The organism is Rhizobium esperanzae (genome assembly GCF_002204185.1).
Taxonomy (GTDB): domain Bacteria; phylum Pseudomonadota; class Alphaproteobacteria; order Rhizobiales; family Rhizobiaceae; genus Rhizobium; species Rhizobium esperanzae.
Genome location: NZ_MXPU01000018.1, coordinates 57,672 through 142,105 on the forward strand (window position 1 = coordinate 57,672; position 84,434 = coordinate 142,105).

General features: G+C 60.0%; 68 protein-coding genes and 10 pseudogenes. 36 read left to right on the forward strand and 42 right to left on the reverse strand.

The features are described 5' to 3' along the window. Positions 1-73: 73 nt before the first annotated feature. The 3 genes and pseudogenes from B5E41_RS23610 to B5E41_RS23620 all read left to right on the forward strand — a co-directional run bounded on the left by B5E41_RS23610 (position 74) and on the right by B5E41_RS23620 (position 3,672). Positions 74-1,060: a GNAT family N-acetyltransferase gene (locus B5E41_RS23610; protein WP_176439472.1), complete on the forward strand. Its 987-nt coding sequence runs from the start codon at positions 74-76 to the stop codon at positions 1,058-1,060. After that, positions 1,057-2,474 (forward strand): annotated as a pseudogene (locus B5E41_RS23615) (MATE family efflux transporter). The gene B5E41_RS23610 and the pseudogene B5E41_RS23615 overlap by 4 nt, the downstream one beginning before the upstream one ends. Before the next feature lie 10 nt (positions 2,475-2,484). After that, a complete protein-coding gene (locus B5E41_RS23620) occupies positions 2,485-3,672 on the forward strand; it encodes a PLP-dependent transferase (RefSeq protein ID WP_088396294.1) in 1,188 nt (395 codons plus the stop codon). Here the strand turns inward: B5E41_RS23620 and B5E41_RS23625 are convergent. Then, complete coding sequence (locus B5E41_RS23625; RefSeq protein WP_088396295.1) at positions 3,563-4,219, reverse strand: sigma-70 family RNA polymerase sigma factor; 657 nt, start codon at positions 4,217-4,219, stop codon at positions 3,563-3,565. The genes B5E41_RS23620 and B5E41_RS23625 overlap by 110 nt on opposite strands. A 164-nt stretch (positions 4,220-4,383) precedes the next feature. On the opposite strand from B5E41_RS23625, the gene B5E41_RS23630 reads away from it, so the two are divergent. Genes B5E41_RS23630 through fhuB form a run of 3 tightly spaced genes read left to right on the forward strand, consistent with a single transcriptional unit; the run spans position 4,384 to position 7,702 of the window. Then, a complete protein-coding gene (locus B5E41_RS23630) occupies positions 4,384-4,875 on the forward strand; it encodes a GNAT family N-acetyltransferase (protein WP_088396296.1) in 492 nt (163 codons plus the stop codon). 32 nt (positions 4,876-4,907) lie between these two features. Then, the gene (locus B5E41_RS23635) at positions 4,908-5,741 is read left to right on the forward strand and encodes an iron-siderophore ABC transporter substrate-binding protein (protein WP_088396297.1); all 834 of its coding nucleotides are present in this window, start codon (positions 4,908-4,910) and stop codon (positions 5,739-5,741) included. Next, positions 5,738-7,702: a Fe(3+)-hydroxamate ABC transporter permease FhuB gene (gene fhuB / locus B5E41_RS23640; protein ID WP_088396298.1), complete on the forward strand. Its 1,965-nt coding sequence runs from the start codon at positions 5,738-5,740 to the stop codon at positions 7,700-7,702. Before B5E41_RS23635 ends, fhuB begins: the two co-directional genes overlap by 4 nt. A 13-nt stretch (positions 7,703-7,715) precedes the next feature. Here fhuB and B5E41_RS23645 read toward each other — a convergent pair whose 3' ends face one another. Then, on the reverse strand, positions 7,716-8,465 hold the full coding sequence (locus B5E41_RS23645; RefSeq protein ID WP_088396299.1) for an SDR family oxidoreductase: 750 nt from the start codon (positions 8,463-8,465) through the stop codon (positions 7,716-7,718). A gap of 95 nt (positions 8,466-8,560) precedes the next feature. Here B5E41_RS23645 and B5E41_RS23650 point away from each other — a divergent pair, with 95 nt between their 5' ends. Next, positions 8,561-9,478 (forward strand): AraC family transcriptional regulator, encoded by a 918-nt coding sequence (locus B5E41_RS23650; RefSeq protein ID WP_088396300.1) that lies wholly within the window; start codon positions 8,561-8,563, stop codon positions 9,476-9,478. Between the two features lie 12 nt (positions 9,479-9,490). On the opposite strand, the gene fhuF is transcribed toward B5E41_RS23650, so the two are convergent. Both fhuF and B5E41_RS23660 read right to left on the reverse strand, forming a co-directional pair. Continuing rightward, complete coding sequence (fhuF, locus tag B5E41_RS23655; RefSeq protein ID WP_088396301.1) at positions 9,491-10,276, reverse strand: siderophore-iron reductase FhuF; 786 nt, start codon at positions 10,274-10,276, stop codon at positions 9,491-9,493. Between the two features lie 4 nt (positions 10,277-10,280). Then, complete coding sequence (locus B5E41_RS23660; RefSeq protein WP_088396302.1) at positions 10,281-12,455, reverse strand: TonB-dependent siderophore receptor; 2,175 nt, start codon at positions 12,453-12,455, stop codon at positions 10,281-10,283. A gap of 383 nt (positions 12,456-12,838) precedes the next feature. Between B5E41_RS23660 and B5E41_RS23665 the strand changes: the two genes are divergently transcribed. Both B5E41_RS23665 and B5E41_RS23670 read left to right on the forward strand, forming a co-directional pair. Beyond that, positions 12,839-13,513 carry a L,D-transpeptidase gene (locus B5E41_RS23665; protein WP_088396303.1) on the forward strand — a complete coding sequence of 225 codons (675 nt, stop codon included), beginning with the start codon at positions 12,839-12,841 and terminating at the stop codon, positions 13,511-13,513. Between the two features lie 14 nt (positions 13,514-13,527). After that, positions 13,528-14,064, forward strand: a complete 537-nt coding sequence (locus B5E41_RS23670) for an OmpA family protein (RefSeq protein ID WP_088396304.1) — start codon at positions 13,528-13,530, stop codon at positions 14,062-14,064. Positions 14,065-14,373: 309 nt separating this feature from the next. Here B5E41_RS23670 and B5E41_RS23675 read toward each other — a convergent pair whose 3' ends face one another. Continuing rightward, positions 14,374-14,847, reverse strand: coding sequence for an Hsp20 family protein (locus tag B5E41_RS23675; protein ID WP_064807878.1), 474 nt, complete (start codon positions 14,845-14,847; stop codon positions 14,374-14,376). Between the two features lie 232 nt (positions 14,848-15,079). Then, positions 15,080-17,546: pseudogene (locus B5E41_RS23680) on the reverse strand (glycoside hydrolase family 3 C-terminal domain-containing protein). Between the two features lie 175 nt (positions 17,547-17,721). Here B5E41_RS23680 and B5E41_RS23685 point away from each other — a divergent pair. Then, positions 17,722-18,351, forward strand: a complete 630-nt coding sequence (locus tag B5E41_RS23685; protein WP_088396305.1) for a TetR/AcrR family transcriptional regulator — start codon at positions 17,722-17,724, stop codon at positions 18,349-18,351. Here the strand turns inward: B5E41_RS23685 and B5E41_RS23690 are convergent. Beyond that, positions 18,309-19,193 carry an alpha/beta hydrolase gene (locus B5E41_RS23690; RefSeq protein WP_088396306.1) on the reverse strand — a complete coding sequence of 295 codons (885 nt, stop codon included), beginning with the start codon at positions 19,191-19,193 and terminating at the stop codon, positions 18,309-18,311. The genes B5E41_RS23685 and B5E41_RS23690 overlap by 43 nt on opposite strands. A 132-nt stretch (positions 19,194-19,325) precedes the next feature. Between B5E41_RS23690 and B5E41_RS23695 the strand changes: the two genes are divergently transcribed. Then, a complete protein-coding gene (locus B5E41_RS23695) occupies positions 19,326-20,249 on the forward strand; it encodes a LysR family transcriptional regulator (protein WP_088396307.1) in 924 nt (307 codons plus the stop codon). Between the two features lie 66 nt (positions 20,250-20,315). Here the strand turns inward: B5E41_RS23695 and B5E41_RS23700 are convergent, their stop codons facing one another. From B5E41_RS23700 to B5E41_RS23715, 3 genes are all read right to left on the reverse strand, one after another. Next, complete coding sequence (locus B5E41_RS23700) at positions 20,316-21,149, reverse strand: DUF6030 family protein (protein ID WP_245303140.1); 834 nt, start codon at positions 21,147-21,149, stop codon at positions 20,316-20,318. A 332-nt stretch (positions 21,150-21,481) separates the two neighbouring features. Then, positions 21,482-22,204: a response regulator transcription factor gene (locus tag B5E41_RS23710; RefSeq protein WP_064807889.1), complete on the reverse strand. Its 723-nt coding sequence runs from the start codon at positions 22,202-22,204 to the stop codon at positions 21,482-21,484. Between the two features lie 13 nt (positions 22,205-22,217). Next, positions 22,218-23,456, reverse strand: coding sequence for a GAF domain-containing sensor histidine kinase (locus tag B5E41_RS23715; protein ID WP_088396310.1), 1,239 nt, complete (start codon positions 23,454-23,456; stop codon positions 22,218-22,220). A gap of 278 nt (positions 23,457-23,734) precedes the next feature. On the opposite strand from B5E41_RS23715, the gene B5E41_RS23720 reads away from it, so the two are divergent. The 5 genes from B5E41_RS23720 (at position 23,735) to B5E41_RS23740 (ending at position 29,094) form a co-directional block, all read left to right on the forward strand. Continuing rightward, positions 23,735-24,751, forward strand: coding sequence for an ABC transporter substrate-binding protein (locus B5E41_RS23720; RefSeq protein WP_064812959.1), 1,017 nt, complete (start codon positions 23,735-23,737; stop codon positions 24,749-24,751). Positions 24,752-24,819: 68 nt separating this feature from the next. Continuing rightward, positions 24,820-26,271: a sugar ABC transporter ATP-binding protein gene (locus B5E41_RS23725; RefSeq protein ID WP_088396311.1), complete on the forward strand. Its 1,452-nt coding sequence runs from the start codon at positions 24,820-24,822 to the stop codon at positions 26,269-26,271. Continuing rightward, positions 26,268-27,218: an ABC transporter permease gene (locus tag B5E41_RS23730; protein WP_088396312.1), complete on the forward strand. Its 951-nt coding sequence runs from the start codon at positions 26,268-26,270 to the stop codon at positions 27,216-27,218. Before B5E41_RS23725 ends, B5E41_RS23730 begins: the two co-directional genes overlap by 4 nt. Further along, positions 27,215-28,165, forward strand: coding sequence for an ABC transporter permease (locus B5E41_RS23735; protein WP_088396313.1), 951 nt, complete (start codon positions 27,215-27,217; stop codon positions 28,163-28,165). Before B5E41_RS23730 ends, B5E41_RS23735 begins: the two co-directional genes overlap by 4 nt. A gap of 14 nt (positions 28,166-28,179) precedes the next feature. Then, positions 28,180-29,094 (forward strand): SMP-30/gluconolactonase/LRE family protein, encoded by a 915-nt coding sequence (locus B5E41_RS23740; RefSeq protein ID WP_088396314.1) that lies wholly within the window; start codon positions 28,180-28,182, stop codon positions 29,092-29,094. A gap of 215 nt (positions 29,095-29,309) precedes the next feature. Here the strand turns inward: B5E41_RS23740 and B5E41_RS23745 are convergent, their stop codons facing one another. From B5E41_RS23745 to B5E41_RS23760, 4 genes are all read right to left on the reverse strand, one after another. Continuing rightward, entirely contained in the window at positions 29,310-32,336 is a 3,027-nt protein-coding gene (locus B5E41_RS23745) for an alpha-mannosidase (protein ID WP_088396315.1), read from the reverse strand. Between the two features lie 674 nt (positions 32,337-33,010). Next, complete coding sequence (gene rnk / locus B5E41_RS23750; RefSeq protein ID WP_088396316.1) at positions 33,011-33,472, reverse strand: nucleoside diphosphate kinase regulator; 462 nt, start codon at positions 33,470-33,472, stop codon at positions 33,011-33,013. 17 nt (positions 33,473-33,489) lie between these two features. Continuing rightward, entirely contained in the window at positions 33,490-33,993 is a 504-nt protein-coding gene (locus B5E41_RS23755) for a PTS sugar transporter subunit IIA (RefSeq protein ID WP_088396317.1), read from the reverse strand. Positions 33,994-34,256: 263 nt separating this feature from the next. Beyond that, on the reverse strand, positions 34,257-35,357 hold the full coding sequence (locus B5E41_RS23760) for a DMT family transporter (RefSeq protein ID WP_245303141.1): 1,101 nt from the start codon (positions 35,355-35,357) through the stop codon (positions 34,257-34,259). Here B5E41_RS23760 and B5E41_RS23765 point away from each other — a divergent pair. The 4 genes from B5E41_RS23765 (at position 35,348) to B5E41_RS23785 (ending at position 43,817) form a co-directional block, all read left to right on the forward strand. Next, on the forward strand, positions 35,348-35,959 hold the full coding sequence (locus tag B5E41_RS23765; protein ID WP_088396319.1) for a CGNR zinc finger domain-containing protein: 612 nt from the start codon (positions 35,348-35,350) through the stop codon (positions 35,957-35,959). The genes B5E41_RS23760 and B5E41_RS23765 overlap by 10 nt on opposite strands. Before the next feature lie 748 nt (positions 35,960-36,707). Next, entirely contained in the window at positions 36,708-42,653 is a 5,946-nt protein-coding gene (locus tag B5E41_RS23775) for an AAA family ATPase (protein WP_088396320.1), read from the forward strand. Between the two features lie 51 nt (positions 42,654-42,704). Continuing rightward, a complete protein-coding gene (locus tag B5E41_RS23780; RefSeq protein ID WP_010004392.1) occupies positions 42,705-43,331 on the forward strand; it encodes a response regulator transcription factor in 627 nt (208 codons plus the stop codon). 270 nt (positions 43,332-43,601) lie between these two features. After that, positions 43,602-43,817 carry a hypothetical protein gene (locus B5E41_RS23785; RefSeq protein ID WP_088396321.1) on the forward strand — a complete coding sequence of 72 codons (216 nt, stop codon included), beginning with the start codon at positions 43,602-43,604 and terminating at the stop codon, positions 43,815-43,817. Positions 43,818-43,903: 86 nt separating this feature from the next. Here the strand turns inward: B5E41_RS23785 and B5E41_RS23790 are convergent. The 3 genes and pseudogenes from B5E41_RS23790 to B5E41_RS23800 form a co-directional block, all read right to left on the reverse strand. Continuing rightward, positions 43,904-44,032: pseudogene (locus tag B5E41_RS23790) on the reverse strand (DNA polymerase III subunit alpha); the annotation flags it as partial. After that, entirely contained in the window at positions 44,032-45,543 is a 1,512-nt protein-coding gene (locus B5E41_RS23795) for a Y-family DNA polymerase (protein WP_176439470.1), read from the reverse strand. The pseudogene B5E41_RS23790 and the gene B5E41_RS23795, both read right to left, overlap by 1 nt. Then, positions 45,464-45,963, reverse strand: a pseudogene (locus B5E41_RS23800) (ImuA family protein). Before B5E41_RS23800 ends, B5E41_RS23795 begins: the two are co-directional and overlap by 80 nt. Positions 45,964-46,135: 172 nt before the next feature. Between B5E41_RS23800 and B5E41_RS32370 the strand changes: the two are divergent. Both B5E41_RS32370 and dinB read left to right on the forward strand, forming a co-directional pair. After that, entirely contained in the window at positions 46,136-46,402 is a 267-nt protein-coding gene (locus B5E41_RS32370; RefSeq protein ID WP_088396323.1) for a hypothetical protein, read from the forward strand. After that, positions 46,399-47,490: a DNA polymerase IV gene (dinB, locus tag B5E41_RS23810; RefSeq protein WP_088396324.1), complete on the forward strand. Its 1,092-nt coding sequence runs from the start codon at positions 46,399-46,401 to the stop codon at positions 47,488-47,490. The genes B5E41_RS32370 and dinB overlap by 4 nt, the downstream gene beginning before the upstream one ends. Here dinB and B5E41_RS23815 read toward each other — a convergent pair. Beyond that, on the reverse strand, positions 47,487-47,981 hold the full coding sequence (locus B5E41_RS23815; RefSeq protein WP_176439473.1) for an SOS response-associated peptidase family protein: 495 nt from the start codon (positions 47,979-47,981) through the stop codon (positions 47,487-47,489). The two genes, dinB and B5E41_RS23815, sit on opposite strands and share 4 nt — an antisense overlap. Before the next feature lie 307 nt (positions 47,982-48,288). On the opposite strand from B5E41_RS23815, the gene B5E41_RS23820 reads away from it, so the two are divergent. Continuing rightward, positions 48,289-48,879, forward strand: a complete 591-nt coding sequence (locus B5E41_RS23820) for an SOS response-associated peptidase (protein ID WP_088396326.1) — start codon at positions 48,289-48,291, stop codon at positions 48,877-48,879. A gap of 346 nt (positions 48,880-49,225) precedes the next feature. Here B5E41_RS23820 and B5E41_RS23825 read toward each other — a convergent pair whose 3' ends face one another. Together B5E41_RS23825 and B5E41_RS23830 are read right to left on the reverse strand one after the other, a co-directional pair. Further along, a complete protein-coding gene (locus tag B5E41_RS23825; RefSeq protein ID WP_088396327.1) occupies positions 49,226-49,987 on the reverse strand; it encodes a Crp/Fnr family transcriptional regulator in 762 nt (253 codons plus the stop codon). Between the two features lie 123 nt (positions 49,988-50,110). Beyond that, positions 50,111-50,311, reverse strand: coding sequence for a hypothetical protein (locus B5E41_RS23830; RefSeq protein ID WP_016736083.1), 201 nt, complete (start codon positions 50,309-50,311; stop codon positions 50,111-50,113). Between the two features lie 971 nt (positions 50,312-51,282). On the opposite strand from B5E41_RS23830, the pseudogene B5E41_RS23835 reads away from it, so the two are divergent. Then, positions 51,283-51,578 (forward strand): annotated as a pseudogene (locus B5E41_RS23835) (efflux RND transporter permease subunit); the annotation flags it as partial. A 67-nt stretch (positions 51,579-51,645) separates the two neighbouring features. Here the strand turns inward: B5E41_RS23835 and B5E41_RS23840 are convergent. Continuing rightward, positions 51,646-52,598: pseudogene (locus B5E41_RS23840) on the reverse strand (SDR family NAD(P)-dependent oxidoreductase). Positions 52,599-52,696: 98 nt separating this feature from the next. On the opposite strand from B5E41_RS23840, the gene B5E41_RS23845 reads away from it, so the two are divergent. Beyond that, positions 52,697-53,632: an AraC family transcriptional regulator gene (locus B5E41_RS23845; RefSeq protein ID WP_088396328.1), complete on the forward strand. Its 936-nt coding sequence runs from the start codon at positions 52,697-52,699 to the stop codon at positions 53,630-53,632. Between the two features lie 224 nt (positions 53,633-53,856). Here B5E41_RS23845 and B5E41_RS32375 read toward each other — a convergent pair. Then, positions 53,857-54,143: pseudogene (locus B5E41_RS32375) on the reverse strand (type II toxin-antitoxin system RelE/ParE family toxin); the annotation flags it as partial. 156 nt (positions 54,144-54,299) lie between these two features. Between B5E41_RS32375 and B5E41_RS23855 the strand changes: the two are divergent. Next, entirely contained in the window at positions 54,300-54,479 is a 180-nt protein-coding gene (locus B5E41_RS23855; protein WP_088396329.1) for a hypothetical protein, read from the forward strand. Between the two features lie 583 nt (positions 54,480-55,062). On the opposite strand, the gene B5E41_RS23865 is transcribed toward B5E41_RS23855, so the two are convergent. Next, positions 55,063-55,299, reverse strand: a complete 237-nt coding sequence (locus B5E41_RS23865; RefSeq protein WP_088396331.1) for a hypothetical protein — start codon at positions 55,297-55,299, stop codon at positions 55,063-55,065. A 277-nt stretch (positions 55,300-55,576) separates the two neighbouring features. Here B5E41_RS23865 and B5E41_RS23870 point away from each other — a divergent pair, with 277 nt between their 5' ends. The 3 genes and pseudogenes from B5E41_RS23870 to B5E41_RS32380 all read left to right on the forward strand — a co-directional run. Then, positions 55,577-56,671, forward strand: a complete 1,095-nt coding sequence (locus B5E41_RS23870) for a glycosyltransferase family 4 protein (protein ID WP_088396332.1) — start codon at positions 55,577-55,579, stop codon at positions 56,669-56,671. A gap of 15 nt (positions 56,672-56,686) precedes the next feature. Further along, on the forward strand, positions 56,687-58,891 hold the full coding sequence (locus tag B5E41_RS23875; RefSeq protein WP_088396333.1) for an amylo-alpha-1,6-glucosidase: 2,205 nt from the start codon (positions 56,687-56,689) through the stop codon (positions 58,889-58,891). Between the two features lie 85 nt (positions 58,892-58,976). Then, a pseudogene (locus B5E41_RS32380) lies at positions 58,977-59,151 on the forward strand (chloride channel protein); the annotation flags it as partial. A gap of 292 nt (positions 59,152-59,443) precedes the next feature. Here B5E41_RS32380 and B5E41_RS23880 read toward each other — a convergent pair. Next, positions 59,444-61,627 carry an ATP-binding protein gene (locus B5E41_RS23880; protein ID WP_088396334.1) on the reverse strand — a complete coding sequence of 728 codons (2,184 nt, stop codon included), beginning with the start codon at positions 61,625-61,627 and terminating at the stop codon, positions 59,444-59,446. A 1,375-nt stretch (positions 61,628-63,002) separates the two neighbouring features. Here B5E41_RS23880 and B5E41_RS23890 point away from each other — a divergent pair. Beyond that, the gene (locus B5E41_RS23890; RefSeq protein ID WP_088396335.1) at positions 63,003-63,785 is read left to right on the forward strand and encodes a glucose 1-dehydrogenase; all 783 of its coding nucleotides are present in this window, start codon (positions 63,003-63,005) and stop codon (positions 63,783-63,785) included. 2 nt (positions 63,786-63,787) lie between these two features. Beyond that, complete coding sequence (locus tag B5E41_RS23895) at positions 63,788-65,635, forward strand: glycoside hydrolase family 15 protein (protein ID WP_088396360.1); 1,848 nt, start codon at positions 63,788-63,790, stop codon at positions 65,633-65,635. 203 nt (positions 65,636-65,838) lie between these two features. Here B5E41_RS23895 and B5E41_RS32800 read toward each other — a convergent pair whose 3' ends face one another. The 7 genes from B5E41_RS32800 to B5E41_RS23935 all read right to left on the reverse strand — a co-directional run bounded on the left by B5E41_RS32800 (position 65,839) and on the right by B5E41_RS23935 (position 71,338). Continuing rightward, a complete protein-coding gene (locus B5E41_RS32800) occupies positions 65,839-66,114 on the reverse strand; it encodes a DUF982 domain-containing protein (protein ID WP_088396336.1) in 276 nt (91 codons plus the stop codon). Positions 66,115-66,735: 621 nt separating this feature from the next. Next, positions 66,736-67,287: a DUF1003 domain-containing protein gene (locus B5E41_RS23910; RefSeq protein ID WP_088396338.1), complete on the reverse strand. Its 552-nt coding sequence runs from the start codon at positions 67,285-67,287 to the stop codon at positions 66,736-66,738. Between the two features lie 193 nt (positions 67,288-67,480). Beyond that, on the reverse strand, positions 67,481-68,389 hold the full coding sequence (locus B5E41_RS23915) for an NAD(P)/FAD-dependent oxidoreductase (RefSeq protein WP_342588087.1): 909 nt from the start codon (positions 68,387-68,389) through the stop codon (positions 67,481-67,483). A 327-nt stretch (positions 68,390-68,716) separates the two neighbouring features. Next, positions 68,717-68,935: a hypothetical protein gene (locus B5E41_RS23920; RefSeq protein ID WP_088396339.1), complete on the reverse strand. Its 219-nt coding sequence runs from the start codon at positions 68,933-68,935 to the stop codon at positions 68,717-68,719. Further along, complete coding sequence (locus B5E41_RS23925) at positions 68,932-69,192, reverse strand: DUF982 domain-containing protein (RefSeq protein WP_088396340.1); 261 nt, start codon at positions 69,190-69,192, stop codon at positions 68,932-68,934. The genes B5E41_RS23920 and B5E41_RS23925 overlap by 4 nt, the downstream gene beginning before the upstream one ends. A 395-nt stretch (positions 69,193-69,587) precedes the next feature. Then, positions 69,588-70,055: a DUF2269 family protein gene (locus B5E41_RS23930; protein WP_088396341.1), complete on the reverse strand. Its 468-nt coding sequence runs from the start codon at positions 70,053-70,055 to the stop codon at positions 69,588-69,590. Then, positions 70,052-71,338, reverse strand: a complete 1,287-nt coding sequence (locus tag B5E41_RS23935) for an SDR family oxidoreductase (RefSeq protein WP_088396342.1) — start codon at positions 71,336-71,338, stop codon at positions 70,052-70,054. The genes B5E41_RS23930 and B5E41_RS23935 overlap by 4 nt, the downstream gene beginning before the upstream one ends. A 473-nt stretch (positions 71,339-71,811) precedes the next feature. Between B5E41_RS23935 and B5E41_RS32390 the strand changes: the two genes are divergently transcribed. Then, positions 71,812-71,976, forward strand: coding sequence for a type II toxin-antitoxin system HicA family toxin (locus B5E41_RS32390; RefSeq protein ID WP_245303142.1), 165 nt, complete (start codon positions 71,812-71,814; stop codon positions 71,974-71,976). Next, positions 71,973-72,206: pseudogene (locus B5E41_RS23945) on the forward strand (type II toxin-antitoxin system HicB family antitoxin); the annotation flags it as partial. The gene B5E41_RS32390 and the pseudogene B5E41_RS23945, both read left to right, overlap by 4 nt. Here the strand turns inward: B5E41_RS23945 and B5E41_RS32395 are convergent. The 8 genes and pseudogenes from B5E41_RS32395 to B5E41_RS23985 form a co-directional block, all read right to left on the reverse strand. Continuing rightward, a pseudogene (locus B5E41_RS32395) lies at positions 72,207-72,532 on the reverse strand (GSU2403 family nucleotidyltransferase fold protein); the annotation flags it as partial. A 30-nt stretch (positions 72,533-72,562) separates the two neighbouring features. Then, positions 72,563-72,850: a hypothetical protein gene (locus tag B5E41_RS23955; RefSeq protein ID WP_088396343.1), complete on the reverse strand. Its 288-nt coding sequence runs from the start codon at positions 72,848-72,850 to the stop codon at positions 72,563-72,565. 63 nt (positions 72,851-72,913) lie between these two features. Continuing rightward, positions 72,914-73,978 (reverse strand): fatty acid desaturase, encoded by a 1,065-nt coding sequence (locus B5E41_RS23960; RefSeq protein WP_088396344.1) that lies wholly within the window; start codon positions 73,976-73,978, stop codon positions 72,914-72,916. Positions 73,979-74,043: 65 nt separating this feature from the next. Beyond that, a complete protein-coding gene (locus B5E41_RS23965; RefSeq protein ID WP_064813229.1) occupies positions 74,044-74,412 on the reverse strand; it encodes a DUF6481 family protein in 369 nt (122 codons plus the stop codon). Between the two features lie 172 nt (positions 74,413-74,584). Beyond that, a complete protein-coding gene (locus B5E41_RS23970; RefSeq protein WP_088396361.1) occupies positions 74,585-74,794 on the reverse strand; it encodes a cold-shock protein in 210 nt (69 codons plus the stop codon). Between the two features lie 164 nt (positions 74,795-74,958). Continuing rightward, entirely contained in the window at positions 74,959-75,261 is a 303-nt protein-coding gene (locus B5E41_RS23975) for a hypothetical protein (protein WP_011428437.1), read from the reverse strand. A 65-nt stretch (positions 75,262-75,326) separates the two neighbouring features. Further along, a complete protein-coding gene (locus tag B5E41_RS23980; protein WP_088396345.1) occupies positions 75,327-75,524 on the reverse strand; it encodes a hypothetical protein in 198 nt (65 codons plus the stop codon). A 1,007-nt stretch (positions 75,525-76,531) separates the two neighbouring features. Next, positions 76,532-76,867 carry a hypothetical protein gene (locus B5E41_RS23985; RefSeq protein ID WP_245303143.1) on the reverse strand — a complete coding sequence of 112 codons (336 nt, stop codon included), beginning with the start codon at positions 76,865-76,867 and terminating at the stop codon, positions 76,532-76,534. A 672-nt stretch (positions 76,868-77,539) separates the two neighbouring features. On the opposite strand from B5E41_RS23985, the gene B5E41_RS23995 reads away from it, so the two are divergent. Further along, on the forward strand, positions 77,540-77,755 hold the full coding sequence (locus B5E41_RS23995) for a DUF982 domain-containing protein (RefSeq protein ID WP_425350138.1): 216 nt from the start codon (positions 77,540-77,542) through the stop codon (positions 77,753-77,755). A 1,173-nt stretch (positions 77,756-78,928) separates the two neighbouring features. Next, complete coding sequence (locus B5E41_RS32695) at positions 78,929-79,348, forward strand: response regulator (RefSeq protein ID WP_088396349.1); 420 nt, start codon at positions 78,929-78,931, stop codon at positions 79,346-79,348. Positions 79,349-79,651: 303 nt separating this feature from the next. On the opposite strand, the gene B5E41_RS24010 is transcribed toward B5E41_RS32695, so the two are convergent. Further along, positions 79,652-80,425, reverse strand: a complete 774-nt coding sequence (locus B5E41_RS24010; protein WP_088396350.1) for a Crp/Fnr family transcriptional regulator — start codon at positions 80,423-80,425, stop codon at positions 79,652-79,654. Between the two features lie 831 nt (positions 80,426-81,256). Between B5E41_RS24010 and B5E41_RS24025 the strand changes: the two genes are divergently transcribed. Next, complete coding sequence (locus B5E41_RS24025) at positions 81,257-82,168, forward strand: ATP-binding protein (RefSeq protein WP_245303144.1); 912 nt, start codon at positions 81,257-81,259, stop codon at positions 82,166-82,168. Here the strand turns inward: B5E41_RS24025 and B5E41_RS24030 are convergent. Further along, on the reverse strand, positions 82,125-82,787 hold the full coding sequence (locus B5E41_RS24030; protein WP_245303145.1) for a LytS/YhcK type 5TM receptor domain-containing protein: 663 nt from the start codon (positions 82,785-82,787) through the stop codon (positions 82,125-82,127). The two genes, B5E41_RS24025 and B5E41_RS24030, sit on opposite strands and share 44 nt — an antisense overlap. 127 nt (positions 82,788-82,914) lie before the next feature. After that, the coding region (locus tag B5E41_RS24035; protein ID WP_088396352.1) for a methyl-accepting chemotaxis protein at positions 82,915-84,434 on the reverse strand (1,520 nt) is incomplete at its 5' end.

Below are 84,434 nucleotides of genomic sequence, written 5' to 3' on the forward strand. Positions count from 1 at the left end.
ATTCTACCAAATCGGCACCGGAGCGGGCTTCATGCTCGCAGCGTCAAATGTCCTGCCGATCAAGGAGAACATCATGGATTTCGATGCCGCCAGACAGAGGCGGGCTCTGCAGTCGCGGAGCTACATCAGGCTCGCCCCCAACATCGTCCACCTGAAGACCGCGCACGGACAGCACGAAGCCGCCTTCGAGCCCGAGGCCGGCGTCGCAACGATCACCTTCTATCACGGCGAGCCGCCGCAATCGGCGGAGCTTCTGATGGCGGCGGCCGAAGCGGTGACGGCGGAGGATCGCTCGATCAAGTCGGTCGTCTTCGAAGGCCATCAGGCAAGCCCTCCCCAGCATATTTCAAACACGGGGAAGCTCGATTCCGCGGTCCTCTGGCAATGGCCGTCGCTGTGGCTGCCGCAGCTAACCTATCCGCTGCCGCCGGTACGCGAGATGACCGCCGGCCGCTATCATCCGCGCCGGCCGGCAAAGCCGGAGGGCACCGTCTACCAGCGTTTCATTCCCTGGCTGGAGCGGGACATCAGCTTCCGGGTCGCCGATCCCCAGACCGATCTTGCGGCCTTCCACCGCTGGATGAACGACGAGCAGGTCAACACGATCTGGGAGGATGGGGGCTCGCCCGAAAAGCACCGCGAGATCCTGGAGGAGCGGCTCGCCGATCCGCATGTGCTGCCGCTGATCGGCAGTTTCGCGGATATCCCCTTCGGCTATTTCGAGGTCTATTGGGCCAAGGAGAACCGGCTCGGCCCCTTCTACGATGCCGACGATTACGATCGCGGCTGGCATGTGGCGATCGGGGAGCCGGATTACCGCGGCAAAAAATGGATCAGCGCCTGGCTCCCTTCGCTGATGCATTTCATCTTCCTCGACGATCCCCGCACGCAGCGCATCGTCGGCGAGCCGCGCGCCAGCCACGAGCAGCAGATCCGCAATCTCGACCGCTCGGGCTTCGCCAAGGTCAAGCATTTCGATTTTCCGCATAAGCGGGCGCTGCTCGTGATGCTGAGCCGCGAGCGTTTCTTCGGCGATCATCTCTGGGTGCCGGCATCATGAACGACATGAGCGAGATGAGCGGCAGCCTGCGGAAACGGCGGCTTGCGCCGGAAGATCTTGCCAGCCCGCAGCTTTTCAGGCTGCTGCTGCGGCTCGGGCTACCCGCCATGTTCGGCCTGTCGATCAACGCAGCGCATCACACGATCAACATGATCTTCGTCGGCATGATCGGCGAAGACCAGATCGCCGCGATCATGATCGTGCTGCCGGTCCTGATGCTCGTCGCCGCTTTCGGCGAAGGCATCGGCGTCGGTGTGGCGACCGAGGTCGGGCGCGCACTCGGCGCCGGCAACCGGTCGAGAGCCAGCACCCTTGCCTCGGTCAGCCTTGCCGCCGGCGTCGCCTTCGGCGCGGCAAGCGCGGTTGCGATCGCAGCCTTTCCCTCGGTTCTGCTGTTCGGCGCCACGCCTGCGATCGAGCCGCTGGCACAGCATTATCTCCTCATCATCGCGGTCTCGATTCCACTGACGATGGCGCAGATCATTCTCGACTTTCTGGCGATCGCCGAGGGCAATGCCCGCTTCAGCATGTGGACGCTCGTCGCCTGCTTCGCGCTGAACATCATCCTCGACCCGATCATGATCTTCGGCTTCGGCCTCGGCCTGCAGGGCGTGGCGATGGCGACCATCCTCTCCCAGCTCGTGGCGCTCTCAATCTACGGCGCCTATCATGCGAGGCGGCTCGGGACGATCCGGCTGACGTTCGGCTGGCCATTCGGCGACCTCAGGCATCTCAAGGCGGTCCTTGCTGTGGGCGCACCGCCGACGCTGACGAGCCTCGCAACGGCTGGCGCAATCGCTGCGATGCTGTCGGCCGCCGGGACCTATCAGGGTGAAGACGGCATCGCCGGCGTCGGGATCGCCTTGCGCCTGCTTGCGGTCGGCGCACTGCCGGTCATCGGCATTTCGCTCGGGGCCCAGTCCATCCTGAGCTTCGCCTGGGGCCGTGGGGATATATCACGGGTACTGTCAGCGACCCGCATGCTAACCGTCGTCACGAGCGCGGTCGGCGGCGTCTACGGGCTGGCAGCGATCATTTTTTCCGTGCGCCTCGCCGCGTTCTTCACCGACGAAGCTTCCGTGCTTACGATCGCCGGCCAGGCGATCGTTGCAACCCATCTTCCCTTCCTGCTGTTCGGCCTCCGGCAGACCGTGCTGATCCTCTTCCAGGCGCAGGGCAGGCCGAAAGCCGCCCTTGCCGTCGGCCTGGCGCAGAACGGATATTTCCTCTTTCCGCTGCTTGCTGTTCTCCCGCTCCTCTTCGGCTTTTCCGGGCTGCTCTGGGCCATGTTCCTGGCCTCGGCGCTCACCGGCCTGTTGTCATGCTTCTGCCTCGCCCGATCCCTCGGCGCGCTCCGGCAGCGCTCGGACGAACTCTGACATCAATCCGTCCCCATCCCCGCTTTTGTCCATGAGAGGATTATCATGAACCAGTCCTTCAGCCCCCGCGACCTTGGCGCCCATGCGGCCGTCGACGATCTCTTCACGCCCGTCGATCCGGCCGCCTTCAACGCCGTCTCGCCGCCGATCTTCCAGACCTCGCTCTTCACCTATGACAGCTATGAGGCGATGGAGGATGTCTTCGCCGGCCGGACGCGCAACTTCATCTATTCGCGCGGCGACAATCCGACCGTCCGTGAATCCGAGCTTCTGGTCGCCCGCCTCGAGGGTGCCGAAGACGGGCGCGCCTTTTCCAGCGGAACGGCCGCCATTACCTCGACCATTCTCAGCCTGGTGGAAGCGGGCGACCGTGTCGTCGCCGTTCGCCACCTCTATAATGACGTCTACCGCCTTTTGGTGAAGCTGCTCGCCAGGCTCGGCGTCACCGTCGATTTCGTCGATCCCTCCGACCATGACGAGGTGCGCAAAGCGCTGCCGGGAGCCAAGCTGCTCTATCTCGAAAACCCGTCTTCCTTCATCTTCGAGCTTCAGGACATCGTCGCCCTGTCGGCCATGGCGAAAGAGGCTGGTGTGACGACAATCATCGATAATAGCTGGGCGACACCGCTCTTCCAGAAGCCGATCCAGCATGGCGTCGATATCGTCATTCACGCCGCCTCGAAATATCTCGGCGGCCATAGCGATACGGTGGCCGGCGTCGTCGTCGGCTCGAAGGAGGCGATCGCGAAGATCAACTCGACCTCCTATCCCTATGTCGGCGCCAAGCTCTCGCCCTTCGAGGCCTGGCTGCTGCTGCGCGGCATGCGCACGCTGCGGGTGCGCCTCAAGGAGCACGAGCGCAGCGGGCTTCTGCTCGCCGACCGGCTGAAGCAGCATCCCGACATCGCGCGCGTTCGCCACCCGGCCTTTCAGGATCATCCCGGGCGCGCGACGCTCTCGGGTTACGCCGGTCTCTTCGCCTTTGATCTCATGCCCGATATCGATGTCGCGCGCTTCGTCAACGCGCTTCGCGAGATCCGTCTCGGGGTCAGCTGGGGAGGACCGGAAACGCTGGTCGTTCCGGCCAAGGTCGCGCTGCAGATTCCTGACCGAATGACCACCTTCATCCGGTTCGGCGTGAGCGAGCAGACGATCCGTTTTGCTGTTGGGCTGGAAGAACCGGAATTGCTGTGGAGCGATTTGCAGCAGGCGCTGCACGCCGCGAAGCGGTGATATCGCGCGGGCGGTCGTGATCGGGGCGGGCAGGCTCGGTGATTGCCAGATGGCAATGCTCTTCCGCCGCCTTGATCATGAAGTTGACAAGCGTTCGGGAGACACCGAGTTCGGCCGCGATATCCTTCTGCGGCACGCCGTTCAAACGATGGCGGATGAAGGCGTCGTTGGTACGCTTCGGCAGCGCCTCGAGCGAGGCCAGCACATCACGCAGGGTCTCTGCGGCGACCAGCTGATCGAGCACGGTGGGGATGGGCGCCTTCATTTCCTGGACCTGGTCGACCGACCTATAGTTGTTTACCTGCTGGCGTTGTCGGCGGCTCTCGTCGAGGGCGAGATTATACACCATCCGAAATGCGTAACCGATCGGGCACCGGATGTCGTCGGTTTTGACGCCGTACGCTTTTATCACTCCGTCCTGAAATATATCCTCAGAATATGACCTTGATTTGACAACGCTTTCGATCGTTTTGAGGAGCTTGTCCTTGTTTTCGATCATGGCGTTGACCACGGCATTTCCGTTCACATCACGATGCGATGCGCGCATTGTCCTGTACCTTTTTTACAAATGGAAAATCAGGCTCTGTCGTTGCTGGTCGGTGCGGTCTTGGCGTTCCTTAATCGAGGGAAGCTACACGATGTGATTGCAGTGTCTAATTTAAGGTGATAACAGGAGTCAAGTTTAAATCGACCGAGCGGAAGCGGAAAAAAATGGGACGGACAGTCGAGATCCTGAGCGGCAAGGCGGAGCTCTGCCGATCGATCATGGGGGCCTTGCCCGACTGGTTTTCGGAACCCGAAGTCATCGAGGCGAGCGCTGAGGCGGTCGAGGAACTGCCGGTGTTCGGCTACATCGAAGCGGATGTCGTCACCGCCATGATCGCCTTGAAGCCGCACCTGCCTGATGCCATCGAGATCGCGCTGATCGCGACCCGGCCCGACTATCACGGCCGCGGCGCCGGGCGTCATCTCGTCGATGCGGCCGAACGCTTCGCCCATAAATCGGGCGCCCGGCTGCTGACGGTCAAAACGCTCGCGCCGCGCGGCCGCGACGAGCCGCAATTCGAGGCGACGCGGCGCTTCTATGACCGGGCCGGCTTCGTCAGGGCCGAAGTCTTTGCAAAACTCTGGCATGAGGATCATCCGTGCCTGTTCATGGTGAAACCGCTCATCGAGACGCAACTGAGCAGGACCGCGCTTTGAGACGACGAGACTTTCTTCTTGGCGCGCTGGCAATGACCGGCGGCCCCGCCATCGCGCGTGCCGACGATGCCAACATCGTTTCGCTGGATTATGGGCTGGCGTCGACGATGCTGGCGCTCGGCAGCGTGCCGCGCGCAATCGCTTCCCTCAGGAACTGGTCGGAATGGGTGATCGAGCCGGCGATGCCATCAGGCGTTGTCGATATCGGCACGACCGCCGAGATCAATCTCGAAGTCCTGACAAGCCTCAGGCCATCGCTCATCCTCAGTACGCCTTTCCTTGCGGCGCTGGACGAAAAACTATCTCGGATCGCGCCCGTGGAAATCTTCACCGTCTATGCCGAGAATGGCGAAGCGCTCGACCGCTCCTACGCCGAAACACTGCGTCTCGGCGCCATGATCGGGCGGCAGAGGGAAGCGGAGGCATATCTCGCCCGCGCCGACGCCACCTTCGGCCGGCTGCGCGATCGGATGAAAAGCCTGTCCACGCGCCCGGTCGCCGTCATCAACTTCATCGACCAGAGGCATGCGCGCATCTATGGCGGCCCCGGACTTTACGGCGGCGCGATGCGCCGGATCGGTCTCGAGAACGCCTGGAAAGGCGAGGCGAACTACTGGGGATTTCAGACGATCGGCCTGGAACAGCTCGCCGAACTCGATGAAGAGGCGCATCTTGTCGTCGTTTCGCCGCTGCTTCCGCCCGATGTCCTGACCCGGCTTTCCGAAAGCCCGCTCTGGACCAGCCTTCCCTTCGTCCGGCGGCAGCGGATCTCGGTCGTTCCAGGCGTCCTGATGTTTGGAATGGTCCAGGAGGCGCTGCGCTTTTCGACTTTGGTGGTCGATGTTCTGGAGGCTGCCGCCCGATGACAGCGCAAACTTCCGGCTTTGGCGCGCCCGCGCTCGCGGCGCTGCTGCTGTTTTCGGGCCTCGGCCTGGCTCTCCTCGACCTGCTGCCGGCGCTGCCGCATCTGGAGGCATCAGGCGGATACGACGCGCAGCACCTTCTCCTTCTCTATTCGACGCTTCCGCGCATGGCGACGGCCTTGATCACCGGCGCCGCCCTCGCGCTGTCCGGCACGATCCTGCAGCAGGTGCTGCGCAATCCGCTGGCTTCGCCGACGACGCTCGGCGTCTCGGCCGGCGCCAATCTGGCGCTGGTCTCCGTCATGCTCGCCTTCCCGTCGCTGACGGGGTGGGGCCGCGACGCGGTCGCGCTCGGCGGAACTGCCGCTGCCGCCTTAGCCATCTTCTCGATCAGCGCCCGGCACGGCCTCTCGCCCTTTTCCCTCATCCTGTCGGGCATGATCGTCGGCCTCTGGTGCGGAGCGGCGGCGGCCATCCTCATCCTGATGAACGATCAATATCTCTCCGGGATCTTCATCTGGGGCGCCGGGTCGCTCTCGCAGCAAAGCTGGGCGATCCCGATATCGCTGCTGCCGAAGGTGGCGCTGCTCGCCGCTCTCGCCCTTCTCGCCACGCGGCCGCTGACGCTCAGCCAGCTCGGCGATGCCGGCGCCACAAGCCTCGGCCTGCCGATCAAATGGTCGCGCGGCGTCATCCTGGCGATCGCAATTGCGCTGAGCGCCCTCGTCACCAGCGCCGTCGGCGTCATCGGCTTCATCGGGCTGGTCGCCCCGCAGATCGTCCGGCTGGCCGGCGCACGCCGCGTCGTCAGTCAATTGATCTGGTCGCCCGTTGCCGGCGCCGGCCTTCTTCTTCTGACCGACGAGACGATCAAGCTCCTTGCTCCCGGCGACTTCGTGCCGACAGGGGCAGTAACCGCGCTGCTCGGCGGACCGATCCTGATCGCTCTGCTGCCGCGCCTTGCCACCGCCAGCCGCACGCTGCCAGGCATGGCTTCGCCAAGAGTTGCCGTCGCCAACAGAACGGTATCCCTTGGCCTGCTGCTGCTCGGTGTCGCCGCGCTGGCAGCGGCAGCGATCTTCTTCGGACGCGCGCCGGACGGCGCCTGGGCGTGGCTGCCGGCCGCCGCGTGGGATGACATCCTTCCCCTTCGCCTGCCGCGCGTCGCCGCCGCCTTCGGCGCCGGAACCGTGCTCGGCGTGACCGGGCTGATCCTGCAGCGGCTGACCGGAAACGAAATGGCAAGCCCCGAAGTGCTCGGGGTTTCGGCCGGAGCGACGCTCGGCGTCGCGGCCGCCATGTTCGCCTTTGCCGCGCCAGGACTGACGGTGCAGCTTGCCTTTGCCGGCGGCGGCGCGCTTGCGGTTCTACTGCTGATCTTCCTCTTGAGCGCCCGTTCGGGCTTCGGCCCGAACCGCGTGCTGCTCGCCGGCATCGCCTTCGGCGCGATCCTCGACGCCGGGATCGGCGTGCTGGCGGCCAGCGGCGATCCGCGCGGTCTGGCGCTGATCCGCTGGATGTCGGGCTCGACCTATTTCGTCGACAACAACGTTGCCGCAAGCGCCCTCATCATTGCGCTTGCCTGCCTCATCGCGGCCTTTCTCGCCAGCCGATGGCTCGCCCTGCTGCAGCTCGGCTCGGAAACGGCGAGCGAACTTGGCCTCAGGATCGCTCCGGCACGCGGCGCCCTCTTTGGGCTTTCGGCGATCATGACGGCCGCCGCCACGCTCGTCGTCGGCCCCTTGAGCTTCGTCGGACTGATGGCGCCCCACCTCGCCCATGGCCTCGGACTTCGCCGTCCCTCCATCCAGCTCCTCGCCGCCGCGCTGATCGGCGCGACCCTGCTCGTCATCGCCGACTGGGCCGGCCGCACGATCGCCTTTCCCTACCAGGTCCCTGCGGGTTTGATCTCGGCCCTGGTTGGGGCGCCGATGCTGCTGTTCGTTCTGCGCCGGCGACCTTAAGGGGCCGCCGCCTTCATACCGCCAATGCTTCGGCGTCGACGCCTGCAGGGATGCGCAACGGAGAGGAAGGATCGGTCGCAGCGTGCCATACTGCCTCGACGACGTCTACGGGCTGTGTCAGAGCGGTCTCCGACTGCTGCTCCCACGACGCGAATACGTCTGCGACGACAGACGAATAAGCTTTCGGGAAGCCGCCCTGTTGTTGAATCCGTGAGCGCGCCGTATCGCCGAACCGCGTCTCCGGCGCGCGCCCCGGGAGCACGATCCTCACGCGCACATTGAAGGGCTCGAGCTCGAGCGCGGCAGACTCGGTGAAGGCGTTCACCGCGGCTTTGCTGGCCGTATAGACTGAGAGGAGCGGGAGCGGCTTGACCGTCACGCTCGACGTGATGTTGACGATGACCCCCTTCTGCCGCTCCCGCATCTGCGGCAGAACCGCTTGCGTCATCGCGATCGTTCCGAGAGTGTTCGTCTCAAATACATCGCGAGCGATCTCGATAGGCGTTCCCTCAACGGCGTTGAGCCAACCGATGCCGGCGTTGTTGACCAGCACATCCACAGGACCAGCGGTCTCAACCGCAGCGCGGATGCTTTCGGGGCTCGTGACATCCAGCGCAATAATCTTGAGATGGTCCGAGATCGGCAGAAGGTCTTGGCGCGGCGTTCGCATGGTGGCGATCACCTTCCAGCCCTGCGCGAGAAAGAACCTGGCAATTTCCAGCCCGAACCCCGACGAACATCCTGTAACAAGAACCGTCTTCATATCTGTCTCCTATCCATGCTGACAGCGATAGATGTAGACGGCGATATCGCTACTGAATATCATGCATCGTCCACGTTTCATTATCAGGCGTATCGATGAGCGACCCTCTGGCTGAAATGGTCACGCTGCTGCAGCCGGCGGCGCGCCATTCGAAGCTCGTCAGCGGCGCAGGGACGTGGCGCCTGGAGCGCCAGGAGACGGGCCAACCTTTCTACTGCGTCGTCCTGGAAGGTTCTTCGCAGCTGAGCGCGGAGAATGAGCAGATCACACTGCGCGAAGGCGACTTCATCCTGATCCCGGCCGCCCATGCTTTCACGATGTCGAGCCTCGACGACGGATTGTCGCCCAGCATCGATCCCCTCACCGTCACCATGCTTCCTGTAGAAACGCGTCACGGCGATCCCGAAGGGGCTCCGAATGCACGATTGCTGGTCGGCCACTTCGCTTTCGGCTCGCCCGATGCGGCTTTGCTGGTTTCCCTGCTGCCGCGGATCATCCATATTCGCGAAGACAGCAGACTGTCGGCCATCGTTCAGCTCGTCACTGACGAAGCCCGCGCCGAGCGGCCGGGAAAGAACATGATCCTGGCGCGGCTGCTCGAAGTATTGCTTGTCGAGGCGCTGCGCTCGAATGCTGGGGAGAAGGCGCCGCTTGGAATTCTGCGTGGTCTAGGCGATCCACGCCTTGCCGTGGCTATCCGTCGGCTGCATGAAAATCCCTCCAATGCATGGACGGTGCAGCAGCTTGCCGGCGAGGCTGCCCTGTCGCGGTCGGCGTTTTTCAATCGCTTTCGTCGCGCTGTGGGCCTAGCGCCGATGGAATATCTGATATCGTGGCGCATGGCGCTCGCCAAAAACCTGCTAAGGCAGGAGGATCTCGGCATTCAGGAGATCGCCGAGCGCGTCGGCTATGGCTCCGCAAGCGCGTTCAGCACGGCATTTACGCGCTTTGCCGGATTGCCGCCCTCAAGATATGCCGAGCAGTCAAAAACCATTTCAAACGCCGCCGCATGACTCCGAGCGGCGTCAATGCCGCCCATCCGGCAGCGGACAGGCTTCGCCGCAGCCGCCGACATCAGGCAGGTTATAGCGCAGGCAGCAGACTTTGCGGCGAGCAAATTCGAGGCCGCATTGCTGGCGCGCGATGCGGATCATGCCGAACATCGGATTGCGCCGGCCGCACGGCCATGCGGCTTCGTCAAGCAGCGCCAGACCGCCTTCGACGAGAGCGGGCTCGTGGCGGTGGGCGATCTCTTTCAGGATCCAGGAAAGATATGCCGCGGCATTGTTCCAGAGAAGCTTCGGCGCCACGCCGGCATTGGCCGCAATCGCCGCGATGACCGGTGCGGCATGGCCGAGCATCAGCCGGTGAAGCTCGGCAGCCGGATCGGCCGCAGCCTCCGGCCGATCGGACATCACGAATGCTTCCGGCTCGCCTGTCTCACCATTGCAGACCAGCGACAGCCGGTCCATCTCCAGCGGCAGCGCGATGCGGTTCACGAACATATGGACGGTCGGCGCGATCGTCAGCATGCTGAAATAATAGAGCGTCCACATGGAGACGATCGCACGGCGGTCGCTGCCCGGAAATTTTTGCGCATAGCGCGCGATGATGCCGTCAAAGACGTCCCGGTCGCCAAGATCCCTGCAGGGAATGACAATCCCGGCCGGCGGCGGAAAGGCAAGCAGCTTGCCGCGGCAATAGGCGAACGGGCCATTGCCCACCAGGCCGTCGAGGTCGACCGCCTGGTGGGCGACAGGATGATCGGCGATCGAAGGGCGTGAGGCCGCCCCGTTCATCTCCGCCGCCATGGTGCTACCACCGATACTTCAGGGTGCCGGTCATGTTGCGACCCTGGCCGAGGTAGCAGAAGCCCTCGTTGCAAACGGTATCGCGTTCATCGGCGATGTTGCGGATATTGAAGGCTGCAGTCAGGCCTTCGTATTTCTTGTCGACCGCGCCGAAGTCATAAGCGGCGGACGCGTCGATGTAGAAGCTCGAGGGATTCTTTGACGTATTCGCCGTATCCGTCCAATTCTCGCTGACATAACGGACACCCGCGCCGACGGAAAGGCCATGGAAGGGGTTGGTTTCCTGGAACGTGTAGTTGGCCCAGAGGCTGGCGACATGTGAAGGTGTGAGGGCTGGCGTATTGCCCTCGTTTTCGCCGCCTCCCGTCACTTCTGAATGGTTGTAGGTGTAGGCCGCAATGAGATCCCAGCCATCGGCTACCGCCGCGCGGGCTTCCAGTTCGATACCCTTTCCGGTCACCTCACCGATCGATCCATAGGCAAACAACAGCGGGTCGACCAGCACCGGCTTGTTCTTTTCGACGATGTGATAGGCAACGGCCGACAGCAGGATGTCGGAGCCCGGCGGCTGGTATTTCACACCTACCTCGTACTGTTCACCCTCTGTCGGCGCCAGGATCTTGCCTGAGGTCGAACGGTTGGTCACCGGATCGAACGAGGTGGCGTAGGAGACGAAGGGAGCAATGCCGTTGTCGAAGAGATAGAGGGCACCGGCTTGCCAGGAGAAGGCGTTCTTATCGACCTCCTCCGAGCTGACCGCGGGCAAAGTCGCATCGCGCGTCTGGTTCACCCAGGTCTGCCGGCCGCCGAGGTTGAACCGCCAATTTCCGACCTCGATCTGGTCCAGCGCATAAATGCCGACCTGCCGCATGTCGGCGTCGGAAGCCAGGATGCTGTAGTCCGGCGTGGCGCCCGAGACACCATAGGTCGGATTGGCGATATCGAAGTCGAACGCCGGATCGGCAGCGCCGGCGCCGTAGCCAAAGCTCGACTGGAGATTGGTGTAGTCGAGCCCGAACAGCATCGTATGGGCCAACGGGCCCGTGTCGAACTTCGCTTCGAGCTGGTTGTCGACCTGGAAAACGTTCATTTCGTCGCGGATCGCATTTGTGCCACGATGCGCGACAGTTCCGGTCCAGCTGGTCACGCCGAGATAGCGAGCCTCCAGATCGAGATGCGAATAGCGCAGGTTCTGCCGGAAGGTCAGGCCGTTGTCGAATTCATGCTCGAACTGATAGCCGACCTGCTGCTGCTTGACCTTCTGGTAGTCGTAGTCGGGATCGCTCTCCCTGAGCTCGTGGATCTTGCCGTCCAAGGTCGTGATCGCGCCGACGTTGGAGTCGGTCTCGTCCGACTGCGCCAGACCGTACACCGTGAATGTCGTGCCCTCGTCAGGCTTCCAGGTGAAGGACGGCGCCAGAAAATAGCGGTCGTCGGCAATGTCGAAATTGGTGTCGCCGCGGCGGGCAAGGCCGACGATGCGATAGAGAAAATCGTCGTTGTCTTCGCTGATCGGCCCGCCGAAATCGAACATTCCCTGCAGGCGATCCTGGGTGCCGTAGCTGATGCCGACTTCGCGGATCGGCTCGTCGGTCGGAAGCTTCGAGATCTTGTTGACGAGGCCGCCCGGCGATCCCGCGCCGTAGAGAACGGAAACCGGCCCCTTGATCACCTCGACGCGCTGCAGCTGATAGGGATCGGTGCGGAACATGCCGTAATTCATGTAGGGCTGACGCAGGCTGTCACGAAAGTCTCCGACTGTCGTGATGTTGAAGCCGCGAATGTAGATTTGGTCGAAACGCGGATCGAAGCCGTTCGGTCCGGTCGTCACGCCGGCCGTATAACGCACCGCCTCGATGACCGACTGCACGCCGCGCTGCTCGATTTCCTTCTCGGTGGTGACGGAAATCGAACGCGGCGTCTCGACGAGCGGCGTGCTGATCTTGGACGCGCCAGCGCTGTTCTTGGCGGTGACCGATGTCCGGTCGGTCTTGCTATCAGAGGCTGCACCTTGAATGACGATCGGCTCCAGTGTCGTCGCGGTGTCACCTGCCGAGGCACTCTGGGCGGCGGCCGGCGATGCTGCAATGCCGATCAGGACGATCGCGGTCGTCGCAAAAAGGCTGCCTCTGTAAATTCGCGATACATTGTTAGAAACATTCAAAAAAACATGCGCCATTGCTTGGTCCCTACGTCACCGATGCGGGCGGAACCTATGGAGCGAAATAGAGCTTGTCAACATAAGGTGATTAATTTTGTCATCTTTTATTCGATGATCTGGCGGTGACGGCCGTTCGCGAAGAGGTTGCATCCAGCATCGACACTGGAACGCCGGCACGGGACACCTGCGATGCACGCTCCGGCCGCGCCTCCTGTCAATATCCGGATCCGTACGCAGTCGGCATAACATTCTCCCGCCCGGAGTAACGACCGAAGCAATACAGCGTCAGGCGACCCTAGATTCTCCATCGTTCTTGGTAGGGAGAGGAGTTTTCTATTGAGGCAAATAAAAAATCTGGTTTACTGCACTTCGCATGTTGGCTTTCAGGGGGGATTTAGCCGATGGTGTGGACCCGCAGGAGTATTATGCTCGGTGGATTGGCGTTGCTTGGGACCGGCGCCGTCAGCAAACCGGCAGCCGCCGCGGCATCTTCTTATTTCGACGGCGCTGCGGTCGACAACGGCGTGACGTTTCGCAGCACCAATTTCGCCAAAATCGACAGGCGCTGGCATCGCCAGGTCGTCAAATATTTCAGCAGCGAGCCGATCGGCACCGTTGTCGTCGATACAAGGCACCATTTTCTCTATCTGATCATGGAGAACAAGACCGCCATCCGTTATGGCGTCGGGGTCGGCCGCGAAGGCTTCAAATGGTTTGGCCGCGCCACCATCGACGCTAAATCGCTCTGGCCGCGTTGGACGCCGCCGCCGGAGATGCGCAAGCGCCATCCCGAACTGCCGGAATTCGTCGCGGGTGGCTCACCGAAGAACCCGCTTGGCCCCCGCGCCATGTATCTGCATCGCGACGGCGTCGACACCGGCTATCGGTTTCACGGCACGCTGGAGCCATGGAGCATCGGCAAAGATGCCTCCAGCGGCTGTATCCGCATGTTCAATGAAGACGCCATCGATCTCTATCAGCGCTGCCCCATCGGCACTGCTGTACAGGTTCTGCCGCATATTGCCGACCAGGCTGAGGGCGCCACGCAGGTTAGCGAAACAACTCCGGTCGAATGAGGAATATCACCCCTATGTCTGCGATGATCGGATACACCAAGCGCCTCGCCGGCGCAGCCATGCTCTTGGCGCTCGCCGCCTGCTCCACCACCGAGGTCGCCTCGCTGGAAGAACCGGCGGCGGCGCCGATGACCGGCCAGACCAACGACCCCGCCCCCGGTTTCGAGAACGTCGCGCTGGGCAGCGAGGAAGATTTCATTCTTAGTGTCGGCCGACGAATCTACTTCAAGCAGGACTCCGCCGCGCTCGATTCCGTCGCCATGGCCACCCTGGATAACCAGGCGGCCTGGCTCAACAAGAACCCGACCTGGCTGCTCAAGCTTCAGGGATTTGCCGACGATTCCGGCTCAGTCTCCAAAATGCAGACGCTCTCGCAGAAACGTGCCGATGCGGCGATGGCCTATCTGGCCTCGAAGGGCGTGGACCCCAAGCGCATGTGGGCCAAGGGCTACGGCAAAGACCGCGAAGTCCGCGACTGCACAGAGCGCTCCTGCAAGGTGCAGAACCGGCGCGTCGTCACCAATCTGCGCACCCAGCCGGATGCAGTCTGATTGCAGGTGGACCTGCAGGAGGGCCGAACGGAGGGCCAAGCTTGTTAGGCCGGGATTTGCGGCAAGAGAGTTCGAGGGGAGACAAACTCAGTCCACCTCGTTCGTGCACAAGGGCCGGCCACATGGCGCCGGCCCCATTGACATGAAAGCCCTGTTCAGGATCGCGCTTCAGAAACCGCGTCCGCGCTGCGGAGCTTGCCTAACGATTTCGAAAACAGAGACTTTGCCGCGTTTTTTGCGCTGCTTCCGCGACGTTTCCTGATCTCTACGATGAACGGCTTTATCCGGGACTTCATGGAGAGGCTCTCCTTAAGCCACCTGACGCTCGGATTCGATCTGAAGAGGCGCCTGCTGAAAGGAGCCGTCACCGATAACGATCTTGCGCGGCTTCATGGCTTCGGGCACTTCACGCTTCAGCGCAATCGAGAGAATACCATGCCTCAGCGAGGCATTCTCGACCCTGACGTGATCGGCGAGTTCGAAGCGCCGTTCAAATGCGCGCCCGGCGATGCCGCGATGCAGATATTCGCCGTCCTTTCCGTCGGCCGCCTTTTGCCCCTTCACCAGAAGGACGTTCCGCTCCTGGGTGATGTCGAGGTCGCCTTCGGCGAAGCCGGCCACTGCCATCTGAATGCGATAGTCGTCTTCGCCCGTCTTAACGATGTCGTAGGGCGGCCAGGCATCGATCGCCTGCAGGCGCTGCGCATTGTTCAGGAGATTGAAGACACGGTCGAAACCGATGCTGGATCGATAAAGGGGGGCGAAGTCAAGTTCGTTTCTCATAGCCATATCCTCCGTAAAGCAACATGGGATGGAGACGCTTCGGAAACCTGCGTCTCCGCACTACTCATCGGCCCGCTTTTGCGCTACCGACGAAAATGATCTGGTTTCGCACGATTTTCGATTCAAGAGGAGAATTTAAAAATTTTCAGCCTGCTTCATATGGCAGGCCGGAAAGGCTGTTGAGCACTGTTTTCATTCACTAATCGATTGCGCCTGACCGTTTCGACGTGGGTCATGCGATCGACGGCGGCAGCACATAGCCGGCTGGCGACGGCAGGTGGATCACGGATCTTGTGTCGGCGGCATTCGCCGCCAGGACCAGCTGATAACCACCCGGTTCGGCCCGGAAGGCGCCGACCTCAATATCGAAATAGGCCAGATCGCGCGGCAGAACCTTCATGACGGCCGTGCCTGTTTCGCCGGGTTGCAGCGAGAGCTTTGCGAAGGCGCGCAGTTCCTTGTCCGGCCGTGCCACTTTCGCCTTCGGCGAGCGCACATAGAGCTGAACCAGCTCCGAGCCTGGCCGGTCGCCTGTATTGGTGACGTCAATGCTGACGGTTATGCCTTCAGGATCCATTTCTCCTGCGGAGAGTCGCGGTTCGCCCCAACGGAAGCGGGTATAGCTAAGGCCGAAGCCGAAGGGGAAGAGAGGTTCGACGGCGCTGATATCGTGATGGCGGTAGCCGACGAAGACGCCTTCGGCATAATGCACATGCCCGTCCTTACCGGGATAAACGGCAGGATCGCCTGTGATGGCGGAATTGTCGGCAAGCGCTTTCGGGAAGGTCTGCGGCAGGCGGCCGCCCGGCTCGGCGTCGCCGAACAACACATCGGCGACGGCGTTGCCGAGTTCCTGACCGGGATACCACATTTGCAGCACGGCGCGGACCTTGCCGAGCCAAGGCATCTCAATGGGGCCGCCGGTCTGCAGCACGATCACGGTGTTGGCGTTGGCGGCTGCGACCTTCTCGATCAGTTCTTCCTGCCGGCCCGGCAGCCGCATATCGGGCAGATCAAGCCCTTCCGTGTCCCACTCGCCATCGCGGCCGACGAAGAGCAGTGCCACATCGGCATTGCGGGCGCATTCGACGGCGGCCGCGATATCGGCGTCGCCGAGCGGCTTTTCGACACCGAAACGGACGGCGATGAGGTTGATGCCTTCCTCGCTCGCCATGGACGGTTCATATTCGACGGTGATTTCGTAGGAACGGCCCGCTTCGAGCGTCGCCGCGCCGCGCTGTTCATCATTGGCGGTGCCGAAAATAATTCTCGCCGCGCGTCCAGCCCTCATGGCCGTCGACCATGAGCCTGCCATCGACGAAGAGCCGCGCCAGCCCAGCATTGGTCATGCCGAAGACATGTTCGCCACTCTCCTCCGGTGCATACTGCATCACCATCCGAGCGGAGAAATCGGCGGGGTCGAGTTCTTCCGACGGCAGCTCGAACCAGAAGAATTCGCCCTTGTCGACGGTCTCGACATGAAGCGGATCGCCGCTGCAGCCGCGCCCCTTGAAATATTCGACGGTGATCTTTCCCTTGAACACGTCGATCAGCCGGTTATGGCGGCAGCCGACCGCGTGGCTGATGCTGTTGGCATTGGAAAGGGCGGCGCGAATGCCTTCGAGCGGGCTCACCGTGTAATGCGCTGCGATCTGCGCGCTGCCGCCGCCCATGACACGGGCGGTGGCGGCATTCGGTCCGATGACGGCGATCCGGTCGAGCGACGTCTTGGCAAGCGGCAGCATGCCGTCGTTCTTGAGGAGCACCGCGCCTTCGGCGCCGAGACGCCGGATCAGCGCCCGATCTTCCGGCAAGTCAACCGCCCGCTCGGCAAGATCGGGTTTGCTCTTAAATGCGCCGACCCTCTCGAGCAGCAGCAACATGCGCCGTGCTGCCGCACGCACCGTCGCTGCTTCCACCTTGCCCTCGCGCACGGCTGCAACCAATTTCTCGCCGCGGTCGCGCGCCGGGCCGGGCATTTCGAGATCGAGGCCGGCATTGATCGTCTCGGCTGTCGAATGCGAGCCGAACCAATCGGACATGACGATGCCGTCGAAGCGCCATTCCTCGCGCAGCACCTTGGTCAGCAGCCAGTGATGCTCACTCGTATAGGTGCCGTTGAGGCGATTGTAGGATGACATGACCGCCATGACGCCGGCGCGGCGCACCGCCTGCTCGAAGGGCGGCAGATAGATTTCGCGCAACGTCCGCTCGTCGATATCGGACGACATGGTCTGCCGCTCGATCTCGGATTCATTGCCGGCGAAGTGTTTTATGGTCGCCGCGATCCCCTCACCCTGCACGCCTTCGATATAGGCGACGGCGAGTTCTGACGTCAGCATCGGATCTTCGGAATAGCATTCGAAATTGCGGCCGTTGAGGCCGGATCGATGGATATTGACTGTTGGCGCGAGCAGCACGGCCGCTCCCTTGCTCTTTGCCTGGCGCGCGAGGGCAACCCCCATCTGCTTGACGAGATCGGGATTCCAGCTGGCGCCGAGCGCGATGGCGACGGGAAAGCAGGTCGCCTTGACGCCGGCGACAAGCGAGCCCGCGCCGCGGGCGCCGTTCGGACCGTCCGTCACCTTGATCTTCGGCACGCCGAGACGCTCGACAGGCACAGTCGTCCAGAAATCGGCACCTGACAGCAAGGAGACCTGTTCTTCGAGCGTCATCCTGTCGAGAATGGAATCGATCATGCAAACCTCCCGTTCGTTCAAAGACTGCCAGCATCGCGCCTGTTAAACCTACCGATTACTCGGTATTTTTAAGATGTCAAGCTGACGGACCTGATGTAAGAAAGAAGCAGAGGAGATATCGGCCAGAGCATTGCGGATCGGCGCATCGCCGTTAAAAGAGCCGACCGGAGAAACGATGGCAGAACAGAAGGTGGAACAGCAAGAGAAACGACGGCGCCGTTCCCGCAAGGGAGAAGAGCGCCGCGCGGAAATCCTAGCGGCGGCGATGCGGCGCTTTGCCGAGGACGGCTATCAGAATGCCGCGATCGGCGATATCGCCCGGGACATCGGCCTGTCACTGCCCGGCCTGCTGCACCATTTCCCGACAAAGGTCGATCTGCTGCTCGCCATCCTCGCCAAGCGCGATGTCGATAGCGCCGATTTTATCGGGCACTATCGCTCGGATGTCAGCGGCCTGCTGAAAGGCATGGTCGAAATCTTCCGCCGCAACGCCGGAATGATCGAGGTCATCCGAGCCTTCGCCATTCTGAATGCCGAGAGCCTGATGAAGGACCACCCCGCCAAGGCGTGGTTTCTCGCTCGCACCACTGAGATGCAGAACGATATCGCCGCGACCTTCGAGCGGGCGATCGCCGATGGCTCGATCGACAAGAGGATCGACAGCAAAACGATGGCCGCCGAACTGATCGCGGTGATGGACGGCCTGCAGATGCTGTGGCTGCGCGATCCCGATCGCTTCGACATGATCGGCGGCCTGGAGGCCTATGTCGGCCGCCTGCTGGCGAGCCTCGGCTTGGAGGGCTGAAGCCCCTCTTCATCGAAGCGCGCAAGCCAGATCATGATGCGGCTGACGGCTTCGTGGTATCTTTGCCCGACCAGCAAGCCTGTATGCGTCGTGCCCCAGAGACAAAGATACTCGCCGCCGATGTGCCGTGCCATCGCCTGCCCTCGCCGGTCGGCGGCGGCGTCGTTGACAGCCGAGATGACCAGGCTGGGGCAGGTTATCTTGCCCCCGTCGACGGAAATCCCCTCGGCTCCGAAATGGAAGGAAAAGGCACCGAAGGCTCTGGCGGATTCCATGGACAGGTACTTCCGCTGGAAGGCGATATCGTCGGGTGTTTCGTCGGGGCTGGATTGCTCGTCACGCACCGGCGCGGGAATAACGACGCCAGGTATCTCAGGCGCAAGATCCTGGTAGGGTACTTTGTCATGCACCTGCCTGGAGATGCTGGAATCGATCAGTACCAGCCCGGCAATGCCAACGCTTTCCGCCAGTTTCTGACTGAGGATTCCACCCATGCTGAAACCGATCACAACAGGAGCGACGGCACATTCCCCAGCGATTGCGGAAATCGCCTCACGAATGTCGTCCAGATAGTGCTCGAATTCGACCTTCGTGAAATCCACCGACCGGCTTTTGTAATGACCTCGCAGATTGATGCAGTAGGAGTCCCATCCAGCCGCCATGAAGTGCGGAATATATTTGCTCCACATCCAGCTGCCGGTGAAGGCGCCATGAATGAAAAGCAAGGGCGGTCGATCGGCCTCATCCAGGCGGTTGCTCCCAGGAAAGATTTCAAGGAACAGGTCGTTCTCGCCAATGTATCTTGTCCTGTGCTCCGGTAATTCTTTCGCGTAGTCCCGCATGCCATCCACTCCTTGATCTCGGCAGGCGCATCCTTCCGGCTTTCGAGACAAAGGATATTTGTTATGCAATATTGGTCAATTCCGGTGCGTGGACTTACATAAAGGACAAAATGTCTCCAATCGGATTTTGCCATGGATAGTCTCGCGAGCGTCTTCGCCTTCGTTTATGCGGCCGAACAGCAGAGTTATGTCGCAGCCGCCCGCATTGCCGGCGTCTCGCCGTCTGCGATTGGAAAGGCGGTGGCGCGTCTGGAAAGCCGGCTCGGCGTGCGGCTCTTCAACCGAACGACCCGCAGCATCAGCCTGACGGATGAAGGGGCTGTTCTCTACGAGCGCTACAAACGCATCATCGACGATATGCAGGACGTAGAGGCAACCCTGTCGAAAAGCCGGGAAAGCCCGAGGGGGCGCCTGCGCGTCAGCGTCCCACATATCGTCGGGCATCATCTCGTGATGCCGATGCTGCCGGCCTTTGCCGAGCGCTTCCCGGAGATCGAGCTCGATGTGGATTTCGAAGATAGGGTCATAGACCTGGTTGCGGAAGGTCTCGATGTCGTGGTGCGCAGCGGCGAACTTGCCGATGCGCGGCTGATCGCCCGCCATCTCGGCGAGCAGCATTTCGTCGTGTGCGGCAGTCCCGATTATTTCGAGCGCCGTGGACGGCCTGAGACGCCAGGCGATCTCTTCAGGCATGCCTGCATTCACTTCAAATATCCATCCAGCGGCCGCGTCGCGCCCTGGGCATTCAGCGCGCCGTACGAGCGACTGCTTCTGCCGAAAAGCCTAACATTCAACAACACGGATGCAGGGCTGCGGGCAGCACAGGATGGTTTGGGCCTCGCCCACCTGCCCGTTTATGTCGCGGCATCGCACATGCGAGCGGGAAGGCTGATCCCCGTCCTCACCTCCTTCATGGTGCCCTTCGGTTCACTCTCGCTCGTCTGGCCGTCCAATCGCCAGCTTTCGCCCAAAGTCCGCGCTTTCGTGGATTTCGTCGTCGAGAACTGTGCCGCCCGAGCCGACGCTTTTCGACCGGCAGCCAGCCTGTCGCGCTGATCCGCTGGCGCGCCATATCCGAAGCGGGTGCACTTTCCCTACTCACAAGGCTGGGGGCTTTGAAGCTCAGCCGCAGTTCCGGCTTGGTTTTGAATCGGAGCCGGCACTTGCTCCGCCATTGAGTGCCATTGGCCGATCTGAACGCGCCGTTGCGATCGATGCGGATGATGTCCGCGGGATGCGCGCATCCGTCGTGGCCAGCCAGCGGTCTGCCGAAAAATACGCCCTGGTTCTTGCCTGCGATCCTGGTGCTGCCTTGAGGCCTAGAGCAAAACTAAATCTGTTTTCGCTGCCGGCTTCGCGCGTGAAGCTGAGATAAGAGCCGAATCGATCGGCTTCGACATCGCGAAGGCTTTGGATCGACGCAAGCGCATCTTCAAAATCTCGCCAGCACACCTGCTTTACAATGATCTCGAAAATGCGCAGCACTTCAGGGGCGAGAAGTCCCTCAGCATCAATCTTGGGTCCGACGATCTTGGCGCGGATCTCAACAATATTACCGGTCTCATCTCCACGAACCCTGAGGAAGGTCGAGCTGAGCGGCCGCGCCTCGTCCCGTTCATAGATGCGCTGAAAATAACACTCATAATCGCGATTGCGCATCGATGCGGCTTTCCATTCGCTCACCTCTATGCCCGCCTCTCGAAGAGCGCCGCAAATATTGGCGCCCGAGACCAACCACATCCGCAGAAACTGACTTGCCAGGTCGAGCTTTGGGAGCTCCATCAGATGCCGCGATATCGATATCGTCGGACGAGGAGAAGAAGCAGCCGGATCAGAGCGGACGGCTAAGCGTGCGGAAGGGGCAGCCTTGTTGGACGCTCGATCTTCAAAATCTTCGGTCGGAGCTTCGGATCGGCGGATGTCCATGTAAGAAACGGCAATGGTTGCAACAACCATGGCGAGTACCAACAGTGCTGACCGACGTAACGAGCGCCGGTTGCTCAGCAACGGGAACTTCCAGCGCGGGGATGGGCCGTCGCTGGAAGAACCGGCTGAGAATAATTTATTCACTGCGTTGCCTCGCAAGCTTGCGACCAGCGGCGTCGGTCGGCGCCTGGTCAATCCCCGTGGCCAATCCTTTGAGGCGAGCAATGATGTGAAAGCGCTACAGCTGGCTCACCTTCGAAACCGCGATTTTGATGTCGAGTGTATCCAGCGTCAAGCAGGAGCCCTGAAACGGCTGCGCCCCAAAAGAAAAGCTCGCCTATGTCGCCGATCTCTTCGGGAAATTACTTTCCATCAAGCCATTCCTGCAGCTCCGCCTCAGCGCGTTCTAGAGCGCTGTAATTCAGAAGTTTACGCAAGAAAGCAATCGTGACAGCGCGGGCGCGGAGATTGAAGCGGCCGTCCTCGTGGTCGTCGCCAGCCGTCTGATAGACGTCGAGCTTGTCGTAGAGCTGCTGCAGGCGGTTCTGCACGCTGCGCAGCGACAGGCTCCGGCGTTTGGCGATCGCCCGGTCAGTCAGACCGAGGGCTATGTCGACGAGGATCTCGTATTCGGAATCGGTGAAGCCGTTGGTCTGACCGAGGCTCTTCTGCTGCAGACCACGCACTTCGCGGTCGATGACACACTGGCTCTCGATGAAGATCGAGCGCAGCGCAAGCTTCAACCGCTCGTCGGAGGCGGATTTCAGCACATAGCCATAGGCGGCGCCATCCGGCACGATGCGCGAGACACCGCGCACATAAGCCTCATCCGAATAGTTCGACCAGAACAGGATGCGGGTCTCCGGCCGCTCCTTCCAGATCGTGCGCGCCGCCTCGATGCCGTTGCGGCTCGCCATCTGCAGATCCATGACGATATGCGCAGACTTGTGGTCGCGGGCGAGCTTCTCACCGACGGTTCCGTTCTCCGCCTCGATCACCGTGTCGCATTCCGGCAGGGCGGCGTTAACAGCCTCGTGCAGGTAGGACCGGTGCAGCGGGTCGTCCTCGACGATCAGAACTTTCATCGTGTCTTTCTCCTCAGTCTGGCTCGCGCGCCGTGCCGTTCGGCGCCAGCGGCAGCACGACGCGCACCGCGGTCCCGCGATTGTTATGGCCGGGGCCGATCGTGAAGCGCGCCGAGATAAGCCGCGCGCGGGTCTTCATATTGTCGATGCCGCCGCCGATCCGTCCTCGCGTCTTGGCAAGGCCAGCCCCATCGTCGGAGATTTCAATCGACAGTTGCTCGTCGTCGGCTTCGAGCCCCACCATGATCGCCAGCGGGGCGGCATGGCGCACGGCATTGTTGATCGCTTCCTGCGCGATGCGGAACAAGGCGACGCTGACGGTCGGCTCCAGCCTTTCCAGCGCGCCGTTCGTCTCGTCGACAAGGCCCCATTCGATGCCCGATCCGGTATCGCGGGTCGATCGGTCGAGATGATGCTCGATCGCCTGCGCGAGGCCGAACAGCTGGAGCACGGAGGGTTTTGCCTGTTCGATGATCTGCCGCAGATCCTGCATGCAATGCTGCAGGGAACGCGAAACGGGTTCGAGCGCCTCGGGCGTCACCTCGCCGTTACGCGACAACCGATCGATCCGCCGGGCGAGCCGCGTCAGGTCGGCAAGCGTCTGGTCGTGAAGGTCCATGCCGATCCGCTGGCGTTCCTGCTCCAGGGCTTCGGTCAGCTTCAGGGCGCCCTGACGCAGCCCCTCCTCGCGGGCGCGAGCTTCGGCCTCCACGATCGCCGAGCGTTGCGCCTGCTCGGCCGCCTGCAGCGCGAAGAAATAGGGCGTCAGCAGATCGGCGATGATGCGGGCGCGCTCGACATCTTCCATCGTATAGACGCCCGCTCTGTGAGAAGAGCAGGAAAGTGCTGCGATGATCGTGCCCTGCACCTTCATGGGAACATGCAGCCGGCTCCTCAGCGATTGCTCGACAATCGGCCGCTTGAAGGCGCCCTCGAAATGAAAGCGCGGATCTTTCATGGCGTCGTCCGAGAGCAGAAAGTCGACCTCACCCCGCAGGAGAGAGCGGATGGGGCTGTTGATAACGGGCGCACCGGCAATCTCGCCCCAGGCGGTCTCGATGCCCGTCTCATAGGCCGTGTGATAGTTGCCGCCTTCGAGCAGCACGCAGACGTCGAGATGGTCGTGCGGGATAATGTGGGCGACCTCGGCGGCGACGGAACGGATGGCCGAGCGGAAGTCGAGCTGGCCCGCGAGCAGCCGCGAAATGCCGAGATAGTGGTCGAACAGGGCTGCCGGTGCAAGATGCAGCATTGTCAGTTCCTCCCGCCACGACAGACTCCTCAACCTGTCGAGATCATATCCCAGTAAGCGCCCGCAAGTGGGCCGCCGTCTTGCGTAAACCCGCAGCTTGTCGCGCAAAACCCGCAAACGAGTTGCTGCCTTGCCCCTGTACAGGTCGGCCGATCTCCCGCATCCTGCCCTTACTGAGAGGAGGAAGCTCAGTTCAAGAACAATTTTCACTCGAGGCCCGCTTGAGCCGGCAGGAGTGAAGCGATCCGCCGACCGGCGCGATCATGAGGGAGGAAGAGATGACAATCCGTAAGATGCTTCTGGCATCGGCCGCTATTGCTTGCGCCGCCATGCCCGTTTCCGCCTTTGCCGACACGTCGGCCAAGAAGATCGCCCTTTCCAACAACTACGCCGGAAACTCCTGGCGTCAGGCCATGCTGACGAGCTGGGGCAAGGTGACGAGCGAGGCCGTAAAGGCTGGCGTCGTTGCCGCCGCCGACCCTTTCACCACCGCCGAGAACCAGGCGACAGAACAGGCGGCGCAGATCCAGAACATGATCCTGCAGGGCTATGACGCGATCGTGCTGAACGCCGCCTCGCCGACGGCGCTGAACGGCGCCGTCAAGGAAGCCTGCGACGCCGGCATTACAGTCGTTTCCTTCGACGGCATCGTGACGGAACCCTGCGCCTGGCGTATCGCCGTCAATTTCAAGGAAATGGGCCGCAGCGAGGTCGAGTATTTGTCGAAGAAGCTGCCCGCTGGCGGCAACCTGCTCGAGATCCGCGGCCTTGCCGGCGTCTTCGTCGACGACGAGATCTCGGCCGGCATCCATGACGGCGTCAAGCAGTTCCCGCAGTTCAAGATCGTCGGCTCCGTGCACGGAGACTGGGCGCAGGACGTGGCGCAGAAGGCCGTTGCCGGTATCCTGCCGAGCCTACCCGATATTGTCGGCGTGGTGACGCAGGGCGGTGACGGTTATGGCGCCGCGCAGGCGATTGCCGCGACCGACCGGAAGATGCCGACCATCATCATGGGCAACCGCGAAGACGAGCTGAAGTGGTGGAAGGAGCAGAAGGACGCCAAGGGCTACGAGACGATGTCGGTGTCCATCGCGCCTGGCGTCTCCACCCTCGCCTTCTGGGTCGCCCAGCAGATCCTCGACGGCAAGCAGGTCAAGAAGGATCTCGTCGTGCCCTTCCTGCGCATCGACCAGGACAATCTGGAAACGAACCTCGCCAACACCCAGGCCGGCGGCGTCGCTAATGTGGAATACACGCAGGCAGACGCGATCAAGGTCATCGAGTCGGCAAAATAACTCTCCCGGCGACTGCCGTGGGCGAAAACGCCGCGCGGCAGTCCTTCCGAGCAGATGTGGCGGGTAGCATGGATGAGGTTTTGAAGGCGGTGATCGCCGTCGATGGCGCCAAGGTGAGTTTCGGCGCGGTCAGGGCGCTTGACGGCGTCACGCTCCGGGTCATGCCGGGCGAATGCGTCGGGCTGGTCGGGCACAATGGAGCCGGCAAGTCCACCATCGTCAGCGTCATCAACGGCGGCCTCACGCCTCATGAAGGAAGTGTGGCCAGCGATGGCGAGCGGCTGGAGCGTTACGGCATTAATGCGGCGCGCGCCCGCGGCGTACGCTGCGTCTTCCAGGAGCTGTCGCTCTGCCCCAATCTCTCCATCGTCGAGAATACACGCATCATGCATCGCGATCTCGGCGGCTTCGGCTGGCGCAGACGCGCCGCAAGAATTATCGAGAAGAGCCTCGATGCGGTCTTTCCTGGCCACGGCATCGACAGCGACCGGGCCGTCGGTGATCTCTCGATCGCCGAGCGGCAGATGGTCGAGATAGCGATGGCCTTTTCCGACGCCGGCATTGCGCCGCGGCTGGTGATTCTCGACGAGCCGACCTCCTCGCTCGATGCGAGCCTCGCCCGCCAGATGCTCGACCATGTCCGCCGCTTCGTCGCAGCCGGCGGCTCCGTCATCTTCATCTCGCATATCCTGCACGAGATTCTGGAAACCTCCGACCGCATCGTCGTCATGAAGGACGGCCGCGTCGTTGCCGAACGTCCCGCCTACGGTTTTGACCATCACGGCCTTGTTGAGGCCATGGGCACGGTTGCGAAGGAGGAGATGGGCCAGCGCCCGGTGCGCGAGCAAACCACCGCTCCGCTCATTCTGTCCCATCAGACGGTGGGCCGCACCTTTTCAGCCCGCAAGGGCGAGATCATTGGGTTGGCGGGGCTCGCCGGCCACGGGCAGACTGAGCTCCTGCTTGCCCTGCATGCAGCCCAATCCGGAAATTGGCTGCCTGAGCGAGATCCGCTCGTCACCTTCGTCGCCGGCGACCGCCGCCTGAACGGCGTCTTCGAACTGTGGAGTATTCTGCGCAACTTCTCCGTCGCCTCGCTCGGTGACCTGTCGCGACGCGGCCTCATTCTCGCGGACGAAGAGGAGGCCAAGGGTGCGGACTGGAAGCGGCGGATCGAGATCCGCACGCCCGATATGGAAAACCGCATCCTGTCGCTTTCCGGCGGCAACCAGCAGAAGGTGCTCTTCGCCCGCGCCCTTGCCACACGCGCGCCCATCGTCCTGATGGACGATCCGATGCGCGGTGTCGACGTCGGGACCAAGCAGGAGGTTTACGCCATTATTCGCGACGAAGCTTCGCACGGCCGCACCTTTATCTGGTATTCGACCGAAATGGACGAGGTGCGCCTCTGCGACCGCGTCTATGTCTTCCGCGAAGGCCGCATCACCGCCGAACTCGCCGGCGACGCCGTCAACGAGACGAATATCATCGCCGCCTCCTTCGAAGGGGTCGCCGCATGACGGCCCGGCTCTCGTCCGACGCCATGCGTCTTGCCATTCCCGCTTTGTCGCTGACCCTGCTGCTCGCCGCCGTCTTCTGGCTGCAGCCGCGCGCCATGAGCTATGTCGGGCTCAACCTGCTGTTCAATCTGGCCGTGCCGATCGCACTTGCGACGATCGCGCAGATGCTTGTCATGGCGGTGAACGATCTCGATCTGTCGATGGGCACCTTCGTCAGCTTCGTCGCCTGTGTGAGCGCGACCTTTCTGCGCGATGACCCGGCGACCGGCATCCTGATCCTTGCGGGAGCGATCGCGGCCTATGCGGGCCTCGGCGTCATCATCTACCTGCGCGACCTGCCGTCCATCGTCGTCACTCTCGGCATGAGCTTCGCCTGGGGTGGCCTTGCCGTTCTATTGCTGCCGGCGCCGGGCGGGCAGGCGCCGGATTGGGTGCGCTCTCTGATGACCGTCAAGCCGCCGCTGGCGCCGATGGCGATCGTCGCCAGCATCATCATCGCCGCCGTCGCCCATCTTCTCGTCATGCGGTCTTCCCTGGGCGTGCTGATCCGCGGCATCGGCGGCAACCAGCGCTCAGTCGAGCGGGCCGGCTGGTCGATTGTCGGGGCGCGGGCCATCGCCTATGGGCTTGCCGGCTTCTTCGCGGTGCTTGCCGGCATCGCTCTCGTCGGCCTCACCACCTCGGCCGATGCCAATATCGCGCTGCGTTATACGCTGCTGTCGATCGCCGGCGTGATCCTCGGCGGCGGCGAGTTCATCGGCGGCCGCGTCTCCCCTGTCGGCGCCGTCATCGGTGCGCTGACGCTGACGCTCGCCGGCTCATTCCTGTCCTTCCTGCGCATCTCGCCGGATTGGCAGATCGGAGCCCAGGGCGCGATCCTGATCATCGTGCTCGCGCTGCGCCTGATGCTGAACCGCCTGGAGAAACGGGAGAAACGCCGCCGATGACTCCCCTTCTCAGCCTTTTCGGCAAACCCTGGATCTGGTCATGGCTTGCCGCTTTCATCGTCTGGTTCCTGACGATCATGGTGACGCTTGGCGCCAGTACGCTCGGCCTGTCGCAGGCGGCACTCACCTTCGCCGCCTTCTCGGCGATCGTCGGCATCGGCCAGATGTTCGTCATCACGCTCGGTCCCGGCAATATCGATCTGTCGGTTCCCGCCACCATGACACTTGCCGGCACGGTGGCGCTGAAGCTGATGAATGTCGAAAACGGCTTGATCCTGCCCGGTCTTCTTGTCGCCATCCTCATCGGCCTCGTCGTCGGCCTCGGCAACTATGCGCTGATCAAGGCGCTGCGCATTCCGCCGATCATCGCCACGCTTTCCGTGAGCTTCATCGTGCAGTCCGCGGCGATCTGGACGAACCGCGGCTTGCGCATCAAGCCGCCGAGCATGCTTGCGGAATTCACCACCTCGAACACGCTCGGCGTGCCGAACGTGGCGATCGTGGCGCTCCTCATCTCGCTTCTCGCCTGGTTCCTGCTCCATAAGACGATCTACGGGCGATGGATCTCGGCGATCGGCCAGAGCATGCCCGCCTCACGCATGGCCGGCATTCCGGTCGACGGCACGCGCTTCGTCACCTACCTCTTCTGCGCCGTGCTTGCATCCGTCGCGGGCTACCTGCTAGCTTGCTTCTCCGGCGGCGCAGCACTCAACATGGGCTCGGAATATCTGCTGACCTCGATTGCCGTCGTCGTGATCGGCGGCACGGCGGTGGCCGGCGGCGATTCCAACGTACCGGGCATCTGGGGCGCGTCGCTCTTCATGTTCCTGGTCGTCTCCATGCTCAATACCTATGGGTTCGGCGCAGGCGTCCGCCTCATCATGACCGGCCTCATCATCATCAGCGTGATCATGTTCGCCGGCGGTCGCCGGGCCGGCATGCGATAATCAGGAAGACCGCCATGGCCGAGGCCAGCATCTACGAAATCCACGACGCGCGCTTCCGGCAGTTGATCGTCACCAGCGCCGGCCTCGACGAACTCTATTCGGGCTGCCGCTGGGCGGAGGGTCCTGTCTGGTTCAACGATGCCAACCAGCTTCTGTGGAGCGACATTCCAAACCAGCGCATACTGCGATGGACGCCCGAGGGCGGCGTCTCCCTCTACCGGCAGCCATCCAACTTCACCAACGGCCACACGCGCGACCGCCAGGGCCGGCTCGTCTCCTGCGAACACGGCGGGCGCCGCGTCACGCGCACCGAGACCGACGGCTCGATCAGCGTGCTCGCCGACCGTTTCGAAGGCGCACGGCTCAATTCGCCGAATGACGTGGTGGTGAAATCAGACGGCACGATCTGGTTCACCGATCCGACCTACGGCATCATGTCGAATTATGAGGGCTATCAAGCCGAGCCCGAGCAGGCGACGCGCAACGTCTATCGGCTCGATCCGGCGACCGGTAAACTTGCGGCCGTCGTCACGGATTTCATCCAGCCGAACGGTCTCGCTTTCTCGCCTGACGAGATGATCCTCTACATCGCGGACTCGGCAGCAAGCCACGACGAAAGCCTGCCACGTCACATCCGCGCCTTCGACGTGATCGATGGCAGCAGGCTCGAAAACGGCCGCGTCTTCTGCCACATCGACAACGGCATTCCGGACGGCATCCGGACCGACGTCAATGGGAATCTCTGGTCGAGCGCCGGTGACGGCGTGCACTGCTTCGATCCGGCAGGCAAACTGATCGGCAAGATCCGCATCCCTCAGACCGTCGCCAATCTCACCTTTGGCGGCCCCGGACGCAACCGTCTGTTCATAGCCGCAACGCGCTCGCTTTATTCGGTCTATGTTGCCACGAGCGGTGCTCAAAGGCCGTGAGCCGGTGATAGCCACGTTCACGAGAGCCAAGCCGGGCGGGTTGAAAGCTGCCGCTCACATCGCCGAACTGATTGCCGTCTACTTAAGATGCTGCGGATAAGACGATAAGGATCGAATCAGGTCTTTCCGCTTGCTGACCGTTATCCGGAGTCATCGGACCTCGCTGACAAACGCCCGCCGCATCGCGCGGCGGTGCGTCATCTCGTAAATCAGAGTCAGGCCCTGTGCAGCCTCCAGGTCCGGATCTCAAAGGGCATGATGTCGGCGGGGCCCTTGCGCTCCATCGGCTCTTCTAGAATGTTGAGCGGCTGCGATGCGCTCCATCCGGAAGGCAGGCCGATGGAAAGCCGGCCGCGGCGGCCCGCCGGTTCGTAGAGGCGCAGGATCAGGCCCTCGCCCTCTTCCGCCGGCTTCAGGCCTGAGAAGGCGACGGGAATACCGTCAACGGCGAGCGGGGCGAAGGTGCCGGCCAAGAGGCCGCTGGCTTCCGCCGTGACAAGCGGCTGGTTCAGGTCGAGCGCCTCGTCGAGCACCCCGCCGTCATGCCAGGCGCCCTCATGCGGCATCAGCGCATAGGTGAAGCTCTGCTCGCCTTCATCGGCCAGCGGATCGGGATAGATCGGACCGCGCACCAGGCTCATGCCGATCACATTGCCGCGGGCGCTGTGGCCGTATTTGGCATTGTTGAGAAGCGCCACGCCGAAGCCCGGCTCGCTGAGGTCGACGAAGCGATGGGCGGCGGCCTCGAACATCGCCTGCTCCCAGGAGGTATTCGTATGCGTCGCCCGCTCAACCACGCCGAAGGCGCATTCGAAGGTCGCCTTGCGGGCCTTGACGTCGACCGGGTTCAGGGTGCGCAGCAGGGTGCGGCGGTCGTGCCAGTCGATGGTTGTTTCGATGTCGAGCCGCTTCGAATTGGCCGTCAAGACGTAGGTCTGCGTGACACTCGAATGCCGGTAGCGGTGAACGACGCGGATTGCCGCGCGGTGCGGGCCGCTTTCGACGAGGCTGATGCTTTCGGGCGCCTCGAGCCGGACGCCCTTTTCCGCATAATCGGCGTCGACATCCCAGGCATCCCAGTTGCGCGGCTTATCGGCCGGATAGATCCAGAGCTGGTTGGCGGAGCCATCGACCGCTTCGCGGCCGCTCGCCTTGTGGATGAGACTGGCAACGGCTCCGTCCTTGCCGATGACGACCGAGAGATGATCGTTCTCGAGGCGATCGGTGCCGGCCTTCAGCCCACCCGCCGGCGTCAGTGCCTGCCTGTCGAAGACGGCGACCGACAAGGGAGCGACGATCTCGGCGGCCGAAAGCGTCGTGCCGCCGGCAAGTGTCGCGCTCACGGGCCGCGGCGCAAGTGAGGGATTGACGACGATGAGCGCGTCAGTGACCCCGCCTTTCGGCAGATTGGCCGAAAGCGCCTGCAAGGCCTTGGCCTGCTCGGCCTTGGCATGGTCGATGACGCCGCCGAGTTCCTGCTCCGCATCCTGATAGACTTCGCGGATGCTCGACCCTGGCAGGATGTCGTGGAACTCGTTCTTCAGCACTACGCGCCAATCCGCCTCCAGGCTTTTCGGCTTTTCGGCGCCGAGCATATGGGCGAGCGAAGCGAGCGTTTCGGCGGTGATCAGCGCGCGTTCGGCCTGGCGGTGCTTGCGCTTGACGCCGCTTTGCGTCGTCAGCGTGGCGCGGTGCAGTTCGAGATAGATTTCGCCGTCCCAGACGGGAAGCTTCTTCTCTGAAGCGCTGCGATGGGCCTGCTCGTAGAAGCCCTTGACCGTACCCCAGCGGGCCTGCGGAATGGCGGGAAAATCGCGCAGTTGCACTTCGCGCTCCACCATCTCGGGCGTCACGCCGCCGCCGCCGTCGCCGTATCCGACGGCGAGAAGCGAAGCGTGATGCTGCGTCTTACCGCGGAAATTCTTCCAGGTCGGCAAGTAGCAATCGGGCTGGACGAAGCCGTTATAGCCCTGCATCGGATTGTCGAAGGTGTGGGTCAGCACCTGGCTGCCGTCGAGGCCCTTCCACCAGAAGAGATCGGAGGGGATATGGTTGGTCTCGCTCCAATTGACCTTGATGGTGAAGAAGCTGTCGATGCCGCCCTGTCTCAGGATCTGCGGCAGCGCGCCGGAGAAGCCGAAGCAATCCGGCAGCCAGCAGACGGTGTGGCGCGCGCCGAAAGTTTTTTCGAAATAACGCTGGCCGTAGAGCACCTGGCGGGCGAGGCTTTCGCCGGTCGGCATATTGGTGTCGGGCTCGACCCACATGCCGCCGACGGTTTCCCATTTGCCCTCGGCGACCTTCTTCTTGATACGCTCGAGAAGCTCGGGATCTTCTTCTTCCATCTGCGCGTAATAATGGGCGGTCGACTGATTGAAGCGGAAATCCTCGGAGCGCTCCATCAGCGACAGCGCCGTGTTGAAGGTGCGCCGCATCTTCCGCCGCGTTTCGCGATAGGGCCAGAGCCAGGCGAGATCGATATGAGCATGGCCGGTCAGCACCAGTTCGCCATTCGGTGGGAAGCGCTTCTGTAGCTCCTTCAACCGCACCGTCAGGGTCTCGAAGGCAGAAGCCGCCGAAGCGCTCTGCTCGTCGGAGAGACCAGCCGGATCGGATACAAGCTCCGGCAGCTCCCAGATCTTCTGCTGCATGACGGCGCCCGACGTGCGGGAGATGTAGGCCGCCGTATCCGACGGCCAGTCAAGGCTGCGCAAGGCCTGCTCCGCGGCGCCGAGCAGATGCGGCACAACCTCATGCTCGCCGAGCGCGCCAATCGCCTCGGCGATCTGCTTCAGGAGAAGATGCAGGCGGTGAACGGGACCGTCGAGCCAGATCAGCCGGGCTTTGTTGAGCCTCGGAGCGCGGTTGGGCTCGCCGAAGGGAAAGCGAGCGACGCTTTCCGTCGCAATCGAGAAGCGGCGCCCTTTCACCGGGAACTCCTGGTGATAAGGATCGAGGCCGAATGTTTCGCTCTGGCCATCGGGATAGCTGAGCGTGATCAGGCTCTCGCCACCGAGATCGAGCTGCAGGCGAATATCTTCGAGCCGCCAGTTCGCCGGCGCTTCGGCGCTCGCAGCAAAATTCACGACACCGTCACGATGCGGCCAGTGCTGGTGATGGGCGATCGGCTCGCCCTCGAAGGTCCAGCCATCGATCGTGCTGCTATGCCGGTCCCGCCAATGCGCGAGCTCGGCGATCCGGACCTTCAGACTGTCGAGGCGTTGGGCGATGGTGAGCGGCATGGCTTATCCTGTTCAAAAATCGGCGGCGCGCGATCGAAAATCATGGCTTTGGGAGATGAAGTGATGCGATAGGATCTCGAATGCAGGCCCCTCCTCCCATCAGGTCCTGTCGACACTTAGATTAAGTAACTTTGATTTGGCGTCAAGCCGCAAAAGATCTTCTGTCCGAGATCGCCGATCTGCTAGTCTAGCGAAACTCTTTGGCTGGGGCGGCGTTCAGGAGCCGGGATGTCTGCGCGTCCGATCAGACGAAGCCAGATCAGGCATGGTGAGGGAGTCTCCCGCCTGAGCTGGTCCACCCGACGAGGCCCCAGCAATATTCAATCTCGACGTCAGAGAGCTGCGGAAACATGCTCACCATCAGTTGGCGCAGGCGAAATGTACACCGCGCGATCACGCGCAGGAGCGCATCGAGCCGTGGAATTGGTTGAAATGTGACTCGGAAGTCTGTTGTCCCAGCTCGGTGCTATCGGTGAAGGATTCAACATCTTTCCACTCCTAGAATCTGGGACGCGGCGGCCTGACGGTAAAGGGCCGATGCGTCAGCGGCAGGCGCTTGCCGCATGCCTACCTCCTCGCGAACAGCAGATCGCCCGGAATCTGCTGCCGCTGCTCTCGCACGGTTTGGCGACCGCGCTTAAGCCGACGAGAACGGGTTCAAAAGTCAGCGATGATCATGGCTTGCCGCAAGACCTTTTGACGCTGCGGAGCAACCGGCACCCCTTAGCGCCCACCCTATGTCCGCAAATTGCCAACACCGTTAGCGTGTGCTGACTATCATCTCGTGCGGTCCAGCTTATTCTTTGGCCCTCGGATAAGCCGATAAGGGCAGTGCCTATGGGCGTCAGTACGGATATCTTTCCCTCGGAAATGTCGGCATCTTCCGGAAACACAAGCGTTACTGTGCGCTGAGTCCCGGCATCGGATTCATATTCGATCGTCGAGCCCATCCGGGCGACCTTTTCAGGGATTGAGCCGTCCGGAACCACGCGTGCGCGTTCGAGCTCAAGAAGAAGGCCATCTGAAATTTCGGGAAGGCGATCAGCCACGGCGAGCGCAAGTTTGTTCAATCGCCGGTAATCCGTGTCGCCAATTGCGATTGGAGGCTTTCGTAGGGTCTGGCTTTGTGCTTTCATTCTTTGCTTCTCCTGATTCAGTTTACCGCGACCCGTGGAGCGGCGGCGGCCGGCGGTATCTGGTTGTTTGCCCACGCCTCGCCCTGCAGGATCGCAATCACCTCGTCGGGGGATCGCGCCAGCCGAAGTTCCTCTCGGAAGAGAGGCACCCGGACGAGACGAAACAGTTGGGACAGCGCCGGCAGAAACGTGTGGACCTTCGAGCGCGGCCAAAGGATTGTGAAGACAAGATCGACGGGGTCGAGGTCGGGACTTTTGAAATTTATCGGAGGAGCCAATCGCGTAAACCAGGTCACAGGCGACGAGATGGGTTGCACGAACGCGTGTGGGACAGCGATGCCGCGGCCAATCGCGGTTGAGCCGAGCCTCTCTCGCAGCCAAATGGCGCGAAGAACCATCCGCGGGTCAAGTGCGGTTCGCCGCGCAATTTTTGCAGCGATCTTGGAGAGCGCGGAATGCTTGCCCTTGGTCACAAGGTCAAGACTCACATTTTCTGCCGGAAGGTTTTCGAACATCATCATCGTCGCCTCTTAGCCGAGCATGCGAGCACGATCGCAGTGCATTCACTGCATCCGGGTCTCGCATTTTGATTGAAAACTGGCTACCCGGACGCGGCGCCAGTGGAGCTCGCGTCCGGGTCAGAGGCCTGCTTTGAGGCGTTGGGGCTCTCGCCGTGTCACGACAATATTCATGATAAGTTGAACATGGGGATTGAATCGTCGAAATCAAGCTCGGCCCCCGGAACGCCTTGGCCCTGCCACAGCGTTTCATTCTGACCGATCACTCAGCGGATCCGGCGGGCTGCTTCTCCTTGCCGCCCATTGCATCGAAGTTCGACGGCGACTTCTAAGGCGCACCCCTCGTCCGCCTCTGCATCATCGTGTCGGCTGCTTCTCGACGAATCTTGGTAGCCATAGAGACAAATGGCCGCTGCCAGCAGCATCAGGATCATGCCGAACATCCCCGCCGCAGACAAAGCCTCGCCAGCGATCATAACGCCGACGGCGACAGCAACGATGGGTGAGACGAACGCAAAGCTGCCCGCCCGGGCGGGTCCGATGTCACGGATAAGCTGAAGATAGATGCTGTAACCGATCAGCGATCCGAAGAGGACGAGGAACAGCCAACTCGCGACTGCCTGCCAATTCCACGGTGCCTGCAGACTTGCGGTTGCTTCGGGCTCGAAGACCAGTGAACTCAAAAACAGACCTCCACCTCCGATGAGTGTCGTGCAGCCGGATACGAAGGTGCTGCCGTAACGGGTGATAAGCGGCCTGGCCAAGACGGATCCCCAGGCCGACGATACTGCACTCCAGCTGATCGCAAGAAGTCCAACAATGCCGGCGGTGCCGGAAAGGCTGGTAAATTCGAGTGTGGGTGAAAACAGGCATGAGAGGCCGATCATGCCGATGATCATCGCAAAGGCCCGGGCGCCACTCCAGCGTTCCTCGCCCAGCAATATTCCGAACCCGAGAAGAGCCAGAGGCGTCAGTGACATTTCGATCACGGCGGCTGTCCCGGATGCAACGAACTGCATACCCCAAACCAGCGGACCGTAGCAGAGTGTGATCATCAACAGGCTTGCAAAGACAAGCCTGACCAAATCTTCACCGGCCGCAAACGGTATGCGACAGGACCGCAGCGACCAGCCTGAGAGCAGAAGGCCGGCGCAAAGAAACCTGGTCGCCGCGAACATCATCGGCGGCACGGTTTCGATACCGGTCTTGACGGCGATCCACGTCAGACCCCAGACGAGGCAAAGAATGAGGAACTTGATCACGTTATTGCGAGGAGACATAGAGGGGCCCTTGCTCTGTAACGAGTAAACAATATTTATACCGTTACAATCTGGCGACCTGCTTTTTGTTCCGAACCATGGCCTCATCAATATTCGACATGCGTCTGAGCGGCGGCCATCCTGCCCTTGAACTGGTAAATACCGTCGACAGCCGCCGCGGCCGTTGGGGGCCCGATTTCCTGCGGTCGTTCGATGACGTGCTGGCGTTCGTTGAAAGGCTTCAGCTCATCGATGCAAGGGGATTGGCAAGTTTGAGGGAACGCGCAGCGGTCGATCCCGGCAAGGCAGAAGACGCTCTGGCGAATTTGATAAGGCTTAGAGAAACTATCTACACCCTATTCATTGCCGAGGATACCGATGCTCCTTATCCCGAGCCAGCATTGAGTACAGTGGTAGAAATGGCGAGAGCAGGCCGCGCAAGACAGACCCTCCTAAAGTCAAATCAGAACTTCGTCTGGGCACTCCCCTTTGACGATCTGTCCGATATTTTTCACCTATTCGCTATCGCTGCTACTGATCTATTGACCAAACGGAGCGGTCGCCGTCGCGTGCGTGAGTGCAAGGGCGATAACTGCGGTTGGCTCTTCGTTGATCGTTCAAAGGGTGGTCGGCGGCGATGGTGCTCGGAGGCAAGTTGCGGGGTACACAGCCGAGTGAAGCGTTTTCGCGCCCACGGCGACGACCGTTGATGATGGCCGTGAGTTCATCAGTATAGGAAGCCTTGAGCGCCCCGCAGATCGGCAGATTGACGGAGGCGCGAGTGGTAAAAATCGAGCTAGCACCAGGAAGATGCTGCGGCGCCTTTCCCCGACGCGTTCGAGCATAATGCGCGCCATCTGAAGCGCGTTGAGCTCCCGTTCGGCCGGCCGACGGCGGTATCCTTGGTTCCATGCCGGTAGGCAGGCAAACGCCTTCTCACCGCCACTCTCCGGTTCCACGGCGTCGGGCCGGCGACCGGAGAAGATGTCAAAACTCGGGATCGAGACGGTGCTGCTCTCAAGGCAGGGGCGATCTGATACTTCCGGCATAATTGATCTGGTTTAGGAAATCGGGCGAAAGGGCTAAGCAAATATACTTCGGCATAATAGCGAGGGTGCCCCAGGCAGAGTTAACCTCGCAACGGCCCTAAAAGAAACGCCCTCCCATCACGGGCCGACTTGCCGCGCCGGCGTTTTGCTTGACCGCAAGACCTTCACCCCTGCCGGCGCGGCGCCTCTTAAAGCATGAAACCGCATTGCCGAGCTTTGCTCTTCGCGGAACTGCCCTGACAACATGCGCTGGAACCTCAGTCGGAGGAAGATCCGCAGAGATGCGACCGCCTCAATAATCCGAAGCATAGGCTCGTTGACATGAGAGGAAAGTCGGTGAAGCTTGATTGGATCTGCGATGCCTGCACCTCAGATGGTATTCGGGCAGCATCGAAGCGAGCGGTGTGCCATGGACGACACGGTCAAAGATGCGCAGAAGACCAGGAAGATGTTCGGACGGAAGCGCGCTCTCGCTTCCATCGGCCAGCAGACTTCGACTGACCTTCGGTACCACGATCCACAATCCTCCTGGAGTGACGGCGATCGCATCTTTGCACGAGAGCTGATCCGGAGCGACAACGGCGCATCAAAAGCCGTTCTGAGGGTGCAGCTCGCAGCCGAACATCCCGGTCGAACCAGCCTCGACAGACTGGCCCACGAATATCGCCTGAAAGACGAACTCGACCGGGAGTGGGCAGCCAAACCGCTGGATTTCAAAACCGAAAATGGTCGTACCGTGCTCGTCCTCGAAGATTGCGGCGGCGTGCCCCTTCCGCAGTTGATGGGACGGCACAGCCGTGGCATGGCCGGCGAACTCACTGTCTTTTTGCGTCTTGCCAAGGGCATTGCGGCGGCAGTCGGCAAGGCTCACGGATGCGGCCTCATTCACAGGGACATCAAGCCGGCGAATATACTGGCGGACGAGGCGGAAGGGCGAGTCCGTCTCACGGGCTTCGGAGTGGCCTCGCATCTTTCTCGTGAGCGCCAGGCCGCCGAGCCCCCTGAGGTCATTGCTGGCAGCCTCGCATATATGGCGCCCGAACAGACCGGGCGCATGAACCGATCGGCTGACTCGCGTAGTGACCTCTACGCCATCGGCATCACGCTCTACGAAATGATCACCGGCCAGTTGCCGTTCACTGCTTCGGAGCCGATGGAATGGGTGCACTGCCACGTTGCCAGGCGACCGGTGCCGCCGTCCGAGCGTGTAAGAGAGCTGCCAGGCGTTATCTCGGCAATGGTGATGAAGCTGCTCGCCAAGAACGCAGAGGAACGCTACCAGACGGCCGCCGGCCTAGAGGCGGATTTGCGACGTGCCCTCGTCGAGAGCGAGAAGTATGGGCGGATCGCAGATTTTCCGCTCGGCACGCGCGATGTGCCGGACAGACTGGTGATTCCCGAGCGGCCTTACGGTCGCGAACGCGAGATCGCCGCCCTAACCTCCGCATTCGACGGGGTCGTCGCAGGCGCTGGGCCGACGCTGGTGCTGGTTTCGGGTCATGCCGGCGTAGGCAAATCCATGGTCGTGAATGAGCTCCACCGCGCGCTCGTGCCGCCGCGTGGGCTGTTTGCCTCCGGCAAATTCGACCAGAACCAGCGTCACATTCCTTATGCGAGCGTAGCGCAGGCCCTGCAAGGCCTCGTCCGAGTGCTGCTGGGCAAGAGTGAAGCGGAACTCGCGCCCTGGCGCGCTGCTTTAACTGAGGAACTGGGCGCGAGCGGTCGGCTGATAGTAACGCTTATTCCGGAACTTGAATCTCTCATCGGCCGACTTCCAGCGGTCGCGGATCTGCCGCCTCAGGACGCCAAACGCCGCTTTCACTTGAACATCAGGCGCCTACTGCGAGTGTTTGCCACAGCAGAACATCCGCTCACGCTGTTTCTAGACGATCTCCAATGGCTGGACGCAGCAACGCTCGATCTGCTTGAAGATTTGTGCACCCAGCAGGATATGCATCACCTGCTGCTCATTGGCGCCTATCGCGACAACGAAGTATCGTCCACCCATCCGCTGATCCGCCGGCTGACAGCGATCCGGGAGGCCGGTGCCCAAGTGCATGAAATCGTACTGACACCGCTTAGGCTCGAAGATCTGACCCGGATGGTGGCCGACGCTCTTCATTGCGGAAGCAAGCGTGCCCAGCCGCTTGCACGGCTAGTGCACAAGAAGAGCGGAGGCAATCCCTTCTTCGCGCTCCAGTTCCTGAGCACGCTGCCGGACGAAGGCCTGCTCGAATTCAATCGCGAACAGACGCACTGGGATTGGGATCTCGATCGCATACGAGCCAAAGGCTATACCGATAACGTCGTGGATCTTATGCTAAGCAAGCTGCGGCGCCTGCCCGATACCACGCAGACTGCCCTGAACACGCTAGCATGCCTCGGCAATCACGCGGCGGTTGACACCCTGGCTATGATCAGGAGCGAAAATCACGACGCGGTTCATGCGGCCTTTTGGGCTGCGGCGCGGGCCGGACTCGTGCTGCTTGAAGAGGGGTCATCATACCGCTTCCTGCACGATCGTGTTCAGGAGGCCGCGTATGGGCTGATCCCTGAAGATGAGCGGGCGGCATCGCATCTTTCGATTGGCCGCCTTCTGCTCATGCATACACCGCCGGAGGCACTCGAGGAGAATATTTTCGAGATTGTCGGCCAACTCAACTGCGGCGGCGCGCTCATTGCGCCCGGTGAAGAGCGCGAGCGTCTCGCGAACTTGAACCTGCTTGCCACTCGCCGCGCCAAGGCGTCGGCTGCATACGAATCGGCGCTTGCCTATGCCCGCACGGGTGCGGCTTACCTGCCGGACGATGCCTGGGAGCGCCGATACGAACTCGCTTTCACGCTCGAACTCCACAGGGCTGAATGCGAATTCTTGACCGGCTCACCGGCGGAGGCGCAGGCCCGCCTCGCGGAACTGGCAAGCCGAGCCACCAGCCTCGCCGATCTGGCCCGCGTCACGCGCCTGCGCGTCGACCTTTTCATGAGCCTTGGTCGAAGCGATCAAGCCATCATATTCGGCCTCGACTACCTGCACCGGGTCGGCATTTCGTGGTCGTCCCACCCGACCAGGAGCCAGGTGCGCCAGGAATACGCGCGGCTTTGGCGACAACTCGGGGGCCGCCCTATCGAAGCGCTGCTTAACTCGCCCCCTATGGCGGACCCGGTCGCGCTCGCGACCATGGACGTTCTGACTTCACTTGTTACTCCGGCCCTGTTTACCAACGAGAATCTGCGCTGCCTCGTTATCGGGCGAATGGGCAACATCAGCCTTAAGCACGGCAACAGCGACACCTCGCCTTATGCCTTCACTGCTGTGGGCACGGTGCTCGGGCCCTATTTTGGCAACTATGAAGCCGGTTTTCGGTTCGGCCTGCTCGGTCTGGACCTGACGGAACAGCCTGGAATGGAACGCCTGAAGGCACGGGTCTACCTCGCCTTCGGCAACCTTGCGAAATCGTCGTCGCGTCACGTCCGCACCGGCCGTGCGCTTGCGCAGCGCGTATTCGAAACGGCACAGCAGGTCGGCGATCTCACCTACGCCGTCTTGAGCCGGAATAACCTTGTGACTTATCTTCTGGCCGCTGGCGAGCCCCTCTCGCAGGTTCAGCGCGATGCGGAAGCCGGTCTGGAATTCGCGCGTCAGGCCGGCTTCGGAGTCGCCGTCGGTTTCATCAGCGGGCAGCTCCAACTCATCCGAACGCTTCGCGGGCTGACGCCAATCTTCGGATGCTTCAACGATGAAGGATTCGACGAGCAGCAATTCGAACTTAAGACCGACGGCAAGCCGGGTAGTTGCCTGTACTGGATCCGAAAACTACAGGCATGTGTATTTGCAGGGGATACCTCCACAGCACTTTCGGCAGCGGCGAAAGCAGAAAGCCTCCTCTGGATGACTCCCGCTATTTTCGAGCGGGCGGAATATCACTTCTACACCGGCCTTTCTTTGGCCTCTGCTTTAGAAGGATCGACTACCGAAACAGCTCTTTATCGCAGGGCCATACGCGCTCACCGCCGGCAGCTCGACACTTGGGCCGCGCACTGTCCGGAGAATTTCGCAAGCCGCGCAACATTGCTTGGCGCAGAGATCGCCCGCTTGGGAAGCCGTGAGTTGCATGCCGAGCGCCTCTATGAACAGGCGATCCAGTTGGCGAATGCGCACGCGCTCCCACACGATGAAGCGATCGCGTATGAGCGCGCTTCCGCCTTTTACCGGGCGCGCGGCTTTGATCAGATTGCTCGCCTCTATCTTCAAAACGCCCGTCGCTGTTATCTCAGGTGGGGAGCCGACGGCAAGGTGCGGCAGCTCGAGGAAACCTATCCCCAACTGCGGGATGGACAATCGGCACCGGCTGCAACAAGCACGATCGAAGCGCCGATCGAGCATCTCGACCTCGCCACCGTCATCAAGGTGTCGCAAGCGGTCTCCAGCGAAATCGTCGTCGAGAAGCTGATCGATACGGTGCTGCGGATGGCCGTCGAGCAGGCGGGAGCCGAACGTGGCCTTCTGATACTGTCGCGTGACGGCGAACCGCGGATTGCCGCTGAGGCAACGATCCGCGGCGAAGCGGTCCTCATAGAGCTGCGCAATGAGGCCATCACCGGCGTGATGCCGGAAGCAGTTCTCAATTACGTCCTGCGTATGCGGGAAACCGTCAGCCTCGATGATGCGTCGGCTGAAAACGCCTTTGCGGCCGATCCCTATATCCGCCATCGCGCGGCCAGATCCATTCTCTGTTTGCCGCTGATCAATCATGCGAAGCTGATCGGTGCGCTGTATCTGGAAAACACACTGGCGGGCCATGTCTTCGCGCCGGGGCGTATTCCGGTGTTGAAGCTGATCGCCTCGCAAGCCGCCAGCACGCTCGAAATCACCGGACTTTACCGCGACCTGGCAGAACGTGAAGCGCGAATAGGCCGGCTTGTCGAAGCGAACATCATCGGAATTTTTATCCGAGATATCGGCGGCCGGATAATCGAAGCCAACGAGGCGTTCCTGCAAATGCTGGGCTACCGCCGTGACGAACTCTTGGCGGGTCAGCTCCTCGATAAAGAGCTGACACCGCCGGAATGGCGCGAACGTGACGCCGAAGCCGAAGCCGAGTTGAGAGTGACGGGCAGCGTCCGCCCCTTTGAAAAGGTGTACCAGCGAAAGGACGGCGGTCACGTACCTGTGATGATCGGTGAGGCAAGCTTCGAGGGGGCCGGGAGCGAGGCCGTGGCATTCGTGCTCGACCTGTCCGAGAGCAAGAAAGCAGAGGAGAGGCTGCGAGCAGGCGAAACTCGCTTTCGGACCTTCGTCGACCATGCCACCGATGCCTTTTTCCTCCATACCGACGATCTAACCGTCATAGACGTCAACCGCCAAGCCTGTGAAAGCCTCGGTTACAGCCGGGAGGAATTGATTGGCATGCACCCGCGCGACTTTGACGGAGCTATCGACGAAAGGGCGCTTGCGACCTTGGTGGATCGCGTCGACGCAGGACAGCCAATGACTTTCGAAACGCTCCACCGGCGTAAGGACGGAACAACGTTTCCGGTCGAGGTTCGGGTCGGCAAATTCCGACAGGACGAGCAATGGTTTCGTCTTTCGCTGGCGCGTGACATCACCGACCGCAGGCAGGCCGAGGATGCTATTCAGCTTGCGCGAGCAGAACTTGCTCATGTAAGCAGGCTGACCACGATGGGTGAACTTGTAGCCTCCATCGCCCACGAGGTCAGACAGCCGCTCACCGGACTGGTCAGCAGCGGCAATGCCTGCCTTCGTTATCTCGGCGCGGATCCCCGTGACATCGTCTCCGCCCGTCGTGCCATCGAGCGCATGATCAGCGACGCTTTTCGCGCATCCGAGGTCATCGATCGGATTCGGGCAATGGCGAGGAAATCACCCGAACGCAGGGACCGGCTGAACGTCAACGATATCGTGTCCGAGACGATTGCGCTGGTGTCCACGGACCTCGAACGCAGTGCGGTGTCGCTTCGCACAAACCTCTCCGACGGCTTGCCCCCGATCGTAGGGGACCAAGTGCAAATCCAGCAGGTGATCCTGAACCTTATCATGAACGCCAACGACGCCATGGCGGCGATGCCAAAAGGAGCGCGCGAACTCATCGTAAGCACTGAAAAGGCAGCTCCCAATACCGTTTTAGTGGCAGTCCGCGACAGCGGCCCTATTCTCGACCTGGCGAAGATCGGCGATATATTCGAGGCGTTCTACAGTACCAAACCCAAGGGTATGGGCATGGGCCTGACGATCAGTCGTTCGATCATAGAGGCTCACAAGGGCCAACTCTGGGCCACGCCAAACGCGCCCCACGGTGCCATTTTTCAGTTTACATTACCAACCGAGGAGAAATAATGGATCCATGTCCGGGGCGCCGCCTGACCGGCGCAAAATTTGGGGACATGGATGAAGGAGATTGTCTACATCATTGATGATGACGCATCTGTCCGCGAAGGCCTCGGCGATCTCCTGCGCTCGGTTGGACTTGAGGTACTGACATTCGCTTCCAGCCAGGAGTTTTTGGATAGCAAGCGACCTGACGTTCCGGGCTGCATCATTCTCGATGTAAGGCTGCCGGGGCGGAGCGGCCTGGAATTTCAGAGCATGCTCACTTCCCTTGGAATTGAGCTTCCGGTCATTTTCATCAGTGCCCACAGCGACATTCCGATCTCTGTGCGGGCGATGAAAGCCGGCGCTATCGAATTCCTGACGAAGCCGCTGCGCGAGCAGGAATTGCTCGATGCCGCCTATGCCGGGATCGAGCGCGATTGCGCTCGCAGGCAGGAAGTCGCGCTCATTGCCGAGCTTCGGTCCCGCTATGATTCGTTGACGCCGCGCGAGCGCGAGATCATGAACCTGGTGGTCGCGGGCAGCGTCAACAAGCAAATCGCTGCTCAAGTGGGCCTGAGCGAGGTGACCGTCAAGGTTCATCGCGGCCACGTCATGCAGAAGATGCAGGCGAGATCTCTCGTTGACCTGGTCCGGATGGCGGACGGCCTCGGATTGTCGACGAAGCCGTCGTGGGTCAGGTAGGCTCACGCATCTAGACCAAAGTATCGGGCGTCCGCCATGGATGGATAGTCGGGGCGCCAATTCGGCGAGTCGCTTATCAAATTGGGCAATACGCTCCGAAGGCCCCCGGCTTTATCCTCTTACCAGCTGAAAAACTTGCAGAGACAGGACGGACGTTATCGGGTCTAGGTGCAAAGAATTTGCACCGGTCCGCGGGTACCTACCATTGGACGGACGCTCATCATGTTGACGCAACGCGAGTAACCGAAAGACCAAGGAAAGGTATCATTCATGCAAAACCAGAGATACGCCCTGCAGAAGAACCTCAACATCTACTGGACGGTAATCGATACGGTTTCAGACCGAAAGGCTCTCGTCAATGGCTTCGTTATGGACATGCTTACCGCCGACGAGGCCGAAGAATTGGTCAACACGCTGAACCGTGCAGAATCCCATGCTATCCTTGCGCCCGCCCAGAGGGAGCACCACGATCAAAGACGACAGTAACTGTTCGATTGCCATCCAGCCGACCCCTCGTCCTATAGACTGTGACGGGAGGACGATAGAGGGCGCTGACACTCTAAAGGTCCCTCGGTGTTGCGGTCGACGATGCCGAGCGCCTCGATGCCCATGAGCTTGGCGGTCGCGAAGAGTTCTTCCGCCGAGCTTGCGCCGCGAAGGAACGAAAAATGCGTGGTGACCTGCAGTTCGGCGTAACGCATCACGCAAACACCCCGTGCAGGAACCATTTGCGCGATCCGGTGTCGACGTCGACGCCATCGCCGGAGCGGAAAATCCAGAAGCGCTCGCCGGCCTCATCCTCGACCACGAAATAGTCGCGGACCGCGACCCATTCGGAGCTGCGCTGCCACCATTCCCCGAATATCCGCTCCGGGCCGTCGGCGCGCTTTACCCGGCGCCGCTTTCCGCGCCAGGTGAAGGAGACCGGCGGATAAGGCAGCAGGGCAATCACCTCGATCGCTTCCGGATTTGGCAAGAGCCGCGACGGCCGCGGCCAATGGAGCGGCCAGGTGGCGCCGCACTCTTCGGCCGTCGGTGCGATCCGCTGGACACTGCGCTCAGGCACGTCGCTTGCCACCGGCGCAACGCGAAAAATCCGCTGACCGCCGCGGTTTCCCAGCACGTCGATCAGCGGCGTCACATCGGTCACCTGTTCTTCGATCAGGGAGGAGGCTGACTGCATCTCGACGAGCGGCTCGGCGGCGATTGCCGCGAGGCTCAGCTTCTCGATGCCGAAGCCCGGCTCGATCTTCTCGATCCGGTCGCGGAAGAGTTTTGTCAGCCAGGCGATATCTCGGACGGGCTTGGCCGTGCCGGCCCGCAGCGGCTGGATTGTGCTGTCGACACGGTGGACGATCAGGTCGGCGCGCCGCACGCCAAGTCCTCGCTTCTCCAGCTCCAGACAGAGCTGCCGCACCAGGCGGCTCACATATTTCTCGATCGTCTCCGGTGCGCCGATCGGTTCGGCAAAGGATCTTTGGACCTCGACAAGGTCCGCCGGCCGGATCGGATCGATGGGCTCGGCGAGCCGGCCGAACATCTGGTCGAGGCGGCGCCCGACCTCCGGCCCGAACCGCAGCGTCAGCGGTGCCCGCGGCGCGACCGCCAGATCACCGACGGTGGCAAAGCCGAGGGTGCGGAGGCTCCCGACGATCTTGGCGGGCAGCCGCAGTGAGGATAGTGGCAGACGGTTGACCGCCTTGGCGGTGTCGCCGCGCGGGATAATGACGGTCTCGTGATCCGTGGATCGGGCGAGCGCGTGCGCCGCGCCCCAAGTGTCGGCGATCGCCGCGCGCGCCGCGAGACCCCGGGCACGGAAGCGGTTGACGAGACCGGAGAGCATCAGGTCCTCGCCGCCCTGCAGGTGATCGGCGCCTTCGGTATCCATGACGATACCGGCGGGAGGATCCATGGCAACCACGGGAGAATATTGCGACAAGGCCCAAAGCGTCAGCCGTTCCAGTGTCGCGAGGTCGGCCGCCGGATCGGCATCCACCATCGTCAATCCCTGAACCAGCGCCTGCGCCTTGGCGGCCGGCATGCCAACCCGCAAGCCCAGTTTGTGCGCTGCCCCGTCGGCCGCCGCCACCCATCGCTTCGACCCGCTCCTGGCGATCACCACCAGCGGCGTGTCAGGTGATAGCGAAGGATCGGCCCGCCTGATCCGGTCGGTCGGCAGTGTCGGAAGAAAGACAGATACGACCCTGGCCATCACATGCTCCGATAATGAATTCTCCTCCCTCGCCTGCCCTGACCCCCATCAGTTCTGCCAGCCAGCGCGCGCGGCCGACGCCCGGCACGGGATCACGCGATCGGGGTGAAGGCCGACCTGGGCAAGTGCTGGAAAGAAAAGATCGAAGCGGGTGGGGCACCAGACCACCTTGCCGGTGGTCCGGGCCGCGATACCGCCGATGAAGAGAGCCGCGGCCGCGCCGTCGATCGCACCGTTCCCGCCGCCGGCGACTTCATGCAGGGCACCAAAGGCCAGGCCGCCTCCTGGCAGCTGCGCATCGATCTCGCTCACCCCGAACGGCAGAACACTGCGGCGGCGCGAGCCCGCTCCTTCCAGGCTGGCGATTTTCTCGCGCAACTCGTCGAGAACGGCATTCGAAGTGGCGACTGATGTAGTCATGATCTCCTTGATGGCACCCGTTTTGACTTGAGAAAATGCGGTATGTTCTTTATTTGTTCTCAAAGCCAAAACGAGTCAATGCACAGCAAGCGCGCCCAAGTTGAGCGGGGCGCGGACCTGACGGATTCCATAAACGGATTCAATTCGATGGCTGAATTGGGAATTATTTCACATGGTCCGACCAGGCCGGTTGAGTGATCTGACACTGAAGGATTATCGTGAGCCGGTTATCGAATTCAGCTGCCGGCGATGTGACCGCCATGGCTCGCTCGAGCGCAAGCTGTTGGTGAAAGCGTTTGGCGCCGATGTGAGCTTCGCGGTACTCCGCCGGCGGATGGCCATGGGCTGCGAGCGCATGCAAGCGCCGGAGAGTGACAAATGCGGCGCGCGCTTCCCATGTCTGGGGGACACAGATGGTCCTGATGGAAGCCAGGCATGACAAACGATGAAGGTCAGGAGCGTCCGCGCAAGATCATCCATGTCGATATGGATGCCTATTACGCGTCGGTCGAGCAGCGCGATAATCCCGAGTTGCGCGGCAAGCCGATTGCCGTCGGTGGATCTGCCGCTCGCGGCGTGGTCGCGGCGGCGAGCTACGAGGCGCGCAAATTCGGCGTTCACTCCGCCATGCCATCGGTCACCGCCAAGCGCAAATGCCCGGACCTCATCTTCGTGCCGCCGCGCTTTGATGTCTACAAGGCGGTGTCGCAGCAGATCCGCGAGATATTTGCCGAATACACGCCAATGATCGAGCCATTGTCACTCGATGAGGCCTATCTCGATGTCACGCACAATCTCAAGGGCATGGAGATCGCCACCGAGATTGCGCTGGAGATCCGCGCCAGGATCAAAGCGGTCACCGGCCTCAACGCCTCGGCCGGCGTCTCCTACAACAAGTTCCTCGCCAAGATGGCGAGCGATCTCAACAAGCCCAACGGCCAAGCGGTCATTACGCCGCGAAATGGGCCGGCTTTCGTCGAGGCCCTTCCCGTTAAGAAATTCCATGGCATCGGCCCGGCGACGGCGGAAAAGATGCACCGGCTCGGGATAGATACCGGCGCCGACCTCAAGGGAAAGACGCTCGAATTCCTGGTCGAGCATTTCGGGAAGCCCGGTCCCTATTTTTACGGCATTGCCCGCGGCATCGATGAGCGCCAGGTCAAGCCGAATCGGGTGCGCAAATCCGTCGGAGCCGAAGATACCTTCTCGCAGGACCTCCACGCTTACGAGCCGGCCCGCGAGGCGCTTCAGCCGCTGATCGAAAAGGTGTGGGGTTATTGCGAGGCCAATGGGATCGGCGCCAAGACGGTGACGCTCAAGGTCAAATATGCCGATTTCAACCAGATCACCCGCAGCAAGACCGTTCCCATTCCTCTAGCCGCGATCGCCGATCTGGAGGAGATCGTCGGCCTGCTGCTGGCGCCGATCTTTCCGCCCCGAAAGGGCATTCGTCTGCTTGGCGTCTCGCTGTCGTCGCTCGAAAGGCGCGCGGCCGGAACGGAACCGCAACTGCGGTTGGCGCTTTAGATCGCGAGCATCGGCTGGGTAGGCTCGCAGGCGCGGCGCTTGACCCGGAAGGTGCCCGCCGGCAGCGGCCGCAGGATTTCCTCTTCGGGGACAACTCCATCGAGCCAGTCTATGCGCTGGTCGCGTGTCAGCACCGCCATCTGCCGATCGTGAATAGGCGCGATGTCGGCATTCGCCTCGATGGTCAGGATGGCATAAGCTTCCGGCCAATCCTCAGTCGCCGGCCGCCAGATCCCCGCGAGATAGAACCAGTCGCCGTTGGCGAGCGAAAAGCTGAAGCTCTTGTGGCGAAATTCCGAGGCCGGGACCAGGCAGCGGTGGCTCGGAAACGTTCGCCCTTCCGAGCGGACGACGTTAACGGCGCGCGGGCCGCCGTCGCGGGGTCGCAGCCCCCATGGCAGCTCCACCATCTCCACATCGCCGTCATGGCGCCTGATGACACCGCGGTCGTCGAGCGGGGCATCGGACTGGAAAGCGGTCGCGTTCATTATGGATGGAACATATCAGGAACACGCACATTAGACAAGGCTGATGGATAATCCTGTTCGGTTCGCTGAACTGCTAAACTCCGTGCATGCGCGCCGGCGAGACCGAACTTCAGATGGTCATGCGACACGTTCTAGATGGCGCCGCGTCGCGCGGCAAACTTTACTTATCAAAAGGCCGGTCGCGCTCCGCCTGCCAACAAGGCAAGCCGAGGAACTCCTCGTCCTGCTGGAAGACATTCAATCCGGGCATATATTGCACCTGCAGCGCCTCGGTGGTGCGGTAATGGGACCCCCCGCGAAGGGAAGAGCGATGTGCAATGACTATCGCCTGATGGTGGATGTCGCCTCGGTTGTCGAGGATTTCGCCGACCTCAAGATCAAGATCCGCTTCGGCGAAGGCGCGCCGAACCTCGAAGCGCGCGAGGACATCAAGATTACCGATATCGGCCCGATCGTCAGAACGATCGACGGAAGCCGTGACGAGGGAGAGCTCGTGCAGCGGCGCTGGAGCTGGCCGGGACCGAACAAGCGGCCGGTCTATAATTTCCGCTCGGAAGGACGGGAGTTCACCTCCAATCGGTGCCTGATCATTGCCGATGGCTTTTACGAGTTCACCGATCCGAAGGACCCTAAAAAGAAGCGCAAGGACAAATGGCTGTTCACGAAAAAGGACGAGCCGATCTTCTGCATTGCCGGCATCTGGCGCGACACGCCGGACGTCGGTCAGGCCTTCACCATGCTGACGATGGAACCGGATCCAGACATCGCGCCCTACCACGATCGGCAGATTGTTATCCTGGAACGCGGCTCCTGGGCCGACTGGCTCGATCCATCGGTTTCTGCGAAGTCGCTGATCAGGCCGCTTTCCGCGGGCACCCTCGCTGTAGAACAGGTCGGGTAATCCCGGCGCGGCAGCAATATTGCCTCGCTCCGTCTCGCAGCAAAACGGTTTGCTTGCCGTTTTCACAACGTCCCCAGAGAGACCAAGTCCTGGCACCATCGATTCGAGTCTCGTCGCACCGGCATCGCGTGAGTAATCTCTTGCGATCACTCAACTGAAGGAGTCGACTCTTCAGATCCACTCTGATGCATTGGCAGCATGACCAAGCCACCAGGAAAGAAGACGCAACCAAAAAAAGGAGAGCCCCGCGGAGGGGGGCTCAAGTTGGGGACTTGCGACGAGCCGGGCGGAGGCATCATGAAGAGTTGGCTGCCATTCAAGCTCCGCGCGGCTGACCAAATTACTATTAGTGCTGCTGATTTGTTCCCGCCTGAAAAGCGTTTTCCGTCGGCACGGTGCGCGCAGCCTCATAGAAGTTGGTCGAGGCGGTCCCGAAGCGGTTGTAGCTCCCAGCTGCCATGGCGACGAGTTCGCTACGATTACGGATGCTGACTTTGCCGCGCGTCGACCTGATCATGCCTTCGCCTTCAAGAAAGGCCAACGCCGTGGAAACTCCAGCGCGCCGGACTCCAAGCATCATAGCCACGAACTCGTGCGTCATAAGAAGTTCGTCGCTTCCGGCACGGTCATGGCTCATCAGGATGAGGCGGGCCAAACGTTGGTTTAAAGAGTAGTGGCCCAAGGCAAGGGCTGTCTCCGCCAATTGCACCATCACCGAGTGAGCGTATCGGAGAAGCCTCTCGCGCAGTGAAGGGCTACGCTCCGCCGCCTCCCGAATAGCCCATGTAGGAATGCGGATGGCAGAACCGGCTTCTTGAACAAAGCTCCGCCATGACGTTCTGTCGGCCCCCAGGAGAACAGAGACACCGGTCATGCCTTCCCGGCCCACACTGAAGAGTTCGAGGCTTCGGCCGCCTTGTGTTGTCGTAACCGCGGCGACGATCCCGCGCTCGATGAAGTGGACATGCTGAATGGGAGCATCAGGCTCAACAAGGATATCTCCGACGTCGAGCTTGACCGGTTGAAGATCGGCCTCCAGCCATCGCAGTTCGTCTGAGAACGAGTTCAACAATTCATTGCGGAACATCGGCGGGACTTTTTGTAACATCGAGCCTCTCCGTTGCGACGGGATACAAGCTCTCATAATACCAAGCGATGGATCTTCATTCCCATTAACTAATTTAAGCGTGGAACCGTCCAAACACAACGGGCTATAAGACGCGAGGGTCAATCAGATCAGGAGCCGAACTAAAGAATCCTCGTCTTTCACTCCATGCTGGAACGACTGGATTACTCGCATTGCCAGTTCTTCCCGATCGGCCGTGGTCACGATCTGCCGCGCCGAGCTGACGTGGTCAAAGACCCTTTGGCAAAGGGCAACCTCGTCATCGTTCAGCACGCTTTGAGTTTGGAATACAGTAGACAGGATCATAACGCCGTCGCTCCCGATGATAACCGCAGGGCGCGAGCGCGATGCTAACACGACAGGATATCACGACTTGTGTTTGGCCTACACAAAAGGCGTCGGGCCGCGCGGAGCGTCGCTTTGGGAGCAGACCGGGAAACTTACCTCCGCACGACCCAACATCCAGGGTCGATGAATCACTAGGAGGAAGCCTTTGCGAACAAAAAGATAATTGCTTTCTCCCGCGATCCAGTGAGCTAACCTGATTGTCAGTTTATGGTTCCCGTACGATGCCGGACGAAAAAACCCCGCACCGGCGGGCTTAGGGTGAGGGGGTTATTTTGTAAGCATTGCGCACCGAGGCGCTCACAACTATTTTGCGCGATGTTCTATTATGGAGCAATAAGTAGTACTGCACTCATTTCGAGTTATGTTTCCAGATGTAAAGTAACGTGTTGTGCGTTTCCGTACAATAGGAGAAGTCAACTAGAAACCGAAATAACTGCCCCTATGATATTAGTGCCGCCCGGCGATTATTTGCTAACCCCAGCATGTGTCTCCTGTTTGTCGGGCGGCCATCCGGCTTTTCATCAGTCACACCAATTATTGCGCCGCGTAGGGTTCAAGCTGGGAGCAAAGCCCTAGCGCCGCTCGGCAAAGCAGGATCTGGAAATCGCCGCGGGAGAGTCCGTAATCAGATCAGCGGATGTTCGCGCGGAGTGGAGGCGCTTTTTCACGAGATGCTTGAGGCCTCGGCAAGAGCTAGACCGTTGCGCCACACTGCCGTTACTTTAAGCCGTGCCGTCCACGTCTCCGTCTTCTCGAGAACATGGACCGACAGATAGGTATTCTGCTCCATCCATTCCCGAAGGACATATCTGATCGCATCTTCGCGGTCAGCACCAGCTCGCTGCACAAATTTCGGATTCCCTCTTCCATCTCCTCATCGAGGTGATCGAGCCGACGTTCCGCACTAGAAGGGCGGCGCGGCGGTCTAGTTCCAGGTGGGATTACTCACAACGATCGGCCTTGCTGCAAAGAACGCGATTTTGATCATTGACTTTGCGCAGCAGCAGACGGGCAAGAGGCTGCTGGAAGCGACGGTGGAAACCTCGCAGCGACGTCTGCGACCTATCCTGCTGACCTCTTCGCCTTTATACTCGGCGTACTGCCGCTCGCGATCGCTACCGGCGCAGGTTCGGCCGTAGACTCCACACTACGAAATGCTTTTTTATCGCTGGTCGCTCTTACTAAGAACCCTTTCCACCCCGGGCTGAAAACCGACGCCTGCTAGCAGCGCCAATATTGCGGCGAATATTCTGGTTTTTCGCGCGTGCCCGCTACCAGGCTGGCATTTTGGCTTAACGGCTGAATGCATTTGTTTCGGTCAAGTCCTCAGAGAGCGCCCATAGACGAGCCGCCTCGTCCGGATCGACAGCATAAGCGCGCACGCTGGTTTCCGCGCCATCGTCGGAGAGGACGGCGACGTCACAGTCTGCGCAATAGAGGCCCCCAAGTCCTTCAAGTTGCGGCGACGTGGCTGCCCAGACCTGCGTTGCGGCTCCCTGTTCCGGCGTCTTGAAGGTGTGGTCAGCGAGATTGCCATCGGCGTCGATCCAGCCTGCGGCGATCATGTCTCGCTTCTCCAGATGGCGCTGCAACGGCGTCAGAATCTTGCCGGGGTGCAAAGAAAAGGCGCGGACTCCTGCGTCCTTGCCAAACCGATCAAGCTGAAACGCAAAGAGCGCGTTAGCCGTCTTTGCTTGGCCATAGGCCTGCCAGCGGTCGTAACCATTGAGAAACTGGATGTCGTCCCATCGATAGGAGTAATGCCATGAGCGGCCGACGAGACTGCGACTACGCGCGCTCCAATCGCGATTGCAGGCCACAGGCGGTTGACGAGCGCGAAATGACCGACATGGTTCGTGGCAAATTGCGACTCCCAACCCGGTCCCACCCGCGTTTCCGGGCAGGCCATGACGCCGGCATTGTTTATAATGATATTGGCTTTCCGGCCCGATGCAAGGAAGCGCTCGGCAAATTGCCTGACACTTTCGAGGTCGGAAAGGTCGAGCCTGTCGACCTCGGCGTTATCAATACCCGAAAGCGCCTTGGCGGCCGTCTCGGGCTGTCGGGAGCCGATCAGGACATAGGCACCTGCCCTCGACAGCGCCTTTGTCGTTTCTAGCCCGAGACCGGAATGTCCGCCCGTGATGATTGCCAGTTTGCCCGTCAAATCAATGCCTGAAAGTACGTCATCGGCTGTCGAGCGAGCGTTGAAGCCGGACCCGATCAGGTGTTGCGCATTTTCCATCGAATTCTCCTTTGTGGCGCGACGGTAGAGTATGCGGTAGCGTGCCTACGATCTATGCGTTAGAATCCGCGATAATTTCGCAATCGTCCGGATTTTACATGTCTTCCTTTTCCACGGATCCGCTCTCCGACGTGCTGGCGTTGCTTAAACCGCGCAGCTATGTTTCGGTGGGGCTTGATGCCGGGCTTGACTGGGCAATTGATTTCCCCCCGCCGGAAGGCATCAAGTTCAACGCCGTTCTGTCGGGCACGTGCTGGCTGGAACTAAACGGTGCCGAGCCAATCCTGCTCGAGAAAGGTGATTGCTTCCTGCTGACGCAGGGCCGGCCGTTCCGCATGATGAGCGATCGCAGCCTGCCGACGATCCCGGCGAACGACATTTATGCGCACGCGAAAGATGGCGTTGCCATCTGCAACGGCGGAGGCGAGTTCTTCCTCGTCGGCAGCCGCTTCGCTTTTTCCGGAGCTGGTTCGGATCTGCTCGTCAGCATATTGCCGCCCGTCGTCCATATCCGCGAAAAATCGGATCAGGCTTCGATCCTGCGTTTTGCCATTGACCAAATGGCGCGCGAGCTGCGCGAACAGCATCCGGGAGGCTTTCTGATGGCCGAGCATCTGGCGCATATCATGCTGATGCAGATCCTGCGGCTCTATCTCACAGCTCCAAATACGCAAGCCACCGGCTGGCTTTTTGCGCTCGCCGACCGGCAGATCGGTAAAGCGATCGTCGCCATGCATGCCGAGCCGGCGCGGCGCTGGACGCTGCAACAGCTTGCTGGCATCACCGGCATGTCACGCTCCTCCTTCGCCGAGCGCTTCAAGAAAAAGGTCGGAGCAGCTCCGATGGATTACCTGACGCGGTGGCGCATGATGCTGGCCTGTGATCGGCTCGCGAATGAATCCGGGCCGATCAGCACGATCGCGCTTTCGCTTGGCTACGAGTCGGAAGCCGCCTTCAGCACCGCCTTCAGGCGCGTAATGGCGCGTTCGCCACGGCAGTATGCCCGGGTGCAGCACAGTCGGCGAAATAGATAACATTTCCCGCAGGGTTGAGGCGGGAATGCGCTATGACGACGTGAAGCGGTAGCATCTGTGATTGCGAAGCCCGCCGTCACGCGCAAGCAACCCGCCGCGATGCAAATCGCCTGTGGTGCGATAAAGAGGCTGCAACGCGATTGATGCCCGCGTCGATCTGTAACGCTGTTCCCTTGAACCAGTTCGAACCACCGACCCTTGATTCTGAGCATCGAGAGCAAGCTCGTTGGCAAAGTGTCTTGCCATTCCTGCGCGCCATGGAGCCCGCGAAGAATACGAACCGTTGTTTCGGTAATTGCATATGCCGCGACATATGGCGTCCCGTTAATCACGAGTTCGCGGGTGCCTGCAAATCTTCCGAGACGACCGCTCGCGGGAAAATCTACAACCGACGGACGGCAGCAACGATCCGTTCGTCGACCAGAATGGCGGCTGACCTGATTTTTGCTTCAATGTGTGTGAAGATGATGTCGCGATCGATAGCGCGAAGGAAAGACGAGGGAAGCTTCAGGAGACGGCCGGCCGCGTCTACGATGTGAGGGAAGTCCATTAGATCCCGGGCAAGTGTTCGAGAACGTACCAAGCGTTTCGACATGTCTTAATTAATATCATTCTAATTTAGCAAATACATAAATCATCCACTTGGCAGCAGGAGGACTGATTAAGCATGCAGCGCATTAAATCTCTGGAGAACGTCGAAACAAAACCGGTGTGGTCGGTAAAGGATTTCGCCAAGCGCCACCATCTCGCTGACATCGAGAAAGCCCGCCTGCTGCAGCTATTCGGCCCCTTTGCTACAGCATCCGAACTCCTTTATAACGCTCAGCGAAAGCCTCGGTGGCGTTAGTGCTACGCCCGGCTCATCGCTGGCCGAGCGTCCGTCGCAGTCAGTTCGTGCGCACGGAAAAGTGTGGGCTGCCAACCCGCTTCAGCTTTTCAGGATTCGAACTGCAAGAAACTTCCCTCAAGCTTCAGGGCAAACTTCGCCAACTTCATGTCTTGTTGGACGGTGTCGTTGGCTGCTCGAGGAAGACGACGTCCAGCTTTAACTGCATGCCTCCTATGGAGTCGTAAGCCTCTTCGAGATAGGCTAGATCTTTGATCCCGGGCTTTGATGGCGCATCCTTGTCTTCACAAAGGATGCATTCTGGACCAGGTTCTTCGCGGGAGAGCCACGACGACATAAGGCAGTCCGTTGAGCGATACAATATCTTCACGAGTGCCTGAGGACGCTTTTATCTCCGCGCAGCTTTCGGCGCCATTTCCAATGTGAAACACGCATGATTTCCGCGGTTCGCGTCAGCGAGCGCGCAGTGCTCAGGCGCTGGGTCCCCGCGGCAGACACCCATACCATATTTCTGAAGTGAACATAGGCGATTGCCGGGGTTCTAAGACCTGGCCCAAGACCTGCCCTCCGTACTCTGTCGACTTCAATGAAGGGTAATCGCTCGCTTCGGCACAGCGACCTCATCCGCAACGAGGTCATCGAGCGCGACGGCCACCTCGTCGAGAGACCAGCCGACACTGAGAGCATGATCAATCATCAGGTGAAATTCACTTTCGAGATACTCCTTGCAGTCGTGAAGACGATCGGACGAGACAACAATTTGGCGCGAATTTACAATTCTTGGCATGACCTTGCCCTCTTCTTCCCAGATAACGGGCATTACACGCCATTGTTCCTACAATGATCTAGATGTAATCGAACTTTGAAAGCGTTGCGCCGTTATCCGGTGATGAAGTCCACAATGTCCCGTGACGAAACTTTGGAAGCATTGAGGCCACACAGTAACGACGGTGACGTCTTCACGCCGCAAAATCGAATTGTTCTGTCAGTCTCTTCAAAGCTTGCCGCCCGCTCGGTTTCAACTTGCCCGTTTGGCGTTTCGGCCGGCGGGTGTGTTTCCTGCCAACGGTTCGTTGCTATTTTGAGGAGATTTACCGATGAAGATCGCTCAGATTGCGCCGCTCACAGAAAGTGTTCCGCCCAAGCGTTATGGCGGAACTGAACGCATTGTTTCTTTTCTCTGTGACGAACTCGTCGCCAAGAACCACGAAGTGACCCTCTTTGCCAGCGGTGATTCCGTCACCAGCGCCAAACTGATACCGTGTTCGGATGCTGCCCTGAGGCTCAATCCCGCGGTCAAGGATCAACTGCCGCATCACATAGTAATGCTGGAGCAGGTTCGCCGCCGGGCCGGTGAGTTCGACGTCCTGCATTTCCACACCGACCTGCTGCACTTCCCGCTGATTCACGAGTTCACCGACCGAGCGATCACTACCCTGCACGGGCGCCTGGATTTGCCCGACCTGCGTTCTTTCTACCAAGTTTTCGCAGACGTTCCGCTGGTGTCAGTCTCCAACGATCAGCGCAGACCGATGCCACCGGTTAATTGGTCGGGAACGGTCTATCACGGTTTACCGCCCAACCTGCTGCCGTTTACCGACAAACCGAACGGCAATTACCTCGCCTTTCTCGGCCGCATTGCGCCCGAGAAACGTCCAGACCGCGCAATCGAGATCGCCAAGCGAGCCGGAATGCCCTTGAAGATCGCGGCGAAAATCGACGCGGCGGACAAAACCTATTGGGAGACGGTGATCGAACCGATGATAAAAGGTCATCAGAATGTCGAATTCATCGGCGAGATCAACGATGACCAGAAGGCGGATTTTCTCGGTAACGCCGGTGCACTGCTGTTTCCGATAGACTGGCCGGAACCCTTCGGGCTGGTCATGATCGAGGCGATGGCATGCGGCACGCCCGTTATCGCCTTCCGCCGGGGTTCGGTGCCCGAGGTAATCGACAATGATGTTTCCGGCATTCTGGTGGATAACGTCGCCGAAGCCGCGGCGAATGTCGAATGGGCGCTAAAGCTTGACCGCCGCGGAGTGCGCGGAGCTTTCGAGAAGCGCTTCACTGCTGAACGAATGGCAACGGATTATCTGGACAAATATCGGCTGTTGCCTGGTGTTCGCTCAAACATGCCGCGACTGCGCCATTCCGACAGCTATGCCGTCGGTACGGAGCTCATCGCTTGATCAGAGGACGGGAAAATGCCGATCGATTCCTCCGACAGTCTCCCGGCGCCGGCGGCCTCGGGTACGCCGATCGCCCAGTTCATGATACCGGCAACCGCTTCCCTTCAGGAGCGGCAGCCACTAATCCTGAAACACGGCGATACATTCGGTGTTTTCGATCACAATGGTGACGTCCTTTCCGGACCGGACAGCCCGGAGGGAATTTTCCATCGCGACACGCGCTATCTCTCCCACCTCACCTTGGCGATAAATTGCCAGAGGCCGATGCTGTTGTCTTCGACATTGCGCGACGACAATGCCTCGCTCACCTGCGACCTGACCAATCCTGATCTTTTCGACAGAGCCGGAAAGCTCATTATTGGCCACGATCAGGTGCATCTGAGACGCACCCGCTTCCTGTGGAACTCGCGTTGTCACGAGCGGCTGACAGTACGCAACTATGACGAAGCTCCGCAGCACGTCCGCATCGAGATTGCATTTGCAGCAGACTTCGCCGACCTCTTCGAGGTACGCGGAACGACGAGAGCCAAGCGGGGTCACCATCTGACGCCAATCGTCAATGGTGAGGCAATCCTTCTTTCCTATGAAGGTCTCGACCATCGCAGGCGGTCGACGAGACTGTCTTTCGATCCTCCGCCGGACGAATCAGGCAATGGGCTCGTCCGATATGACCTGCGACTTGCGCCGCACGAAACCCGCTCATTGTTCATCGAGATTGCATGCGATCCGGGAGAAGATGAAAAATCGGGTCACTGGTCCTTCTTTTTCGCTTTGCGTGACGCCCGGCGTGCCCTTCGCAACTTATCGTCGAAAACCGCTTCGATAATTACCTCGAACGAGATCTTCAACGAGGCAGCACGGCGATGCGCGGCGGATCTGCACATGCTGGTGACCGAGACGCCGGAGGGGCCTTATCCCTATGCAGGCATTCCGTGGTTCAGCACCGTCTTCGGCCGGGACGCACTCATCACCGCCATTCAGACGCTTTGGCTCGAACCGGAGATTGCCGGTGGCGTTCTGGGTTATCTGGCGGCAAACCAAGCGAAGGAACTAGATCCGGCCTGCGACGCGGAGCCTGGGAAAATTCTGCACGAGGTCCGCTGTGGAGAAATGGCCGAGCTGGGCGAGGTTCCGTTTCGTCGCTACTACGGCAGCATCGATTCCACGCCACTGTTCGTCATGCTGGCGGGCGAGTATCTCAAACGGACCGGCGACCTTGTAACCATCAAACGTCTTCTGCCCCAAATCGAGGCGGCATTGTCATGGATTGAGGATTACGGCGACCGTGACGGCGACGGCTTCGTCGAGTATGGCCGACTGACTGAAGAAGGCCTGATCAATCAGGCCTGGAAAGACAGTCATGATTCTGTTTTCCATGCCGACGGGCGTCTAGCCAAGGGGCCGATCGCAATTGCCGAAGTCCAGGCCTATGTTTACGGGGCCTGGAAGGCTGCAGCAGAAATATTCGAGCGCTGCGGTAAACCGGGCCGTGCAGCGGCTCTCCTTGCGAGCGCCGACCGATTACGTCTTGCCTTCGACGAGCACTTTTTCGATGAGGAGCTTGGCACCTATGTCCTGGCACTCGACGGAGATAAGCGACCTTGCAGAGTTCGATCGTCAAATGCGGGCCACGCGCTATTTACGGGCATCGCCTATCAGGAACGGGCCGAACAGGTTGCGCATACGCTGATGAGTGCGTCATCATTCTGCGGTTGGGGCATTCGCACCGTCGCCTCAACCGAGGCACGCTATAACCCAATGAGCTACCACAACGGCTCGATCTGGCCGCACGACAATGCCTTGATCGCCAAGGGTCTCGCCGCCTATGGCTATCGAACCGCAGCGGCGAGGATATTCGATGGTCTCTTTGCCGCGTCTACCTATATCGATCTGCGGCGGCTTCCTGAACTTTTCTGCGGGCTGTCGCGTCACCGAGCGCAAGGTCCAACTTTTTATCCAGTGGCCTGCTCCCCTCAAGCCTGGGCGGCGGCAGCACCGCTGTTGCTCCTACAATCATGCCTCGGCCTCGATTTCGATCCGAGAACGTTGCAGATCAGCTTTCATGAGCCGCAGCTTCCCACATTTCTTAACGAAGTCGTGTTGCGGCGCCTGCGGATCGGCGCCGGCTCTGTGGATATCGCGTTGCGCCGCTCCGGCCGTCAGGTCGTGGTCGATGTCATTGACCGTCAAGGCGATATCCGGATCGTCACGACCGTGTAACATCACGACCTGGGCTCTGCTCTTAACATTGATAGCACACGCCGGATCGAGACCTGCCGGTCCGCCCTGATCGTGGCGGTTCAACTTGCTCCGCCGTTCCCGTATCTGGGGATCGTTTGCTCTCTGGCGTCCGCGTCTCGTCTTTAGGTGCGGAGCGCTGGCGATTGCCGTCATCAGCGTCGGATTCGCAAGGCTCGCGGATCTGGGCAAAGCAGGCATTCGACTCCGTCGTGTCTTGGGGTCACTGGATGTTCTTGTTGCAGCGGGATCGGCCAGACTGCGCTGTCGCCAGGGGCATGCCGAAGTCTATCTCGTCTCCGTCCGAACCGAGGTCAATGCCAAGTACGCTCGCTGAAGACCAGTCGGCCGGCCGTGTCGCTCAAGGGCAAGAGCTGGTCTTCGCCCAGCCGACTTTTACAGCCGAGATCGAGTTTCGCGGAGGGACAGACGACGGCAGCTTGCGGCCGAATTCGACGTTTGGCCGGGATTGGACGCTTGGATTCAACAGCAGCAGATACCGAGGCTGTTCAGTTTCTCGTGCGCACATTGATCTCAGAGATCCAGAACGCTTCGGACGCGGACGGCGAGATCTTTGATCGAAAAAGGTTTCTGCAGGAGGTGGACCCCTTTGTCGAGGCGGCCGTGATGCACGATGGCGTTGCGCGAGTAGCCAGTGGTGAACAGCGCCTTGACAGCGGGCTGCAGCTCCCTCGCTTTTGCGACCAGGTCGGCGCCGCTCATGCCCCCGGGTAACACAACATCGGTAAAAATAAGATCCACCGGCAGGTTAAACTTCAGGACCTGCAGAGCTGTCGGGCCGTCCTTTGCTTCCAGCACGCGATAACCGAGCTCCGTCAACGACTCCACGGAATAGGCAAGCACATCGGGGTCATCCTCGACCACCAGGACGATCTCCCCTGAACCTGCTTCGGGCAGTGGCATGGGGTCGACGGTTGCCTCATCAACTTGGCCCGACAGGAGCCTCGGCAGGTAAATCTTAACCGTCGTTCCCTGTCCTACCTCGGAATAGATTTTCACATGCCCCTTCGACTGCTTGGCGAAACCGTAGACCTGGCTAAGCCCGAGCCCGGTCCCTTTGCCCTGGTCCTTGGTCGTGAAAAACGGCTCGAAAGCACGAGCGACCGTTTCTGCGTCCATCCCCGCTCCGGTGTCGGAAACCGATATTGCAACATATTGCCCCGGCACCACTTCGGCGTGATTTACTGAATAGGCCTCATCCAGGTGAGCGTTGAAGGTTTCGATCGTGAGCTTCCCGCCACTCGACATCGCGTCCCGTGCATTGATGGCCAGATTGAGGAGCGCACTCTCCAGCGCATTCGGATCTGCTTCCGTCTTCCAGAGGCCGCCGGCAAGAACGATCTCGATCTCGTAAATTTCTCCCAGCGTTCGATGCAAAAGATCGGACATCCCCCGAATGAGACCATTGGCGTCGACGGGCTTCGGATCGAGCGGCTGACGCCTGGCGAAGGCGAGGAGCCGTTGTGTCAACACCGCCGCTCTTTCGGCGCCGCTCATCGCCTGCGAAGCAGCGCGGCGAAGCCGGCCTGCATCAGCTGGCAGCGTCCGCAAAAGCGTGTCGAGATTTCCAACGATGATCTGCAGCAGGTTGTTGAAGTCATGTGCGACGCCGCCGGTCAGCTGACCGACCGCCTCCATCTTTTGGGCTTGCCGCAGAGCCTCGGCATTGCGGGTCAACTCATCCGTCTTCTGGGCGACAAGATCTTCCAGGTGAGCATTCAATTCCTTGAGAGCCTCTTCCGCGCGTCGTCGCTCCTCCAGTTCACGTTGCGCGGCCTCAAACAGGCGAGAGTTGTCGATGGCAACAGCGGCCTCACCCGCAAGGCCAAGGAGTCCCCGCTCCGACTCCTCGCTGAACATGCCGGTATCGGCATGGCCGAAGAACAAGCCGCCGATCACCTCTCCTGTGCGGGAAATGACAGGCACCGCGAGATAGCTCCTGACGGGAAGATGCCCTTCCGGCATCCCGGCATAAGGAGCGTTTTGTCCATAACGAGGATCCTTCGTGATATCATCCGACCGAACGATGCCTTCCCCGCTGAATGTTGCCGCAAACATGGCCGTGTTACGCGGCACGGGAAAACTTGAGGAAGCTTCTTGCGGCGCGCCTGCGAGCGAATAGAGCATGTAGCTATCGCCCGCATGATCGACGAGGTTGTAGAAAAACGCGCCGAACTGCGCCCTTGTCAGTTCGACACCTGCGTCAGTCACCGCCTGAACGAGCCGTTCAAGGTCATTTTCGCGCGCAAGGATAGCTCCTGCACGATTGAAGACCTCCAATGCGCGCGTGCGCTCGCGCAGCGCGGATTCCGTGCGCCGTTGCTTGGTGCGATCTCTGAGGATTTTTACGAAACCGGTCAGGCCTTGGCCATTGGCAAACAGCGGCGTGGTTTCGCCTACCGCCCAAATCTTGCTCCCGTCCTTGCGAAATCGCCACCCCTCGCCGCCGCCTCTGCCGTTTGCCTTTGCGTCGGCAAGCTCGGTGGCCAGCAAACCTGCGGCGTCCTTATCAGCCGGGAAAATCTCGAGCAGAGTCTTTCCCAGCATCTCATCTTCAGTCCAGCCAAGCAGATTGCTAGCCCCCTTGCTCCAGCTGACGACGATTCCGTGCGGGTCTAAGATGATGATGCCGGTATCAACTGCACTGTCGAGGATCTGCTGAAGTCGCTCGGCAGGCAGATACGTGGATGAGGTCATCTTCTACCATCGGCAGTGAAAAAGGGCGGTTTGGCTCAAAAGTATCACAAGCATCTTTATGGTCCAGCAGTGCTTTGATGGCGTCGGAATCTTGTCTGCTGGCAACGTTCCAGTTGCCGAGGTGGCTTTGCCAGGACATGAAATCAGAGCAGTGGAAAACTGGGTGCGGGTAGCCCGCATATTCTCTGTCGATGCCGCACGGCACGTAACTTGCCGTCTCCGCCGGGCTTTTGCCGAAATCGAATGGGACTTCGGCGCAGCAACAAGGTTTGCTCATCGGGTCGCAGAAAAAGTGGCTATTCGCTTGGACGTCGATGCCTTTCGACTTGGCAATCCACCTGATCCCTACAGTGGGTCGTGCGGAGGCAAGTTTTGGCCCGCTCCCGATCAAGCGATGCTCCGCGCGGCCCGACAGCTCTATGATCGGCGCAGATCATTCGGAGTCCCCTTGCGGCCGAAGTCTCTGACACATTGGATCGATCCTCAGAGAGCGAGCGGAAACTCAGCTTGGCTAATGCAAATCCCAACCTCGACGGCGCCTACTGCGGCGCCATCTTCTCCGGCCCCTCCGACAGCGTCAGTAATTGCGGCGAGGTTCCACAGTCACCTCTCCGAACATAACTCCTCGCGTCAGGGGCTTGGAGAGGAAATCATGTGGGAAGCCAAGAACAATGGCGCTTGCCTCGGCGGGACGGGTGCGTCCCCGCCAGCCTCGAGCTGCCGATGGTCGCACCGGAGGATCTAGGAAAGGTGGCCGCGCGGCTGTTGCAGGCGCCGATCGAGCAGGTCGGTACATATCCCGCAGAGGGGCCGCAACGCTATTCCCCAATGATGTCGCCGCAGCCTTCGCTGCCGCCCTCGCTCGGCCCGTTCGCGTCGACGTATTCCCGCGCGAAAGCTGGGAAGACGCATTTCGCAGTTTTGGCTTCTCCGACGCCGCGGCCCGCTCCTATGACGGCCCTCACCGCGGACGGTCCCGAGTATCCCGATAATCCTGTTCGCGGTTCGATTTCGCTCCAAACCTACATAAGAAAACTCGTTCAGGCCCATGCTGACGCCTCCTGATGGGAGGAAGGAATCCGATTTCGGTTCAAGTTTCAACCCGAGAGGCTGGGCAAACTTTACCGCATTGTCACAGAGATTGGGTAACCACGCGCATGAGAGACAAGGGCGGCTTGCCGACGGGAACGGCCGCTCAACATGCTGAAGACATCAGCAAAGCTCTTTGGAATCCGGCCGACCATCAAGATTGATCATAGGGCGCTCCGATTTGCGGTCGCTGACGCAAATCGCTTGCCAGGAACAACGCGCTTCCGATTGGCGTTATTGGTCGTGGCGATGACGCTTCCCCTTTGGTTGATGCTCGGACATTACGATGAACCTCGGACTTAGCAACAGACGTGTTCTCGTGACGGGCGGCAACTCTGGTCTCGGAGCCGCAATATCGAAGGCCTTCGCCGCCGAGGGTGCACGAGTTGCAATCAACTATCTGCTAAATCCAACAGAAGCCGAGAGGCTGGTTGAGGAATTCACCGCCGCCGGCGGCGAAGCCCTTGGTCTGATGGCCGACATCAGTGACCCCGAGGCTGTCGAGACGATGTTCGGTGCAATGGACAGCGCATGGGGCGGCATCGACATACTGGTCAACAACGCCGGCATCGACGGCGGATATGCGCTCGGCTGGGAAGCCGATCCAGATGCCTGGGGCAGGGTAGTCGACATCAACCTGAAGGGAACATATCTGTGTGCGCGCGAAGCACTCAAACGCATGGTGGTCCAGAGGTCAGGCGTTGTACTGAATACCACCAGCGTTCACGAGGTGATCGCCTGGAGCGGCTACAGCGCCTATGCCGCTAGCAAGGCGGCCGTATCGATGATGTCCAAGTCGCTGGCACAGGAGGCGGCGCCGCATGGCGTTCGCGTTCTATGCATCGCGCCGGGCGCTATCCGCACCCCGATCAACCAGGCGGTCTGGCAAGATGCGGAGGGCTACAGGGATTTGCTGACGAAGATTCCGCTGGGCCGTATTGGCGAGCCCGAGGACGTCGCAAACGTCGTCGTCATGCTGGCGTCAGATGCCGCCGGCTACATGACCGGGACGACGGTCTTCGTCGATGGAGGCATGACCGATTATCCCTCTTTTGCGCATGGTGGGTGATGATGGCGTTGCGGATCGAGGATTACGGACTGATCGGCAATATGCTGTCCGCAGCGCTCGTGGGCAAGAATGGATCGATCGATTGGCTGTGCCTGCCGCGGTTCGATTCACCCGCCTGCTTTGCGGCGCTGCTCGGAACTCCGGACAACGGCCGCTGGAAGATCGCACCGGTCGACAAGGTTGTCAGAACCAGGCGGCGCTACCTTCCCGACACTGCAATCCTGGAAACCCTGTTCGAGACGGCGACCGGCGTCGTTACGCTCGTCGATTTCATGCCGATCAATGAAGGCGATCGCCACGTGGATCTGATCCGCATCGTGACGGGCGTTTCAGGCACCGTCGAAATGGATATGGAGCTCGTGCTGAGGTTCGAAAACGGCCAAGCGGTGCCTTGGGTGCGGCGCAAGGATTATGGACTGAGCGCGATCGCCGGGCCCAACGCCGTCGAACTCCACACCGCCCTGGAGCTCAAAGGGCGCAACATGAAGACGTTCGCACGTTTCTCGGTGGCAGCCGGCGACAGCGTGCCGATGACGATGTCGTACCATCCCTCCAACGAGCAGCCGCATTTTGTCCGCGACCGTTCAGAGGAACTCGATCGAGCGACGACATGGTGGCGCGAATGGGTAAAGCACGGGAGCTTTGAAGATATGCCCGATGCCTGGCGCGCGCCGGTAGTTCGCTCGTTAATCACGCTCAAGATGCTGATTTACGCGCCGACAGGTGGGATCGTCGCGGCCCCCACGACCTCGCTTCCAGAAAAGATAGGGGGGCCGCGCAACTGGGACTATCGCTATTGCTGGCTGCGCGACTCGGCACTGACGCTCTATGCGCTTCTGAATTCGGGATATCGCCAGGAGGCGGACGATTGGCGGCAATGGTTGCTGCGCGCAGTGGCGGGCGCTCCGGACCAACTCCAGATCATGTACGGGATCGCGGGTGAGCGATGGCTGCCCGAGTTCGAGGTTCCGTGGCTGAAAGGCTATGAACGAAGCGTCCCGGTCAGGATCGGCAACGATGCCGCCGGCCAGATGCAGATCGACGTTTATGGCGAACTGATCGACACGCTCAACGCCGCGCGTCAGGCGGAGCTGCAGCCGCAGGAGGAGGCTTGGCGGCTGCAAAAGGTGCTGCTCGCTCACCTGGTGGCCGCTTGGCAGACGCCGGATCGCGGCATCTGGGAAGTGCGCGGGCCGGCGCGGGCGTTCACGCACTCTCGCATGATGGCCTGGGTGGCATTCGACCGAGCTGTCATCTGCACCGACCGGTACGGTCTTGAAGGCCCGGTGGCGAAGTGGCGTGAGGTGCGACAACAAATTCATGATGAAATCTGCACCAAAGGCTTCGACGAGAAGAAGAACAGCTTCGTCCAATACTACGGTGGCAACACCCTCGACGCGAGCCTGCTGCTGATGCCGCAGGTCGGTTTTCTGCCTGCCGACGACCCTCGCGTCGTTGGCACCATCGCGGCGGTAGAGCGGGAGCTCATGCATGGCGGACTGGTCATGCGCTATTCGACAAACGATACCGACGACGGGGTCGGTGGCGGAGAAGGAGCATTCCTGGCGTGCAGCTTCTGGCTGGCTGATGCGTATGTGCTTACGGGGCGGCGACAGGATGCGTACCAGTTGTTTGGCCACTTGCTGAGCCTTCGCAACGAACTAGGTTTGCTCGCGGAGGAGTTCGACACCATCGGCCGGCGCCTGCTCGGCAATTTCCCTCAAGCCTTCTCGCACATTGGCCTGATCAACACCGCGCATAATCTTGTTAGCGCGGGGGGACCGGCGAGGCAGCGTGCGGAAAAGACCGCCCCCTGCAAGCCGCACAAGGTCTCATCGGACGCGTTGTAGCGGCGCGGATACTCTCGGAGCCCCGTTGCGAGCTTAGCTTGAAAAGCGGCTTGTTGTGAATAGAAGAGGTTACCAGCGCCTGAACGGACGTGGATCACACGCTCGGATGAATTCCAAGCGTGCTCTGCCTCGGTCTTTCTATGCGCAGCACTGTCTCTAAACCTCCTGGGCTGCAGGCCTCCATTTTCAGTCCACTAGGTGTCCTAGCGTTCGTTTTCGGCCGAGTAGGGGATTTCAGCTTCCTTCAACGCCAATAAGAACAACTCCTGAGCGCTTTCGTCTGAAACAAGCCCGTCATCGACGCCTTCACAAGCTTCAAGAGCCGCGATGTAAGCCTTTCCGTCCGAGACTGGCCAACGGGCCGATAGGAGATCGAACGCCTGTTTTGCCGATCTTACGGTGATCGACTTTCGCAGATGTAGAATAACGACACTCTTCCACAAGACACGAGCTCCATCGCCGGCGTGGAACCCGCCCAACGGAGCGCCCGCTTCGCCCCAACTTGCGTCTACGACGAAGGTTCCCCAGGCTTGTTTTCAGCCATCCTGAGGTCCAGCGCCTGTCGCAACTGGTCTGCTGACAGGTCCGGGTCTGCACTTAGAAGATCAATGGCGGCAGCGTATGCGGCTTCCGCGCAATTCTCGCTAGCGTCGATGGAGTTCGCGCCACACCAGTCGGCTATTACCTTCGCGAGCATCTCTATCTGCCGCTCGGAGAGTTCCGGAAGATTTAAGAGGTTTAGAGACATCACTGCGGCCCGACCCAAGGCAGGAGCACGTCATCTCCCAATCGGCCTCGCCCTGCTAAAATCCGCCGACTAGAGTACCGTACGCTTTAATTGGCGCGATGGTATGGCCGTCCTCAAGGGGCCGAATTCTACGGAGTGGCATCGGTCACTACTTCCAAAGGACTTTATGATCGCCGCCGCGGGTGGCGCTATCGAGCATGTCTACTTCCCGGATTCCGGGCTTGGTCCGATCGTTGTGGTTTCACCGGAGGGCAACAAGGTGGAAGGCGGCATGTTACGGATCGCGCGGCTATGTGCCGGATCCCGCTGACATCAGCCCGGGAGTCCCACTTCGCAGCCAACACGAAAACTTCTACTTGTCTTCCCCTTCCGCCTGGATGCGATCCAGCACTGCTTCCGGCGCAATGTCTTTCTTTAGCTCTTCGACCTCATGGTCCGCCTCGGTCGGAACTTCAAGTTTCTTTGCAATGGCTTCGACCATCGCAATCAGGCGTGTCGTTTCATGTTCGTTTAATAAGCTGATCTGGAGGTCGAGGTCGGCGCGGACATTGTCCTGTGCAGCCATTCGGTTCTGGTTGATCAGGACAAACGTCGAGAGAAAGATCGCCTCGACCGACGCCTCCATCGCGAGGATAACCAGAGAGGGGTCCCAGAGTTGCACCTGTGGGATCCAACCCACATTTGCGATGATCCAGACGCCATAAAAAACGATGTGAATGTAGACGAACATCATTGAACCAGCAAACTTGCTGACCGCAGCAGCGGCACGCTCCTGAGCAGATGCTGCGTTCTGGCTCTGCCGGCGGCGCTGCATGATAGCTTCTATGTTGCGGGTTAAGGCGGGTGTTAGTCCTGCCGCGGCCGGTGTTGTTGGGCTTGTGAGGTCCGGATGGTCGTCATTCATTGCCTAATCCTGAGATGTGGAAACTGTTGGCAGCGACTTTTCCCGAAAAGGCGCCTCGTGCAGTCCGATTCGATTAACTCGGCCCCTAGAGCAAGGTTGCTGCGCACTGAGCAATACGTAGAGCAAGGCTCAGGCTCACCCGGTCCGCAAGCTTTTCCGGAAATGCGGGGGTGGGGCTCAGCGACGACATCCCTTAGCGCGCTAGAGGTCTAGCCTCATTCAAATCATTCCGGATCGCGGTGGCCGCTATGCCCGCCTGCCCCATCGCGGTCCCGATCTGATCCAAGCCAATGACCACATCTCCAGCTGCATACAGCCCAGGTAGGGTTGACCTTTGGTGACTGTCGACGATTACGCAGCCGTTCTCCGACAATTCTGCACCGGCAACGGCTGCCAGTTTCGACCGAGCGTCCGATCCAAGCGCCGGGTATATAGACGAAAACTCGCCGATACCGGAAGCTGTCGCGACTCTGATTGCATCGCGCCCGGGGTCGATGGATTTTACCGGACCTTTCTGGAGGCCGATCTGCAAGTCCCGCAGCCGATCGACCTCAATCTCCGAGAGCTCGTGTTCCTCTTGCGGTGTGATGATTGTCACGTGTGTCGTATAACTCCGCAGGAACAGCGCCTCCGCAAACGCTCTCGATCCGCAACCGATAACAGCCACACGCTTGTCGGTCACCTCGAACCCGTCACAGACAGGGCAGTAGCGGATAAGGCCGCCTGCAACAGCCTCGTCATGACGTTCGGCCAACATCGGTGGCTTGCGGTCGGTGACACCGGTGGCGAGAAGGACTGTTCGGGCCCGCATGCTGCCGCTGCTGGAGAGAACTCGAAAGCCGACCTGCTCCTTCCGAAGCTGGCTAACGCCCTCAGCCAGGATCTGAACTTTGTACCTTTGAAGCTGTGTGCGCATCCTGGCGAGAAGCTCCCTTCCGCTGATGCCCTCCGGGAACCCTGCGAGGTTATGGGAAATCGGAATGGTGGCGGCACGACTGCTATGGTCATCGAATACGGTTGTTGAGAGGTGGTAGCGCGCAAGATAAATGGCCGCAGTCAAGCCAGCAGGTCCACCTCCTATGATAATGCAGTCGCGCATCATGTCTCCAGACCGTCGCCGCTTAAGATGTCGTAAGGCGCCACTTACCGGGTAGCATTCTGATTTCCCTGGGCACGCCCAATAGCTGCTCGCGGGCGGTTAAGTCGGTTCCTCAACGGTTTCCCTCGATAAAGCTGGCGCCGATGCCGGAGCAGGCCATCTTGCTTCAAGATCGATGCCATCCCCGGAACTCAACGCATGGAGCTTCAGTCATAAATAGGCAAGGCTTGGTCCGCAGCCGCTTAGGCGATGTTGGAATAACTGACATCGCCCGCATCGACGAGGCAGACCGCTCCGCGGAATCGGAGGGCGTCCGGCGTCCTTTGCCCGTCACGCGGATATCAAGATGGCGATCATCGTTAGTGCGGAGCCAACGCCGGCCCCAGCGAGGCCCGTTGTCATATAGCCGGCAATTCCCCCGGCCTTGCCGTGCCTGATCTCCTCAGCGGTCCCGAGAACGGCCGCCAGGCCGGCAGCAATCCAGCATGTAAGCGTCAACGTCCCCAAAAGTATCGCCCAGTGCGGTGCGTCGATTGAAAGCACGGTCATGCGAATACCCTTGCGGCGAGCGCCGCCTCCATGAACGCCCTGCGGGCTCCCTCGGCACTTCCACGACGAGCGATGGCATCGACGCATCTGCGCTTGGCGACGCCGAACTCACGAGAATTGGTCGACGGCCAGCGATGGAGAAGCGCCGCAAGCGCCGCGTCCGGACCCTCAATGCGCTCACGCATGCCGTGGCCGATCCGGACGTATACCGGTGGCTTCCAAATGACATGGAAGTCGATGTTGATAACCTTTTCCATTGCAGACCTCATTGCCAGTTTTCCCCGACAACCGCCTTCAGCTGTCCGAGTTCCCAAGCCATAATGGTTGGTCCGTTATCGGACAGCGAGAACATAGGGAGAAGGACGCGATCGTTAATGATCTTACACGAGCGTCGATACTGAAGGATTCGTTGGAGTTTGCAATCTGAGCATATTTCGACGGCGCCCGCGATGACGCAAAGTTCGTGCAGCGGCGGTGGAGCTGGCTGACGCCGAGTAAGCGGGGCCGGTCTACATCTCCCGGTCGGACAGGCGGGCCGAGGCGTGCGGAGGGTGCAAAATCGAAAAAGGGAGTCAAACCCGCATAAACGGCTGGACTTAAGGTGCATCTCACCGCGATTGCATTGGTGAGCTTCAACAAATGCGCACCCTGACTATGCAACCGGGCGCGTGATCATCAGCCAGAGAATTCCCAGCACTGAAGCAAAGGCCGGAAAGCCAAAACAAAACCAGGTCCAGAACAGCCGATGGTATCGCGCCGGCAGCGGCTCACCATTTGCAGCTGCTTCTTTCGCAATCTTGCGCATCTCCATCTGCATCCAAACGACCGGCAGCCAAAAAGCACCCGTGATGAGATAAAGAACGATCGACCAAACGACCCAGCGCTCCCAAAGGGAATAACCGACATACCAGGCGAGCGCTATGCCGGTGACCGGCTGAGCGATCACGGCGGTTGTGGTGAAGACGAAATCCGCAAAGACCACGATCCGCGCGACCGCGGCCACAGTCTTTGCATTGCCGGTGCGATGCGCGACCAACATGAAAAAGGCGATGCCCGCGCCGGTGCCGAGGAGAACGGTGGCGCCGATGATATGCAGGAATTTCAGCACGAAATAGGTCATCGCTCCTCCAAGATTGCGAGAGCAACCAGGTGCAACACGAGGATCGGCCATATCTTTGTCAACGGGCCGAGCGGCTCATTCCATAACTCCGGCAATATCGCGGTGGCGGCCGCCGCATAGAAGAGTGACAGCAGGACAGCTGTGTAAAGGCCCCATCGCGCAGTGCGGCGTATGGCGATAGCGCATCCAATCGCGATGTCCGTAAGTGCCCCGGCAATAACAGTTGGTGCGGCCAAACTGACTGCCCCGCCCCCCATCATCAGTTCGACACCCTGCTCGAAACCCGATGTTAGCGAGATTATTCCCGTCGATATCCAGAAGAGGGGCAGCAGCACAAACGTGACCGGCTTCAGGAAGTAAAGCTTGGCAAACCAACGCTCCTGCACCGAAACAGGCCGACGCGCCAGAGCTTCGTCCAACGACGATGGCCGGATACCGGTGGCGGCTATCCATTCGCTGGGATCACCGACGGCGCCGCGGACGATCTCCCGTGCGGCCGTGCTTCGAACCGGCGGCCGCCAGCCCAGCAATCCCGCAATATCGCCCAACCGATAGAGAAGGCTGGCGAGCGGGCGGGGCAGCAGATAACGCTTGGCCGGACGCCAGCCAAGCCATCTGCGGTATTGCGCCACAATCTCTTCAAACTCGAGCGCCTGCGGGCCGACGATTTCGAACGAGATTTTCGACGGGGCTGTTTTGTCGAGCAGCCGAATGACGGTTTCGGCGACGTCTTCGAGCTGCACCACCTGAAGTTTCCCGGTCGACGGCATCACTGGCAGAAACGGCAGCGCCGCAAGTCCGCGAAACAATGCACTAGAGCCGAAGGCCGCATCACCAAGGATCACGGCGGGACGCAGTATTACCCAGTCGAGATCCGTCTCCATCAAAGCAATATCGCCGGAAAATTTCGTCCGCGAGAACGTCGATGGCTGCTGCCGATCCACTCCAATTGCCGAGAAATGGATAACTCGACGTACACCGGATTGCTCGCATGCACGAAACAGCGCTTCCGGTCCCTGCGCGTGGACGCCCGCCATGTTGTGGGTCACTCCGTCCTGCAGTGCCCCGGCGCAATTGACGACGGCGTCCATTCCCCCGAGATGATGCAGCCAGGCAGACGGCGCCACTGCTTTGGCCACATCGACTTCGACCCAACTGCCGGTGTCTTCAACCGGCCGTTTTCCAGGACGCACCACACAGATGATATCATGTCCGCATGCCACTAGCCGGGCGCAAACGGCACTGCCAACAAGTCCTGTTGCGCCGGTAACAAGGATTTTCATACGGACGACCTTCGCACTCAGAAGCCCCGAACCTGTGCGTGCCGGATTTCGTTCCAGCGCCCTTCCTCGTGCCAATGCCTGGATAACATTTGAAATGCGTCAAGCAAGCAATTCCGAGTGCTTGAGTTCCTAGATCGCGTCTGCTCAATGCCGGCGGCTTGACTGATGCACGAAAGACGGTCTCACAACGGCGCTTGCCTGGAATGACAAAGCCTGAGCAGTTGAACCTGTTCGAGCCGGCGACCCGTTAATTGTCGGCATCGAGAACCGAGCCTACCCGTGATTATTGTTGCCCGGCCCGCGCCCCGCATTCGATCTTTGGGATGAATTCAAGACGCTGTTGAGTTTTTGCCTGCATAACCAGCAAGCGTCTTTATATTTGCTAGCGTTAACAGCAAGCAGAAAGACCCTTGCGGCGTATTCAAGGACCCGGTCTCGGGAACCATTGATGGGCCCCTACAGAGAATCTGCTTGTGGCTGCCGGAGCCGACGTCATTGAGAGGAACGGTTCCCGCATTAAGTTTGAAAAAGACGGGATCATTGCGAGCTTCCATCGACCTCATCCGGACAAGGAAGCAAAGAGTTATCAGGTGCGCGATGCTCGCGAGTTCCTGATGCAGATTCGAATAACGCCATGAACACCATGACCTACAACGGGTCTCACGCTTGCATCGGATTCGACGCTGAGGACGATGTGTTTTTCGGCAAGATTGCAGGTATCTCCGATGTATTCGGCTTTCACGGTCTCAAGAAAGCCTTCCATGAGGCAGTCGATGACTACCTCGAGACCTGCAGGAAAATCGGCAAAGGGCCTCAGCGCCCCTCTTCTGGGAAGATGATGGTTCGTGTCGCTCCCGAAGTCCATCGGTTTTTTGCCCACGATCAGGATCGTGCTGAACCGCACGGCATCTTTTGCCGCCAGCATTCCCACCCGGGTTCGAATACTTTCTTGTCACGCGAGCCCGCGCTTCTATGCTTCATTGTGGACGAACGCCAAGTCGGCAGATCGCCTTGTCTGCTGCAGGACTTCAAAGAGCAGCGCAGCTTGACGTACGTTCCCCTCGCGCTCCGCCAGCCCCTGCCCGTCAGTGTGTCGGCGGCTGGCGACTACTAGTTTGTGGACTGCATACCGGGACGATCAGGGACGACGACTGGGACACCGCTCCGGTGGAGCAGCATTGTCCTGACGGGTTCTCCTGTCGCCGGCGCTGCAACTGATTGGGTCTATTTATGCTTCAGCAGCCACATCTTTCCGGCCATCGTGATGCCGTGCGGCGAGATGTCTGGGTCGGCGCCGGGATCGAGGGTCTTGAGAAGACCGCTGGTTCTCAATTCGCCTACTGTCGCCGTTGTCACGAACTTGATTTTGATCGGCCGCTCCTGAAAGCGATCGGCCTTGGCGAAGGTAATCGTCGCATCGAGATGCGTCCACTTCTTGCTCTGCTGAAGGTACAGGTCCCCATCCCTTGCAAGTTTCAGGCCCCTGATCTGGGGAGGCGTCAAAGCGACCATCAAAGCGGCCGTATTGGGACTTGTTCTGGCGGTCGTGCTCAACTTGGATCCTAAACATGCTATTCAAACGATCCGCATAAAGCGGTCAGATTTCGACAGGCCGGGGTTCTCGGCCTCCGGGAAGGAGATGAGCCTGCCGCTCTGTTCATCCCATAAAGCAAGCTGGACACATTCAAGGCTTTGCCAAAGGGTGATGCGGCCAATGGCCACCAACTCCGGGTGATTGCGCAGGACTTCCGGAAGCCGGTAATACGGAATGCGGCTTGAAAGATGGTGGATATGGTGGATGCCGATATTAGCGGTCAGCCATCTAAGCACGAGCGGAAGATCATAATGTGACGCGCCGTGAAGAGCGGCCTGCGGAAATTTCCATTCTCCGGTCTTCGACCAGTGCGTTTCCTCGAACTGATGTTGGACATAAAATAGCCAGACGCCGGCTGCCCCTGCCAGCAGAACGACGGGCAGATGAACCAGCAGGAAGGGGATAGGTCCAATCGCCCATACTACAAGGCCGCCTACGATCGCGATCGCTACATTCGTGGCCATCGTGGAAACCCAAGGCAGGGCTCCCGCCTGCATCATCCCGATCGGCAGGCGTTGCTTGAAGATAAAGAGCCAGGCGGGTCCAATGCCCAACATGACGATCGGATGCCTGTAAAGTCGGTAGGCGAGTCGCCCGATTCGAGAACGGGCGCGATATTCCTCGAGCGTCAAGGTCGTGATGTCGCCGATGCCACGTTTATCAAGATTGCCAGCAGATGCATGATGTTCCGCATGTGTTTGCCGCCAATAATCGTAAGGCGTTAGTGTCAAAACGCCGAGTGCCCTTCCTGTCCACGTATCGAGCTTTCGCCGGGCGAAGAATGAACCGTGCCCGCAATCGTGCTGGATCATGAATAACCGGAGCAAGAAGGCGGCGGCTGGCAGGATCAGTATGTAGCCGGGCCAAAAGTCTTGCAGCAAAGAGGCATACGCGCCGACCCATAGCAGCGCGAACGGGACAGCTGTCACAGACAACTCGAACGCGCTGCGCCAAAAGCGCGGTTGCCGGTACTTCGCGAGGATCCTCAGCCACGCACCGGCGGAGTCTTCAAACGGCTCGTGCAACTGGCCGGCTTGGCTTCTCATAGGTTTTCAGATTCCTTTTGGACGACGATGCAAATTTGCAGGAGCCACGATCGGATGTTCCGGCCTCAAGCGCGACGAGCCTTACGTGCGGCATAGCGCCGGTCGCGCTCGGCCTTGCGTGCCGCTTCATCGGTGACTCGGTTATTGGCTTCCAATTGGCGAGCCTCCGCCTCTGCTCTGTGATGAGCCTCGGCAACCTCGGCTAATGCGGCAGCTTCCCGAAGGAGGCGGTCATTTTCCACCGCCTTCATCGCATCGCGCTCGGCGCGACGCGCGGTCCTGGCCGAAGCAACTGCTTCGCGCGCCGCCAAGCGTTCTTGCATTACAGGGTCTGTCGGCTTTGGAGCCGACTCAAATTTTGCAATTAGCTGACGTCTGGCGCTTTCGGCGGACTTACGACGTTCTGAAAAGCTGTTGTCACTTTGGTGTTTCAATCGGTGTCCTTGCCCAACAGGATAGCGCATGCCGCTGCGCTTCAAGTCTCGGTACGAGCGGCGGGCGCTGTTCGGTCTTCTTGAATGAAAAAGGCCAGACATCTGCCTGGCCTTCAACTGCCCTTGCCAGCCACGCCAGTACGTCTGTGGTCGCAGCGGCTATAGGAGCTTTTTAGGCCGCTTGGAGCTGCCCCGCAGACATTTTGCCGGACTTACGGTCATGCTCCAATTGAAAGCCGAGCTTCTGACCTTCAGCGATTGAACTCATACCCGCGCGTTCAACGGCAGAGATGTGAACGAAGACGTCGGCACTCCCGTCGTCAGGCTGTATGAAGCCAAAGCCTTTGGTGGCGTTGAACCATTTTACTGTGCCAGTGGTCATGATAAACCCTTTCATCGGCATACATTTAATTGCCCGCCGAGCGGCGCGCGGCGGTGTTTCGACTTTTGAAGGGAGAGTTGATCAAGAGGCGCAGAGCGCAGCCAAGCAAATATCGGCAAACAAAGTATCGATGTCCGCAGGGATAGACTGGAGATCCTTCCCTGTCAACCTTTTGTTTTCAGCTTCTCGCAATTTCCACTTTTGCGGGCAATCACGTGATGCGTTTCAGGTCGGCGCGTCAGCGGATAAGCGTCGGCTTCATAGAGTTTGCGCATCTGCAAACCATCGAAGCGCGCCTCCTCGACTTCGAGCACGGATCCACGAAGGAGAGAAGCCGGCATGTCCTCGATCGCAAAGCGAAGAGCTTCGGCGACGGAATCGAACCTCTTGTAGCCGAGGCTGCCTCTTCTGTTGATTGTCTTGCACGGGTAAAGCCCCGCGCCGGCATTATAGTCGAAAACGGTCATAACCTAATCCTTGCGGCGTGAGCGATCGTCGAGGACGTCGATCTTTGCCCTCCCATCTTGCGGTATCAACGGAAAAAAGAAGTCAGTCCAACTGTTCCAGCGGTCCGTTTTTCGAGACGCTGCTGCATCTCGGCAAGCTTCATCGCTCGCCTCCGGGGAACTTGCCTGCTGAGGAAATCCTGCAGCTTTGCTGCATCCGATCCCTGTTCTGGCTTGGAGCGCTTGAACATGCTTTCGGCGGCATGGCGGGTGGTGTTGGTCATTATGGCATCCTCAGGGTGGCTGCTGGACGAATACATCCGGAACAAACCGCTCCAGCCAGTATGGCGGAGTTCGCAACGTTCGCAAAATCAGGGTTTGCCAAGCAACCGACGCAGCCGGGAGGATCAGGTAGCCGAAAGGCTGAAAACGTGCCCTGTATGTAACGTTTTAATCAGCCTCATTCAAGGCACCACATGAATAGCAAAAGCTTGCTTGCCAAAGGCGGAAATGAAGTCCAGGGTGCGATGTCGGCTGCAACTGGTCAGGGCGCTGCCGCCTGAGGGACAAGAGCGCGCCCTAGCCCCGACAAGAGGAGGACGCGACGACCTCCCGGTCCTCGCATGCCTGCTTCCTGCTCTACTTCCAGAAAATGCTCCTGAACGCCAACGGCGAAAGCAAGCACACACCAGGCAATCGGAAAGTCCACAGGAGCTTTCTCATGGTCCGCAACAGAGGACAGCTTCATGGCTCGTCACCTGTCGGTCGTGAGATGTGGGCCGGCGCGCCTATTTTTCCTGAGAAAGCTCCCGAGAAAAAGCGAAGGCTCTGGTAGCGTCGCACGGTATCTGTCCTTCCCTCTTTACTGCCCATCAGCGTTATATCTTTGAATTAGGACCAGGAGATCGCAGATGCAGGCCTTTGGAGACAACTTATGTGGCAATCATATCCCAGGGCGCTGGCCCTGATGATGACCATCCCCCTGCATTCAGCCTACAAAAGCGCGGTGCTAAGGACTTTGCCGCGGCGAAGGCGATACCGCCGGAATTACAGTTGTCTGCTTTGAAAGCGGGCTCGCTTTCAGCTTCTCAAAGCGAGCCTTCCGAGTTGCTACTATCAGACGTCTATCTGCGTCCACCACTAGGACGGGATTTGGCACCTGTTCCGCCTGCGGTCTTGGCGTCGGCAGCTTGCCCGAAGTTTGTTCCCCCCAAGTGCCCGCCACCGCTCGTGTTCGCAACCTGGCGTTCGGTTCTGCGCCGGATCTCAGCCGCGTTGGTTTTGCTCATTTTCAATTCCTTTTCGTCGCATGAGTGATCGCTGCCGGACGGCGCCCGGAAGACCGAAGTTCGATTTTGAGAGAAAAGGTTTGCTTGACGCCAATCGGCGCGAAACGAAGCTCGACTAGCAAACTCGATGTGGCAACGTGGGCCGCCATTGTGTTTAAACGAAGTTCTCGGCCAGCGGGCCGGCCAACAAAAAAGGCCGGGGCGAGACCGCGCCGACCTTCCTCACATCGCTGCCGTACCAGTGCCAGTACATCCGTGGTCAAAAGCAGAAAGCGATTGCGGCAATTGCGAACGACAGATGTTTTCCAGCGCTCATCAGCAATGCCGATGGCTGCCATATAGGCACTGGCTGCAGGAAACGCAACCGCAATTTTCGGTTTTGTTATAGATATCTTATAAAAATTGAAATTGCGTGTTTCACATTGCATCCGGAGCCGCGCTCAGGCATGGTCACTTCGTCAGCAGCCAATGTTACGGGCGCTGCTGCATCAGGGCTCAGAGCCCTCGCCCCAAATTGAAGGAGGACCGGAAATGTCTTCCGAACACGTGCATATCTTAAATTCCAGAGACCTCGCAATGCTGCGAGGCGTTTTGGATTCGGCTGGATACAATTCAACCAGAAGCGTCGCCCATCCTGAGCGATACAGCGCGGCAGCGAAATTGCTTATCCAACGTTTCCAATATGGGATGACCTCCGCCGACGACCTTTCCAGGGAGCTGGAAAGGTGTTTTGGCGAGCCAATTTCGTCGAAGTCTCCGCCAAGCTTTGAGCGGACACGCGCCTCCATTCAGGGAGGGCCTGTTCGGTAACCTCCGACAACCGTAGTTATCGGTCCTCCCAGTGTATGAGGCGATAGATGGAACAACGCGTCAAGGCGGTGGTTGGGGGCGTGGATTGCACGGGTGAGGAACGTTTCTCCCTCATGTCGTACTCCGGCAAACTGTGAGATCCACTATTTCTCAAATGAGGAATCGGAGACTGTGTGTCGACATCGGCGTGGCTGCTCTTAGTGGTTGAACGCAATCAGGTGCGGCATACTATTGCGTCCGCAGATGAAGCCCTTGACATGCTTTTTAAGAATTGGCCGGTGACGAGCGGTAGCGCTTTCTTCATGGCAATGGAGGCCTGTGCGGGCACGCTAGAGGGCATAGTAACCGAAGGGGAAGCCCAGTCCGCATTCCTTGCAGCAGCTTTTGACGCGCGAGTCGTGGTTCGGATCGCCTAGCTCTTTACTTAAAAGGACTCCCAATTTCCTCGTCTTCGGTCAGAACAACCTGGATGCGGCGTCCGAGGCAGGTCACGGAGGGCCGCAATAGTAAGCGCAAATCCCCCGCCTTTGCGTGGCTTGGACGGCGTCGAAAACAGAGATTGTTAAACCGGTGCGGAGGTATCTCGCCGCTTTCGCCAGGCCGGTCCGCAAGTATCAGAATCAATGCATCGCTTTCTGGCCCAATGGGCGCCGAACGCCTCGCGCGGCGTCGGTTGCTCAGCGGTAGCATAATGATCGATTTTTGGAGTGCTCATTCGCTACGCCAGGATTTTACCCTCTCCACCTCGCCGGAGGAGGAAGCTCGCGCAGTTGACGAACGCCGTTAAGCAAAGAAGCCGCGGCATAGCTTCACAAAGCGCTAAAGCACTGAGTTCGATGACAAGAGCATTGGTGTCAGGGACCTTCACTCGCGCCACGACAGATCTCGTTGCTTCAGAACTGGCGACCATCGCGAAGGGGTGATGGTGATAAGGCGCATCAAGGCGGCGATTCCCGCGCCCGCCTAACCCTTTTTGAGACGGCAGAAGCTGCATGCCGATCCTGAGGCTTTGGCATCATGGGAAAACGAAGGAGGCGCCACGCGAGCTGCGGACGCGCCTGCGGACAAGAAGAATTGATGACCCGCGAGGCAATTGAGCAAGGAATGCCGAATTGGCGATCAGGGCTCGCTGCTCGAAAGCCCATTCCATCTTAGTCTTTGGTGATGCTGAGATTCCGCCCAGTGGCTCATTGCAAAGAGCTGCAGCAATCACGCCATCGCAGGCGTGATTGCCCGCATGCCTGTCGGGCAGCATTGCTCCACCGAGCGATTTCCAGTGTACCGACTTCATTCGGCGGCCGGACGGCATGTGTGTGGTGGCTTCATTATTTAATCGACGTGAAAACGATATCGCCGCAGACCTGCCACCGTTCAACTTCTCCAAGACCTCCGCCGCCTGATAGAGCCGGATGTCGCTACCCCAGAATGGGCCCGGGTTATCGATGCAGCCTACGTTGATGCGCGGAAAATCGCGCTTAACCTTAAATCCTGCAGACCCCTTCTATGATGGTCCGTTTCCTGACGGATCAGGACGTACCCTGGGATAAGGTGTATAAGCATGGTAACTTCCTGCACAACAGGTGCCGCCAATGCGTACTCCGGCTATTCTGCTTCTGGAAGACGAAGCGCTGATTGCGATGGATGTCGAGAGAACGCTTGACGATGCTCAGGCAGGAACTTCGACTAGTCTTGCATCCTGCGCTGCCGCGCTCGCATGGCTGGCAAATTATACTCCCGATGCGGCGATCATTGACATTTTCCTGCGAGATGGCGAGTGCATTGAGGTTGCTGAGATACTCGTAGAGCGGGGTGTTCCATTTGTAGTCCACAGTGCCCGAAGAGGCGTGGAGAGGGAAAGTCATCAGGTTTTCCTAAACGGAACCTGGGTGCCTAAACCTTCAGACCCTGCTCGCTTGGTCAAGGCTGTGAATGACTGCCTCAGCTCGAAAAGCCGGCATCTACCTCCGATACTTTCCGATGGAACCGAAAAAGGACACCGGCGGGCGTGACATTTGCAACGGCCGAGATCATGATCTTTTTTCCAGCCAGGACGTCGCCTCACCATTCATCCGCGCGTCGAAACTAACCTTCGTAACGAAGGCTGATCGTTTTCGTCGCTTAGCCCGCGGCTATCCCTCCGCCCGTGTCGAAGCCACTCGGTGTCGGTAATACCGGGCGTCGAGAAGGTTAAACGCGACGCCGGTATCCTTCAGTTTTACGAAAGCTTAAACGAGATGCTGTTGATGAAAACTTTTGTGCGTTGTATCCGCCTTGAAATCTTCCTGGCATCAACCAGGCCTGCTTCTGTCTGCTTAGCGCGATGATATGGGGAGCCTCGATTCTGCTCGGTGTTCCACAATCGTCCACGCGTGGTGGGCTAACGGAGCGCCGAAAAGGAGCCGGTATTCTTCTTCAGGTCCGCCGTAGGCATCCGAAGCGAACTCTTCCATAGCGCGGCGGTTGCGCACCGTAATGCGTTTTCGCTCTGACTTAATAAAGCCCTTGCCCTCAAGAACGTGAAGAGCATCGGTGACGCTTGGACGTCTGACGGCAAGCATCAGCGCAATGTAGTCGTGGGTAATGACAATCTCGTGGCCGCCGAGGCGATCGTTGCACATCAGGAGCCAGCGGGCCAGCCGAACGTCAACCTTGTGAATTCCGTTCGACAGTGCCGTGTAGGAAACCTGCGTAGACAGGTTATGCGAGCAGCGGTTAAGCAAGCTCGCGAAGATAATGCAGTCGTGCCGTAGCTTGCCGAAGGATCCAATCTCGATGCGGTAGCCCTTTCCTGGAGACTGTACGACCACCTCATTCAGGCTTAAACCAAATCCGACAGCGGGAGGCGTGGGCGCAAATCCTTCGCGACCAAACATCCCCGCTTCCGCCTTTCGACCCTTGCGGGAAACGGTAACGATCGAGCCCAGGCCGCTTTCAAGGAAGTAGACGTGCTCGATTTTCTGACGCGCGGAAACGATAAGGAAGGCGAGGGGAAGCTCGATTGGCTCAAGGTGGGGGATGACTGCGGACAACTCGTCGGCAGGGAGGCGAGCGAGTAACTGATTTTCAAAACGGGGGAACTGGGGCACAGAGGCAGCTCTTAACTTGGGGCAAGAGCTGTGATCTCCCTGCCGTCCGCGCCCTAAAGATCAGCGAACGATAAGGAACTGTACCAGAACTACACCAGCCTGTCGACTGATCGATCTATAGTGCACAACGCGAGCGCATTGCTCTCGGTCTGCTTGCAGAACATGATGCACTGACGGCTCGCGAGCTTGCCGCACAGCTTGAGCTTCCTTCAATCGAGGCGCTGCAGCCGTGGATCAAGCGGTTGTCAGAATGGCAATTGGTGCAAAGCGCCGCGCGAACCCAAGCGACCCGCTATTTTGTCGACCCAGCTCTGTTGCGCCGACATAGTTGCTCGCTAATAGGTGAACTGGCAAAGAAAATGGCTGCCGGAAGAATCTTAGGACCAATGGTCCGATGGCATTGGTCGCGGCCCGAGCCGCGAACGGTCAACAGCATTGCTTGACGCGATCTGAAGCTACGAGCCTGTCGTGGCGATCGCACAAAGACTTACCTCCTTGAACGGAATCGAACCGCAGTTCAGCGGGCAAAATTCTACTTTGCATCACTCACTTCCGACACATAAGAACGTCAGGGTGTTTAAAACCGATGCTTTTGCATTTGATGACTTTATTGTCGACCGCCGGCGGCGATCGGGAGCGCTATGAGGCCCATAATTGGGCTCAAAAGCCGTCCGCAATAGTTCGCGAATGAAGACGTGCGAAATCGCGATATGGGTACTATGGCATGCCATACACCATCTAGGCAAAAGAAGATTGACCGTATATCGAAACTCTGATTTATGATTTACGGTAATACCCCGACCCTCCATCGAGACCGGTATTGAACGAGCCTTGGCGCGCGCACCCGTAGTCGCGCTGATCGGCGCGCGTCAGGTTGGCAAGACCACGCTCGCTCGCAAACTTGCGGATCGGGTACAAGGCACAATTTATCTGGACCTGGAACGCGTAGGTGACCGACGCAAACTGGACGATGCGGAAGCGTTCCTCCAAGCTCAAGTCGGGCATTTAACGGTGCTCGATGAGGTACAGCGATTGCCGGCGCTGTTTGCAGAGCTGCGGGGGATCGTTGACGATCGGCGCGCTCGCGGCGAGCGGTCAATGCAATTCCTGTTACTGGGATCGGCGTCGTTGGACTTGATCCAACAGGTATCCGAAACGCTGGCCGGACAAGGAAATACACTTAACAGCGCGCGGCTTGCCCAGGGTTTGGGAGTATCTGCGCCTATGATTGGCCGGTATATCGATCTCCTTGTTGATCTCATGCTGGTTCGCCGTCTCCAGCCATGGAGCGGCAATCTGGCCAAGCGTCTTGTGAAGTCGCCGAAGATCTATGTTCGCGACAGCGGGCTCGTTCATGCCCTCCCGGAAATCGGTACACTTCATCAATTGTTAGGTCACCCCGTAGTCGGACCAAGTTGGGAAGGTTTTGTACTAGAGACGCTTATCGTCGCAGTTGGTCCCGACGTGGCTCCTTTCTATTACAGGACAGCCGATGGTGCCGAGATCGACCTTGTCATTGAACAGGCTGGCAAGCCAAAGGTGGCGATCGAAGTCAAGCGCGCCAGCGCTCCGCAAGCTGAGCGCGGCTTCTTTGTGGCCTGCGACGATCTCGAAATAGAAAACAGGATCGTCGTTGGCGCAGGTGCTGAGGATTATTCGGCGAAAGGCGGGGTCAAGGTGCGCACACTCCTCTCGGCTGTCAGCGAAGTTCGCGAAATCCTAAGATCACCGTTTGCGGCGTAAGACAATTTATGGAACCGCAAAACGGTTCCTCGCCGAGCTCATCAATGATCTGGCTCAAGAGCCGTGAGACTACTGAAGCCTGTCGCGGGATGCCTGACGATTCCTTAATATCCCGCTCGAGGGTAAACGCTTGGAAATAGGTGATGACGGATGCCGCAGCGAAAGTCGCGACGAACTTCACGCCTATCATGGCAAGGCCCAGCGTCGTCATGGGCGCGCTGCCGGTTCCATGCACAATGCTCATCGTCAAGGAGACGGCAGCCACCGTGACGGCACAGGCAACAGCTTTTTTACCATCCGCCGAGCCTCTGCCAAACAGGAAATGGACCGCCAGTCCAGACACAGACACCAGCACGATCGAGATCAACGCCGGCTCGACACCGGCGCCACCCATGGAAATCCTCGGCGCGGACGTGAGGGCTACGGTCACGAGAACCGCCAGCGGACCGCCGTAGACAGGCGAGACCGCCAGCAGGGTTGAACGGAGATCGAGATAGTAGCCGCTGCCGACCTCGACGGACAGCATCATCGACAAGACTGCGCCAAGGCCCATCATCAAGCCGAAGCCCAGTTTCGATTGGACCTTGGAGAGGCGGTAGAGCTTGTAGTGCAGGTGCATCGGATATAACGAGCGAGACCGCGGCCACGTTTCCGATCAAGACTTGCCAGGGCACGAGAATTTCCTATTGTTTGCGACAACCCAGCGCTTTTCACGCACCAGCCAGCCAATTGCGGCAGCTCGCAGTTCAAAATTCCTGCCAGTCACCAACGGCGACTGCCGCGTTGCCATGGAAGGCTGCGCCCACTTTTGCAGCCATTGCCCGCGGCGCCGATGCGACCGGCCTGGAAGCGGCAGTTGCCACGGCGGGGCGCTGCTGGCGTGAGGCTGGGCCGCCGATATTGAACTGGCCCAGCAGCTGGAAAAGAGCGTCGGCTTCCTTGGCGAGGCTATGTGCGGCAGCCGTCGATTCCTCGACCATAGCGGCGTTCTGCTGCGTGCCCTGGTCCATGGTGTTTACCGCGGTGTTGATTTCCTTCAACCCCGTCGCCTGCTCCTTTGAACTCTCGACGATCGCAAGAACATTGCTGTTGACCTGCTGAACCTGGGCGACGATCTCTTCGAGAGCCTTGCCGGTTTCGCCGACTAGCGTCACTCCGCTCTTCACATGCTCGTTGGAGGCCCCGATCAGCTCCTTGATCTCCTTTGCCGCTTTGGCCGACCGCTGAGCAAGCTCGCGAACCTCTTGCGCGACCACCGCAAAACCCTTGCCGGCATCGCCCGCGCGCGCCGCCTCGACGCCAGCGTTCAGTGCCAGGAGATTGGTCTGGAAGGCGATTTCGTCGATGACGCCGATGATATTGCCGATCTCTGCGGACGATGTCTCGATCTTCCCCATCGCATCGACGGCGCTGCGGACCACCTCCCCGGAACGCTCGGCGTTCTCGCGCGTCCTTCGCACCAGTTGACCGGCCTCCTGGGCACGGTTGCTGGAATCGGAGACCGTCGTGGTGATCTCTTCGAGGGCGGCTGCGGTTTCCTCGACGGAGGCCGCCTGCTGTTCCGTACGCTTCGACAAATCGTCCGAAGCGGCGCGAACCTGCTGGGCTCCGGCAGCGATGCCCGTTGCGTTTTGCGCCACGACCTGCATCGCTGTGCGCAGCTTGCTGACCGCAGCGTTGAAATCGGTGCGGAGCTTTTCCAGTGTCGGAATGAATGGTGTTGCGACTTCCTGGGTCAAATCGCCGCCGGACAGCGCCATCAAGGACGATGCCAGCTGATCGACATTGTTGACGCGGGCGGTAACGTCGGTCGCGAATTTGACGACCTTGAACACCTTGCCGTTCATGTCGAGGATCGGATTGTAGGTGGCCTGGATATAGATCCTTTTGCCGCCCTTGCCGAGGCGCAGAAATTCATCAGCCACGAATTCACCAGCTGACAGGCGCTCCCAGAAGCGTCGATAATCGTCACTGTTGACGTAGGCGCTTTCGCAGAACATGGAATGGTGGCGGCCCTGGATCTCGGCAAGCTGATAGCCGAGCGCCGACAGGAAATTTTCGTTCGCCGTCAGAATCTCTCCTTTCGGCGTGAATTCGATAACCGCCTGGGCGCGCGACAGCGCGCTTATCTTGCCGGCATCTTCGGCGCTTTGCATTTTCTGCCTGGTGATATCGGTCGCGAATTTCACCACCTTATACGGCTTTCCGCCACTGAAGACGGGATTGTAGGAGGCTTCGATCCAGATTTCCCTGCCGCCCTTGCCGA

Excerpts from the sequence above, each read along its gene's own strand:
- B5E41_RS23610 (WP_176439472.1), top strand. The coding sequence starts at position 74 with ATGGATTTCGATGCCGCCAGACAGAGGCGGGCTCTGCAGTCGCGGAGC.
- B5E41_RS23620 (WP_088396294.1), top strand. The coding sequence starts at position 2,485 with ATGAACCAGTCCTTCAGCCCCCGCGACCTTGGCGCCCATGCGGCCGTC.
- B5E41_RS23625 (WP_088396295.1), bottom strand. The coding sequence starts at position 4,219 with ATGCGCGCATCGCATCGTGATGTGAACGGAAATGCCGTGGTCAACGCC.
- B5E41_RS23630 (WP_088396296.1), top strand. The coding sequence starts at position 4,384 with ATGGGACGGACAGTCGAGATCCTGAGCGGCAAGGCGGAGCTCTGCCGA.
- B5E41_RS23635 (WP_088396297.1), top strand. The coding sequence starts at position 4,908 with ATGACCGGCGGCCCCGCCATCGCGCGTGCCGACGATGCCAACATCGTT.
- fhuB (WP_088396298.1), top strand. The coding sequence starts at position 5,738 with ATGACAGCGCAAACTTCCGGCTTTGGCGCGCCCGCGCTCGCGGCGCTG.
- B5E41_RS23645 (WP_088396299.1), bottom strand. The coding sequence starts at position 8,465 with ATGAAGACGGTTCTTGTTACAGGATGTTCGTCGGGGTTCGGGCTGGAA.
- B5E41_RS23650 (WP_088396300.1), top strand. The coding sequence starts at position 8,561 with ATGAGCGACCCTCTGGCTGAAATGGTCACGCTGCTGCAGCCGGCGGCG.
- fhuF (WP_088396301.1), bottom strand. The coding sequence starts at position 10,276 with ATGGCGGCGGAGATGAACGGGGCGGCCTCACGCCCTTCGATCGCCGAT.
- B5E41_RS23660 (WP_088396302.1), bottom strand. The coding sequence starts at position 12,455 with ATGGCGCATGTTTTTTTGAATGTTTCTAACAATGTATCGCGAATTTAC.
- B5E41_RS23665 (WP_088396303.1), top strand. The coding sequence starts at position 12,839 with ATGGTGTGGACCCGCAGGAGTATTATGCTCGGTGGATTGGCGTTGCTT.
- B5E41_RS23670 (WP_088396304.1), top strand. The coding sequence starts at position 13,528 with ATGTCTGCGATGATCGGATACACCAAGCGCCTCGCCGGCGCAGCCATG.
- B5E41_RS23675 (WP_064807878.1), bottom strand. The coding sequence starts at position 14,847 with ATGAGAAACGAACTTGACTTCGCCCCCCTTTATCGATCCAGCATCGGT.
- B5E41_RS23685 (WP_088396305.1), top strand. The coding sequence starts at position 17,722 with ATGGCAGAACAGAAGGTGGAACAGCAAGAGAAACGACGGCGCCGTTCC.
- B5E41_RS23690 (WP_088396306.1), bottom strand. The coding sequence starts at position 19,193 with ATGCGGGACTACGCGAAAGAATTACCGGAGCACAGGACAAGATACATT.
- B5E41_RS23695 (WP_088396307.1), top strand. The coding sequence starts at position 19,326 with ATGGATAGTCTCGCGAGCGTCTTCGCCTTCGTTTATGCGGCCGAACAG.
- B5E41_RS23700 (WP_245303140.1), bottom strand. The coding sequence starts at position 21,149 with ATGGTTGTTGCAACCATTGCCGTTTCTTACATGGACATCCGCCGATCC.
- B5E41_RS23710 (WP_064807889.1), bottom strand. The coding sequence starts at position 22,204 with ATGAAAGTTCTGATCGTCGAGGACGACCCGCTGCACCGGTCCTACCTG.
- B5E41_RS23715 (WP_088396310.1), bottom strand. The coding sequence starts at position 23,456 with ATGCTGCATCTTGCACCGGCAGCCCTGTTCGACCACTATCTCGGCATT.
- B5E41_RS23720 (WP_064812959.1), top strand. The coding sequence starts at position 23,735 with ATGACAATCCGTAAGATGCTTCTGGCATCGGCCGCTATTGCTTGCGCC.
- B5E41_RS23725 (WP_088396311.1), top strand. The coding sequence starts at position 24,820 with ATGGATGAGGTTTTGAAGGCGGTGATCGCCGTCGATGGCGCCAAGGTG.
- B5E41_RS23730 (WP_088396312.1), top strand. The coding sequence starts at position 26,268 with ATGACGGCCCGGCTCTCGTCCGACGCCATGCGTCTTGCCATTCCCGCT.
- B5E41_RS23735 (WP_088396313.1), top strand. The coding sequence starts at position 27,215 with ATGACTCCCCTTCTCAGCCTTTTCGGCAAACCCTGGATCTGGTCATGG.
- B5E41_RS23740 (WP_088396314.1), top strand. The coding sequence starts at position 28,180 with ATGGCCGAGGCCAGCATCTACGAAATCCACGACGCGCGCTTCCGGCAG.
- B5E41_RS23745 (WP_088396315.1), bottom strand. The coding sequence starts at position 32,336 with ATGCCGCTCACCATCGCCCAACGCCTCGACAGTCTGAAGGTCCGGATC.
- rnk (WP_088396316.1), bottom strand. The coding sequence starts at position 33,472 with ATGAAAGCACAAAGCCAGACCCTACGAAAGCCTCCAATCGCAATTGGC.
- B5E41_RS23755 (WP_088396317.1), bottom strand. The coding sequence starts at position 33,993 with ATGATGATGTTCGAAAACCTTCCGGCAGAAAATGTGAGTCTTGACCTT.
- B5E41_RS23765 (WP_088396319.1), top strand. The coding sequence starts at position 35,348 with ATGGCCTCATCAATATTCGACATGCGTCTGAGCGGCGGCCATCCTGCC.
- B5E41_RS23760 (WP_245303141.1), bottom strand. The coding sequence starts at position 35,357 with ATGAGGCCATGGTTCGGAACAAAAAGCAGGTCGCCAGATTGTAACGGT.
- B5E41_RS23775 (WP_088396320.1), top strand. The coding sequence starts at position 36,708 with ATGGACGACACGGTCAAAGATGCGCAGAAGACCAGGAAGATGTTCGGA.
- B5E41_RS23780 (WP_010004392.1), top strand. The coding sequence starts at position 42,705 with ATGAAGGAGATTGTCTACATCATTGATGATGACGCATCTGTCCGCGAA.
- B5E41_RS23785 (WP_088396321.1), top strand. The coding sequence starts at position 43,602 with ATGCAAAACCAGAGATACGCCCTGCAGAAGAACCTCAACATCTACTGG.
- B5E41_RS23795 (WP_176439470.1), bottom strand. The coding sequence starts at position 45,543 with ATGGCCAGGGTCGTATCTGTCTTTCTTCCGACACTGCCGACCGACCGG.
- B5E41_RS32370 (WP_088396323.1), top strand. The coding sequence starts at position 46,136 with ATGGTCCGACCAGGCCGGTTGAGTGATCTGACACTGAAGGATTATCGT.
- dinB (WP_088396324.1), top strand. The coding sequence starts at position 46,399 with ATGACAAACGATGAAGGTCAGGAGCGTCCGCGCAAGATCATCCATGTC.
- B5E41_RS23820 (WP_088396326.1), top strand. The coding sequence starts at position 48,289 with ATGTGCAATGACTATCGCCTGATGGTGGATGTCGCCTCGGTTGTCGAG.
- B5E41_RS23825 (WP_088396327.1), bottom strand. The coding sequence starts at position 49,987 with ATGTTACAAAAAGTCCCGCCGATGTTCCGCAATGAATTGTTGAACTCG.
- B5E41_RS23830 (WP_016736083.1), bottom strand. The coding sequence starts at position 50,311 with ATGATCCTGTCTACTGTATTCCAAACTCAAAGCGTGCTGAACGATGAC.
- B5E41_RS23845 (WP_088396328.1), top strand. The coding sequence starts at position 52,697 with ATGTCTTCCTTTTCCACGGATCCGCTCTCCGACGTGCTGGCGTTGCTT.
- B5E41_RS23855 (WP_088396329.1), top strand. The coding sequence starts at position 54,300 with ATGCAGCGCATTAAATCTCTGGAGAACGTCGAAACAAAACCGGTGTGG.
- B5E41_RS23865 (WP_088396331.1), bottom strand. The coding sequence starts at position 55,299 with ATGCCCGTTATCTGGGAAGAAGAGGGCAAGGTCATGCCAAGAATTGTA.
- B5E41_RS23870 (WP_088396332.1), top strand. The coding sequence starts at position 55,577 with ATGAAGATCGCTCAGATTGCGCCGCTCACAGAAAGTGTTCCGCCCAAG.
- B5E41_RS23875 (WP_088396333.1), top strand. The coding sequence starts at position 56,687 with ATGCCGATCGATTCCTCCGACAGTCTCCCGGCGCCGGCGGCCTCGGGT.
- B5E41_RS23880 (WP_088396334.1), bottom strand. The coding sequence starts at position 61,627 with ATGACCTCATCCACGTATCTGCCTGCCGAGCGACTTCAGCAGATCCTC.
- B5E41_RS23890 (WP_088396335.1), top strand. The coding sequence starts at position 63,003 with ATGAACCTCGGACTTAGCAACAGACGTGTTCTCGTGACGGGCGGCAAC.
- B5E41_RS23895 (WP_088396360.1), top strand. The coding sequence starts at position 63,788 with ATGGCGTTGCGGATCGAGGATTACGGACTGATCGGCAATATGCTGTCC.
- B5E41_RS23910 (WP_088396338.1), bottom strand. The coding sequence starts at position 67,287 with ATGAATGACGACCATCCGGACCTCACAAGCCCAACAACACCGGCCGCG.
- B5E41_RS23915 (WP_342588087.1), bottom strand. The coding sequence starts at position 68,389 with ATGATGCGCGACTGCATTATCATAGGAGGTGGACCTGCTGGCTTGACT.
- B5E41_RS23920 (WP_088396339.1), bottom strand. The coding sequence starts at position 68,935 with ATGACCGTGCTTTCAATCGACGCACCGCACTGGGCGATACTTTTGGGG.
- B5E41_RS23925 (WP_088396340.1), bottom strand. The coding sequence starts at position 69,192 with ATGGAAAAGGTTATCAACATCGACTTCCATGTCATTTGGAAGCCACCG.
- B5E41_RS23930 (WP_088396341.1), bottom strand. The coding sequence starts at position 70,055 with ATGACCTATTTCGTGCTGAAATTCCTGCATATCATCGGCGCCACCGTT.
- B5E41_RS23935 (WP_088396342.1), bottom strand. The coding sequence starts at position 71,338 with ATGAAAATCCTTGTTACCGGCGCAACAGGACTTGTTGGCAGTGCCGTT.
- B5E41_RS23955 (WP_088396343.1), bottom strand. The coding sequence starts at position 72,850 with ATGGTCGCTTTGACGCCTCCCCAGATCAGGGGCCTGAAACTTGCAAGG.
- B5E41_RS23960 (WP_088396344.1), bottom strand. The coding sequence starts at position 73,978 with ATGAGAAGCCAAGCCGGCCAGTTGCACGAGCCGTTTGAAGACTCCGCC.
- B5E41_RS23970 (WP_088396361.1), bottom strand. The coding sequence starts at position 74,794 with ATGACCACTGGCACAGTAAAATGGTTCAACGCCACCAAAGGCTTTGGC.
- B5E41_RS23975 (WP_011428437.1), bottom strand. The coding sequence starts at position 75,261 with ATGACCGTTTTCGACTATAATGCCGGCGCGGGGCTTTACCCGTGCAAG.
- B5E41_RS23980 (WP_088396345.1), bottom strand. The coding sequence starts at position 75,524 with ATGACCAACACCACCCGCCATGCCGCCGAAAGCATGTTCAAGCGCTCC.
- B5E41_RS23985 (WP_245303143.1), bottom strand. The coding sequence starts at position 76,867 with ATGGCAGCCATCGGCATTGCTGATGAGCGCTGGAAAACATCTGTCGTT.
- B5E41_RS32695 (WP_088396349.1), top strand. The coding sequence starts at position 78,929 with ATGCGTACTCCGGCTATTCTGCTTCTGGAAGACGAAGCGCTGATTGCG.
- B5E41_RS24030 (WP_245303145.1), bottom strand. The coding sequence starts at position 82,787 with ATGCACCTGCACTACAAGCTCTACCGCCTCTCCAAGGTCCAATCGAAA.